This is a genomic window from Lacrimispora sinapis (assembly GCF_043633585.1).
GTDB classification, from domain to species: domain Bacteria; phylum Bacillota; class Clostridia; order Lachnospirales; family Lachnospiraceae; genus Lacrimispora; species Lacrimispora sinapis.
Map to the genome: position 1 here is coordinate 633,721 of NZ_CP141832.1, position 115,343 is coordinate 749,063.

Here is a 115,343-nt window from a genome sequence, read left to right on the forward strand (position 1 = left end):
GAAATGCTGGATGAATATTTAAACTGTCAGAAGGTGATCTGGATCAAAGACGGGATCGATCCCAATGAGACCAACGGTCATATCGACGACGTGGTTCAGTACGTCCGGCCCGGAGAGGCAGCCTGTATCTGGACCGAGGATGAGAAAAATCCCTTTTACAAACAAGCACAGGCAGCCTATAAGACACTTTCACAGGCCACGGATGCAAAAGGCCGTAAGCTGAAGGTACATAAGCTTTGTCTTACCAGAAATCCAGTCCTTTTGCAGGGAGCGGAAGCCATTGATCTGGTGGAAGGAACCATCCCCAGAGAAAACAATGAAATTTCCATTGCTTCCTATATGAATTTCCTTGTGGTAAATGGAGGCGTGATCGTTCCCCAATATGGAGATGAAAATGACTCTCTGGCTCTGAAACAAATCCAGGAGATGTATCCCGGCCGCAAGGTTGTGGGTGTGCGTACCGAAGAGATTGCCTTTGGGGGCGGTAATATCCACTGCATCACCCAGCAGCAGCCAAAAGTGAAATAACCATTATCGCTTCCGTCCTTCTGTTATAGCGGCTTCCGTTTCCTCCGGTACAGGTTTGGGCGGAACAAAGTTCTCCGGGATACCGAAATCTCTCATATCATAAATCCGGTCGTATTCTTTTGTTTCCTGGTTTTTCAGCGTTTCCGAACGGTTCATGGAAAGGAATTTTGTCAGCTCATAGCAGCTGATCCAGATTTCATTGTTTCCTTCTTTCTGAGACTCGTCAAAAATAAGCTGAAGTCCAAAATGGAGGTGAGACTGGTTTCGGATTCCCAGCCGCCAGCCGCCGTACTGGTTCCAGTAACTAATATAAAATTTTAATAGTTACTTATGGGCAAGGCCATTTTTCTATGGTTCTTGCCCATGCTTGTATTATAAATCCGTTTTTGAGGTTGTCAAGTAAAACTCCCTTTCGGCAGTCTTAATATCTTGATTTTTTACTTTTTATCATAACCGTTCTTCAAAGAATATCTCTAACTGGGAGTGTATCTGACTCCAGTCATGACGGTGCCCTGTCCATTTTTCGTGATGTCCATCGTCGTTAAGTACAGCATTTTTAGGAGGCTGTCGTCTGTGGGAAATACAGTCTTGCTTTTGGGAACCTTCCGCAGCTGTCGGTTAAATCCTTCTATGGCATTTGTGGTGTAGATTCGCCCAGTTATTCCCAGGACTTTGCACTTTCATTTTCTCCAACATACATTCCCAGTACATCCTTATGTCCGTTCATATCAATGCCAATGGCGACATAGACTGCCTTTATTATAATCCGGCCTTCACTTCTGACATGGAAATGTATCGCCTCCATAAATACTATGGCATAGATCTCCTCCAGGGGCCGTTCCTGCCACTCTTTTACAACAGGAAGTATTTTGTCCGTAATCCTGCTGACCGTACTGTCTGAAATATCCACTCCATAAAACTCCTGCAGATGACTTTCAATATCACAAGTGCTCATGCCTTTGAATACATGGAAAGGATCTTTTCCACCATGTCTCCATAGCTGGTATGCATGGTCTTAGTGTTATAGCCATTTCACGCAGAGCCTGTCTTTCGGGAGACTCGCCCCTTCTTCTCTTTGCCATATAATAAAACTTCCAAACTGAATGATTTTATTTTACATCAGTTTGAAGGGTTACACAAACTTTAGGATAGTCCCAAACCGATTGCTATATTTTCGTTGGTTTGCATGAAATACTTATATATTTTCTCCGTATAGTTTCTTCTTAAATTGGCATTGGCGGCATTCCTGACATCTTGTATAATCTTATAAACCAGTATTTGTGCTCGAAAATTTTGATACACATACACTGTCGCTTTTCCTGTTACACTCTCAAATTTCATTTTATTTTTTTAGGTATGATATTTTTTCTCTATTTCCCACTTTTCATAGTACAAATCCTGCAGTTGCTTATCTTTGTAATGTTTTGAAAGATTCATCATTAGTGTCAATTCATTGCATATAGGAAAAAAGCTCTTTGATATCCGGGTGTTTGTGTTAGCATTTTCTTTTATATACTGATATCTCTCTGGGTGTTTTTGGCGGATTTTTGCAAGGCGTTGTGATGTATGGAGTAATGTTATTGCCTCGTCAGACGATTTCATATCATTACGTTCTTTTTTATAATCATCTGATGAAAGTCGGAATAAATAATGGATTACCGCCTCTTCTATTCAATCAATGAATTCCATAGCTGGATACCCTCTATCGAAGATTACTAAAATCGGGCATCTTATCCCTAGCATTTTCAAATGCTTTAGATTCATTTTTGACATTTCGGTTTTACTCGTGGAAATATGTGCAATCCCAGTGTCCAAATAGAAACCGTTTAAAATATCATACATACCACTTACTAATGCACGTATTCGCCTCTGTTCAGAATGCTGTTTATTACTCTTGCTGAAACCCCATGGAGACTACTACTGCCTGCTACAGCTCTTGTTTGTTTTTGATTTTACGGAACGCTTTGTTCTGCAAGGCGCAATTATTGAGTCGATGCTTTTCCTTGTTTTACTTTGTTGGTCTTGTTGCTGATGTGGTATATAAAGTACTTCATCGTTATTGGGTCTCTTTCCAGAACCATGCTCAATTTCAGATCTCTCTAAAATCCAGCAAGGCTCTGGAATTTATTTACGGTCTGTTTAATTGCTTCCTTTGTGTTTTTTCCTAAACCCATTATACATTAGAAAGCCCTGTACGATATATTTTCATTAAAAGTTGTAAGGTGGTCAAAAGATTATAATGTTACACGATAGACTTCAAATTTTGGCACTTAAAGCGTATAAATTTAGCTTTTCGGTTGAAGAATCTAATAATTAGGTTATACTTAGGATATCTAAAAAGATTGAATAAAATATGCTGTAATCTGAATTATTAAATAGCATTATTTATTCAAACTTCTGACATGTTCTTGTTAAAGACATGTGGGATTTTGGCCCAAAATATATTTTGCAAGTATAAATTTATGCTGTAAAGCCTTATTACATAAAGATTTAAAAGGCTTTTTTATATGCGAAGCTTGAGTATTAACACTTTATACTGATTTCGATATTTCGTCGGAAGGAATGTCAATAACGGAACGTACTCTATAAAATCGTTTTTATTTTGTTTCAATAAAGATTTTTTTAGAAGGATGTTGATTTAGAGTTCCACTGGAAGGCGACTGATGTAAATGATAAAATTGAACGGATTTCAGGACATTTAGATAATGCTTTAGGGAACCTCAATGATTGATTGAAATCTACATATGAAGAGCTGGAGTGTAGAGCTAAGAATAATAGTTATGAAATTTATCATGTACAAAAAGAAGGGTATGGAGTCACGATATCAAATACGCTGGAAATTTATAATGCTGTGTCTTTTATGAAGTCCTTGTTGGAAAAGGATAAAAAAACTTGATGTCGATAATGAAAACAGGAGGTAACACAATATGATGATTGGAAAAATGAATTCACAAAATAAAGGTATTTCCATCGCTGCAATAAATCAAAGTATTGCACACAAAAACGAGGCGATAACAGGAAAAAAGCAGGAGGTAAAGATATCAGCGGTTATTTCTCCGGTTGGGAAGAAACAAAGTATGTTGCAGCAGCTAATGAAGCAAAAGCAGGACTTAACTGACAGAATGAATTCACTGTCTGCTTCTGCTCTTGAAAAGGGTACTGATGTTAAGAGTACTATGGAGGAATACCGTAAGCAATTAGAAGCACTTAATGAGCAGATTTTAAAGATGCAGATGGAACAGGAAGATAAGGAAGACGATGAAAAAACCGGAGTTTATAAAAAGCCAAAGACTAAAGCAGAAGTTGAAGCACAAAAAATGAAGGATATCATGAGTTTGTCTTCCAGCAATAAACAAGTTGAAATAGTATCTTCTGCTAAGGAACAAATGGATGGGAAAGCTAATGTCCTAAAAGCAGAAATTAAAACCGGAAATGGAAATATTAAGTCAAAGATGGAAAAGGTGGCGGAACTGGAGAGCAAATCGGCCAATTTGTCTTCTGATATAGGAAAAAGATTAGTGGATGTAAATGATGGAATTGCAGATATACAGGATAGAACCGTAGAGGATGAGAATGTTGCGGAGCCATCTGATACCTCCCAACATACAGAGGCTATAAAAGAATTAAGAAATGAAAGTGATTCAACAGCAACAGATAAAAGGGGATTGCTCAACAGCGATAAACAGGTTGAAGGTAAGTAAACCTCTGAGAGCGTAAAATTTCTTGTATCCCGAGAGTAAACAACTATCTGGAATTATCAGGAAAAAATCGGGTATACTATGAGTACCGACGGAATAAGGAAATCATTAAGATGGTCAGACAATTGTTGTGAACTGTCTGACCGTTTTTCTTTATAGATATTCATTTAAGCGTTCCCGATACAAAAGCATTAACTGGCTGAGTACCACTTCCCGGTTCTGTTATCAGATGGCTGTTGCATAAGGGTAGTTCTTTCCCAGTCTCCAGTTCGGATAGGGCCAGTTTTTTTGTAGGAGCCTTATAAACTGCCTTGAAATTCGCTGCAAATTTTTCTAATATCTTTATAGGATACATATCTAAAAAAATTACGCAGCATATGAATAATATACCGTTGTACTTCTGCCTGGGATTAAACGGCATAAATTGTTTCTTTAAAACCGGCAAGCCGAGTCGATACTTAAATTTTCATAATCTTCCTCTGAGTTGAGATGCTGGAAAATGGTTAATAGAACACCGTTATCGCGCCGCTAAAAAAACGACTGTATACAGTTTTCCATGAACCAAATCGTTTTGTTACGTCTTGCCATGTAGTTCCGTTTCTGGCAATCCACAAAATTGCATTGAACATAAGACGGCGATCAATAGGGGGGCTTCCGGTCTTATCAATTGGAAATAAATCCTTTATTCGATTCCACTGTTCATCTGATACTTCATATCGTTTTTGCGCCATAATAATTAACTTCAAGTTATTTTTTTATATTTTAGCTAAAACTTGGTTTTATGGAACTTTTAGTTTTCAGACACACCCTAATAAATAGGATTTTAACAGTCTAATATTCATTTGAACCATAAATGGTCTGATAAAACTAATTTTTAATGATTAAATTTATAATGTTGGCCTAAGCCGGTGGTATTGACTATAGCGGCTTCCGTTTCCTCCGGTACAGGTTTGGGCGGAACAAAGTTCTCCGGGATACCGAAATCTCTCATATCATAGATCCGGTCGTATTCTTTTGTTTCCTGGTTTTTCAGCGTTTCCGAACGGTTCATGGAAAGGAATTTTGTCAGCTCATAGCAGCTGATCCAGATTTCATTGTTTCCTTCTTTCTGAGACTCGTCAAAAATAAGCTGAAGTCCAAAATGGAGGTGAGACTGGTTGATGTTATTGGTATTTTCCGTCCGGCTGTAACCGGTCCGGCCCAGATAACCGATGACATCTCCGGCGGTGACGATGCTGCCCTGTTTTAAAGATTTATGATAAGGGTAATTTTTCCTCAAATGTGCGTAATAATAATACCGTTTTCCATCAAAGCTCCGGATTCCCAGCCGCCAGCCGCCGTACTGGTTCCAGCCAATGGCCTCCACGTATCCGCTTTCCACTGCGATGATTGGAGTTCCCACCTGCCCCATCATATCATGCCCAAGATGCTGCCGTTTGTAGCCGTAGGACCGGGCAACGCCGAAATCATCAAAATCATTGTAGGGAAATCCCTTTGCAATCGGGGAATAGCCCTTTAACCCGTATTTCTTGACCCAAACCTTATCCGGGTCCACGGAGCCGTCCGGCAGAAGGGCAGGGGTGGCGTAAAGAGGAGCATTTTCCGAGGGGATCTGAATCTCATAGCTTCCGACCAGGCCGTCCAGAACCGCACCGTAGGCTTCTCTATAATAAGGATAATACTTCATTTTTTCCGTCAGTTCTGCCATCGTCTTTCCGGATAAAAGCTGTTCTGCCAATGCGTCCAGATCCTTTGTGGAATAACGGGAAAACTCTCCGCCGTATTTGGCACCCAAATAGGCCAGTAAGTCCACCCAGTTTAAATGAGGCTCCGACTGACAGGTATTTACATCATAACGGAACGCTTCCTGCATCGCCTTGGCGGTTACTTTAAAATCCACCCATTTAATATATTTTTTTGCTTCTGAGGAGCTGGCTTTTCCGTCCTGATTGACCACCGGAAATGAGAATCCTCCGCCTGGAGATATAAAGAAGAGAGAAACCAGCAGAAAGGTCAGAATGATGACTTCTATGTAAATGATCATGCGATGTCTGGATAGTTCAGAATGGTTCAAACTAATATTAAATGGGTTCATAGAGATTCTCCTTGTCATTCCTTTAGACATACAAGTGAAAAGGGAAAGCAGCTCTTTAAGGCTTTCCCATATAAGATATGCAGAAAGTGTGAAGAATATGACGAAAACTGGAGTCTGCCTTCATATTGGAATTTCAGGAGGTTCATGCTATACTTGAAGTATGGAATTGGTACGGAAGAAGGGAACCGATCCCGTACCGGAAAGTGAGGGGTTATCATGAATGATTTTGAGTATTGTGTACCTACCAGGGTGTTATTCGGACGCGGCACTCACAGAGAGGTTGGAGCAGTAGTAAAAGAATACGGGTTTAAAAAGATACTGGTCCATTTTGGCGGGGGCAGTGTGAAAAAGAGCGGTCTGCTGGACCAAGTCACCGCTTCTTTAAAGGAACATGGAATTGAGTATGTGCTGCTTGGAGGAGTAAAACCCAATCCGACCCTATCCTTAGCAAAGGAAGGTATGGAGCTTTGCAGGAAAGAAAAGATTGAATTTATTCTTGCTGTGGGAGGAGGAAGCGTTCTGGATTCCGCCAAATGCATCGCAGACGGAGCCCTAAATCCGGACATAGATCCGTGGAAATTTTTCTTAAAGGAAGCAGTTCCGAAAAAAGCACTTCCTCACGGCAACATTTTAACCTTGTCCGCATCAGGAAGTGAAACAAGCTTATCCTGTGTCATTACCAATGAAGACGGAGGATACAAACGAGGGTTTAACAGCCCGACCCACCGGCCTTTGTTTGCGATCCTGAATCCGGAACTGACGTTTTCCGTAAGCAAATTTCAGACAGGCTGCGGGACCGTAGATATTATGATGCATACGCTGGAGCGGTATTTAGGTGGTTCTACAAAGAATACACCTCTGACAGACCGCATTGCAGAAGGGCTTTTGGTCTCTGTCATGGAAGCTGGAGCTGTGGCGGATAAAGATCCAGAGAATTATGAAGCAAGGGCTACGCTTATGTGGGCCGGAAGCCTGTCCCATAATGGTCTGACCGGCCTTGGCAGAGATTACATGATGCAGGTCCACCAGATGGAACATGAGCTTTCCGGTCTATATCCCGCCATAGCACATGGAGCCGGACTTTCCGCTCTCTTTTGTTCCTGGGCCAGATACGTGTGCGGGGAAGACCCCATGCGGTTTGCCCAGCTTGCCGTTCGTGTGATGAAGGTGGAGATGGATTTTGAAGATCCCATGAAAACTGCATGGAACGGAATCAAACGTTTGGAGGAATTCTTCCAGAGTCTTTCCATGCCGGTCAGCTTAAGAGAGCTTCATGCCTCCATTAAAGAGGAGGACTTTGAAACGATGGCAGAGAAATGTTCCTCCCACGGAACCAGGACCTTACCTGGAATCAAGGCCCTGGGGAAACCAGAGATGATGGACATTTATCGACTGGCTTTTTAGGAATGGATCAGACAGAGGGGGCTTTTGCCCCCCCTTTTTTTATCTGTAACAGCCCATTTTGCAGATATTTGTCACGAACGCTTTGGCTTTGCTCTTTTCTTTATCCCTGCAAAAGGGCATGTGAATGGATACCATGGTGATCGCATTCTGGGGGGGACGGGTCATATAGGTGGAATTGCAGATAAAACGGAAATTAATCCCCCTGGTTTCCTGAGTGGCTACCAGATAGGGTTTAAAGGTTGTGCCCCTCAAGTCTCTGGTCGCTTCATGAAAAATCGCTAAGTCTCTGCAATCCACATCCCGGTAAGGGGTAAAGTTGCCTGAGCAGCTCATATAAGAAACTCCTTTGCCTGTTCTATTGTTATATCATATGCACGATCAGGGACGAGGGGCACACCAGGAGCGTTCTTATAGGGCAAGAGAAATGATTTCTCCGTCATCCGGAACAAAAAGGTTTCCGTGATAGAAAGTAGTTCCCTCTTTCCGGTAGCGTTCTTTCCGGTGGGAAAGGTCGGAATCCTCCGTATGCCAGAGAACCAGGTTTTCTACCTTTATCTCCTCTGCAAGCAGGCAGGCATCCTTAACGGTGCTGTGATGCTTTTCGTAAGGCTTGAACAGCTCCCTGTCCTCATATAAGCAGAAGGCTTCATGGAGGAGCCAGCTGCAGTTTTCCACATACATAGAGCAGGCTTTGTTATAAGGCTCGTCCCCGCAGAAGGTAAGACGTTTTCCGTTTTCCAGCGTTAGGGCAAAACCGTATTGTTCTGCCTTGGTGGAATGGATATCAAAAAAGGTAACATCAGTTCCAAGGATGTTCCTGGTCTCTCCGTCGGAGACGGAGTTTAATAGAATGCGTTTGCCGATCAGTTCATAAAATTTGCCCTGCAGCGTCAGACGGCAAAGGGTATCAATGACAGGAACCAGCCGCTCATGGCAGTAGATCTGGAACGCCCCTTCGTATTTACCGGCTTTCATTCCGGCTCCGATCATACGGACCATCCAGATCACACCCAGAATGTGATCCGTATGCTCGTGGCTGACAAACAAGTGGTGGATACGGGATAAATCCACGTTCATCTCATTTAATATGTGCAGGATTCCATTGCCGCCTCCGGCATCAGTCATAAAATATTCATCGCCCTTTTTCAAAGCAAAACAGGTGTTATAACAATTGGTCACGGCTGCATTTCCCGTTCCGAAAATATATAATTGTTCCATCATGTACTCCTTTTTTGTGCGGGGGTTTTCTGTTTTCCTAAAATATGGTACTATAAGAAGCGTACAAAAGCAACAGTACATCAGGAGAGGAAGAACGTACGATGAGAGATTTAGCATATCTGAAACTGATGGCAAGGGAGTATCCAACCATTAAAGCCGCATCCAGCGAGATCATCAACTTGACGGCGATTCAGGGTCTGCCAAAAGGAACCGAGTATTTTTTCAGCGATTTACATGGAGAACATGAAGCCTTTATTCATTTATTAAAGAGTGCCTCCGGTGTCATCCGGGAAAAAATCACAGAAACCTTCAGTCACATTATGCCTGAAAAAGAGGAAGTGGAGCTGGCGAATTTGATCTATTATCCGGAGAAGGTGTTAAATCAGCTGCAGTGTACCAATGCCGCAGACGATGAGTGGCAGAGAGTAACCATTTACCGCCTGGTGCAGATCTGCAAGGTGGTATCTTCCAAATACACCAGATCCAAGGTCAGAAAAAAGATGCCGGCAGAATTTGCCTATGTCATAGATGAACTTCTCCATGTGGATTATAATGATGATAATAAGCGTGTATACTATAGTGAAATCATACGATCTATCATAGATATTGAGGTGGGAGATAAATTTATTGTGGCGCTGTGCGAGCTGATCCAGAATCTGACCATTGACTGTCTGCACATCATCGGGGATATTTTTGACCGGGGTCCAAGGGCGGATATGATCATGAACGAACTGCTTCAGTTCCATGATGTGGATATCCAGTGGGGAAACCATGACATCTCCTGGATGGGAGCGGCCACCGGGAATCTGGCATGCATCTGCAATGTGCTGCGGATCGCCATCAGCTATAACAGCTTTGATGTGCTGGAGGACGGCTACGGCATTAATTTAAGGCCATTATCCATGTTTGCCGCCAGAGTTTACCGGAAGGATTCCTGTAAACGGTTTATTCCCCAGATTCTTGACGAAAATATTTATGACTCGGTGGACCCGGGGCTTGCAGCCAAGATGCATAAGGCCATTGCCGTCATTCAGTTCAAGGTAGAAGGCCAGATCATCAAACGCCATCCCGAATACGAAATGAATGACCGCATCCTGTTAGAGTCCATTGATTATAAACGGGGTGTGGTAACGGTAGAAGGAAAAGAATATCCTCTGGCTGATAGCTTCCTGCCTACGGTCGACCCCAAAGATCCTTTAAAGCTTACGAAGGAAGAGGAAGAACTGCTTCGTGCCCTGCAGCTTTCCTTCCTTCACAATCAGCTTCTCCATAAGCATGTCCGTTTCCTGTATTCCCACGGAAGCATGTATAAATGCTATAATTCCAATCTTCTTTATCACGGCTGCATTCCCATGAGGGAAGACGGCAGTTTTGAAGAACTTCAGATAGACAACCAGTCTTACTGCGGAAAAGCGCTTATGGATCATCTGGACAAGAAGGTCCAAAACGCTTATTTTATGCCGGAGGATTCCCCGGAGTGCGCAGACGCCAGAGACTTTATGTGGTATTTGTGGTGCGGCGCCAAATCTCCGGTTTATGGGAAAGGGAAGATGACCACCTTTGAGCATTATTTCATTGATGATCCGGAGACTTATACGGAACCTATGAATCCTTATTACCGTCTCAGCGTGAAAGAAGAATACTGCGATAAGATCCTGGAAGAGTTCGGTCTCCCAAAGGAGGGCTCCCATATCATCAACGGTCATGTGCCGGTGAAAATCAAGGAAGGAGAATCCCCGGTAAAGGCTGGCGGGAAACTGTTCCTCATTGACGGAGGTCTGTCAAAGGCCTACCAGCCAAAGACAGGGATCGCCGGCTATACCCTTATTTATAATTCCAATCATCTGGCTCTGGCCGAGCATAAGCCCTTTCACCCGGAGGAGGAAAGCACGCCAAGGGTATCCGTAGTGGAAAATGTAAAGCACCGGGTCATGGTAGCGGATACGGACAAAGGGGCGGAGCTGGCAGAACGGATTGCGGATTTGAAAGAACTGGTAGCCGCATACCGGGAAGGAATCCTGAAGGAGAACGTAGAATAGTCCGGCATCCGCTGAAATTTAATAATTTTTTCAGAGATGGTTTATTTACGAAGCCGTGCCCGGATGGTACAATAGTCGGAGTGATTTACTAAATTGAAGGAGGCTCAGATGAGCAAACAGGAATTTTTACAGCGTCTAAGGGAAACTTTAACCGGTGAAGTTCCCGGAAACGTAATTGAGGAAAATATAAGGTTCTATGAAGAATATATCAGTACGGAGGCGAGGAAGGGCTCTGAAGAAGAGGTCATTGCTTCCATCGGTGATCCGAGACTGATTGCCAAGACCATCATTGAGGCCAGCGAGAATGCTTCTGATTCCGGGAATGCTTATTATGAGTCTTACTCAGGCCCCAGACAGAATGGGTATGAGGACCCGGAAGATTTTGGGCGTCATATGCATTACATCGACTTTAACAAGTGGTACTGGAAGGTTTTGGGAATTGGCGTGCTTATCTTTGTATTCTTTCTGTCCGCCACGATTCTTACCGGGATTTTCAGCCTTTTGATGCCTCTTGTTGGACCTCTGCTTTTGGTACTTCTGATCGTCTGGTTTGTAAGGGGAATGAAATAATTTTGTCAAATATTATTCATAATACCATTTAAATATTACAGAAATGTAACGGCAGTTGCGGCGGTGATTCGTCATAACTGCCGTTTTTACTTGACAATGTTAAGAAATGATTATATAATCAAAAAGTAACAATTATGTAACATTTGATTAATTCTTTTCTGTATGGACACAAATCAAGTAAAACAGGAGAATCAATATGAGGAATAAAAAGTGGAAGGTGTTTGGGCTTTTGGGGCTATTGGCAGGACTTGGCTTTGTATCACCGGAAAAGACATATGCGGCGGAAATCCCAGTAGAAACCAGCACGGCACTTTATGCAAAGCTGGATGCACCTGTTTCTGTCTTTCACGCAGCAGAGCCAGACGGCACCATTCTTTTAAAAACCGAAGAAGGAAAGACTTATGAAGTGGAGGAACCGCCGAAGGATGGCTGGGTGAAGATTCGCATTCCGGATGGACAAGGCTACATAAAAAGCAGTTCTGCAACCTTAATTGAAAAGTCTGTGGAAAAGGTGGACAAGGCCGCATTGAAGCGGCAGGAAGTGCTGGATTATGCCCTGCAGTTTGTGGGCGGCCGTTATGTCTATGGCGGTGTGAACCCGAATACCGGAGTCGACTGTTCAGGATTTACCAGATACGTGCTTGGGAAAGCGGCAGGAGTGAACATCAGCCACAGCTCCAGAACCCAGTCTGCACAGGGACAGCCTGTAAGCTATGAGAATGCCCGCCCCGGGGACCTGGTATTTTATGGAAAAAATGGTTCAATTAACCATGTGGCCCTTTATATGGGAGACGGAAAAGTTGTTCACGCTTCTACAGAAAAGACAGGTATTATCGTAACAAACGTCATGTACCGCAAGCCTGTAAAATTTGTCAGCGTTTTAAATTGAAAAACAACGAATTTGGTGCAGTTTTAAATAATACTTGACGAAAAGATAAAATAAATGTATAATTACCGTAATGAATTTAATAATTATGTAACATTTGAAAACCAAAAAGTAAAAAGAGGAGCAGATTTCCCGATGATGAAAAAAACATGGAAAACGTTAGGCCTTATGGCTTTTTGCAGCGCAATCGTACTTGCAGGACCTTCAGATGTAAAAGCAGATGAGATTTCAGGACCAGGACTCAGTTATGGCAGCTATTTAGTCACAGTTCATTCAGATAAAGTAACAATCAGTAAAGATGAAGATGGAAACGAAGCTTTGATGACCGCATCCAAGGGGTCTTCCTTTGAAGTTCTGGAAGACATGGGCGACGGATTCGTTAAAGTGAAGGTAAATGATACATACGGCTATTTGCCGGTCAAAGGCAATGCGACCGTGACTGAGACCGATGAAGAGACATTAGCGGCTCTGAAAGATCAGAAGAAGGTGGAAGAAACCGTTGATTTCAGACAGAGTATTGCAAATTTTGGATTGCAGTTTGTAGGCGGACGTTATGCATATGGCGGAACTGATCCTCACACCGGAGTGGATTGCTCCGGATTTACAAGATATATTATGAAGCACGCGGCAGGGATTACCATCAGCCGTTCCTCTGGCGGACAAGCTGCCCAGGGCAGAGCCATCAGTGCAGATCAGATGCGCCCCGGCGATTTGATTTTCTATGGCAATGGCAGGTCCATCAACCACGTTGCCATGTACATCGGCAACGGCCAGGTGGTTCATTCTTCTACATACAGAACAGGTATCAAGACTTCCCCATGGAATTATCGGACACCTGTGAAAATCGTCAATATTTTAGGCGACTAATGATAAAGCGGATAACAGGATTTTGAATAGGGTAAGGACCTTCGGCAGGGATTGCTGAAGGTCCTTTGTAATTTCGGAAAAGGCAGGATTGATTTATCTAAACCTGGGATACTTCTGACTTACAGCGTCTGTTTGCAGGAGTCAACGGTCACTTCCAATACTCTGGTCAAAAACGGACGTTTTTTCTTCATCATCTCATAATGTTCCCCTTCTTTTAAAAACTCTGCAGTTCCTTCCAATAAAAATCCGGTTCCCATGCTTCTATATCCCATAACTTCTTTGCTTCCCAGAGTCAGCTTTACCTTTGGATTTGATTTTACATTTTTTTCGGTTTTTATCATGGAAGCCGAAGGGATTAAGATTTTATTGTCCTCTGTTATTTCTAAATAATGGTTCCATGTATTGACTACATGTGCTTCATTATCCGCACAGCTTACAATGGATACCACACCTTCATACTTTAATACCTCTAAAAATTTTTCTGGAAACATCAGTTACCTCCTATTTGGCGACTTGATATATCGTCGATTAATATTGTCTTTAATTATAATACTCTCATTTGAATTCCATGTCAATGCTTTTTTCCATAATTGCAGATAATTTTTGTCTTGTATTCAGCCCTGCCATCCATTATGATAGAGACATATCTGGGTGAAAGGAGAAGGAATCAATGAAATTTTCAATTGGAGTCGAATATGCATTGCACTGTCTGCTCTATATGATAAACATAGAAAAAGGAAAATCTGTTGGCATCAGAGACCTGGCGGCGTTTCAGGGCATTTCGGAAAGCTATTTATCAAAGGTCTATGCAAAGCTTGGGAAATCCGGGCTTATTAAGTCTGTGCCGGGAGTCAAGGGCGGATATGCTTTGGCCCGTGAGCCTGAAGACATTACGTTTTGGGACGTTGTGGAAGCGGTAGAAGGAAAGGAAGCATTTTTTCAGTGTGCAGAGATCCGGCAGAATACGATGTTACACGAGAAAGACAGGTTATCCGATTCTCCCCCCAAATGTCCTTGTCTTATAAAGGTAGTAATGGACCAGGCGGAAAATGAAATGAAGAAATATCTGGAGCAGAAAACATTGGCCTGGCTGCATCATCAGGTATATACGAATATTTTATCGAAGGAAGCGACAGAAGCCATTGATCTGTGGTTTAGAAAAGAATGAGGAACCAAGAAGAAATGACGGTAAAAGCAGAAGAATAATCAGGGTCGAGCAAGAAGGGAAAAAGCCGGATAGGGGAGCTATCCGGCTTTTTCCGAGGGGAGTATAAATAATTAATAAGGCTGAGGAAAGTGAACTCCTCACATTAATTATAATATAGCCTTGAAAAAAAGCAAAGTTATTTTTTATTAAGGATTTGTTATGATTCAAGATTATTATTATTTTTAATCCATAAGGGGCTTTCCCTATCAAAATAAGTATGGAGCTGTGAATGAGGACATAACCTGTTGATAAAGGAAAAATAAATGGTAGATCTGGTTTTTTTCCAAATTTTTAAATTAAAATATTCGTATAATCTATTCGGATTTTGCCATACTAGTCCATGTAACAAAAAACATCAACAGGAGGTATTAATTATGTCCAGAAACAGCTACAACGATAACTACAATGATATGGATAACTCTTCCAGAAATTTCCGTGACATGAACCAGAACAACAACCAGAACAACAACCAGAACAACAACCAGAACAACAGCCAGAACAACAGCCAGAATTACAGCCAGAACAACAACCAGAACAACAGCCAGAATTACAGCCAGAACAAGAGCCAGGATAACAGCCGTAATTCAAGCCGTGACTCCAGCCGCGATTCAAGCCGTGACTCCAGCCGCAACAAAACAAACTAAATTTTATAAAAGAACAGAAGTAAAAAAGCGTGGGAAAGAGACTGCCGGTCCTTTCCCGCGTTTTTTGTATCCAACCACCGCGTCCATGTGAAGTTTCGCAATCTGGAAAAAATGGAATATATTATTACTAGAAAGGACAGGTGAAAATATGTTCCAGACGATCCCGATTTGGGAAATTGATAATTATATTGATTATAATGATAATATCATGATCATAGATCTCCGAAATAGACAGTCCTACCGGAAATCCCATATTAAAGGAGCTGTAAATCTTCCGTATGAAGAGATGGACAGCTGGATCAACTCCCTTCAAAAGGATAAACTTCTCATTTTTTACTGTGCAAGGGGCGGACAAAGCATGATGGTCTGCAGGAAATTAGAGCCTTATGGATACCAGGTGTTGAATATTGCCAATGGAATCGCATATTACAGGGGAAAATATATGGTTTGGGGATAGGTAAATTCATTGACAGAAACACCTCCCTGGCTTTAAAATATATCTATTATATACAGAAGGAGAAATAGCTTATGAAATATATGATTGCTTCTGACATCCATGGCTCTGCTTTTTATTGCAGGCTTCTGTTAGATGAATATAAAAAATCTGGCGCAGACAGGCTGCTTTTATTGGGAGATATTCTTTATCATGGTCCGAGAAATGATCTTCCCAAAGAATATGACCCCAAAGCAGTTATTTCCATGTTAAATGGATATAAGGACCAGATTTATTGTGTTCGTGGAAACTGTGATACAGAAGTGGACCAGATGGTGCTGGAATTTCCGGTACTTGCAGATTATGCCCTGTTTGTGATCAATGGTCTTACGGTCTATGCGACTCACGGCCATATTTTTAATAAGGATCATCTGCCGCCGGTAAAAAAAGGAGATATACTGCTTCATGGCCATACTCATATCCTGACTGCGGACAGTGAGGGAGATATCACCATTTTAAATCCCGGTTCTGTTTCCATTCCAAAGGGCGGTAATCCGCCTACCTATGCCACATTGGAGAATCAGACCTTCCGCATTCTGGATTTTGAGGGAAATGTGCAAAAAGAAATGAACTTAGGAGAATAAGGTGAAAAAAACATTTGAACTGATCGCCCCCTGCCATTTTGGTATGGAAGCGGTATTAAAAAGAGAGATAACGGATTTAGGATATGATATTACTGCGGTAGAGGATGGAAGAGTGACCTTTCTTGGAGATGATGAAGCGATTTGCCGTGCCAATGTATTTCTTCGCACAGCTGAACGTGTTCTTTTAAAGGTAGGAAGCTTTCAGGCAGAGTCTTTTGAAGAACTTTTTCAGAAAACCAAGGCCATTGCATGGGAGGATTATATTCCCCAGGACGGAAAGTTCTGGGTTGCCAAGGCTTCTTCCATAAAAAGCAAGCTCTTCAGCCCTTCGGATATCCAGTCCATTATGAAAAAAGCTATGGTGGAACGGATGAAGAAAGCCTATGGCGTGGAATGGTTTGAGGAAAAGGGGAGCAGTTATCCGCTTCGTGTATTCCTTTATAAAGATCAGGTGACGGTTGGAATTGATACATCCGGGGATTCTCTGCACAAAAGGGGGTACCGTACCTTGACCAGCAAAGCTCCCATTACGGAAACCCTGGCAGCGGCCCTTATTATGCTGACTCCATGGAATAAGGACCGTATTTTAGTGGATCCGTTCTGCGGAAGCGGTACTTTTGTCATTGAGGCAGCCATGATGGCGGCCAATATGGCACCGGGTATGAACCGTTCCTTTCTGTCCGAAGACTGGAAGAATTTAATTCCCAGGAAATGCTGGTACGATGCCATGGATGAGGCCAACGATCTTGTGGACCAAGAGGGGAAAGTGGATATCCAGGGATATGACATAGACCCGGAGATTATAAAAGCAGCCAAGTCCAATGCGGAAGCGGCTGGAGTGGACCATATGATCCATTTTCAGCAAAGACCGGTCAGTGCATTGAGCCATCCGAAAAAATACGGCTTTCTCATAACCAATCCTCCTTATGGAGAGCGTTTGGAGGAAAAGAAAGACTTACCGGAGCTGTACCGCCAGATCGGAGAACGCTATAAAGCGCTGGATGCATGGTCCTTGTATATGATAACGGCTTATGAGGATGCAGAAAAATACATCGGCAGAAAAGCGGATAAAAACCGGAAGATCTATAACGGTATGATGAAAACTTATTTTTATCAGTTTATGGGGCCAAAGCCACCAAAAAGAAAACCAGGAGATTCATTTGAAAAATAAAAAATGGATTGCCTTTTTGTTTTTTACGGTCTTTCTTTTAACGGGCTGCCGGTCTGCACAGCCAATCCCTGATTCTTCCGGCAAAGAAGTGAAGCCTTCCCAGGAGACCGGTGTTCTTCCGGTATTCTACGATGGAAGAAAAGAGGGAAGAGTTCCGCCGGTGAAAAATCAGGGGACCCTTGGTACCTGTTGGGCATTTGCCTCTCTTCAGGCCCTGGAAGCCAGTCTCTTACCAGAAGAATCCTATGATTTTTCTGAGGATCATATGTCACTTGGCAATGGTTTCAGTATTCCCCAGGAAGAAGGGGGAGAATTTACCATGTCACTGGCTTACCTCCTTTCCTGGAAAGGGCCTGTGCTGGAATCGGATGATCCCTACGGAGACGGAATATCCCCGGTGGGATTAAAAGCCGTAAAGCACGTCCAGGAGGTCCAGTTGATTCCCGGAAAAGACTATGAAAAAATCAAGCGGGCTGTCCTTCAGTATGGCGGGGTTCAAAGCTCTCTCTATACCTCGATGACCGACGAAAACAGCCGGTCTTCCTCTTATAATGAGGAGGCTTATGCTTATTGCTATATCGGTTCTCAGCCTCCCAACCACGATTCTGTGATCATTGGCTGGGATGATGCCTACCCAAAGGAAAATTTTCATGAAGATGTGAACGGAGACGGAGCATTTATCTGTTTAAACAGCTGGGGAAAGGGCTTTGGGGATCAGGGATATTATTATGTATCTTACTATGATTCCAATATCGGAATGAATAATCTGGTTTATGCTGCGGCGGAGGAGCCGAATAATTACGATCACATTTATCAGTCCGACCTAAGAGGCTGGGTGGGCCAGCTTGGATACGGGGAGGATACGGTGTGGATGTCCAATGTTTATGAGGCAGAGAACAATGAAACGTTATCGGCAGTGGGCTTTTATGCTACGGCTTCCCGGACAACCTATGAGATTTATGCGGTGCCTGCTGCAAAAGACCGGGAGGCAATCATTAATGGCGGGGATTTTGACCGGAGAATACGTTTGGCAGAGGGCAGCTTTCAAAATGCCGGATTTTATACGGTGGCCCTGCCCGAAGGAGCCGGGAAAGCGGTGGAACTGAAAAAAGGGGAGCGTTTTGCAGTTGTTGTAAAGATCACCACCCCGGATACGGTCCACCCGGCAGCAATTGAATACGATGCGGGAGATGGACGTACCTTTGCAGACCTTTCCGATGGGGAAGGGTATATCAGTGCAGACGGGGGAAACTGGGAGAGCGTGGAGGAGAAACAAAACTGCAATCTATGCCTGAAAGCGTATACGAAAGACCGATAGAATTGGGAATAAAGGAGAGAACAAATGAACGAGGGGATAATTGTTTTTGCAACCGGCAACGAGGGGAAAATGCGGGAAGTCCGGGAAATTTTAAAGGATCTGGGAAGGAAGGTCCTGTCCATGAAAGAGGCAGGAGCCAACCCCCATATTGTGGAAGATGGATCTACCTTTGGGGAAAACGCAGAGATAAAGGCCAAAGCCGTGTGGAAGGAAACCGGGGGAATCGTACTTGCAGATGATTCCGGTCTGGTGGTGGACTGCTTAAACGGGGAACCGGGGATATACTCCGCCAGATACATGGGGGAGGATACCTCTTACGAAATTAAAAACCAGAATATTTTAAACCGTGCAGCCAGGGCAGCCGGAGCAGAACGCAGCGCCCGGTTTGTCTGTAATATAGCGGCAGTTCTTCCGGATGGAACCGTTCTTCATACGGAGGAGACCATGGAAGGATTTTTGGCAGACAGTCCGGCTGGGGGAGATGGATTTGGCTATGATCCTATTTTTTATGTTCCGGAATTTTCTATGACTGCTGCAGAGCTTACCATGGAACAGAAAAATAAAATCAGCCACCGTGGAAAGGCATTGGAAGCCATGAAATGGAAGCTTATGGATTTTTACGGGAGGAAATAGGATGAGAGTACTGATTGTCAGTGATACCCATCGCAAGGACGAGAATCTTTATAAAATCATGAAAGAGGAAGGGCCCTTTGATATGCTGATCCATCTGGGAGATGTGGAGGGCAGTGAAGATAAGATCGCCGGCTGGGCCGGGGAGGACTGTCAGGTTCATATGGTGCTTGGAAATAATGATTTTTTCTCGGACCTGGACCGGGAGAAGGAAATAAACATCGGAAAATACCGGGTATTGCTTACGCATGGACATTATTATAATGTTTCTCTTGGTGTGGAACGGCTGGAACTGGAGGCAAGGGAACGGAATCTGGATATCGTTATGTACGGTCATACCCACAGGCCCTTTTATGAGGTACATAATGGGGTCATTATCTTGAATCCGGGGAGTTTGTCTTATCCGCGGCAGGAGGGGAGAAAGCCTTCCTATATGATTATGGAGATTGATGATGAGGGGGAAGGGAGGTTTATGCTTAATTTTTGCGGGGGATGAGAGGGAAAAGAGCCAACAGGGGGACCTGCCTTCGCCGGGGTTTCGGCAGGAGGGTTTCTAAGGCCGGAAGGGTGCAAAAAATGCGGGATCGGAAACACTTCGTCCGAATTTCTGAAGGAAATTCGCACTCAGGGTTTCCTTTGGGAATTGGCTTTGAAGCCAATCCCAACCCGCATTTTTTGTACCCTTCCAACCTAAGAAACTCTAACCTGCCTGCAAACCGGCGCCGGCATGTCCCCCTGTTGGCTCTTTTCCCGGCGGGCGTGTTGGCGGAGGACAAAAGAGCGGCGGGTAATTTTGATGAGTTTGATTTAGGGGGTATAGGTAAATGTTTGAATGAATTTTATTATTTCCAGCCTTTGGGGAGGTAGTTGAGGGTGTTTGTGATCATGTCGTCGGCGAGGGATTTGATCTCGGCTTTGGTGGCGCGGCCTTTTATGAGAGGGTCGGCGGCAAATGCCTCGTAGACCAAGGAGCGGTCGCAGGTGAGGGCGGCTGTTAGGATTCGCTGGTGGTTGGCTACGTGGGGGCTTATTAATTCCAGGAGGTTTTCCGGGAGGGAACCGGCTTGGATTGGTTTGATGCTGTCACGGGCGAATACAGCGTTGGTTTCTACAATGGCGTCTTTGGGCAGATTTGGGATCTGCAGACTGGTGTTTGGGATGTTGACGTTGCTGATGGTGCGCGCAAGGCCGCAGAGGGACTTGATTAATAGGATTCCTTCTTCGCCGGAGGGGGTGATCTGCATCTCTTCTTCTCCGTTTACCAGGCGTTGGCTTTTTGCAAGGCGGGTTTTTAAGTCCTCTTTTCTCCAGGCTACGGTGGTTAGGCCAAACTTCCAGCTTTTGACTGTTTCCGGGTCTTTTAGGTATTCTGCTCCGGGCATGAATTCGGCAAGGTGGCGGTCTCCGGCGGCGGCTATGAATCCGTAGCGGCAAAATAGGTCAAATTTTACACGGTGCGCACATTCAAATGTACTGTTTGCCCAGTTTTTGTCTGGTTCGTTGTAGCCTTCTTCGTAGTGGGTTTTAATGTAATCCTGGTATACGGGGAATAAATCAATTCCTTTATAGGAAGCCTGGTCAAACCAGGTAAAGTGGTTGATTCCAAGGACGTTTACGTGAATGTCATGGCGGTCGATGTTTTTTAGACCCAGTTCTTCTTCACAGATCCCTTTTAGGACTTTTTGGGTGCCGAATACTTCGTGGCAGCATCCGAAGGCTTTGATCTGGGGAAATACGTGGTAGAGGGTTTTTACACATAAGGACATGGGGTTGGTGTAGTTAATGACCCAGGCCTCTGGTGCGTACTCTTTGATGGCTTCTGCAATGGTCACGAACATGGGGATGGTGCGCAGGGCACGGATCATTCCGCCTGGGCCTGCGGTATCGCCTACGGACTGGTAGATGCCAAGTCTTTCGGGAAGGTGGACATCGGATTCCATTTCGTCAAAGGTTCCCGGAAGAATAGAAATAACTGCAAAGTCACATCCGGTCAGTGCTTCTTCTAAGGTAGCGGAAGTTTCGTAGTTCCATTTTCCGATGGTGTATTCTCTGCTAGTCAGCTTATTTCCAATGATTTCATTGCTCTTTGCGGCGGACTCGTCAATGTCGTATAAACGAATGGTTCCGCTCAATGAGTCGTCCAGGGATAAATCGGTCATAAAGGTCCAGGCCCAGCCTCTGGAGCCGCCGCCGATGTAGGCGATTGTTAAATCTGTAACTTTGTTGTCAGCGTATTTCATGTGGGTTCCTCCTGTAATATGCAGCTGTTTTTCGGTGCTTCCTTGTGTTCTATATTGCATATTATAAAGTATTATAGTATTATAATTCTTATATAATTGGTGCTTTTTTTGATGTAATCGTACTTTTGGCTACTAACATGGAGGGCGGAATGGAAAAAACAGTTTTTTCAGAAAGCGGGGAGGGAATCGCCATTGATGAAGTGGTAAGGGATCAGGAATATTCCATGACTATGAAGCATTTTCATGACACGTATGAGCTGTATTTTCTTTTGGAAGGAGAGCGGTATTATTTTATTGAAAAGGAAACGTATTATGTGAAGGCGGGAGATATGGTTCTTGTGAACCGGGAACAGGTCCACAAGACAAGCCAGGCGGGGAGTGGAAAACATGACCGGATACTGCTTCAGTTAAATGGAAGGGTTTTGGAACCGTGGCTGAAAGGTGCAGGGGTATATTCTCTGGAAAAGATATTTGGGGATTATTACGGTGTAATAAAGCTTTCGGAAATGGAATGGGGGGAGATGAAAAAACTTCTGCTGGGGGTCCGAAAGGAGCTTAAACAGAGGGGAGAACGGTATGAGATCATGATTCGGTTGATGCTGTCTCAGATCCTTTTGATGATCTATCGAAACCGGAAAAGGAATGTGCTCAAGGAGATAACCCCTACGGTGCAGACCGCCAAACACGGGAAGGTTCATGAGGTGGCCGAATACTTAACGGTCCACTGTGAAACAGGGGAAAGCTTAGAGGAGCTTGCGGAGCGGTTTTTTATCAGCAAATCCTATTTAAGCAGAATTTTCCGGGAAGTAACAAGTTTTTCTGTCAATGAATACCGGAATCTGGCGAGAGTCAGAAAGGCCAAGGAGCTGCTTGCAAACAGCGCTTATTCCATTACGGAGATTTCCGATATACTTGGGTTTGAAAGCGTTACTTATTTTGAACGGGTTTTCAAAAAACATGCAGATACGAACCCGTCCAGATATCGAAAAATGGGGGAAGAGCAGAATAACAGCTCTTCCGGTGTTTTTTAGGCGAAGCTTGCAGAGTTTTTTCGGGCCAATTCGTGAAAATATCTGCTGATACGAAGGACCGCATCATGATCCTTTTCCTTATCCAGGAATCTGCAGGGCTTTTTGTCAACCGTTCCGCTGTAAGTCAGGACTGCTTCAATATTCCCCAATTGTTCATAAAGCCTGCGAAGTTTTAGACTTTCTTTGTCATTTGGATCTATTAAAGAAATTCCATAATAGAATCCGAGAGCGGTACCAAATTCAAGAAGCGGAGATGATTGTTTCAAAGAGTGTACCAGGGACATGGTTCCCAGTACCCGTTCATTGTGCTGGAGTTTCCGGATGGGGTCCCGTCCGACCCGCTCGACAGGGTCTTTAAAGGAAAATCGGCAGCGCTTAATAAAGTTTTTTGTAAATCCGTTCATATAATCCTCATAATCAGGATTTTTTTCCAGGAGAGCTGGTTTGATTTCCTTTTCCATAAGACTGTTTACGAAATCAAGGATTCTTTCATCTCCCATTCCCTGTCCGATGGTCTTATAGCCCAGAATTGCAGAATACCAGGCGATCATGGCATGAGTACCGTTGGAAAGCCGGTTTTTAATTACCTGCATCTGGCTGATATCTTCCATGACTTTTACCTGACGGAGATGGGGAAGAAGCGGACTGTTCCCGCCGGCATAAAGGGGCATATCCGGTTCACTGTTAAACAATACCAGACTTACTTTGGAAAGTTCTGTTTGAATTGCAGATATGTCTTTTAACATTCGTGTGACTCCTTTTAGGCTGATCACCGGTTTGTTTATATTTTCCGTATCCGGGACAGATTCTCTTAGAGAATTAAGCTTTCGCTGTATCTGTTTTAACAGTTCCTCTTTCGGGCAGGCAGAAACCATCCGGTTTACAACGGTTTCACAAAAATAAGTCTCATCAAGGACTTCATTGGCAGTTTCTTCTGAAACAATCTCCAGAAGCGCTTTTTTGATCTGCTTTTTTACAAAGGCAGCAGCATGAACTTTATTTAATATGATTAAAATGGTCAGCGGCTCCAGATTGGCCTTTTTTCGTGCAAGCAGTCCCTGGGCTGTCATTGCCGCCTGTTGTTTTATGGCACTTTCAGGAAGGCATAAGGCCATAATATCTGCTTCCAGATACATGGAAACCATCTGGTCTTCCTGGTCGATATCAATCAGGGAGACATTCCGGATGGTCTGCTCATAGGCGAGACTTTCATAGTTGACCTGGTAGGAATGGAATGCATTTACCATGTTCCTTAGTTCCGCATTTCTGGTGGCTCCGATGATCTTGCCGGGTCTCGTATATCCATCCCAATGGGAAAAAACCTGGGCAATGTATCCGCCGCCGATGGCACCAAAGCCGTGGATACCGGCAGTAAGAGGGTTGTTGTTTTGAGGGAAATGTTCATTGAGAGTTGGAAGGGAATATTTCTTTGTATAAGGACGCAGATCCTGCAGAAATTGGTTCATATCTTCATAGCAAAGCCATGCTTTTTTCTTAATCTCCGGCCGGGCTTCTTTAATATCTTTTATATAGACCGGAAGGCCGTTTGCTGAAGCTGCGGCTAAAAGGCCGTTTTCAGAATCTTCAAAGATCAGGCAGGTTTCCGGCTGGCAGTTGATGCCGTCGGCCGCCTTTAAAAATATCTGGGGATTCGGTTTTCCTTTGTCTACTTCATCTCCGCAGATTACCACATCAAAGTATTTAAAAACATCTGCATCTCTTAAGTATTCCTCTGCGATGGCTCTTTTACTGGAGGTGGCAACTGCCAGCAGAACTTCATTGCGTTTCAAACGTTCTAAAACTTCAATCAGTCCGTTTTTTACAGGAACGCCATGCTCTTTTACATAAGATAATTCCAGTTCATCAGCTCTTTTTCGGATTTCCTCATAAGGGTAATCCGGACCGAATTCTTCTTTCGCCAACTTCTGGGCAGAAACAGAACTGAGTCCCAGAGAGTCTAACAGCAGCTGCGTTGGCATGGCTTTTCCGTATTGTTCCAGTGAGGCTTCGTTTAAAACCTTCATTCTGAGCCGCTCTGTATCAAACATGGTGCCATCCATGTCAAAAATCGCAGCAGTGATATCTTTATCTATTAATTTCATCATGTGCTCCTCCTTTTTCAGACTACATATAAAATGTTTATCTTATGTTACAAGATGGAAAAGTGATTGTCAAATCCGGATCGTCGTATCTCCGGTTGAAAAAAGTCATATGTACCAAAAATATGTTTGCTTTATTTCGGGGATAAGACGGATATGGATTTGGATTTTTTGATTTGCCGGGTGATTTTTTGTGCAATCTGCTGTTTTTTATTTTTCTCATTTTTTAATGGATTCCGGGACTGAATATGTGGTTTTCTCCCCAAAAAGGCAATAAAAAGGGAACCTGTTTCTGCGAAAAGCAGGTTCCCTTCTGTGATAAAAAAATCCGCTTTTTTGGTTATTTTTCCAGTGCCTCGCACAATGCGGTCAGTGCGAGAGCCTGTCCGTAAGCCATGGGCATGATCAAAATATTTTTATAGTGTTCGGCTGTCATACCGATGCCGGTTCCGGCGGATACATTTAATACCGTTCCGTCATCGGATATATTATCGCAGATCCCGTCGATGGCCCGGTCGGCGGCTTTTTTATAGGACTCGTCGAGAATTCCGGCTTTTACCCCTCGTAAAAGACCGGCTGCGATGGCGGCGGAACCGGAAACCTCTTCGTAGCTGGTGCTGTCATTGAGAACGGTATGCCAAAGGCCGGAGGGTGCCTGGAGTTTTAAGAGAGCCTCAGCCTGAGCTTTAAAGGTATCAATGAAATAGGTCCGTACGCCTTCGTTCAGTTCTTCGCTGCAGTTGTCAATGAATTCCATGATGCCGTAGGTGAACCAGGAGTTTCCTCTGCACCAGAAGATACCTCCGAAATTATCTCTTCGGTCAAAACGGAAGCCATGGTGGAATAGTCCGGTCTCTTTGTCAAACAGATATTTGATGTGGACCAGAAACTGATGAATGGCTTCGTTCTTCCAGTCCGGGCGGTCCAGTTGATTGGCTATGTTGTTTAAGAAAAGAACGGACATAAACAGTGTGTCCACCCAGAGCTGGCCTTCATTTAATGCCACTCCGTTCCGGTCGCCGATGGCGCTGGTCACATGCTGGAAGCCGTTGTCCGGAGTTTTAGGAAGTTCCTGGATCAGCCAGTCGGCCCGTTTCTCACAAAGCCCTTTGTAATCCTCGGATTGTTCCAGTTTTTCATAGAGATAGGACAAGGGGAGAAAGGGAGCCGTGGTGTTGATGTTTTTGGAGGGAAGTCCTTTTTCCATATGTCCGCGGTACCATTTTTCAAAAAATGGCAGATAGCGGCCGTCCCCATAAAAGTCCTGAAGCTTATAAAGCCCGTATAATCCCACTCCCTGGGGCCAGTCCCATTCTTCGATACCGAAATCTCTCTGGATAATGCCTTTTTTTGTATCGTTCTGGCTGACGGTACGGTCCTTGTCGTAATCGCTGCCGCCTAAGTTCATGAGTTTTTCTACCACTAAGTGGATTTTTTCAAGTAACTGTTCGTTTGATTTCATGGTTTCTCTCCTTTGGCACGTGTTTCCTGTTTTATTTTGTGCGTTTCAATATATTCGGTCGGCGTAAGGCCGGTAAACCGCTTGAATACCTGGCTGAAGTACTGGGGATTGCTGCCAAAACCCACTTGTCGGGCAATTTGTTTTACATTGTCATTTTGATAAAACCTCATCAGACGAATGGCTTCTTCCATCCGTTCTTTGTTTAAGTAGTCGGAAAAGCGCATTCCCTCCTCTTTTATGAACTGCTTGCTTAAATATCCCACACTGACGAACAGATAATTCTCTGCCAGCCATTTTAACGACAGATTCTCAGAGTCTAAGTGATCTCTGATATAGGATTTTAAAAGCGCAATGTTGGAGCCGTTTTTGTGGGAATTGGTGCCGTCTGTTTTTTGGACCATGACCACCAGCAAAAGTGTTTTGATGTCCTTTACCGTAGTACAGGAATAAAGGCGCCTGAAAAAATCACAGGCAGCGTCCGACGGCAGCTTTTCCTGTTCCCTGCTGCTTTGCAGAAACAGACCGAGAGCCAGATTTCTGGCGCTGGATACGGGCATGGAATCCATAAAAACCGAGTCCAGTAGTTTTGCAGCCTGTACGGTGTTTTCTGCGGAAGTGATGGAATCCTCCAATTGGCTGATCCTCCACGGGGAGGCAATGTGGTTCTTGATCTCATGGGAGATGCCCCGGTCCCCAAGAAGAAGGATTTTCTCAAACCGGGAAATTTTTGATATTATAGTTTGAAACAATTTTTCCGTGGATTCTTTATGGATAAACTCGGTTTCAAAGGTGACGGACTGGCCCGGATATTTCAGTTCCAGAATCTGCCGGCTCAATTCTTCCTGCAGGGCCAGGGTGGAGGCAGGGAAAACCAGCACCGCCGTGTTTTTTACATACAAAATGGAAAATTGCAGAGGAATCCGGGCACAGTCCAGGATTCTTCTTACATCGGCGGCAAAGTTTTTTAAGTAGTTTTCTTCCACAAAGGAGCAGATACAGGCATAAAGGCAGTCCTTTGGAAAGCATAAAAATCCCTGATATTTGCGGAACACCGGAGAAAAGGAGTCCTGATGTTCCAGTGCTTCCATAATAAAGCTTTGTTCCAGGGGAACGTGCAGGGTATTAAGGAAATGTTTCTGCTGGAGTCTCCGGTTTTCTTCCTCCTTCAGCCGTTCTTTTTGGATGGATACCAGAGAATCAATCAGCTCATTTTTGTCGGTGGGCTTTAAGAGATAGTAGCGGACTCCGTACTTCATTGCCTGCTTGGCATATTCAAAGTCATTGTATCCCGAAAGCAGGACAAAGGTGATTCTGGAATCGGATTTTATGGAACGGCTGATTAAATCCAGACCGTTTAGGATGGGCATCCGGATGTCTGTGATCACCACATCCGGGTAATCGTCACAAATAATATCATAAGCCTCCATACCGTTTTTGGCCGCAGCGATCAGCTCATAGCCAATGGATTCAAAATCAATCATCTGGGAGAGGGCTTCTCTTATAATCTGTTCGTCATCTACGATCATCAGTCTCAGCATATCATTCCTCCTGTTCCTTGGGAATGGACAGCATGACCACTGCCTTTCCGCCTTCGTTGTAAAAGTTCAATCCGTATTGGTCTCCGTAAAGCAGTTTTAGCCGGGAGTTGATGTTTAAAAGGCCTACTCCGGAGCCTTGGGGCGTGATTTCCCTGTTCTTTATTTTCTGAAGCAGATCCTCTTCAAACCGGGAACCGGTATTGGTGACCGAGATCCGGTAATTCATCTCCATTTCCTTAATGATGACCCGTATCCGGCACAGCTCGTCCGTGTCCTCCATAGCGTGCTTGAGTGCGTTTTCCACCAGAGGCTGGATGCAAAGCTTTGGTACGCAAATCCGGGAAATATTCTCGGGAGTTTCCAGTTCAAAATGAAGCCTGTCTTTGAAGCGGATCTGCTGGATGCGGATATAGTTATCCAGTACCTTTAATTCTTCAGACAGGGGAATCCTGTCCTTTTGGTCTGCAATGGAAGCACGGAACAAATTCCCCAGAGAGCGGACCATTACAGAAATGTCCTCCGCTCCGTATTTCTGGGCCATCCAGTTGATGGTATCCAGCGTATTGTATAAAAAGTGCGGATTGATCTGCTGCTGGAGCATCTTGATGGTGGAATCCCTGACGAGAAGCTGCTTGTCATAATTCTCATCCCGCAGGACCTTTACGCTGTGGGTCATCTCATCAAAGCTGCGGTGAAGCTGACCGATTTCATCCTGACGGTTCTGATAATCGTAGCATTTTACATCACAGGCAGGAAGTTCCCCGCTTCCAAAACACTGTATCTTTTCAATCAGATAGTCCAGATGTCGGAATATATGGCGGAAAATCAGGTTCACGCAGACCGCAGTGGCCAGAATGATGCAGAGGGTAAATAGAAAAATTTGCATGGTGACCAGACGGATTCGGTAAAATAACGGATCATAATCCCTGAAATAGAGGTAATCCCAGCCCACATATGGCACATGGCCGTTGATGATAAATTCTTTGTTGCCGCTTAAAGTGGCAATGGAATAGGAATTTCCCTGCTTTCTATTAGTTGCAATCAGCTGGTTGCAGTATTTATCGTGAAAGGGGGCGGCAGGATAAATCCGCTTGTCTCCGGATATCAGGATGAACTTGGAATTTTCTGCAAGGCTGCCGGAATTATTTAAGCCGTCTTCAATCATTTTATCCATATCCACGGTGATATAGAGTTCTGCCAGCTTCTTTAAGCTTAAATACTTCAGTTTCAGAATCTGCCTGGCACATACCGTATTGGGACCTGGGGCGATTCCGGACGCCCAGATGGATCTCCCTTTTAAAGATTCCAGACTTTGATCCAGTTCTTTGATGTTGAATTTCAAGATTTCATCAGAGCTTCCCATACAGATGTTTGAACCGTCGGACAGTACGATGTTGATGGATTTGATGTAGCTGCTTCGGTACATATAGGGGTAAAGCTGTTCATATATATCTCTGCGGGCGGCGGAACGGCGGTTGCTGTAAGGATTTTCCGAAAGGAACGCCAGGTTATTTTGGATGACCTTGTCCCCGATCAAGTTGTCTGATATGGTTTCCACCATCTTCATTTCCGATTCCAGATAAGTGGTCACATGGTTTAAGGAATTTGCATTGGTACGGTAAAGTTCCTCATGATACCGGGAGGTAAGTATCTTGAGGCTGAGAGCAAAGGTGATACAAAGTGCCAGCACCTCCAGCAGAAATACCGTGAGGACCTTCTTATATAAAGACAGGTTGTTGAACCAGATGGTACACCGACTCATAGACATACGTCCTTTCTTCCTGGGGCGTGTCTGGACACCCATAGGTTTTGCTGGGGTGTGACACACATATAAAACATACAGTGTTCAGACCTTATACATTTATATTATATAGTAAAAATGTAAAAAAATAAATTGAAAAAAGTCAAAAAGTAACAATAAGATGTTTTTTTAACCATAAAAAGCTATATTTTAACTTTACTGTTGTGCATATTTGACATATCATGAGATTATCATAAATCAATTAAGAGGGAGGTTTTATTATGAGAAAAAGATTTTTACCGGCAGTACTTGCAGCACTTTTGGCAGCAGTTTCTTTAGCTGGCTGCGGTTCTAAACCAGAGAACACAGACACCCAGACCACCGGTGCGGCCAGTGCGGCTGAGACGACCAAGGCGGCCCCGGATACCCAGGCAGCATCCGGGGACAAGATTACTTTAAATCTCACCTGGTGGGGGAACCAGACGAGAAATGATGTAACAAAAAAAGCGGCAGATTTGTATATGAGCCAGAATCCCAATGTGGAGATCAAGGTGGAATTTACCGACTGGTCCGGTTACTGGGATAAGCTTTCCGCAATGGCTGCAGGCGGCAATATGCCGGATATCGTACAGATGGACTATTCCTATTTGACCCAGTACCAAAAGAGCGGACAGCTTGCCGATTTGTCGGAATACATCACAAGCGGTCTCATTGATACCTCCAAAATTCCGGAGAGCATTATTGAAAGCGGTTCCATTGACGGCAAATGCTATGCCATCAGCTTAGGAAGCAACGCTCCGATGATGGTATATGACAAGGCAATTGTAGAAAAAGCAGGAGTTACCATTCCGGAACAGCCGACCATCGAGGAATTATATGACATATCCAAGACAATATACGAAAAGACAGGAACAAAAACCTATTTCGACGGCGGGATCAACATGATGCAGATCATTGCCAGAACCAATGGGTCTCAACTGTTTGATGAGCTGAAGGAGGGCAAAGAGGATTCCATGAAACTTCATTTTGCCAATGTTGAGAAGTTTGCAAAAGCTGAATTCAGCATTTCCGCAGACCTTCTTGCAGAGAAAAACCCTGATGTTGTGGAGACGAAGCCGATTATTGATTCCACCACCTGGAATGACTTTTTATTCTCCAACCAGTACATCAGCGTTTCCAGCACGGCAGGCAGGGAACTGGGAATCACCATGTATCCCACCACAACGGATGCAAAAACGCAGCCAATGTATTTGAAACCAAGCCAGTTCTTCTCCATCTCAGAATCTTCCAAGAACAAAGAAGAAGCAGCAAAGTTTATTGACTGGTTTGTAAACAGCACAGAGGCCAATGATATTCTTCTTGCTGAAAGAGGAATTCCCATCAATTCAACCGTAGCAGATGACATCAAACCTAAGGCAGATGCAGTTTCCCAGCACGTGTTTGACTTCATTGCAAAGGTTTCTGAAATCGCAACACCAATTGATGCACCAGATCCGGCAGGCAAAGGAGAAGTGGAAGCATTAGCAAAGACCGTTGTGGAAGCAATCCGTTACGGCGATGCAACGACGGATGAGGCGACGGCTCAGTTTGTACCGGAAGCCAAGCGCATCCTGGAAGAAGCGGCAAAATAGCAGTTAGACATTCTGGAGGGGATAAGATGAAGAACAATCAAATGACCCCGAAAAGAAAAGAATCATTGGTTCGGGCATTGAATCGACCGAAGGTTGCAGGATATATCTTTATCCTGCCCTTCATGATAGGATTTTTAGCTTTCCTGGCCATTCCGATGATTTTATCTTTAGGGTTTTCATTCACCAGATACAACATTTTGGAGTCACCGGTTTTTATAGGTCTGGAAAATTACAAAACCATGTTTACAGCGGACCCTAAATTTTGGAAGGTTTTTGGCGTAACCATGTACTATGTTCTGTTTTCGGTTCCTCTCCGGCTGCTCATGGCTCTTGCGGTAGCCATGCTGCTGGTAAAAAGTACAAAGCTATCCGGTTTTTACAGGGCCGTTTATTATTTGCCCTCCATCATTGGTTCCAGTGTTGCGGTGGCGATTCTATGGAAGCGTATGTTTGCCAGTGACGGTGTGATCAATGCACTTTTAAAAATCGTGGGTCTTCCTTCTGACATTGCCTGGCTTGGAAGGATGGATACCGCCATCTGGACTCTGATCATACTGGCAGTTTGGCAGTTTGGTTCCTCCATGCTGATATTTTTGTCCGGTTTAAAGCAGATTCCGGTCAGCCTTTATGAAGCAGCCACCGTAGACGGAGCCAATGGAATCCAGCGGTTCTTTAAGATTACGCTTCCCATGCTGACACCCAGCATCTTCTTTAATCTGATCAACCAGCTGATCAACGGATTTATGGCATTCACCCAAAGCTACATCATCACTCAGGGAAAACCCAGGGACACGACTTTGTTCTATACCGTATACATGTACCAGAATTCTTTTACGTACAACAAACTGGGGTACGGCTGTGCGATGGCCTGGTTTATGGTACTGGTAGTGGGTCTGTTGACTCTGGTACTGTTCAAGACCCAGAAAAAGTGGGTATATTACGAGGCAGAAGGGTGATGAATCATGAAGACAGGATATAAAGAAAAAAGAAATGCCATCACAGTGATATATCATGTATTTACGTTTTTCTTCGCTTGTGTTATGATATATCCGCTTGTATGGATGGTAATGAGTTCCTTTAAAAATACCAATGAGATATTCCGTACTGCAGCCAGCCTTATTCCGGAAGCCTTTTCCCTTGACAATTACAAGGTGGGCTGGAAAGGCTTTGCAGGCTACGGGTTTGCAACCTTTTTCAAGAATTCCTTTATCATTGCCGGTCTTTCCACCGTCGGTGCCGTTGTATCCTCTGCCATCGTCAGCTATGGATTTGCCCGCATTGATTTTAAATGGAAAGGCTTTTGGTTCGCATGTATGCTGCTTTCCATGATGCTTCCGTTCCAGGTCATCATGATTCCCCAGTACATCATCTTTAACAAGCTGGGCTGGGTAGGCAGCTATCTTCCGATCATCGTACCGCAGTTTTTCGGTCAGGGCTTTTTTATTTTCTTAAATGTACAGTTTATCAAGGGAATTCCCATTGACTTAGATGAAGCGGCCAGAATGGACGGCTGTTCCATATATTCCATCTTTATCCGTATCATATTGCCGCTTATAAAACCATCACTGGTCACAAGCGCAATTTTCTCCTTCATGTGGAGATGGGATGATTTCCTTGCGGCCTTGCTCTACCTGAGTGATCCGTTAAAATATCCGGTCAGCTATGCGCTAAAGATGTTCTCTGATCCGACCGCAGGTTCTGACTGGGGAGCCATGTTTGCAATGGCGACCTTATCCCTGATTCCCATATTTGTGATTTTCTTAACAATGCAGAAGTATCTGGTAGAAGGAATCGCCTCCACAGGAATTAAGGGCTAATTACGGCTTTTTAGGCGGGAGACCAGCTTTATGCGGTTTCCCGCCTTTTTAAAATATACAAAGAAGGCGGAATGATATATGAATCCTATTAGAAACCGATTAAAGGCAGCAGCAGATTCCCTGAAAGAGCTGTGCTATTGCGGCTTGACCCGTGTGGAACCGGTGATGGTAAATCAGGGGAATTATGAATTCGGGGAACAGTTTGACAGCAGTACTCTCGAATGGTCAGCCTATGGAACGGATGAGACCTGGGGCGGAACCGACCGCCATTTCTGGTTTATGGCACGTGTTACCATTCCTGATGATTTTAAAGGTACCCAGGTAAGGGCCATATTAAATACGGGAGCTACGGATATCTGGAATACCGACAATCCCCAGGTCATGGTTTATCTGGACGGCAGGCTTTCCGGCACCATGGATATGAATCATCAGGATTTTATCCTGACGGAAGAAGCAAAAGGAGGAGAGCATTTTGAACTGGCATTCTACGCATATTCAAACAGTTCCGGGCTTACCAATTTCTTTCATCTGGAGATGGGAGCCTATCGGAAGGACGTTGCGGAATTTTATTACGATTTCGTGGTTCCCTTTGAGGCAGCCGATCTTTTGGAAGAGGACGATCTGGAACGGATCGACACCTTTCAGACATTGAATGAGGCGCTTGAGCTGGTGGATTTTAGACGCCCCGGTTCCGAAGCATTCCGTTTATCCGTCAGGGAGGCGGATGACTGGCTTTTGGAGCACTACTATAAGAACCGGCCGGAACATCCGGTGACCGTCCACAGCATTGGCCATACCCACATTGATGTGGCTTGGAAGTGGCCGTTAAAGCAGACCAGACAGAAGGCCGTCAGAAGTTTTCGCACCGTCTTGAATTTGATGAAACGTTATCCGGAATATAAATTCATGTCCAGTCAGCCTCAGCTTTACGAGTTTGTGAAAGAGGAAGCTCCGGAGCTGCTTGAAGAGATCAGGGAAAAAATCCGAGAAGGCCGCTGGGAGACAGAAGGAGCCATGTGGCTGGAACCGGACTGTAACCTGGCCTCCGGGGAATCCCTGGTCCGCCATATCCTCTATGGAAGAAGATTCTTTGAAAAAGAGCTGGGAGGACAGGCCAACGAAGTACTGTGGCTGCCCGACGTCTTTGGTTACAGCGCCGCCATTCCGCAGATCATGAAGCAGTCCGGACTGCCGTATTTCATGACCACCAAGCTTGGCTGGAACGAATTCAACCAGTTTCCAAATGATGTGTTCCGCTGGAGAGGGATCGACGGGAGTGAAGTGCTCACTTACTTAATCAGCACCAGGGATTACTTAAAAAAGAATGAGCCGGAAAAGAATTTCAGCACCACGTACAATGGAAGACAGGACGCCAAACAGATCATGGGAACCTGGCAGAGATTCTTAAACAAGGATGTGAGCAAAGAAGTGCTGACCTGTTACGGTTATGGAGACGGCGGCGGCGGCCCGACCGAAGAAATGCTGGAGCAGAGCCGCCGTCTGGAACGGAGTGTAGCCCGCGCCCCCAAGACCAAACAGACCTTTGTAAAAGAGTTTTTCCACATTCTGGAGGAAAATTTGGATCAGAAGCGGCTTCCCGTCTGGGATGGAGAATTATATTTAGAAACCCATCGGGGCACTTATACCTCCATGGCAAAGAATAAAAAATACAACCGCACCTGCGAATTCTTAAACGGGGACGCTGAATTTTACTCCGTTCTGGATCTGCTCCTTACAGACGGCTCAGAGTATCCGTCGGAAGCATTGGAGAAGAACTGGAAACTTCTGCTTTTAAACCAGTTCCACGATATACTTCCCGGCTCCGCTATCAAAGAAGTGTATGAGGATTCGGAAATCCAATACCAGCAAATCATACGGTCAGACCGTGAGATCATCGACTGCCGTATGGACCGCCTGCTTTTGGCTGCCGGCTGTAAACGGACGGAAGAAGGAGGGAATGGGCTTGCCGTGTGGAATACCGTAAGTTTTCCAAGAACCGGGATTGTAGAACTTGACCATCCGGTGAAAAATCCTGGTCTTTTGTCTCAGGAGACGGCAGAAGGCAGAGTCCTTTATCTGGCAGAACAGGTGCCTTCTAAGGGATATCAGGTGTTTCAAGAGGGCAATGCTGTCTTCAGTGGTGATCCGTCAGCGGTATTTTTAGAATATGAAGCGGATGGTGACCAAAGACCGGTCCGGCTGATGACTCCCTATTATGAAGTGGAATTTGGCCCGGATGGAACACTGACCAGACTTTATGACCGGATGGAAGAACGAAATCTGTTAAAGGCTGGCACAAAAGGCAACGAACTTCTGGTATACGAGGACCGGCCTTTGGAGTATAATGCCTGGAACATTGACGCGTCCTACCGGGAAAAGGGATGGCAGATCGACCAGGTGACAGAAGCACGTCTTTTGGAGAATGGACCGGTGAGAGGCTCTATCCTCATAAAAAAGCGGTTTATGGATTCCGAAGTGGAGCAAAAGCTCTGTTTTTATAAGCACACAGCAAGAATTGATTTTAAGACTAAAATCAACTGGAACGAGCATCAGATGCTGTTAAAGGCAGCATTTCCCCTGGATATTCATTGCAAGGAGGCCAATTACGACATCCAGTTCGGCAATGTAAGCCGTCCCACCCATGAGAATACCACCTGGGATCAGGCCAGATTTGAAGTATGTGCTCACAAATGGGCGGACATCTCCGAACCGGGATACGGAGCCGCACTTTTAAATGACTGCAAGTACGGCTATGACATCCATGATTCCGTAATCCGTCTGACCCTGTTAAAATCAGGAATTTTCCCCAATCCGGATGCAGATCAGGGAGAGCATACCTTTACCTATTCCCTGTATCCTCACAAAGGAGATTTCCGTTCGGGTGGTGTTGTGCGGGAAGCCTATGATTTAAACTGCCCGCTGCAGGCAGCCGCTGTCACAGGAAATAAGCCGGTTTCCTATTCCTTCCTCTCCATTGAAGAGGAAAATGTACTGGCAGACACGGTAAAATATGCGGAAGACGGAGACGGGATCATTGTCCGCATGTATGAAACCTATGGGAAACGGACGAAAACTCATGTGACATTTGCAGAAACCGGAGCAGCCGCATATGTGGAATGTAACTGTCTGGAGGAAGAAAAAGAACCCCTTTCGCACAAAAATGGAACGCTTGTAATTACACTGAAACCTTATGAAATAAAAACCATAAAATTAAAAAGACAGGGACGAAGATAATTGGAAGATTAAAAGTAAACCACCTGACAACGCCAATGGGGGACTGGAGGGAGACGCCTGTGTGTTCCTGGACGGTCCATGAATCCACGGGGAAACACCTAAAAAGCCGAACAATCTGCAAGAAATGAAAAATCTTGTCCTGGATTTTGCAACGATTGCATAGTCACCTCTCTCCATATGGAATATAATGGTCTTGTCTGAGGAACGGAAAAAACAAATCTGCATATAGCTGGAGAAATTGAAACATCACATGTTTGAAACGCTTTGTGATCTCTCTTTCTCCAGCTTTTTTCAATGGAAGTGGTTCTTCATTGCATATTTTCACGATAATACAAATTACACATTCAAGAAAATCTGCATAAAATATTATAATATCCTTAAAAGTTTTAAGGAATAACTCATAAAAATTCATATGGAGCCGGCAGAATGAAAAAAAGATTAATTATTTTTACGGACAGCGGTGACACAATTATCGACGAAAGTACTGAAATTCGCAATGAAAAAGGAATTGTAATCCATGCAAAACTGATTCCAGGTGCCGGAGAGACTTTAAAGGCCCTTTATGATGCCGGATATACCATAGCAATGGTGGCAGATGGGAAGGAACAGTCCTTTGAAAACGTTTATAAGGAGAATGGACTTGGGTATTGCTTTCATACCAGGACCATTTCTGAAACCGTTGGGGTCCAGAAGCCTTCCGGGCGGATGTTTCAGGATGCCATGGATCAGAACCATCTCACAGAAAAGGATAAGAAGCGGGTGGTGATGATTGGCAATAATATAAGAAAGGATGTTGCAGGAGCCAACCGTTTCGGGATCACCTCCATACTTTTAGACTGGTCGCCCCGTTATGATATGACACCGTCTGATGACTCACAAAAGGCGGACTATATCATTCACGAGCCAAGAGAGCTTCTGGCTCTGGCCAACCGTCTGGAGGAACAACTGAACAAGCACTGGATTGAATAAATAAGAGGGGGTGCACGATTATGAAACGTAGAAAGAGTAAGACAAAGGTACAAAGGATGCCGTTTAAGATGTACATACGCAATTCCTGGCAGCTGTATTTGATGCTGCTGATTCCCATAGTCTATATGCTTTTGTTTCGTTATAAGCCAATGATCGGAGGCATCATAGCCTTTAAAAAATTCAACGTGTTTGCGGGGATCTGGAACAGTCCCTGGGTGGGACTGGCAAATTTTAAAGAAGCATTTGGTTCCAAAGATTTTTGGAGTGCTTTGGGAAATACCCTGATTTTAAATGCCGGTGATTTGATTCTGGGATTTCCGGTACCGGTACTGATTGCCGTATTTCTCTTTGAAATCCGCAACAAGTGCATAAGAAAGGCCACGCAGACCATTCTGTATCTGCCCAACTTTCTATCCTGGGTCATCATTGCAGGAATCATTACCCAGTTGTTTTCCACCAGCGGCCTTGTCAACGATTTGATCCGTAAGACAGGGCTTTCCGAAGTGAATTTTCTCAGCGATCCATTGATCTGGAGATTTGTCTACTGGATCTCTGGAATCTGGCAGTCTGCCGGTTATTCCCTGATTATTTATCTGGCCGCACTGACCGCTGCAGACCCGTCTCTTGGCGAAGCTGCTTACATTGACGGTGCCACCAGATTGCAGAGGATTGCCCACGTAACCCTTCCTCAAATCCGGCCCACCATTTCCATTATGCTGATCATGCAGCTTGGCAAGATCGTTTCCATTGATTTTGACCGCCCTTACATGATGGGCAATACCCTTGTAAAAAGTGTTTCCGATGTTATCAGTACTTATGTGTATCATGTGGGGCTTCAGGCCGGCCGGTTTGACTTTGCTACTGCAGTTGGCTTATTCCAGTCCATAGTCGGAATCATCCTGATCTTGTCTGTGAATCAGATTTCCAAAAAGATGGGAGAGGAGGGAATCATGTAATGAATGGATTAAAGAGCAAAGCAGACCGAAGATTTCAGCTATTCTGGAACACATTTTTTATCGTAATCAGTATTGCAGCGTTGGTTCCCATTATCCGGGTGGTGTCCATGTCCTTCAGCTCCAAGGATGCAATTCTGGCGGGAAAGGTATTCCTTTCTCCGGTTCAGTTTACGACAGAAGCGTATGAAAGGGCATTTCTAAGCGGAAGCTTTCTCTTCGCATTCATTTATTCCATATTTTTAATGCTTGGCTCCACGGTGGTCAGTATCATTATGACCGTTCTTGCGGCCTATCCCCTTTCCAAACGGAATTTAAAGGGCGGTGTATTTCTCATGACACTTTTTGTACTGACCATGTATCTGGACCCTGGGATCATTCCCAAGTATTTGAATGTAAAGGATTTTAAGATGATTGATACATTCTGGGCCCTGATCATACCGGAGGCATTGAGTGCCTATAACATGATTATCCTGTGCACTGCTTTCAAAGGAATTGATTCCTCTCTTTATGAGGCGGCCAAAATTGATGGCTGCAATGAGTTCCAGACCTTATTTAAAGTGGCGCTGCCTCTGGTTTATCCTACCCTGGCCACCCTTGCCCTGTTCTATGCGGTAGGCAGGTGGAACCGGTTAAGTGATGTTCTCTATTATGTGAATTCTTCCAGTCTTTACACGGTACAGATGGTTTTAAAACAGCTCATTGAATCGGTAAAGATATCCCAGGAAGAAGGAATCACATCTCAGCTTGTGGCGGATAATATCAAGTCTGCAAGCATTGTTATCTCTATGACACCAATGGTTATTACCTATCCGTTTATTCAGAAATATTTTACAAAAGGGATTATGCTTGGTGCAGTAAAAGGCTGATTATTTTAGTTGGATAAGAAGGAAATAGTAAAGGAGAAGATTGCATGAAAAAAGTGAAATTTTTGAAATGCGGGATGGCGGTCCTTACCGCAGCAGCGTTAATAACCGGCTGCAGTTTGGGCAAAGAAACGGCTGGTGCCACCGCGGCAGACGGTGAGGGAACCATTAAAGTTATGGTCTGGGACAGAGGTGATGCGGCTCCTGGTACAACGGTTGAGAAAAACACCCAGACAGAGTGGATAAGGAAACAGATGAAGGAAAAGTATAACATCAATGTGGAATATATATCTGTTCCAAGGGCTTCGTCGGATGATAAACTGAATATTATGATGTCCGGCGGAAGTGCACCGGATATTGTATTTACCTACAATCAGAGTATTTTTTATAACTTTGCCAAAAATGGGGGTCTGGCAGATTTAACACAGGCATATGAAGCCTATGGACCAGACATAAAAAAATACGTGTCAGATGTACAGAAGATGGGGCAGATTGAAGGGAAGCAGTTTGGAATTGTAAAGCAAAGAGGGGTGGAAGCGCCCAAACATACTGCTTATATCCGCAAGGATTGGCTGGAAAAGCTGGGAATGCAGATGCCAAAGACCAAGAAAGAATTAGAAACTTATCTGCAGGCGGTAAAGGATAAAAATCCAGGCGGCGTAAGCGAGGTGATTCCCTGGGCAATGAGCGGCCGCAATGATACTGAAAAAGGCTATTTAAACTTTGTTGGCTCCTATGTTGATCTGAAAGAGGATCGGGAGGCTTACGTTTACAGCGATGCCTATATGGCTGTTGCCCCGGGAGCAGTCGAGGGCATTAAAAAATTAAATGAGTTTTATTACAAAGGTCTTATTACAAAGGATTTTGCTACGGATACCAATGAGGATATCTACAAAGCAAAGATATCAGCAGGCGATGTGGGATTTTTCCTAGATGATTCGGAGCGTCCATGGGATTATATCACCATTATGAATCAGACACTAGGCGCAAAAAACACCTTTGTCCCGGTCCAGTGTTTTGAACTGTCCGATGGCTCTTACCGCACTCCTTTTGAGCAAAGATACGGTATGTTTCTTATGGTTCCCAAGACAAGCGAAAAGAAAGTGGAAGCCTGTATGAAATATTTAAACTGGCAGGCGGACCCCCAGGTGGCAGAGAATATTGTATACACTGCCGAACACAAGCGGGATGAAAATGGGGTTCCCATCAAATTGTCCAGTGAAGAACTTGCTTCCAGGGGTTATCCCGGAACCTGTGATGACTTGAACCTTGTAAATCTGTCTATGGACTGGACCAGGAGCAAAGATGCCATTGTATCCAAGTGGTATAAAGATCAGTCGGTGGACTGGGCAGACCCGGAGTGGTTCTCCAACTTCTACGATATACGTGCAGAAGGAAAGTTCCGTTACCCGGTAGATTCCTATATTTCACAGGCAGAGGCCGATTACGGACTGAATGTTGAGAAAATGATGATTGAATATGTCTATCAATTAATCAGCTGTTCTCCCGATGAGTTTGACCGTTTCCAGGAGGCAGAGTATAACAACCTTGTAAATGCAGGGCTGCAGAAGATTCTTGACGCGAGAGCAGAACATTATGACAGTATGAAAAAGTGAGGTTTTAAATATTTTATTATAGCAGAGGAATGGGGAAATTTGCAATTCATGAAATGGAGGAAGTGAAATGGAGGAAGCCGGCAGGAGTATGCCTGCCGGCTGAGTATGAAAAAAAGTCTATATAAAAGGTCTTTCCGGCCTGTTTACAGATTTCAATATAAAGGACAATTGTGTTTTTATTTTGATGAAAATGTGAAGAGTTTGTGAAGGCTTAGTTTTTAAAACAAACAGAAATGTTTTAAAAAGACAGAATTATGCGGTAGAAATACCCGTTGATTTTTGGGAAAACCATCTGAGAATGACGTAAAATGGATTATATTGAAAAAATATAAAAAATGGAGTACCGTAGGATTGGGGAAATACGGCACTCCTAAGAAGAGTTATATAAATTATAACGCAAGAAAATGTTTAAGTAAAGTAAAATAAGTGAATTTTTGTTGTTTTGTCAAAAGTTTTTGTTAATAAAGCTTATTTAAGAGTATAAAACATGAATATGCATGTTTGCTTTATATTGCCATTATATTATATTAATTTCTTTAAATCTTCTGCTCATAACAGAAATACAGGTGCATAAACTATACCATATGCTCCATTTGAAACCGGCAGGAGGCAGTTACATGGAAAAGATACTGGACGATGGATATTATGACCTGATCATCAGCAATGCGGTTGTACCAACTTATAATACGGGGGATAACATTACACCGCTGAACGAAATAAATTCTTTGCTGCATTTACGGAAGGATTCCATGGAACCTTGCGATCTGGGAGAATATCCTTATCATATGTTTCCGGCCTTATATACTTTGGAATCGACGATCTGCGGGAATATCCCCCATATGAAAGCAGCTCAGGAAGTGCCGGAGATGGGATTGGGTGGAAGAGGAGTGATTATCGGCATCGTGGATACTGGTATCGACTATCAGCATCCTGCCTTTATGTATAATGACAGCACCACCAGGATCATTTCTATTTGGGATCAGACGAAGTTTGGCGGTACGCCTCCCAGAGGCTTCACCTTTGGCGCAGAATATACCAGGGAGCTTCTTAATTTTGCCCTGATATCCGATGATCCTCTCGCCATGGTTCCTACGGTGGATGAGGTAGGCCATGGAACGGCCATTGCCAGCATCATCGCAGGGCGTCCAAACGAAGAGATCGGCTTTGCTGGTGTGACTCCGGAAGCAGATATGGTAGTAGTAAAGTTAAAAGAAGCAAAACGGAATCTGAAAACATTGTTTTCAGTTCCGGAAGATGCCTTATGTTTTCAGGAATCTGATATCATACTGGGCATACGCTATGTGGTTGGTGTGGCTCAAAGGCTGAACCGTCCGCTGGTCATTTGCCTGGCAGTCGGAAGCAGTCAGGGAGGTCATGATGGAAAGGGACCTTCCAGTATGTATCTGGACTATCTGGTGGAATTACCAAAGACCAGTGTGGTGGTATCTGCGGGAAATGAGGCCAACAGTCGGCGGCATTATTACAACAACACCGAGACAGGACCGTTTTACAACAGCTTCCAGCTCACGGTAGGGACCAATGACCGAAAGTTCTTTATGGAAATCTGGCCATACATACCTTCCAGACTTTTTATTGAGATCACAGCTCCCACGTTTGAATCCTCTCAGGTAATGGACCCCTCCATAAATGGAAGCTGCCAAAAGCTCACCTTTCAAACCGTAAGGACGGAAGTCTGGATCAATAATATATTTTTTGAAGAAGAAACCGGAGAACAGCTGATTTTGCTGCGGTTTCAGAATGCAGCCCCTGGAACCTGGTATTTTCGGATCGGAAGTGTCAGCGATGAACCGTTTTCCTTCCATTGCTGGCTTCCATCCGGCAATTTGATTTCAAACGAAACATTTTTTCCTGACTCCGATCCGAATACGACCATTACCGCCCAGGGCGATGCCACAAACCCTTTGACTGTTGCTGCGTATAATCAGCAAAACGGAGAGATTCTCCCCGAATCAGGCAGGGGCTATACCAGACTGGGGCAGGTAAAACCGGATATCAGCGCACCTGGCTACCGGATTCCCTGTGCCATTCCAGAGAACCGTTACGGGACTATCACCGGAACAGGGGCCGCCGCCGCTCATACTGCGGGAGTTGCTGCCATGGTCATGGAATGGGCTTACAGCAAGGGAAATTATACTGCTGTTACAGGAAACCAGGTCAACCGTCTGCTCGTCAGAGAAGCAAAGCGGACACAGGATGAAACGTTCCCCAATCAAATATGGGGGTATGGAATACTCGATGACGATGAGGTATTCCGGCGGCTGCTGGACCTGTGACGCCAGAGCGGTCTGAGACTTGCGGCAGGCACTTACTTGCTGTGCTTCAGCTCTTTCCGGATTCGTGGTTTGATTCCCCGCCGCTTCATCTCAGCCAGGATGCTGTCGAATTCTCCGGGGGGAGCAGGCGGGGGCTGAATTTCCCTGCTGGCAGATTCCAACTGGTCAAATTCATCAGCCCAATGTTTTTCACATTTTTTTTCTCGATGCTTCAAATTATCACCTCCCAGAAAATTATATAACGATTGTAAAGCCGTACTGTATCAAAAAATACATGAAAATATTTCCATTTTCTATGAAGTACTGCTATTGAGTGTTTGCCCTCCGAACATGCACTGACAGCGAAAGAAATAAGAAAGACCGGCTGGAATCGTTATGAATTTCTTCCTATTTAAATGGAGTGAGGGAGGAAGCTGGTTTTTTAAAAGTAAAAAACACCGGCAATTCTTGTATCTACAAGAAATCCCGGTGTTCTTACCAATTATTGATTATGCGGGTAACAGGACTTGAACCTGCACGGTCTCCCACCAGAACCTAAATCTGGCGCGTCTGCCAATTCCGCCATACCCGCTGACAACAATATAGATAATACCATCGGAAGAAGAAATTGTCAACAATTATGAGGGGAAATCTGATCCGGACAAGATGGGAGAGAAGGCAGGGAATAAAAAAGCGGATTCTATGGTCAGAATCCGCTCCTTCTACAACAAACATGAGACACCGGGGATTCGAACCCCGGACAACTTGATTAAAAGTCAAGTGCTCTACCACCTGAGCTAGTATCCCATACTGGGCTAGTTGGATTTGAACCAACGAATGCAGGAGTCAAAGTCCTGTGCCTTACCGCTTGGCGATAGCCCATGAAAACGTCTTGATAAAAAAAAATTCCCTAAAAGGGAAAGGTGAGTACAGGGATTCGAACCCTGGGCCTCCAGAGCCACAATCTGGCGCGATAACCAACTTCGCCATACCCACCATAATTCCACATCTTTGGTTAATGATGTGAAACGAGCCTGAAGGGATTCGAACCCCCGACCCACGGCTTAGAAGGCCGTTGCTCTATCCAACTGAGCTACAGACTCAAAAGCGGGTGATGGGAATCGAACCCACGTATCTAGCTTGGAAGGCTAGTGTTCTACCATTGAACTACACCCGCAAAGGCAATCGAGAAAAACTTGTCTATCTCAGTTTTATCTCAGTCGGGGTGACAGGATTCGAACCTGCGACCTCCTGGTCCCAAACCAGGCGCTCTAGCCAAGCTGAGCCACACCCCGAAGGTATTTCGCGTCTTTTGTTTCTTTGCTTTTTCGCAACGCAAGAGTTATTATATATGATGGCTATGGTTTTGTCAACAATATTTTAGAAAAAATTTCAAATTCATTTTTTGTCTTGTATTTACGGGATTTTTTTGGATTTTGCCCCTGAAATGGGAGGAGCCGGCAGAAACAAATTCGATGTTCCTGCCGGCTGAGTATGAAAAATAAAAAGTCAATATTAAAAGGGTGGGGTTCCTTTACATTTATTAGTATATCTGGAAAATGTGTCGGAAGTTTGACCAGGCCATAAACATTTCATAAAGATTCGAAAGGAATTATAAGAAATAATTAAAATAATAGGAAGATTTGCTTTTTGTGACCAAAAACCCTGTTTTTTCGTCTTTTTTTCTAAAATGTACAAGCAGAGCCTGGTAAATTTATTAAGAATTCTTTGGGTTTCTTTCAGTTCCTTTAATCCGCTATACATTTGTAGTCCCGCATGGTATAATTCACCTCGTCACCAGAAATGAAATTGTATAAAAGGAGTGATTATTATGAGAAGAAAAAATTTGTTGGCAGTAATTGCTGCAGCTATGACCGTTATGATCGCAGCTACCGCCTGTGGAGCAAAAGATAATACAAAGCAGCAGGAATCATCCAAAGAAGCAGCGGCTACTGCAGCAACAACAGAATCAAAGGCAGAGGCTGAAAAAACGTCTGAAGCAGCATCTGAAAGCGGAGAGACCGAGGAGGCAGAAAGCGAAGAGACAACCGCTTATGTGCAGAAAACAGCCGGTGATGCCGGAAGCATTACCTCTGGTGTATTTACCTCCAAATCCGGTAAATACCAGATTACCCCTCCGTCTGGCTGGAGTGTGGATGAAGACGGAGATGAGAGCAACGCAGCATTTACCTCTCCAAACGGCAAAGACATTTTGGAGGTTACCTATGTGGAAGGGGAAGATGCGGACGGAGCACGTGAGGTTTATCCTGAAAGCATGGAGGAGTACAAAAATCTGGTGAGCCGGGGAGATGATATGGAATTTGTCCGTTACGAGGTAAAGAACGGGGCAAATGGAAGCCAGACATTCCGTTATGCAATCCGTTATACAAATCCAAAGGATGGCATCCGGTATTATACCATTTCCGGTTCTTATGACGCGGCGGCTAAGAAATACATCAGCGCTGCAGGTTCCATTGAATCGGAAGACAATGCAGTGGTCGACCAGGTCGAAGCTGCCCTTGATACATTAAAACTGAAATAACTGGGTTTATGTAAAGAACAGCCGCTGCAAAGTTGCAGCGGCTGTTTTTTACAGTTTTATAAGGATTCCGTTCAGGAGTCCGGCATCCTCTTCCTGATGCGTGCTTATGATGACCAGCTTATCCTTGGTGCATTCCAGGATGCGGCGGATCACCATCCGTTTGGTATCTTCGTCAAGTCCGGTAAATGGTTCATCCATGATGATCATCTCCGATGGGACCCATAAGGCTCTTGCGATGGCCACCCGGCGCTTCATGCCTCCGCTTAACGTGGATACGGGCCGGGATAAGGATTCCTCCGGCAGGAACTTTAAAAGGGCTTGCTTTGCCAGCTTTCGGGTCTCTTTGGAAGCCCCGGCAGTTACCATAGTAAGGTTGTCGATAGGAGTAAACGCTTCACAAAGGCAGTTTTCCTGAAAGACAGCGGCAGTTTTTATGCCGGTTATCCCCTCCGTATGGCCGGAATCTGCGTTTTCCAGTCCCAGAAGGATTCGGAAAAATGTGGTTTTCCCCGATCCCGATGGTCCCATCAGGCAGTAGATGTTTCCCGATCGAAGGGTGAGATTTACACCGGTGAGGACCTTCAGATTCCCGAAAGCTTTGGATAAATTTCTGATATTGACCTCCATGTATCAGTCCTCCTGTCTTCTTTGGAGAAAACAGCCCGGAGCAGCCATGGCCAGCAGCCTCAGAAACAGAGCTTCAAACACAGCACTGATGCCAATGATGACCAGCGTCCAGGCAAATAAATCCGCTGTGCCCAAGTAAATCTTTGCCATATACAGCTTTTCTCCGATGGAATGGCTGGGAACTCCGATGACTTCCGCAGCGATGCCGGATTTAAAGCTCATGCCCAGAGCCACCCGGCAGCCGCTGATGAGATAAGGAAGCAGGGCAGGGCGGTAGATGAAAAGAAGCTTTTTCTCTGGCGTCATGCAAAAAACCTTTGCCATCTCAAGCAGGTTTTGGTCGGCACTTTTTATTCCAGCCATGGTATTGATATATATAATAGGAAATACCACCAGAAATGCGATGAAGACAGAAAGGTTCTCAGACCCAATCCAGATCAGTGCCAGTATAATGAAAGAAGCAACGGGAACGGATTTTAAAATGGTGATTACCGGCTCCAAAAAGTCTTCCAACAGAGGGAAACGGCAGGCAGCCCCTCCGGTCAGGATTCCGGCGGCAAAAGCAAGAAGAAATCCCAGACTGATTTTTCCAAAGGAAAAGGCGATGGTTTTCCAAAAGTCTGCCATGAGAGCCTGGGCAAACAAAGCACGGACCACTTTAAAAGGACCTGCCAGGAGGATGCCGTTGGATAAGACCATGCTTACCGCCTGCCACAGCAGGAGCCAGAAGAGGATCATACCGGTCCTTTTCAACCGGAGAAGGGCTGCTTTCATAGGTGTCTCCTTCCTGTTAGAAACGAACTAGGGCATGTAATAGAAGCTGTCCTCCGGAAGGGTGCCGCCGATGGAGGACGGTTCCATGTCGAAAAGGACGTTTAAGTATCCGCTTAAAAGAGATTTCATTTTCTCTCCATCCACATAGGTAATGCTGCAGTAGGGAATGGCCTTTTCTGCAATGGGAGCTTTTTCAATAATTCCGGCAGATACCACCAGAGCTGCTGCTTCTTTTTCATTGGCATTGACATAGTCCACAGACTTTTTATGCTCTGCCATAAAAGTATCAACGGCTTCTTTATGGTCCTTTAACACTTCGTTCCGGCAGATGGTAACGCCTGTGACAAGACTTCCGCCGTCGTCTCCTGCCTTAGCATCCCATTCCTTTGTTAAATCAAGAACGATTTTAAGGCTGTCATTCTGTGCCAGGGCAGCTGTTACAAAAGGCTGGGGCAAAAGACCTACAGCTTCCGGTTTTTCTTTCAGGACAGAAGCCACTTCGGCTGCCTCGGATTTATATTCCAGAGTCACATCATCGGTTGTCAGGCCGTTTGCCTTCAATACATGCTGCAGAGCATAATCAGGAGTGGTTCCCTTTCCGGTTAAGTAAACAGTCTTTCCTTTTAAATCCGCCGTGGATTTGATGGAGCCGTCTCCGGAGATTCCGTAGAGGACCCCAAGGGTGTTGATGTCAAGGACGGTTATGTTCCGGTTGGTTTTTGTATAGAGAATAGAAGCCATATTGGCAGGCACCAGGGCCACATCCAGATCGCCGCTCACGATTTTTCCAAGAAGTTCGTCTGCTGCTGTCACCATGGTAAATTCATAACTGCCTTCGGCGTTTCCCTTTTGAGACTTGTCCATCAATTCTACCAGTCCCATGGAGGTGGGACCTTTTAAGGAACCGACCTTTAAGGAATAGGTGTCATCTGCCTTCGCAGAGGATGAATCCGTTTTTGCTGTGGGTTTGGTATCCGGGGCGGTTTTTGCACTGTTTGCGTTACAGCCGGTCAGGACTGCAGCAGCCATTGTAAATGCCATTAGTATGGATATTGCTTTTTTCATAAGTTTCCTCCCTTTTTTGTATCTGTTTATAAGAATAAAATCCTCCGGAAAGGAGGTTTCAACAGGATCAGTATATCACCGTAAAGTCTCATTTGTCAAAATGTTGATGCAGATTTGGCGGGATTTGTGTTATACTGATTATAACCTGTATCATGCTTACTTGGCAGGAATGTGAAGGGAGAAAAACCATATGAATCAAGTATATGAAAAATTACAGAATTGTTTCAAGAGTGTCAGGGAAAAAACTGATTTTATTCCGGAAGTAGCTCTAATTCTTGGCTCCGGTCTTGGGGAATACGCAGAGGAGATCGAAGTGGCTGCGACCATTGATTATAAAGATATTGAAGGCTTTCCCGTATCGACCGTAGCCGGTCATAAAGGCAGATTTATCTTCGGTTATGTAAATAAAGTCCCGGTTGTCATCATGCAGGGACGGGTCCATTATTATGAAGGTTATCCCATGACCGATGTTGTGCTGCCCACCAGACTTATGGGGCTGTTAGGTGCCAAAACACTGTTACTGACCAATGCCTCCGGCGGAGTGAACAAAGAATATAAGCCGGGAGATTTCATGCTGATAAAGGATCATATCGCAAGTTTTGTCCCCTCCCCGCTGATTGGAGAGAATATCGAAGAACTGGGTGCCAGATTCCCGGATATGAGTGATATTTACCGAAAGGAGCTTCGGGCAATTATTAAGGAAGCGGCAAAGGAAGAAGGCGTGGACTTGAGGGAGGGTGTTTATATGCAGCTTTCCGGTCCGGCTTACGAGTCTCCGGCTGAAGTACAGATGTGCCGGATCCTGGGAGCGGATGCAGTGGGCATGAGCACTGCCTGCGAGGCTCTTGCAGCCAATCATATGGGAATGAAGGTATGCGGTATTTCCTGCATTACCAATATGGCCTGCGGGATTACGGACCAGCCCCTCAGCCACGCAGAGGTACAGGAAACGGCAGACCGGGTGGCATCGCTGTTTAAAAAGCTGATAACAGCTTCCGTCACAAAACTAGGTGAGAGATAAGAGGAGGACCGGCCAATGTGCCGGTTCTTTTTATGCCCTGCACAAAGTCCTTTGAGGAACCGGGAAGGAAAAAACATGGCAAATGAAAGCGTGGCAGTCCCGGGAAGAAAACAGGCATTGCAGGGAAAAGGTGTATCCCAAAAAATACACCTAATCGGTAAAAATTTATTGATAACATAACTGCAATATGCGATAATGATTCGATGGGGGGAAGTGAAAACCAGGGGATAAAATGGGAGAAAAGGTAACAATTACATATTACTAAATTTATAGAATATTTACACGGCCACATTGGTGGAAGTAACAGGAGGAAAATTATGGCATCAAATGACGCAACATTGCATCGGATTACGCATCAGGTATTGCTTGAAGTGGCAAAGCTTGTCTGGGAGGACAAAATCGAGGATGGAAAAAATGAAATCCCTTATCATATCATTCCGGGACCCAAAGCCCAGTTCAGGTGCTGCATCTACAGAGAGAGAGAGATTATCAGGGAGAGAGTCCGCCTTGCAGAAGGCTTATGCCCCAGCGGGAAAGATACGAAGAATATCGTTCAGGTCATCAGTTCTGCCTGCGAAGGCTGTCCCATCGCCCGTTATGTGGTAACGGATAACTGTCAGCTCTGTATGGGAAAGGCCTGCCAGAATTCCTGTAATTTTGGTGCGATTACCATGGGGCATGACCGTGCCCACATTGACCCGGATAAATGCAAGGAATGTGGAAAATGTTCCCAGGCCTGCCCTTACAATGCGATTGCGGATTTGACCCGTCCTTGTAAGAAGAGCTGTCCGGTCAATGCAATTACGATGGATGAAAACGGCATTGTTGTTATAGATGAGAAGAAATGCATCCAGTGCGGAGCCTGTGTGACTGGCTGTCCGTTCGGAGCGATTGGAACCAAGACCTTCCTTACAGATGTGATCCGTTCGATCAAGGAAGGGAAAAAGGTGGTTGCTATGGTGGCACCGGCAATTGAAGGCCAGTACGGCCCGGATATTACCATGGCAAGCTGGAAGACAGCGTTAAAGAAAATCGGCTTTGCAGACATGGTGGAGGTCGCTTTAGGCGGTGATTTAACTGCCGCAGCCGAAGCCGCAGAATGGGCGGAGGCTTATAAAGAAGGAAAGAAGATGACCACTTCCTGCTGCCCGGCATTTGTAAACATGATCAAGCAGCATTATCCGACGCTTCTTGATCATATGTCCACTACGGTTTCCCCGATGTGTGCGGTTTCCAGAATGTTAAAGGAACAGGACCCGGAGACTGTTACCGTATTTATCGGACCTTGTATCGCAAAGAAGAGTGAAAACCTGGACCCGAATGTGAAGGGCAATGCGGATTTTGTTCTGACCGTTGGAGAGGCTTATGCCATGATGCAGGCAAAGGGTGTAGATTTAGAACCTGAAGAGAATACATATCAGCAGGCTTCTGTTTTTGGAAAACGGTTTGGAAACGGCGGAGGTGTAACTGCAGCCGTGTTGGAATGTTTAAAAGAGACCGAAGAGAATACGGATATCAAGGTCATGAAATGCAACGGTGCCTTGGAATGTAAGAAAGCATTGATGCTTTTAAAGGTAGGTAAGCTGCAGGAAGACTTTATTGAAGGTATGGTATGTGTGGGCGGCTGTGTCGGCGGCCCTGCCAGATATAAGAATGAAAACGAGGCAAAGAAGGCACGTGATTTACTGATCGGCCAGGCAGATGCCAGAGAAGTTCATGAGAATTTAAAGAACCAGGGTCTTGAGACGGTTCCTATGCACAGACATTAAGAGAAAAGCTATGGGCTGATCCCGTTTGGGAAAGCTCATAGCTTTTTTTCTTACATTCCGGAAAACTGATTTTTTACTTTGGTTATTTTCTGCTGCTCTGCCTGTTCCGTGGTATACCAACCCTTTGCGGACATTTTCTTGTAAATGTCCTCCTGCATACACAGACTGTCTTTTAAAGCGGTATCAAACGTCTGATGTACGTTCATGGTAGGGGATTCAATGGTACCGTGCATATACAGGTCACACACTCCCTTGGTGGTGTTAAGCAGGTTTTCCATTATACATTTGTCATCCATTTGCGGTTCCTCCTTACACTAAATTATAGAAGCTGTCAAAAAGCTGCTGGTGTTTTTGCGTTAATTCCTGTACGCATGCTTTTAATTCCGGGTCCTGCAGATTCTGTGCGGCATCCTGAAATTGTGTTTTTAAAAATTTCTCATGTCCGAGAGCGTCTTCGATATAGATTAATTCCTTTGGGCTCATTTTTATCACCTCCAACGTTAGTTAGTATGGAGAATTTTATCCAAACCATTCATTTTCTTATCAAATCTTTTATCATTTTGAATTTTATTCCTATTAAAAACTCCCTAAAGTGGGGGAAAATGATCTGTTTTGCTGAATGTTTCAAATGGTTGTATGCAATGTGCATAACATTACGGATATTTGTACAATTATTTTGTGTAAACTATTGCAATAGGTCGAATGTTGTAATATAATGTCATCAGAGAGAGCGAAAGCTTTTTATTTTTTCCTTCCAATTGTATACAGGTATCCAAGTATACGATTGGAATTTTGTTTTACGATGAATTTTTATTTACCAATGCAGTACAGTATTAGAAAATAACCGGTTTATTGTACCGCAAGAGTGCGAAAATCCAGGAAAGAAATAAGGAAACGATAGCTGTCTCTTATTTTTATTCGATGCATTGTTTGAATTATTAAACAACTGTGAAAATTTTTTAAATAAGGAGCGAGGAGAGTTGAAGGAATTAAAATGTAGTATTTATCGTGGTGGAACCAGCAAGGGTGTATTCCTTCTGGAGGAAGATTTAAAAAGTCTGTCAGATGACTTGGATCATGTGTTGCTTAAAGTGATGGGCAGCCCTGATCTCCATCAGATTGACGGATTGGGGGGAGCGGTATCTACAACCAGCAAAGTAGCCATTATCTCCAAAGAGACGGAAAACCCATGGGATGTAAACTATACATTTGCCCAGGTATCGGTGGATAAACCGGTTGTATCGTATGCGGGCAATTGCGGTAATATTTCTTCTGCGGTGGGGATTTTTGCGATTGAAAACAAACTGGTGGAGATCAAAGATCCGGTGACCGTTGTTAAAATTTACAATACAAATACAAAAAAGGTCATTGAAGAAAGAATTCCAACGCCCAATGGTGAGCTTGTGTACACCGAGGATTATAAAATTGCCGGTGTTCCTGGAAAAGGTTTAAAAATAGATTTAAAGTTTTTAAATCCTGCTGGTTCCTTGACCGGAAAGCTGCTTCCTACCGGTAATAAGACTGATCTTTTGCAGGTAGACGGAGTTGGCCAGGTGGAAGTGTCCATTGTTGACGCAAGTAATCCGTTGGTTTACGTGGATGCCAGAACGCTTGGACTGACCGGATACGAAAAAGTGAGCGACATCGACTCAAATAAGGAATTATTGGATCAGCTGGAACGCATAAGAGGAATGGCTGCCATGAAGATGGGATTGATCCGTGATTTGGAAAAAAGCTCCACAGAATCACCGGGAGTTCCCAAACTGACCTTGGTTGCTCCGCCAAAGGATTATTATACCGTTGAGGGAGAACTGGTCAAAGAATCTGATTATGACTTGTCTGTGAGAATGATGAGCATGCAGAAAGCCCATAAGAGTATTGCACTTACCGGCGCCCTGTGCACGTTTGCGGCATGTGCCATACCTGATACAATCCCCAACCGTCTTGTGAAAAAACAAGCGGGTGAAAGCCAGAAAAACACATTTGACTTAGGTCATAGCAGCGGGATTATTGGGGGCAGCATTGAGTATAAAGCGTTAGATGAAGAAAATATAGAGGTGCAATCAGTTACGTCGTTCCGTACTGCACGCAAAATTTTAACCGGTACCGTATATTTTGTTTAAAATACTAATTCGAGGAGTGTAAATTCTTATGTTGGCTTTATTAGGGTATTTAATGATCATCGTGTTTATGATCTTACTTTTGAGAAAAGTGATTTCTCCGTTTGCAGGCTTGATCCTGGTTCCATTGGCGTTTGGGTTTATCGTAGCTGCCTATCAGCATGTATCGTTTTTAGACGTTTTTGACTGGATTTATCAAGGTCTTTATTATCAGTTTGCCGGCGGAAAAGTGAAGTCCGGTGTTGCACCTACCATCACACTTTTACTGTTTGCCATTTTATATTTCTCAATTATGCTGGATGTTGGACTGTTTGATCCACTTAGCAAAATATTGATTAAATGGGCAAAGGGTGATCCGCTCAGACTTTGTTTTGCCACTGCTGCAATTTCCATGGTCGTGTCATTGGATGGCGACGGAACCACAACCGTTCTTATTGTAACTGCAGCGGTATTATCCCTGTTCAAAAAGATGAAGATGAAGCAGTTGTATCTGGCAGTTTTGATTGCGATTCCAAACTCTATTATGAATCTTGTTCCCTGGAGCGGGCCCATGGCAAGAGCCATGCCGGTTTTAAACATAGGTCCGAAGGAATTCTTTGTTCCGGTGATTCCCGGAATGATTGGAGCGATTTTTTTAACCATTTATATGGCATACTCTTATGGCAAGAAAGAGCGGGCACGTTTGGGATACATTTCCGGCTCCAGTATTGTGAATGACAAGGATCTGGAAAATATTATTGCTTCCATAAATGCAGATCCGGAAGGCTTAAAAGCACCCAAATTATTGCTGTTCAACTTTGCATTGACCGTATTAATTATGGTTTTATTGATTCTTGATGTTATCAATGGGGGAATCTTATTCCTGATTGGTACTGCAATTGCAGTCATCGTCAACTTTAAAGATCCAAATCTTCAGGCAAAGAGACTTACGGCCAATGGTGCGGAAGCATTAGGACCGGTCAGCCTGGTTTTTGGTGCCGGAGTCATCATGGGAATCTTAAATGGAAGCGGCATCAGTGCAGCCATGGCACAGCAGATCGTATCACTGCTGCCCCAAAGCATGGGTGGATATATTCCGTTATTGCTGGCACTGATCTCATTACCAGGTTTGTTTTTCCTTCCAAACGATGCCTTTTACTTCGGAATTCTGCCTGTTATTGCACCGATCGCATATAGCTTTGGCGCAACTCCGGTAGATATCGGTGTTGCATCTTTAATGGGACAGGCCGTTCGTTTTGCCAGCCCGCTGGTTGCGTTCCTGTATGTCCTGGTAGACCGTACGGAAGTAAGCTTCGTGGACTATCAAAAAGAATATTTAAAATGGGGAATTCCCAGTTACTTTATCCAATTATTTATTGCGGTCGCAATTGGAGTGATTCCGGTGCCATTTTTACGTTAATTCTTTGTTATCAATTTTAAATTATATCAACATGCGGGTTTTCTATTGAAAACACAAGGAGGACTAATATGATAAAATTATTCAATAAAGGCGTATATCTTGTGGGCGGTAAGGAACTTATCCCCGAAGAAACGATCGCAGAGACAGAAACCTACAGCAAGGAACCGATTGATAAGGAGCAGGCAAAAGAGGGGACCATCACCTACAGCATACTGAAAAAGCATAACAAATCAGACTCCATGAAGGAACTGCAAATAAAGTTTGATGCCATGACTTCACACGATCTGACTTACGTGGGCATTATTCAGACAGCAAAGGCCTCCGGTATGAAGGAGTTCCCGATCCCCTATGTTTTGACCAATTGCCACAATTCCCTGTGTGCAGTAGGGGGAACGATCAACGAAGATGATCACGTATTCGGATTATCCGCTGCAAAAAAATATGGCGGAATTTTTGTACCGCCTCATGTTGCTGTTATTCATCAGTTCATGCGGGAGGCAATCGCCGGCTGTGAAAAAATGATCATTGGTTCTGACAGCCATACCAGATATGGTGCATTAGGTACCATGGCCATCGGTGAAGGCGGCGGCGAGCTGGTTAAGCAGATTTTAGGTGACACGTATGATATCCAATACCCAAAGGTGGTAGCTGTTTATTTAGATGGAAAACCAAAGCCGGGAATCGGACCTCAGGATATTGCGCTGGCCATTATCGGACAGGTATTCAAAAACGGTTATGTGAAAAATAAAGTAATGGAATTCGTTGGCCCCGGTATCAAAAACCTTTCCACTGATTTCCGTAATGGAATTGACGTAATGACAACGGAAACCGCATGTTTGACCTCTATCTGGCAGACCGATGAGGATACAAAAGAGTTCCTGACCATTCATGGAAGAGGCGGAGATTACAAACAGCTTCAGCCAGACCAGGTGGCTTACTATGATGGCGCAGTCTATGTGGACTTGAGCAAGGTGGAATCCATGATCGCACTGCCGTTCCATCCAAGCAATGTTTACTCCATCAAAGCCTTAAATGAGAATCTGTTCGATATCCTTCACGAAGTGGAAGAGGATGCAAAAAGACTGATTAACAATCCGAATATTGATTTTAAGCTGACAGATAAAATCCAGAATAACCGCTTGAAGGTGCAGCAGGGAGTGATCGCCGGATGTGCCGGAGGAAATTATAATAATATTGTGGAGGCGGCTGACATACTGTCCGGTGGCAATGATATTGATATGGATTACAGCCTTTCGGTTTATCCCTCTTCGGTTCCGGTATATATGGAGCTGGCGAAGAAAGGCATCGTTTCTACCTTAATGGCAGCAGGCGTGGTTGTGAAAACTGCTTTCTGCGGTCCCTGCTTTGGCGCAGGAGACACTCCGGCAAACAATGGACTGAGCATCCGTCATACCACAAGAAACTTTATTAACCGGGATGGCTCAAAGCCGGGCAACGGACAGATGACTTCCGTAGCGCTGATGGATGCCCGTTCCATTGCAGCAACCACCGTAAACAACGGTTTTCTTACTCCCGCAACCGATGTTGTGGATGATTATCCGGTATACGATTACAATTATGATGATTCTGCTTATCAGAAACGAGTTTATCAGGGCTTTGCGCAACCTCAGAAAGAGGAGGAACTGGCATATGGACCTAATATCAAGGATTGGCCGGAGATGAGCGCATTGGGAGAACACGTATTGCTTCGTGTTTGTTCAAAAATTCTTGATGACGTTACCACTACGGACGAGTTGATTCCTTCCGGTGAAACCGCTTCTTACCGTTCCAACCCACTGGGATTAGCGGAGTTTACGTTATCAAGAAGAGATCCGGAATATGTTGGAAAAGCTAAAAATGTGGCTGTTTTAGAAAAGAACAGAAATGAAAAAGGGGAAGTGCCTTCTGAACTCGCTGATATTTATAAAAAGATTGAATCCATCTGTCCGGGCATTAATGAGCCTGCATCCATAGAAATCGGCAGTGTCATCTATTGTACAAAGCCAGGGGACGGTTCAGCCCGTGAACAGGCCGCCAGCTGCCAGAGAGTATTAGGAGGATTGGCAAATATCTGTAAGGAATATGCCACCAAGCGTTACCGTTCCAATGTGGTCAACTGGGGAATGCTGCCATTTCAGATGAAAGAAGAACCGAACTTTGAAGTAGATGATTTTATCTTTATACCTGGAATCAAGGAAGCAATTTGTGCAGGCAAACAGGAGATAACTGGATATGTTCTTGGAGACACCCCAAAAGAGATCCACTTGTATTGGGAAGGCTTGACCGATAATGAAATAGAAATCATACGTTCAGGATCTTTGATCAATTACAATCGGAATAAGGAATGAAAGACAACGAAATAGCTGAAGTGTTAAAGGAAAGACTGGAAACCCCATTGATTTGGGGTTTCCGGTCTTTTTCTTCCGTGAGGAAGAAGAAAACGCCGGATATGTCTGTCTGTGTCAATAGATGAGTATGGACATCGACTGCAGAAACGCTTATAATATTCTTTGGCGGGAATTATTCCGGTTCTGGGAAGGAGTGCCCTCCGTAAAATTGATTGTATCCTGACATCATAAAAAACGACAGAAATTTAAGGGAGCATGCTTATGAATGAAATATTTGAAAAGATAGAAACCACTGATTTGAGGCCGATTCGGCAAATTGTACTTGAAAGGCTGAGGAAAGCCATTATGAACGGTGGACTCAAACCAGGAGACCGATTGGTGGAAACGTTTATTGCCGATGGGATGGGCATAAGCAGAACTCCGGTAAGAGAGGCTTTCCGGCAATTGGAAATCGAGGGGCTGGCGGAGAACATTCCCAGAAAAGGGACGATTGTAAAAGGGATTTCCAAATCAGATATATTAGAAATCTATGAGATCAGGGAGGTTCTGGAAGGCTTGGCGTTCCGGCTGGCATGCTCTAAGATTTCGGAGGAGAAACTATCAGAATTAAAAAGCAAGTTATCGGAGATGCAGCAGTGCCTTGATGAAAACGATATTGAAAAGTACTGGATTTTGCATGGAGAATTTCATGACTGCATTGTACAGTTAAGCAATAACAAACGGCTGATTGACCAGATGAAGCAGATTTACGAATATTTATCGAAGCTGAGAAATTTCACTTTAGTGATGAATAAAAGAAGAGCCGTGGCGATGAAGGAGCATCGGGCATTGATTGAAGCTTTTGAGAAAAAGGATGAAGCGTTAGCGGAGCAGATTGGCAGAGAGCATACGTTAAATGCCAAGAAATTTCTCTCTAAAGAAATTCACTTATTTTAAAAAGTGTTGTTAAAATGGCGGTTCTCTTTCATTTTTGGGTTTCTGTGCAGCAGATAATGCAGGCAGGGAAAGGGGGAAATGAGAATGAAAAAACGATTGCAATGGTTCTTTATTTTAATGACAGCCGTGCTTGCGGCGGCTTTTGTACCGGCAGCTGCTTTTCCGTCCACGGCAGAGGAGACAGCCGCGGCTCTTGATGAGACCGATGTGCATAATGGCTGGATCAATGAAAAACTGGGACCCGGTGTTGCCAGATGGGTGGATGAAGATGGAACTGTTTCAAAGCAGCCTGGAAAAAAGGAGGAAACTTCTGAGGCCCAGGATCAGCAGGAAGACACAGAGCCTTTTGCAAAAGAAAGGCAGATTGATCCGGCGCAGCCTATGGTGGCACTGACGTTTGATGACGGACCTTATGCACCTGTGGGAAATGAGATCATGGACAGTCTGGCCAGGTATGGAGGAAAGGCTACATTTTTTGTGGTAGGAAGAAGGGCACCTGCCTATAAAACAGAGCTTCAGCGTATGGTGGCAGAGGGGCATGAGATCGGGAATCATACATTTGACCATAAATATTTAACAAAATTAAGCAAAGCTCAGATACAAAGCCAGATCGACCGCTGCAGCGATGCTGTTTTTGCCGCTGCCGGAGTCCGGCCTGCGCTGGTAAGACTTCCGGGAGGCCTAAAGAACCAAACGGTTTTGGAAAATGTTAAAGCTCCCATGATTATGTGGAGCATTGATACCCTGGACTGGAAGACACGGAACACCGAAAAGACGGTTCGTTCGGTGATGAGTCAGGTCCGGGATGGGGATATTGTGCTGATGCATGAACTTTACCCGGAAAGCGGGGCAGCAGCACTGGAGATCATTCCCCAATTGGCTGCTGCAGGCTATCAGATGGTTACGGTAAGTGAGATGGCCAAATACCGGGGCGGAGTGGTTCCGGGAGGAGTTTATTCCCGGTTTTCCCGGTAAGTGAAAAGGAAAAGGAGCAGTTTCCTACTTTTCATCGCAAACCTGAAAAATATAAAACTTTAAATAATAAGAAGTTTCTTCGCCGGACCATAAAATCGGGTGGTCGGCTGCCTGGGTCCGGTATTCCACCTGGCGGAGACGTTTGTGGACGTTTGCGGCTGCTTCCCGTATGGTTTTGGTGAAAAGCTCCGGAGTCATGAAGTGGGAGCAGGAACAGGTGGCTAAATACCCTCCGTCTTTGACCAGCTTCATGCCCCGGAGGTTGATTTCCCGATAGCCTTTGACCGCGTTTTTTACGGAGTTTCTGGACTTGGTGAAGGCAGGAGGGTCCAGGATCACCACGTCAAATTGTTCCCCCTTTTTTTCTAACTCAGGAAGAAGCTCGAATACGTCCGCGCACTGGAATTTCACGCGGTCGGATAAATGGTTTAACCGGGCATTCTCTGTGGCCTGAGCCACGCCAAGTTCAGAAGCATCGACTCCAAGAACTTCCGTTGCTCCGGCGATTCCTGCGTTTAGGGCAAAGGAACCGGTGTGGGTAAAGCAGTCTAAGACCCGTTTCCCTTTGCAGATTTTCTGCATGGCCAGACGGTTGTATTTCTGGTCCAGGAAAAATCCGGTTTTTTGTCCGTCCTTTACGTCTACCAGATATTTGACTCCGTTTTCTGTGATTTCCACCTTGGTATCAAAGGGTTCGCCGATGAAGCCTTTGACCCGTTCCATTCCCTCCTGGAGACGGACCTTGGCATCGCTTCGCTCATAAATGCCCCGAATCTCGATGCCATCTTCCTTTAGAACTTTTATGAGTTTTTCCAGAATGAGCGGTTTTAACCGGTCGATTCCAAGGGCAAGGGATTCCACGACTAAAACGTCGGAGAACTTGTCCACCACGATTCCGGGAAGAAAGTCTGCCTCTCCGAAAATCACGCGGCAGCTGTCGGTTTCAGAGGTGGTTTTTCGGTATTCCCATGCATTGCGGACACGCATCTCAAGAAATGCCTCGTCGATTTTTGTGTCTTTTTTCCGGGTCATCATGCGGATTGTGATTTTTGAATTTGTATTGATAAAACCTTGGCCTAAAATGTAGCCGTCAAAATCCTCCACGGTCACAATGTCTCCATTGGTGAATTCTCCGGTAATGGTGTCGATCTCATTGTCATAGATCCACATGCCTCCGGCTTTTAAAGCACGGGCTTCCCCTTTTTTGATTCTTACAATTGCTGATTCCATGAGTGATTTACTCCTTCTTATGATTAAATTCGTTTTAATCTGCAGAGCAGCCGGTATAACGGCTGAAACAGAATGAGGGCCAGGACGAAATTACCGATCCCGTGAACAAGGTCAAAGGGGATTCCGGCGGTCCACCAGATAAAGGCGGCTTCCGGTCCTGCGGTTATGAGGTAGGACAGGGAGCAGAAAAAGCCGAACAGCATTCCGAATATTCCGGAAAGAATGGCAATGCCAAAAGGCTTTGGGGTACGGGCTTTGAAAAAGAGAAAGACGAAGGCCGGGAGTATGGGCCATACATAGAAGTAGGAAAACCACCACAGCCCGAAGCCGTAAACCAATCCTTCCAAAGCAATAAACACGTACAGGATCAACCATACGTGTTTTTTAAATACCAGCGTATATAAAATTAGGAACAGGGATACCAGTTCTACATTGGTGACCGAGGCCAGGCTTATCTGGCTGATGAATAAAATGGCGCACAGCAATGCATCCCGGACCAGTTCCCCTGTGGTCAGCCGCGGGAAAAATTTCATGGCTTCTGTTCTCCGGTGCCTGCAGGGGTGTACTGGAACGTATAACGCTCTCCGTCTTTGATGGGCTGCTGGCTGACCCCATAGCTGCATGGTTCCCCGTTTAAGAGGAGAGACCAGTAGGCATGATCCTTTTGGTAATCTGCTTCTTTCCCGTTAATGGTGGTGACCATAAGGCCGAACTCTTCGCTCTGCGTTCCTTCAACTTTAAGGTCCGGAATGGTTTGAATGGCTTCCAGCAGATAATGAGCTTCCGTTGTGGCCTGGTAATGCTCTTTCATACCGTTAGGGTATATAACATCAATGGTAATGTTCTTGGTTCCAGCCATAGGAACCGGTCTTGTAAAATTATATATGACCAGCAGCAGTGCCAGGACTGCGATGGCAGCGCAGCCTCCCAGTAAGGGAGAAAGCTTTTTGCGTTCATTCATAATCTGCTTACTTCCTTTTACTTAAGTTCAATACTTGCATAAGTATAGCATAGATTCATGGCCTGCCGCAAGATTAGAATTTCCATCTTTTCTTAAAATGTCCACGGATGTATAATAGAAAAAGACTTTAGATAAAAGGTGGATAATTCATATGATAAACGAACAGATTGTGGAAGAAATAAAAGCTTGTGAAAAACTTTTGATCGGAATCGGAGAAGAGTGGACTGCCAAAGGAAACGAAGACATTCAGCAGCTCTATGAGAAACTTCAGGGACTGATTCAGGATAAGGATTATTTTATTGTAACAACAGTGACCGACGGAGAGATCAGAAAGTCCTCTCTGATCCAGAGCCGGATCGTGGCTCCCTGCGGCAATGTAACATGGAGGCAGTGTTCCAAGTCCTGCAAAAAGGACATATGGGAACCGGGTGAGATCCCGGATGACATCTGTCCCCACTGCGGACAGCCCCTGACAGGAAATACCATTGAAGCGGAAGATTATATTGAAGAGGGGTATTTGCCCCAATGGAACGCCTATACCACATGGCTTACCGGCACCTTAAACAAACGGCTGCTCCTTCTGGAGCTGGGAGTCGGCTTTAAGACTCCCACGGTCATCCGCTGGCCTTTTGAAAAGACGGCAGTGATGAATAAAAAAGCCCATTTGTACCGGATTCACGGCAATTTTGCCCAACTATCAGAGGCAGTAAAAGGGAAAGCGGACTCGATTTCAGAAAACTCTTTGGAATTCATCCGAAAATTGTAGGAATTTTTTGCGTTGTGCATTGGGGAGGACTGTGCTAAAATGTTGAAAAAAGGCGTAAAGAGGTGGCTGCCATGATTGCGATCATAGACTACGATGCTGGTAACTTAAAGAGTGTGGAAAAAGCCCTGGTATCTTTGGGAGAAAAACCGGTCATAAGCAGGGATAAGGATACCATTCTTTCTGCGGATCATGTGATTCTGCCTGGGGTAGGAGCTTTTGGAGATGCGATGGAAAAGCTCCGTCAATACGGACTGGTGGATGTGATCCGTCAGGTCGTTTCAAATGGGACTCCCTTTCTTGGGATTTGTCTTGGACTGCAGCTTTTTTTTGAGAGCAGTGAGGAATCCCTGGGGGGAAAGGGCCTTGGCCTGCTTCCCGGAAGGATTGTTAAATTTCCGGATACCCCTGGGTTAAAGGTTCCCCATATGGGCTGGAACTGTTTAACTATTAAGCCGGAAGCGAAACTTTTTAAAGGGATTGAATCCGGGTCATATGTTTATTTTGTCCACTCATATTATTTAGAAGCCGGACAGCAGTCTGACGTGGCGGCTTCCTCGGAATACGGGCTGACGTTTGGCGCCTCTGTGGAACGGGGGAATTTATTTGCCTGCCAGTTCCATCCGGAAAAGAGCGGAGATACCGGCCTGAAGATCCTTAAAAATTTCACCCAGCTGACCTAAGGAGGTGCCGGATGCTTACAAAAAGAATTATACCATGCCTGGATGTACATAACGGAAGGGTGGTAAAGGGTGTCAATTTTGTCAATTTAAGGGATGCAGGTGATCCTGTGGAGATCGCCGCCGCATACGATAAGGCCGGTGCCGATGAACTGGTATTTTTGGATATTACAGCTTCCTCTGATCATCGGAACACGGTGGTGGATATGGTACGCCGGGTGGCGGAAAAGGTATTCATTCCATTTACCGTAGGCGGAGGAATCCGTACGGTAGATGATTTTAAGCTGCTTTTAAGAGAAGGTGCCGATAAAATTTCCATTAATTCGTCTGCACTCAACACGCCCAGGCTCATTTCCGACGCTGCGGATAAGTTTGGCCGCCAGTGTGTGGTCGTTGCCATTGATGCCAGAAGGAGGGCCGACAAAAGCGGCTGGAACGTATTTAAAAACGGAGGCCGGATTGATACCGGGCTTGATGCGGTGGAATGGGCAAAAAAAGCGGATCAGCTTGGAGCAGGGGAAATTCTTCTCACCAGCATGGACTGCGACGGAACCAGGGAAGGCTATGATGATGAATTAAACCGTGTGATCGCAGATACGGTTTCTGTGCCGGTCATCGCTTCGGGAGGTGCAGGCACAATGGAGCATTTTCGCCATGCCCTTGTGGAAGGAAAGGCAGATGCGGCGTTGGCGGCCTCTCTGTTCCACTACAAAGAATTGGAAATCATGGAATTAAAACGGTATTTAAAGGAAAAAGGAATACCGGTAAGGATTTAAATGCAAAGGAGAAAAAATGGGAGCAATTGAGAACGATTGGCTGGCCCCGTTGAGCGGGGAGTTTAAAAAGCCGTATTACAGGGAACTTTATCAGAAAGTGAAGAAAGAATATGAAACGGGCAGGGTTTTTCCGGAACCCGATGATATTTTCAATGCCTTTCAGTTTACACCTCTTTCCAAGGTAAAGGCAGTGATCTTAGGTCAGGACCCTTATCACAATTTTGGTCAGGCCCACGGGCTGTGTTTTTCCGTAAAGCCGGATGTGGATATTCCTCCGTCTCTTGTGAATATCTATCAGGAATTGCGGGATGATTTAGGATGTGAGATCCCCAACCACGGTTATTTAAAAAAGTGGTCGGATCAGGGCGTCATGCTTTTGAACACGGTGCTGACCGTTCGTGCCCATGCGGCCAATTCCCATCAGGGAATCGGCTGGGAGAAATTTACGGATGCGGCCATCCGGATTCTCAATGAACAGGACCGTCCCATGGTATTTCTCTTATGGGGGCGTCCGGCTCAGAACAAGAAGTCAATGCTTACCAATCCCAGGCATTTGATACTGGAAGCACCCCATCCAAGTCCGCTTTCCGCTTACCGGGGATTTTTTGGCTGTAAGCATTTCAGCAAAACAAATGCCTTTCTGGAGGCCAATGGAGTGACACCGATTGACTGGCAGATTGAAAATATTGAATAAAATGGGGGAAAGGTAATGAATATTTTGGAAATTTTGAAAGTGCTTGTACTTGGTATTGTGGAGGGTTTTACCGAATGGCTTCCCATCAGCAGTACGGGCCACATGATTCTGGTTGATGAGATCATCCATTTAAACCAGCCGTCTGCCTTTATGAATATGTTTCTGGTTGTGATCCAGCTGGGAGCCATCTTAGCGGTGGTTGTCCTATACTTTGATAAGCTCAATCCATTTACACCCAGCAAGAAACCGGCACAGAGACAGGATACACTGGTATTATGGAGCAAGATCATTTTGGCCTGTATTCCTGCAGCGGTCATCGGCTTTCTGGTGGATGATATTTTAGATGCCTATCTGATGAACGGCTACGTGGTCGCAGCAACCTTAATCATCTACGGCGTATTGTTTCTTGTCATTGAAAACAGGAACCAGTACCGGAGCTTTGATGTTCAGAAGGTGAATGACATTTCCTATCAGACAGCTCTCTACATCGGGCTGTTCCAGCTGCTTTCCTTGATTCCGGGCACATCCCGTTCCGGTGCCACCATTCTCGGCGCCATGATCCTTGGATGTTCCAGAGCAGCTTCTGCGGAATTTTCCTTTTTCCTTGGAATTCCGGTCATGTTCGGTGCCAGTCTGTTAAAGGTCGTGAAATACGGAACAAACTTCAGCGGGAGCCAGATTTTCTATCTGATCCTGGGAATGATTGTTGCGTTTGTTGTTTCCGTATATGCCATTAAGTTTTTAATGGGATACATCAGACAGCATGACTTTAAATTCTTTGGCTACTACCGGATCGTTCTCGGAGCGGTAGTGCTGCTGTATTTTGGTGTGACGGCTGTTCTTGGTCTGTAAAAAAAAGAGCAGAGGAAAACGGCTGGTTCCGCTTTCCTCTGCTTTTTTCTTTATACCAACTCAGCGATCTCGTAAAGGAGACGTTCGGAATCCTCCCATCCAAGACACGGGTCTGTAATGGATTTTCCGTAACAGCCTTCTCCTACCTTCTGAGCGCCGGGTTCGATGTAGCTTTCGATCATCAGACCCTTTACCAGAGCTTGGATTTCCGCGGAGTGTCTGCGGCTGTGAAGGACTTCCTTGGAAATCCGGATCTGCTCCATATACTTTTTATTGGAATTGGAATGGTTTGCGTCCACGATGCAGGCCGGGTTTTCTAAATTTCTTCGGCTGTACATCTCATGAAGCAGGAACAAGTCTTCAAAGTGATAGTTAGGAATGCACTGGCCGTGCTTGTTGACCGCACCTCTTAAAATGGTATGGGCAAGGGGGTTGCCGTCGCTTTTCACTTCAAAGCCCCGGTAGGTAAAATCATGGGCCTGCTGGGCAGCCACCACCGAGTTCAGCATGACGGATAAATCTCCGCTGGTGGGATTCTTCATCCCCACGGCAACGTCACATGCGCTGGAGGTCAGGCGGTGCTGCTGGTTTTCCACAGAGCGGGCGCCGATGGCAATGTAGGACATAATATCATCAAGGTATCCCAAGTTTTCCGGATAGAGCATCTCATCAGCGGTGGACAGTCCGGTATCTGTAAACACCTTCATATGCATCTTCCGAATGGCCATAAGGCCTTCGTGCATGTCCGGTTTTTTCTCCGGATCGGGCTGGTGCAGCATGCCCTTGTAGCCTTCGCCGGTGGTTCTTGGCTTATTGGTATAGATTCTGGGAATCAGAATAAGACGGTCTTTTGTCTTTTCCTGTACTTTCACAAGCCGGTTTACATAATCACATACAGACTCCTCATTGTCGGCGGAACAGGGTCCAATAATAACAAGGAATTTGTCGCTTGTCCCGGTGAGTACGTCGCTGATGGCTTGATCCCGCTGCTGTTTTAGGGTTTTAAATTCGGTCGAAAGCGGAAATTGTTCTTTGATTTCTTCCGGACTTGGCAGATTGCTTACATATTGAAATCCCATAGTATCCTCCTGTGCATGTGGCTATTCTGTATTTTTGCAGTTGATTATATAACAGATTCGTATAAAAATCCAGTGCAGGTTTGAATTTTGTCAATGTGTTGCAGATCAGTGTTTATTTTTAGGATAGAATGGTGTATGATGATTAATAATGATAACAGGAAAGGTGTTGAAACAATGGTAAAATACTGGAGCTGGGGAGGACGCTATATCGGGGTAAGGCAGAAAGATTACCTGGTGGCCTGCGATGGAACCGTTCTCGGAAAATTTTACGGAACTGAACTTTACAACCAGAATGGAGATTACATAGGAGAGCTGGGAAGAAATAACAGGCTCATTAAGAACTTAACCAAAGACAACAACCGCCGTCCGTCTTTTAGCGGTTATGTAAAAGGTACGGTGACAGCCCCTTTGAAGGACTGTGCCCCTTATTCAATGATTCCGGGATTTATGGATTTTTCCTGACCATATTGTCCTGGTTTTTTACTGGAAATACAAAAGGAGAAATGCATGATGAAAGAACTTGTCACTTTGGAAGAAATGCTTCGCTTCCGTGAAGAAAAAGTGCGGTTACAGGATGAACTTCACAACAGACACAAAGGCTCTGTGATCGTGGCCCTGGGAATGAACATACCCGGTCCCATAAAGTATTCTCCGGAGATCCTTAAAGCCTTTGCGGCAGGAACAAAAGCAGTGGCCGGATCATTAAATAACCATGGAATCGAAGTGGCAGATGAGATGGAAGTCACCCAAAAAGAAGGCTGTCTAAAGATCCTTGCGGTACAGCATGAAGATCCTCTCTTTATAAAAAAAATCATGGTCAACATAGAAGAAAGCCATCCATTAGGAAGGCTTTATGATATTGATGTCTATGATAAGGAAGGAAAAGGAATCAGCAGAGAAGCATTTGGCGCACCGGTACGCATTTGTCTTCTCTGCGGACAGGATGCTAAGGTGTGCGGCCGCAACCGAAGCCACACCGTGGAAGAATTATATAAACGTGTTGAGGATATAATAAGGGCGTGGATGAAGGAAACACACGAAACCTTATAATATTGAAAATCAAGATTTCATGGCGGTAAAACCAATGCTTTCGGTAAAAAAATACCGGGTTACCCGCAAGTCCTGTCTTAACAAATTTTAAGGTTCCTTTTTCCCCTGATTAAGATTCCAGATTTAAAATAAAATCATACGAAAAAAAGGGAGGCTTTAAGCAAAATGGAGATTAAAAGACCAGCTGTAGCCGGCACGTTAGAGTCCAGCGATTGTCAGGTGACCGTAGAGCCGGGAGATGGTAAGATCGAATTTGCGTTGGAAAGCGCAGTAATAAACCAGTACGGGAACCAGATCCGTAAGGTAGTTATGGAGACTCTTAACAATTTAGGCATCAATAACATCAAGATTGCAATTGTTGACAAAGGAGCCCTGGATTGCACCATTAAGGCGCGTGTGGAAGGTGCAATAAGCCGTTCCACAGACCATTTTGAAAATAATCTTTGGGGAGGCGCAGGAAAGTAATGAATCCAAATAAGAAACGGCTTAGAAGAACCATGATGTTTTTGAATGCCCAGAAACCAAGCCTGATAAAAGATCCTTATATTTATAATCCGGATTCTATCATGCTGGATTTAGAGGATGCAGTAGCAGAAAATCAGAAAGACGTAGCAAGATTTTCTCTTTACCATGCATTAAAGGAAATTGATTACAGAGGCTGCGAACGCGTGGTTCGTATCAATGGACTGGATACCGAGTACTGGAAAGAAGACATCCGCTGTGCAGTAGCAGGCGGCTGTGATGCCATCCGTATTCCAAAAACAGAAAGACCGGAAGAAGTTCTTGCAGTAGAGAAAGAGATTATCGCTGCAGAAAAGGAATTTGATATTCCGGAAGGCAGAACTCTGATTATGGCAGCGATTGAATCTGCAAGAGGAGTTATGAAGGCTCTTGACGTCTGTGAAGCCTCCGAACGACTTTTTGGTATTGCATTATCCGGCGGAGACTATACCAAAGACTTACAGACCCATATCACCGGAACCGGTGTGGAATTAATGGGAGCAAGACAGAACATGATCATTGCAGCAAGAGCGGCAAAGGTACAGTGTTTTGATACGGTATTTACCAATCTTGATGATATGGAAGGATTCCGTAAGGAAGTAGAAACCATTCATTTGATGGGCTTTGACGGTAAATCCATTATAAATCCACGTCAGATTCCGATTGTTCATGAGATATTTACACCAACGCAGAAAGATATTATCTTTGCTGAAAAAGTCGTTAAAGAAATCGACGACAAGAAGAAAAAAGGAATTGGTGTATTTACCGTAGACGGAAAGATGATCGACATTGCTTTCTATGACGGAGCGAAGAGAACCATAGAGCTGGCTAAGGCCTCCGGTGTGTATAAAGGAGATTTATAAGATGATTAATGCAGTAGGGAGAGAAATTCCGGAAGAAATCTTAAAACAGACAGGGAAACAACCATTTATGGGTGTCCATCACTTTGATGGATATGAATATAAAAAGGACGGCCCAGTGACGAAGTGTGTGATCAATTCCGAAGGCAGCAAGCTGGTGGAAAGCATTCACGATGTACTGGTAAAATGCGGAATTAAAGACGGTATGACCCTGGGATTCCATCATCACTTCAGAGAAGGTGATTACGTTGTAAACATGGTTATGGAAGAAATCCATAAGATGGGCATTAAGGATATCACCATCTGTGCAAGTTCCCTTGGAAAAGCGCATGACAAGCTTGTTGATATGATCGAAGATGGCACCATTGTAGGAATCCAGTCTTCCGGTGTAAGAGGTAAGATCGGACAGGCAATTTCCGAAGGAAAGTTAAAAGGACTTGCAATCATGCGTTCTCATGGCGGAAGAGTCCGTGCCATTGAATCAGGAGAAGTGAGAATTGATATTGCTTTCATCGGTGCTCCTACCTGTGATGATTATGGCAACTGCCGCGGAATCGGCGGAAAATCTGACTGTGGTGTGCTTTCTTACTCCATGGTCGATGCAGATTATGCAGATAAAGTTGTTGCAATTACCGATTGTCTGGTTCCATTTCCTAACTTCCCGGCTCATATTTCCATGACAAAAGTGGATTATGTGGTGGTTGTTGACGAAATTGGTAACCCGGATAAGATCGCAACCGGAGCTGCAAAGCCAACCAGCGATATGCGTAAGCTTATGATGGCGGATTATTGTACCCAGTTCGTAGTGAATACCCCTTATTTTAAAGATGGATTTTCCTACCAGACAGGAGTAGGCGGTGCTTCCATCGCATCTACCATTTCACTTGCAAAGATCATGAAGGAAAGAAATATCCGTATGCGTTTCGGCGTGGGCGGACTGACAAAGCCGATGTGTGATCTTCTGGAAAATGGACAGGTTGATGCCCTTCTGGATACACAGGACTTTGACTTAAATGCAGTAGAGTCTGTCATCAATCCAAGACATTTCCGTATCAGTGCGGGAGAATATGCAGATCCATTTAACAAAGGGGCTGTTGTAAATAAATTGGATTTCGTAATTCTGGCTGCACTGGAAGTCGATGTGAAATTCAACTGTAACGTAGTAGTAGGGTCTGATGGAGTGATCACCGGAGCACAGGGAGGACATCCTGATACAGCAGCAGGTGCAAAATGTACCATCGTTATTTCCCCGCTTCTTCAGGGAAGAATTCCTGCCATCTGTACTGACGTGACTACTGTTACCACTCCTGGTGAATCCGTTGACGTAGTAATTACAGATTACGGTATTGCCATCAATCCTTTGAGACAGGATCTGATTGAAGCTATGAAGGATGTAGACCTGCCCTTTAAGACGATTGAGGAGTTAAGAGATATTGCTTATTCCATCGTAGGAGAGCCGGAACGCGTACAGTTTGAGGATAAGATTGTTGGTATCATCGAAAGCCGTGACGGAACGGTTATGGACGTTGTACGCCAGATTAAGAAGTTTGAATTCTCAGGAGAATAAAATATGCAGTTCAGTTCTGGAATAGCTCAGGAAAGAGTGGATGAGAATGCTGCAAAGATAGGCGATCTGGCTTACTGGGCTATGTTGGAGGAGGTTTATACCTCCCCCAAGCCTGGACTGGTTGATTTATATTCCAATGGCGCTCATAAGGACATGGATGTATCCACATTTGAGCGGAGTGCGGCCGCTCTCAAACCGTATTTTACCTTGATGGCATTGGAGGGCATAAAGAATTCCAAAGAGCCTGAGACTGTTTTTGCCAATATCAGGAAGCTGGGACTTGATGCAGAAAAGGCCATGTATGGAGCCACTGCCGGTGTGAATACTCACAAGGGACTTATCTTTAATATGGGAATACTCAGTGCGGCTGTGGGGGCATGCATTGGAGAAGATAAGATGGTGACCATAGAATGTCTGATGGAAATGGAACAGGCTATGGTACGGAAGACCTTATTAAAAGAAGTCAGTGAGATGCGTGATTTCACCAGCAACGGCGAAAAAAATCTTCAGGAATACGGTACAATGGGTGCCAGAGGAGAAGCTATAAGCGGTTATCGTTCCGTATGCAGTATTTCCCTCCCGGTTATGTCAGAGGGGCTGAAAAATGGCAGGGAATGGAACCGGATTAAATTAGAAACCTTGTTTGCGCTTATGAGCCAGGTTGATGATTCCAATATTATAGCGAGACATGACCCCGGCATTTTAAAGGAAGTCCAGGTAACGGCCGAAGCATTTTTAAAAGCCGGTGGTGCGTACCGGGATGATGCCATTTCCATATTGGAACAGATGGACGGGGATTTTATAAATAAAAATATCAGTGCAGGAGGGTGTGCAGACCTTTTGGCTGTGACCATATTTCTGGCGGGGCTTGTGTGGAAGTCAAAGATTCCTGGGCTATCACAGAACAATCCATGAGAATGAGAAACGTTTTGCTTTAGAAACAATGCTGAGAAATTGAAAGAATAGAATAAAAGGACAGAGGTCTATGGGACAAACCGGTATCCTAGACCTCTGACTGTTACAATATGGACCGGCTTCTGCCGGTTTTTTTCGATTTTACTGCGCAGACGGTTGATATATACCATAATAGCGTTATCATCTATGGCGATGCTGTTACCCCATACATGTTCGTAAATCATATCTTTTGTAAAGACCTGATTGGGCCGTTTCATAAATAACAGCATCAGACTGCTTTCTTTGGAAGAAAAGATGATCTCTTCTCCGTTCTTATAAAAGCGCATGGTCGAGGTGTTATAAGTGAAGGGACCGCATTCTATCAGTTCGGAAGTGTCAAGTACCTGACTTTTATTCCGCCGGATCAGGGCTTTGACTTTAGCGCCAAGCACCAGAGGGCGGAACGGTTTTGTTACATAATCATCAGCTCCAAGAGACAGACCATATAGGGAATCGTAATCTTCATTTCTCCCGCTGACGATCATGACGGGAGTCTGGTCGCCCTGGCTTCGGATTCGCTTGATTACTTCAAAGCCCTCCATGTCCCCCAGCATAACATCCATAAGGATGATGTCGAAGGAATGATTTTTCAGTAGATTTAGTGCTGCAAGGCCGCTGTCTGCGACAGTGGTTTCCAGATCATTGCTGTGCATGACTTTTTCTAACAACTTATAAACAGCCGGATCATCATCCACAATTAATACTTTATCAGACATAGCTTCTCCCAAAATTAAAATTTTTGTAGAAATTTATCGAATTTGCTCTTAAAATATTATAATATTAACCTGGAGACAAGTCAATGAGGAAAAGACAAACTAAGGGGATATTCATGAACATTTTAATGGAAATCAAGAAATACAAGGCTTTATTCATGTCATTAGTGATGGCAATCGTGTTAATTGTATTTTCCTGTCTTGTGTTCAGCATATGGAAAGAATACAAAGAAGCAATCATAAATAATCAAAAAAAACAGATGCTTTTAACTGCTCAGACCATGGGAGATAACTTAAAAGCGTTTATTGAGGGATATGAGGAAGATATTAATTCCCTGTGCGCTATGGAAGATGAGAATTATAAACAGACGGGAGAGAAGAATTGGAATGTACTGACGGAGTATGTCAATTATCACACCCGCTATGTTTACGACGCGATCTTAGAGGATAAAGACGGTAAGCTGTTAAAAAGCCTGCATGGATATGGAGTGAAAAAAGTCTATTCCATCACCGGTATCAATGATGAGATGAGTTTTCGCCAATGTAAATTAGAAAACGGAGAAATGTATTTGGTGGTGAAGAAAGATCTGCCGGATGGAAATTCGGTTTCTATTGTTATCAATACAAAAAGCTATTACGATTCTCTTGTTTCCAATATCCGGCTGGGGACCAACGGATATGTGATTATAAAGGATTCCAATGGTATTATTCTCGTGCACCCTCAAAAAAGCCAGTGGGGAATCAGCGTTATTTCCGGAAGGGAAGTCATGTTTCCGGATGCTGATCTGACCAGCCTTGAACAGATGATTGCAAGGCAGAAGAGGGGCGAAACAGGTGTTGCGGAATATTATTCCTACTGGTGGGCAGACCCGGGCGTACCGGAAGTGAAAAAAATAAGCGCATATTCTCCGGCGTATATCGGCCGCGGTTTTTTGATCGTAAGCGCAATGATCGATTACAATGATATTTATATTCCGGTGGCTGCAGGTTTTTTTAAAATAGGTCTGGTTTCTTTGGGAATCATAGCGGTGGTGCTTGGAATGCATATTTATATAGGAACTTTATGGCTCCAGAAAAGAAAAGACCGGGAAGAAATCGCCTACCTGCTGGAACTGAACAAGATTCTGGAAGAGATGCATCAGAGCGAAGAAACCATTGCACATCAGCAGAGGCTGCAGATCATGGGTACCATGACCGGAGGCATCGCCCATGAATTCAACAATCTGCTTACACCGATTATGGGATACTCGGAGCTTTTAATGTTAGAGCTGCCGCAGGAATCCGAAAGCTATGACAATGCCATGGAAATTTATGAGGCATCGGCCAAAGCAAAAGAGATCATTCAGCAGATTTCCTCTTTAAGCAGAAAGAATATGGAGACTGCTTATAAATCGGTCAATGCCGGCAAAGCACTTCGCCGGGCGGTGAAGATGGTCAGTTCCATCTGTCCGGCCAATGTCCGTGTGGAGGAAGAAATCTTTCTTGGAGAAGAGTGCTTTTTAGGGAATGAGACTCAGATGAATCAGGTCATATTAAATATCTGCGTCAATGCCATTCATGCCATTGGCCATACGGAAGGACGGATCAAGATAAAGGCAAATAAGGTAAAGCCTTATGAATTAGAAGGATTTAAACAATTCTCTGTGTCAGCGGAATGGAGTTCCTATATCCGTATAGATATTTCGGACAATGGAGAAGGTATGAGTGAAGAGGTATTAAAGCAGATATTTGATCCGTTTTTTACCACCAAGAAAAACGGGGAAGGAACTGGTCTTGGCCTGTCTTTGGTAGAACAGATCATCCATTCCCACAAAGGATATATCTTTGCGGAAAGCAGTGCGGGGGCCGGAAGTGTGTTCCATATCTTTTTGCCTGCCATTGAACTGAAAGAGCAGGAAGTCACTCAGAACATGGAATCAAAACATAACGGAGTGTTAAGACTCCTTATTATAGATGACAATCCAAAAGTACTGAAATTGCTGGAAAAAAATTTCAGCAAGCTTAAAGTAACCGTCTTTTCATGTATGAATTTTGAAGAAGCCAGGAAAACTTTAAAAGAGCAGGAGGTGGAGGCTCTTATCACCGAACAGTATGTGGCAGGAAAAAGCGGAACTGATTTCTGTATGTCTCTCCAGGGCTCTTACCCGGAGCTGATCCGCATCATCATGGCAGACCGGGTGACAAAAGAGATCGTGGAGGCAAAGCAGCGCAAGATTATTGATGATTATATTGATAAACCGGTATCTGATTCCGCTATTTTAAAGTCTGTGAAAATATGTATCGAGAGAATTTAGAAGAAATTTTTAAAATCTAAAGGGAAGCAAGATGCAATAATGCCAAAAATTTAACGGATCAGTTGGTATTTATTGACAAAAACCCCGTGTAGACGGTATATTATAAGAAGCATGTCATACCGGTATTCTTTTTTTGATCGTAAAAAGAATATGGAGATAAGCTGGATTGGCATTCAATCAAATAATTCCAATGGGAGAAAGAAATGCAAAAAGAATATTTAATGGAATCCGAAGATGTAATCAGTCAATTGAACACATCACACCATGGACTTTCCGACACAGAGGTCGAAGAAAGACGAACGAAATTTGGACTGAACAAGCTGACCGAAGGAAAAAAGGAAAGTCTCATTCATAAGTTCTTAAAAGAGCTTACAAATTTTATGACGATTATCCTGATTGCTGCGGCATTGATTTCCGGTGCAACATCCCTTTATTCAGGGGAAAGTATGATCGACACGTTCATTATTCTATTGGTAGTTATTATCAATGCTGTTCTTGGGGTATACCAGGAAGCCAAGGCAGAATCCGCCATTGAATCGTTACAGGAGATGGCAGCAGCCACTTCCAAGGTCATCCGCAACGACAAGCATATGGTAGTACGTTCGGAAGAACTGGTTCCGGGGGATATTATTTTGCTGGAAGCCGGTGATTCGGTTCCTGCTGATTCAAGAATTTTAGAATCCGCCAGTTTAAAGGTAGAGGAAGCGGCGCTGACCGGGGAATCTTTATCTGTATCAAAGATTGAATCAGTCGTTGGGAACGGCGCTGCAGAAGTGGCGTTGGGTGACCGTAAGAACATGGTATATACCGGTTCCACCGTAGTTTACGGAAGAGGAAAAGCCGTTGTCTGCCATACGGGAATGGAAACCGAGATCGGTCATATTGCAAATGCCCTGAATGCAGCCAAGGATGAAGAGACTCCTCTTCAGATCAAGCTGAACCAGTTATCTAAAATTCTTTCTGTTCTGGTACTGGTCATCTGCGGACTGATGTTTGCCATTGATTTGATCAGGGTCGGACTTTCCGGTAACGGAATCCATTTACAGGAACTGATTGATACCTTTATGATCGCTGTGTCACTGGCAGTAGCCGCGATCCCGGAAGGCTTGGCAGCTGTTGTAACCATTCTTTTGTCCATCGGTGTGACCAAGATGTCCAAAAAACGGGCCATCATCCGAAGACTGACTGCAGTGGAGACCCTTGGCTGTACCCAGATCATCTGCTCGGATAAGACAGGAACTCTTACCCAGAATAAGATGACCGTTGTAGAACACGCCACCGACCATGAAACCATGCTGATGACAGCCATGGCTCTCTGTTCTGATGCGGAGCTTGATACAGACAAGGGAGAAGCGGTGGGAGAACCGACGGAATGTGCACTGGTCAATGATGCATTTAAAAATGGACTTGCAAAGAACGAATTGAAAAAAAGCTATGCCCGTATTGGAGAAGCTCCTTTTGATTCCATGAGAAAGATGATGTCCACGGTTCATAAAAAAGAGGACAACACACTGATCCAGTTTACAAAAGGTGCACCGGATGAAGTATTGAAGCGTTGTACCAGGGCTTACATTGGCGGAAAAGAAGTGGAGATGACCGAGGAGATTCGGACCAGAATTCTTCATGCCAATAAATCCATGGCAGATAAGGCTCTCCGTGTGCTTTGCGGAGCCATGAGAAGCTGGGATCATGAACCGGAGTCTTATGAACCGGCAGTGCTGGAACAGGATCTTGTATACCTGGGGCTTTCCGGTATGATTGATCCTGTGCGCCCGGAAGTAAAGGCTGCAATCAAAGAGTGCCAGGAAGCCGGAATACGTCCGATTATGATCACGGGAGATCACAGGGATACCGCAGTTGCGATCGCAAAAGAGCTTGGAATCCTGGAAAATGAAAGCATGGCCATAACCGGTGCTGAACTTTCTAAGATCTCGGATGAGGATCTGTTAAAGACCATTCAGAATTATTCCGTATATGCAAGGGTGCAGCCGGAACACAAGGTGCGCATTGTAAAAACATGGAAAAGGCTGTCCAAGGTAACTGCAATGACCGGCGACGGTGTAAACGATGCTCCTTCTATTAAAGAAGCGGATATCGGTGTTGGTATGGGCATTACAGGAACCGATGTAACAAAAGATGTAGCTGATATGGTTCTGGCTGATGATAACTTTGCAACCATTGTATCTGCCGTTGCCGAAGGACGGCGCATCTATGACAACATCAGAAAAGCGATCCAGTTCCTTCTGTCTTCCAATCTGGCAGAGGTGATCTCCGTATTTATTGCCAGTATTTTAGGTTTTACGATCTTAAAGCCGGTTCATTTGTTATGGATCAACCTGATTACAGACTGTTTCCCTGCCATAGGACTTGGTATGGAAGCCGGGGAATCCGACATTATGAAGAGAGAACCGAGAAATCCCAAAGACGGCATTTTCTCTGATGGTGTTGGAGGCGAGACCGTTTTTCAGGGCTTTGTGATCGCCATTCTGACCTTGGCCGCTTACTTTGTCGGTCATTATATGGAAAGCGGAGTTTGGGAGGTAGCTGAAAGCGCAGATGGCATGACGATGGCATTCTTGGCCCTGTCCCTGCTTGAGATGTTCCATTCCTTTAATATGCGGTCCAGAACCGATTCTGTTTTTAAACTGAAAACAAAGAATGTATTTTTAAATGTTTCTCTGTGCATGTCATTTGTACTGACTACTGCCGTCATTTATGTACCATTTTTAAGAGAAGCATTTTCCTTTGAATTTATTTCTTTCAAGGAATATATCGTTGCTGTACTGATTGCTGTATCAATTATCCCGATTATGGAAATATTAAAATTAATTAAGCGGAGATAGAGAACAGCCTGCAAATTAAAAATATTATAAGAAATAGGCACGGTAAAATCTCTCTATGGGTTAGATTCATGGGAGATTTTATCGGTTGCCGGTTTATAAATATTATAAAAGTCTTAAAATAATATAAAATCTTACAATTTTTTAAGTATGTTTTCATTACTCTTTAAGAAACTCCGTTTAATATGGTTACATGGTACTTATGCATCTATATTAGAAGGGGGATCATTTATATGATTACTATCTTAGCATGGCTCATGATAATTGTTTTTCTTGGATTAGTCATGACCAAGAGATTACACCCGTTTACGGCACTGATCAGTGTCCCGCTGGTGTTTTCCATTATCGGTGTCTTCACCGGAGCAATGAAGGAACCAATTGCCAAATATCTGGAAAAAGATGCGGCGGGATCTTTATCTATTATGGATCAGATCGTTGCTCTTGGAAAGATGTCTCAGGACGGATTGGTAAAGAGTTCCAAGACCGCATTCATGCTTCTTTTTGCTATCTTATTCTTTTCCATCATGCTGAATGCAGGGCTTTTTGATCCGGTTGTAAACACAGTTATTCGTATTGCAGGCGGCGACCCTGTTAAAGTTTTAGTCGGAACTGCAATTGTAGCTGCTTCTGTTTCCTTAAACGGTGACGGAACGACTACCACATTGATTTGCTGTACAGCATTTATCCCGATTTACAAAAAGCTCAATATAAAATTACTTTATCTGGGCGTTTTGGTGATCCTGATGAACACAATCATGAATTTACTCCCATGGGGCGGCCCGACCGCTCGTGCCATGTCGGTCATGGAAGTAGAAGGTGGTCCTGTATTAGCAGCTCTTGCACCAGGAATGGTTGTTTCTATTATTTACATGCTGGGGGTTGCGGTATACCTTGGTATGAAGGAACGAAAAAGAGTCGGTATCCAGAAGCTTACAGCAGCTGAGTTGGCAAAGACCACACAGTCTGATCCGGAAGTGGAAGCTTTAAAGCGTCCAAAGCTCATCTGGTTCAACGCAATCTTAACGATTGGTACCGTGATTCTTTTAGTGATGGATAAACTTCCATCTTCTTTCCTGTTCTTAGTTGCGCTGGTGATTGGCCTTATGGTAAACTACAGACAGATCAAAGAACAGAAAGAGCGTATTCAGGATAATGCAGGTGATGCATTACAGGTAGTGATCCTGGTTATAGGTGCAGGTATGTTTTCCGGTTTATTCGGAAACACAGGTATGAGTGATGCGTTAGCACACAGTATGGTAAGTGCACTTCCTACTTCCCTTGGAAGATGGTGGGGTCTTGTTACTGCAGTTGTTTCCGCTCCTGGTACCTTCTTCTTATCAAACGATGCTTACTATTATGGTATTTTACCAGTGTTTGCAGAGGCAGGTGCAAAGTATGGCTATACTGCTCTGAACATGACGGTAGCATCACTTTTAGGTCAGGCATTCCATTTATTAAGCCCACTGGTTGCATTCATTTACCTGCTGTTAAATATGACAGGACTTGAAATGGGTGAGTGGCAGAAGGAATCCGCTAAATGGGCCATCGGTATTTTTATAATATTTATCGGTGTGGCCGCAATTACTGGAGCTTGTCCACTATATATTTAAAGTTATTACAGGCAGATTAAGATTGGAGACAAAAATGAGCATATTATTAGAAGGGCTACTCTCGTTTACTTGGCAGCAGGCAATGATGATGTTAATCGGCTGCGCCTTGATGTATCTGGGTATCAAAAAAGAGTATGAGCCGACACTTTTAGTCCCGATGGGACTTGGCACAATTTTGGTAAACTTCCCAATGTCCGGTATTATCACACAGCAAAGTACTGGAGTTGAAGGTGTACTGAACGTGTTATTTGATGCCGGAATTTCAACAGAATTATTCCCGCTTCTGATCTTTATCGGAATCGGTGCAATGATTGACTTTGGCCCGTTACTGCAAAACCCTTTTATGATGTTGTTTGGTGCTGCTGCACAGTTTGGTATTTTTGCGGTTATCGTTGTCATTGTATTAACTACAAATTTATCTCTTCCAGAAGCTGCTTCCATGGGTATTATCGCAGCAGCAGACGGACCAACCAGTATCTTTGTAGCTGGTAAACTGGCCGCTAATTTGTTAGGACCGATTACGGTGGCGGCGTATTCATACATGGCTCTTGTGCCGATCATTCAGCCGCCTGTTATCAGAGCACTGACAACAAAGAAGGAACGTCAGATTCATATGAAATATGAACCAAAGAACGTATCCAAAACAGCAAAGATTTTATTCCCGTTAGCAATTACATTTGTTGCAGGTTTTACGGCACCAATGTCCCTGCCGCTGATCGGATTCCTGATGTTTGGTAATCTGTTACGTGAGTGCGGCGTTCTGGATCGTTTAAGTGCTTCTGCTCAGAATGAATTAGTAAATATTATCAGTATTTTACTTGGTCTTACGATTTCATTAAAGATGACAGCCGATGAGTTCTTAAACTTTAAGACTCTGTTAATTATCGGCTTCGGTCTGTTAGGTTTCGTATTTGATACTGCAGGCGGTGTTATCTTCGCTAAGATCTTAAATATTTTCCGTAAGGAAAAAATCAATCCAATGGTCGGAGCGGCAGGTATTTCCGCTTTCCCAATGAGCAGCCGTGTAATTCAGAAGATGGCAACAAAGGAAGATCCATCAAACTTTATTCTGATGCATGCAGCCGGTGCTAACGTTTCCGGTCAGATCGCATCAGTAGTAGCAGGCGGACTTTTACTTTCCTTCTTCATGTAACTAATTGCAACTTTATAAATATTTAAATGCGCTGCCCCATAAGGGGGATTGGAGGTAACAATGACAGATATCGTAACTCAGGCACTGGAATTAATGGGTATCGGCATGGGTGGTATTTTTGTCGTAATGATTTTACTTTACGGTATATCGCAGCTGCTTTTAAAGCTGACTGCACCAAAGAATGAGAATTAATTGAATTAGCTGACTGTCTATTTATTAGAATCCTAAAAATAAAATGTTTAAAGAAAAAACGATGGAAGAAATTCCGTCGTTTTTTCTTTTTGTGTTACAGTAAAAATGAGGCTGTTAAGACTCTTGAGAGCCATGAGAAAATTAAAGTTTCTCCGTCCGTATTTTGCGGATTTTAAGTATCAGGTAACCTCCAAAGACTGCGGTGTAGAGCAGGATGGACAGGACATAATTAATTCTATAAAATAGATCCATCTCATAGGCTGGGTTTACTGCGTCTATCATGTTTGGAATCAGCAGAACCATTAAGTAAAGATAGAGCAAAGCAAACCAGGGATAGGCAAGTCTCTGGATTTTTTTCCATACCAGTGGCTTCATGCGGCGCCGTACTTTGGTAAATGACGTGACCATAAGAATGATCATGATGACGAACATGGGAACCGTAATGATCAGAGCGATGATGTCCCTGGTCCCAAGCTCTTGTGGAGTATGTAACACGGCAGGAACGTAATAGGTACCGTATACAAAGGAATGAGCCAGAGTCATCAGACAGGCGATAATGGAAAGATATCCTCTGATCGGCATCAAGGCTTTTACCACCTTACTTTTTTTATTCAAGGCTCCCAGATACATGACAATGACAAACAGGGCCGTCGGGAATGCCCCTCTCCAGAAGACAGAAACGATCCATATATAGGTCCATTCCGGCCAGGCAGAGTATAGATCGAAGGTTTGGTAACATACCATCAGAGCGATGATCCCCAAGGAAAGTACATAAAAAATTCCAGGTTGTTTTCTTATGGCGCCCCTGAAAAAATAGACAAATATCAAAGCCTCCACAAGTGCAATTAAAAAAATCATGTAATGTCTCCTTTTTAATTATGATGAATTACAAAAACAAGTCGCGGTTAGCTGCAACTAACACAAGGTATATCACAGGACCATTCCTGCGTCAAGTTATTATTTTGTATATTTTTTTAATAGGAATGAAACACTATGAATGAAAGTAAAGATATAAAGCAAACAAAGAATTAAGCAATCAAGAAAACAAGGAATCAAGAAAATTAGGAATAATAAAACAGGGAATAAGGCAGGAGGAAAAGACGATGCCAGATGAGAAGGTTCAATCCATTCCAAACAATCTGCCGATGATGGCATTGGAGGATATTCCGGTACCAAACGCCGACGCAAAGCAGATCGTTGCGTTAGTAAAGGAAAGCGGACGTGTTACCGGCTACCAGCTTTCCGATGGGAGAGTACTGGATAAAGAAGAAGGGGTCCGGCTTGCAAAGCAGGGCGGAATCAAAGGGGTGGGAGTCTCCTCCAGAAACGGCAAGGAGTATCTGAAGTCCTTGCCGGATGGCAGTGAAGGCAATAATTTGAGCAATCTGCCCTCGATTACCAGTTAAGTTGTGAGATATTCAAAAAGGTTCAATCCCCTTACACAGGGATTGGACCTTTTGGTGTTAAGAGACAGGGGTAAGTCTGCCGCAGGAGATATCCATGATAAACCCCTGGATCACCACGTTACTTGGGATTAGGGGATGGGTTTTTAGTAAAGTGACGGACTGCTTTACGGCAGTTTTAATGTTGTCCATACCCTGAAGCCAGGAGTCCAAATCAAATCCTTCCTCTTTCAGCTTTTGTATGGTATCCCGCTCGATTCCCCGCTGGACCAGATGGGTGATCAGGGTTTCGGAGGAGATGGTGGCGGATAAGCAGTCGGTATGGCCGATGACCATGACTTCTTCCACTCCAAATTCAAGGATGGCGATCAGGAGGCTTCGTATGGTACTGTCAAAAGGGTTTATGATCATGCTGCCTGCAGTTTTTATCAGTTTCACATCTCCGCTGTGAACGCCCAGTGCAGCAGGAAGAAGCTCCACCAGTCTGGTATCCATACAGGTGATGAGAGCCAGTCTTTTTTTGGGGTATTTGTTGGAAGCGAAGTGCTTATAAAAACCGCTGTTTACAAAAGTGTCATTATACTTTAAGATTTCCTCAATCATAGTCTACCTCCATTATAATCGAATTATCTCCATTGTAATAAATAATTCTTAACGGGGACCAAAACGCTGTCTTAAAGATTGTTTAGCTGAAAAATCATGAAAAGCCTGTTGCAGCAAATAATTTTATCTATAATTTTAAAATAAAAAAATTGTAAATTTCTGGATGAAATGCTAACATGGACGTAGGTTTTATAACATTCATTCAGGGGGATTGTATGTTTCTCTATGTACTTCAAACATATTATGTACCAATTATTACGCTTATCATTTTTACCGTTATGGTTATAACAGACAAACTTTTTTCAAGACGTATCAAGAAACTGTTCCTTTGGGAGATCGGTTTGATGTTTTTGATGATTATAATCAACGGGGCAGATTTTTGTTTCCGGGAAATGAGCTCTAATTCAAATGGCTGGATACTCAGAACCATGACGACATTATTGAATTTTGGATTGAGCCCCTGTCCGCCTATGGTCCTGGTGCTGATATACGAGACAAAGGAGTCCAAAAAGTTTTCCAGATGGTTTTATGCCCCCTTGCTGTTTAACATGGCTGTATCCCTGCTCAGCATCCGGTATGGATTGATTTTTCACGTAAGCAATGAAAATGTCTATACCAGAGGGCCTTTGTTTTTTGTTCCTTTTGCAGTGTGTGGCTTTTATTTCCTATCCCTTATTTTCTGTGCCGCGAAACAGAGGGACAAGCCCAATAGGAAAGCGGAGACCGCTTTTTTGACCGTGTTTTTGGGATTGATCGGACTTGCAATAGTGTTGGAAATCATTTTCCATATTCAATTACTGGTCTGGAGCTTATCGGAAGCATCTTTTATGCTTTATTTTCTTCTTCTCATGACTCAGAAGATCCTGTATGATCCCCTGACCGGAACGTATAACCGGATCGCTTATGAAAAGCAGCTGGAGAAGATAAACGGACGGTCGGTGTGTACCATAGCCATGATTGATTTAAATAATTTAAAAAATTTCAACGACCGGTTCGGCCATTCCAGCGGAGATGAGGCCATTTGCGGAGTTACCGCCTCCATTCTGAAGGCAAAAGGAAAGCATATGCATCTTTACCGGTACGGCGGAGATGAATTTGTGCTGTTGAGCTGCCGGTTATGCGGGAAGGAGATGGAGAGAGTACTGGAACTGGCCCAGGACCGGTGTGAGGCGGTTGAGGGCATCTGTCTTTCTTTTTCTTATGGAGTAGCAGAATACCGGCCGGGAGATGATTTAAACAGCATTATCCTGAATGCGGATGCGGATATGTACCGGAATAAGAGAAAATTCAGAGATATTTAAGTTGCCCTTGACAAACGGAGAAAAAGCCCATATACTAGTCAATAACTTCATATACCATAAAAAGCGTTGATAAGAACAAGTAGCAGTACGAGAGACCACACAGAAAGCAGCCGGCGGATGAGAGGCGCGTGGAACGCGGATTGCGAATACCTCTTTGAGCTTCACACCCAACGGCAGAGCGCCCAGTAGGCTGTGACGGATTCCTGCACCCGTTATTGTGCTAGAGTATCGATTTTGGTACTCAAAAAGGTAAGCAGTGTGAACTGTTTATGAACTAAAGGTGGTAACACGAGATTTTGACCTCGTCCTTTTGATAGGGCGGGGTTTATTTTATTTTCAAAAAGGAGAATTGTTATGACGATTTACGAAGAACTGAAAGCCAGGGGATTGATCGCCCAGGTGACGAATGAAGAGGAAATCAGCAAGATGATCAACGAAGGAAAAGCCGTTTTCTATATTGGCTTTGACCCTACGGCGGACAGCCTTCATGTTGGACATTTCATGACACTGTGCTTAATGAAGCGCCTTCAGGAGGCAGGAAACAAGCCGATCGCCCTGATTGGCGGAGGAACCGGAATGATTGGTGATCCATCGGGCAGAAGCGACATGCGTCAGATGATGACCGTGGAGATGATCCAGCATAACTGCGACTGCTTTAAAAAGCAGATGAGCCGCTTCATTGATTTCTCCGATGGCAAGGCACTTATGGTCAATAACGCAGACTGGCTGATGGAGTTGAATTATGTGGAACTGCTTCGGGAAGTGGGCCCCCACTTTTCCGTAAACCGGATGCTGGCAGCGGAATGTTATAAGCAGCGTATGGAAAAAGGACTCAGCTTCCTGGAGTTCAACTATATGATCATGCAGAGCTATGACTTCTATGAATTATTCAGACGCTACGGCTGTAACATGCAGTTCGGCGGAGATGACCAGTGGAGCAACATGCTGGGCGGTACGGAGCTGATCCGCCGCAAATTAGGTAAGGATGCCCACGCCATGACCATTACCCTTTTATTGAATTCCGAAGGCAAGAAGATGGGGAAGACCCAGTCCGGTGCCGTATGGCTTGATCCGGAAAAGACCTCTCCGTTTGATTTCTACCAGTATTGGAGAAATGTGGCGGATGCGGATGTGCTCAAGTGTCTCCGTATGCTGACCTTTTTGCCGCTGGAGCAGATCAATGAGATGGACCAGTGGGAAGGCAGCCAGTTAAACCAGGCCAAAGAGATTCTGGCATACGAGCTGACAAAGCTGGTACATGGAGAGGAAGAAGCCCAAAAGTCATTGAAGAGTGCCAAAGAGCTGTTTACCGGAGGAAATGCGGCTGATATGCCGGCCTGTGAACTGGAGGAGTCTGATTTTACCGACGGCAGCGTGGATATTCTGACCATCCTGCAAAAATCCGGACTGGCACCCACCCGTTCCGAGGCAAGACGTAATGTGGAGCAGGGCGGTGTTACGGTAGATGGCAAAGGGGTAACGGATGTGAAAGCCCTTTTTACCAAAGAGCAGCTATCCGGAGAAGGACTTGTAGTAAAGCGCGGCAAGAAGAAATTTGTGAAAGTTTTTGTAAAATGATTTAAAAATAAAATATGAAACAAACAGAAACGGTCCCGTATCAATGATGGTCTCACTCATTAATACCGGACCGTTTTTTATGGCCAGAGAGAAAGCGGATGAGGTGTTTTAATAGAAAGGGCGAAACAAATCTTTTCGCGGCTGGAGCGCAGGCTTAAAAAATGGTCGTAATCCTTCCAGAGCTTTTCATAGATGCTTAGGACAGGACGGCACCGTTCTGCGGTGGTATCAAGAATACTGTCCAGATTCCAGACTGCCATATCCACGATGTAGGAATCTAAAAATCCCTGTTTTTTCATATTCACGAGTATGGTGCGGATGCGGTCTTTGGGAAAGGATTCTTTATAGCTTCTGGTTCCCGTGAGTGCACTGATAATGTCTGCTATGGCAACCAGTCGTTCCTCCGTCGTTAAATCCTTTGCGGTCAGGCCCCTTGGATATCCGGTGCCGTTTAATTTTTCGTGATGGCGGAGGGCAATGCGTGCAATGGTCTCATCAATCATGCCTCCGAATATCTTTTCTGTTAAGTCCACGTGAGTCCGCATAATGGCCATATCCTCATCCCCTAATTTCCCGGGAGATTCTAAAATTTCCACTGGAATCGCGATCTTTCCCAGGTCATGGAGCAAAGCTCCGCACAGAATCAAATTCAACTGTTGGTCGTTTAAGGAGATAAGTTTTCCAAGCTCATAGCTGATACTGGCGGTGGTTATGGTATGGGTTACGGTGTAATGGCTTCGGAAATCAATGATAAAGACAAGCATTTTTAAATATCCGGTAATCTCTTCCCCGGAAAGGGGGATGCGGCTTAAAAAATTAGTATACTCTATATCTTGCTTCCAGGCTTCATGAATGGAGCCCTCAAACTTTAATTTGGAGGCCAGCTCTAAGATATGAGGAGCGAATGTAATGTCTATCCCCGTGTTAAGGACATGAAGGGTCTCCTGCCAGGTCCTGTTTTCCAGTGACATAGAAACATCGATCCGGTCAGCGATGTGGATGAGCTGGGCTAAATCTTTCAGTTCCCTGCTTAAGTTTTCCTGATTTTTTAAGAAATGCCAATCGGTATGATGGAGCAGGACTGCCGGTGCAAATTCTGTTAAAGGGGAAAAATATTGGATAAATAAATACCCGTAGAAGGAATGGTTCCAGACATCTTTTGTTTCAAAATGCAGCATACTTGAAACGTCTTCTGTCTTAAAGGCTCCGATATCATGAAGCTGGGCGGCAAAACAGATGTTTCGGAGTTCTTCATCGGTATACTGTCCGGTTTTTCCGATCATCCGGTAAATGATGTAGGCCACATGAGTTCCATGTTCGGTAAGTCTTGTATCAATATAGCTGCAAAAGCGGCGGATGATTCCCAGAATGCTTTCGTTATTTATAATATGGGTATATTGCATCTGCATGCACAATCCTCCTTGGTATCGTTACTCTAATGATAGTTTACCATAACATACCATTTATGAAAAGAAAAATAAGCCCTGCAAAGGTACTTGTTTGATGTGCTGCCGGGGGAAAACGGTTGAGAATCATGACAGTCAGAGGTATAATGATTTTGTTGCACAGGAATAAAATGATTGGAGGGATCATTACAATGAAGGAGAAGGCAGGAGATGTGATGCTGGTTGAGGAAACATGTTATCGTCAGATGGGGCAGCAGGGCAAAGGAATTGAAAACAAACGTAAAATATGAAAACCGCCTGTTTTTACAGTTTCTTTTCCTGGTAACAGTCCCTTTGATTATCATGGGGATTGTATCTTACTGTATTTATGTCAGGGGGGAGACTGCAAAGAGCAGGCTGGCTCTGGATTCTTACTGTAAAAGCGTAGCCAATGAGTATGAAAATGTGTTTTCCTCCATACGGGAATATTATTTGGACAGCACCAGCAATACTTCCGTAAAATGGCTGGTGAACCAGAAGGAGGTTCCTTATTCCAGATATAAGGAGCTGCGGCAGGCCCAAAATTTGCTTCAGGGAAACTATTTTTTATCAAAGTATATCAGTTTTTATAATTTCATCAATGTAAAGGAAGGCTGGGTCCTTAATAAATACGGGATGTATCCGGTTGAAGATTTAAAGAATAAGTCTGAGCTGGAGGGATTTCTGGCAGAGCAGAAGGAGGTTCCGGTGTCTTTGTACTGGCTCAACCGTACAGACGCAGTCGGCCCGTATCACGGGACCGTAAAGGAGTCCGGGTTTGTGGACATGAGCGGAGAACTCCTTGTGGTGAAAGAAGAATTCAGCAGCGTGGGGACCGTGTATTTACTGACAGTCCGGCTGGATACGGCCCGGCTGGCAGACCTTTCCGAGCCCTATCAGAAGATGGGGTATGATGTGACTGTGTTAAGCAATGGAAAGGTGCTGATGGAGACCAATCCGGGCCTTACCCGGACCTATTTTGCCGCAGCCGGGAAGGAATCCATTGAAAACGGTATTTATCCGTCTCCAAGCGGGAAAAAGTACCGGCTGAGTGTGATCGAGTCTGCTGGAAATGATTTAACCTACATAACTGGAATGGATTTGGCAAAGATGAACCGGGGAGGAATTCCCTTTGTTCTGGCCTCCATTGCCATCATTGCTGTGTTCGGGGTGATCCTTGTTTTATTAAAACTGGCTGCGGTTGCTTTTTCAAAGCCGGTGCAGATGCTCTTATCGTTTGTAGACGATCAGAACGCCCAGATCAAGGATCTGTTTTTAACAAATCTATTAAAAGGCGAACTGAATATGGAAAAGATACAGGATACCATGAAGAAATATGAAATGGAATCCTGGAGTGCTTACCGGTTGATCGCCATTTCCTGCAAGTTTGAGGAGAAGGAGGGGCCTGTGTCCCAGGAGGAGAGGGACCGGGTGAATAAGGAGATTTCGGGGAACTTACCGGACAGTGTAAGAGAGGCATTTTTCCTGTCGCCGGTTCTTTATGAGCATATGGCCCTGTTTCTCATTGGGGAGAATGACGATCTGGAATTGGATAATAAAACAGCACTCGTATACAAGCAGATCAAGGATCATGTGATGGAGCATTACGGGTATCCGGTTGCTTTTGGCATCAGCAGGACATTCCATAAGCTGACCCATGCGGGGAGGGCATACGAGGAATGTTCCGAAGCTCTTCACAGCAAAAACCACAACCGCAATGAACATGGCTCCTCTCTGGTTCTTTACGATGATTATTCCCTTATGGACCCGGCAGGGAATGTGTATGACAGGATCATGGAGGATGAGCTGTCCCATGCGGTGGACAGCTGCAACGAAGAGGAAGCAAGAAGGCTTTTGGAGCTGGTGGTGGGCAGAATGGAAATGAAGGGGGCTTCCGGTATGGAGCGGACCTATTATGTTACAAGGCTTCTGACGGCAATCCTTGATATTCCGGCCAGGGCTTCCATTTCTCTTTCCGATGTGTTTGGAAACGAACAGTATAATGTTCTGACAAAGGCGGCCAATGTTTACGGGCAGAAGGAACTGGTAACCTACATCGCAGATGAAATCTTTCAGCCTGTGATGACCGCTCTTACGGAGGCCCGCCAGGCCAGTGGGTCCCAGATCGTGAAGGAAGTCACCAGAATGATCAAGGACAACAATGGGAATTTAAGCTTGAATGAATGTGCAGATGTACTCAGTTATCATCCCAACTATATCAGCCGTGTGCTGAAACGGGAAAAGGGAGTTTCCTTTACGGACATGATCAATGAAGAAAAACTGAAAATAGCAAAATACTTGCTGCTTACCACCACAGACCCCATTTCTGAAATATCTGCCAAATTAAACTACAATAATGTTCAAAATTTTATTCGGTTTTTTAAGAATCAGGTAGGGATAACTCCTTCTGCTTATCGGAAACAGCATAAGGAGTCGGATGACTGCCTGGGAATATAATGATTATTCTAATGGATAAGCCTCGAAGAAACCTTGTGATTATCAGGGAATCGGGGCTTTTTCTATACAAAAAAACAGGTTTGATAATGATTATTTACAAAAGCCGGAACCATGATGTACGATAACCTCACCAAGGGGGAAGCAGTCAATGGCTTATCCCAATAACGATTGAGGAGGAGAAAGTATGAGTCAAAACCCATCGCCGTCTGGAACAAGGCCAAGGGCCGGAACGGTCAAGCACGCACTGCAGGCCCATAAGTGGCTGTACCTGATGATCATTCCAGGCGTCATTTATATGCTGGTTTTCAGCTATCTGCCTATGGGCGGATTGGTTATGGCATTTCAGGAATTCAGCCCTTATAACGGAGACACTATGCTGGGGGCATTTCTTCACAGTCCTTTTGCAGGATTGTCCGTATTTAAAAAGTTTTTCACCGGACCGGATTTTGTCCGGGTTTTAACCAATACATTGTCGATTTCCATTGCCAACCTGATTTTTTATTTTCCGGCACCGATCATACTGGCACTTTTTTTAAATGAAATCAAGAACTTGGCTTTCAAGAGGGTGACACAGACCATGGTGTACATCCCCCACTTCATTTCCATGGTTATCGTGGCTGCGTTGACCGCCCAGCTGTTCAGCACCACCGATGGTCTTGTCTATCACTGGCTGGTGGAGCTGTTTGGAAGAGACCATGCGCCGGACATCATGTCAAACCCCAAGCTTTTCGTTCCCATGATCGTAGGTCAGAGCATGTGGAAGGAAACGGGTTACGGAACCATAATTTTCCTTGCCGCGCTGTCGGGAGTGGATACCCAGCTTTATGAAGCGGCAGAAGTGGATGGCGCCAACCGCTGGCAGAAGATGTGGCACATCACCCTTCCGGCCATCCGTTCCACCATTGTCATTATGCTAATTTTAAGGGTGGGTACCATTTTAAATACCGGATATGAGCAGATTTTCCTGATGCAGAATTCCATGAACCGTGGAGTATCGGATGTTTTTGATACCTACATCTATATGAAAGGTGTTGTAAACGGCAACTATTCTCTGGCAACAGCGGCAGGTATGTTCAAGTCCGTGGTCAGCATGATTATGGTACTTGGTGCCAATAAGCTGGCAAAAATGTTCGGGGAATCAGGATTTTATTGATCGGGAGGGATGGAAAATGGCAAAAACAAAAACTTTAAAAATCAAAAGAAGTCCCGGGGATCAGTTCGTACAGGTACTAATCTATCTGTTTGTGGGCGGTTTTGCACTGATTACCCTGCTTCCATTCGTATATATTGTAGCAGGCTCTTTTGCAACAGAGCGTGAGTTGACGGAACGGGCGTTCTTTTTGTTTCCGCGTACTCTTTCCGTGAATGCGTACCAGTATATTTTTAAGACCGGGGATGCAATTAAGGGGCTTATCAATTCCGCCTTTGTTACCATTGTGGGGGTGATCATCAATATGACGCTTTCCGCTACGCTTGCCTATCCTCTTTCCAGGCCGTATTTCAAGGGAAGAAAATTCTTTACCAATATGGTGATCATCACCATGCTGTTTTCGGGAGGTATGGTCCCTTCCTATATGCTGGTGGCAAATGTCCTGCATTTAAAGAATACCTTCTGGGCCCTGTGGCTTCCGGGAGCAATCAACCCGTTTAATATGATCATCATAAAGAACTATTTCCAGGGACTTCCCATGGAGCTTGAGGAGGCCGCCAGGATGGATGGCTGCAATGACGGGCAGACCTTTGTTAAAATCATTCTGCCGCTTTCCAAGCCGGTGTTAGCAAGCGTTGCTTTGTTTTATGCGGTTACCCACTGGAATTCCTATTTCAATGCTATGATGTATATTTCCGACAGTTCCAAGGAAGTCATCCAGATCGTATTACGAAGGATCATTTTCCTCACCTCCAGTGTGGCAAATGACAGCGGTTTTGAGTGGGGGGCCTTTGGAATGCCGCCGCAGAAGGCAGTAAAGATGGCAACGACTGTGGTTGCCACAGTTCCGATTCTGCTTATTTACCCCTTTGTTCAGAAGTACTTTACGCAGGGCATTATGGTTGGCTCTGTAAAAGGATAAATCAAATTGTAAAAGGAGAGGTGTTATGATGAAAAAAGTATGGAAAAAAGCCATGGCAGTTACTCTTGCCGGCTCTCTGGTGGTTCTTGCGGGGTGTGGGAGCAAAACGACAGGACAGTCCGCAGGGACAGCTTCCGGACAGACGGGGGAAACGTCAGGGGCAGACAGCGGAAAACCAACGATTTCCGTTATGGTACCCCAGTTTTATGGGACGGAGTTAAAGAACGATAACTCGGATGAAGTCATCAGGAGATTTGAAGATTATACGGGTACCCATGTGGAGTGGAGATGGGAAGCCAATGATACGTATAAGGAAAAGTTTGGCCTTGTTTTAATGGATAAGGAAAATATGCCTATGATCGTTACCGGAAACGGGGAACTGACAGCCAATGTGGTGGATGCCGCAAAGAAGGGGGCCTTCTGGGATTTAACAGAGTATTTAAAGGATTCGGATAGCTATCCAAATCTTTCAAAGGCAGATCCCAATGTTTTAAAAGCTGTGACCGTAGACGGAAAAATAATTGCGCTTTACCGTGCCAGGGAGATCGGACGCTATGGGTTCTCTTACCGCACAGACTGGGCGGAAAAAGTAGGAATCACAGAAGAACCTAAGACGGTGGAAGACGTTTACAATATGCTTTATAAATTCACGTATGAAGATCCCGATGGAAATGGAAAGGATGATACCTACGGACTTGAAATGACCAAGTATGTAGGTCCCATTGATATCATACAGACCTGGTTCGGAACCGGAAATAAATGGGTGGAGCAGGACGGAAAGCTGGTTCCGGTCCATCAGACCAAGGAATACCGAGAAGCGCTCAAATGGGTCAAAAAGCTCTATGACGACGGTCTGATCCGTAAGGACTGGGCAACTGTGGATTCCGGTACGTTTGGAGATGCCGTCAAAAAGGGAGAGGCGGGAGCCTTTATTGATGTTATGGACGGAGCCAAGAGAATCTGGAATTACTTTATCCAGAATGATGTAAAATCGGTCGTGGATCCAACAAAGACGGCGACGATGACGCTGGTGGGACCGGTCAATAACACGACTCTTGCAACCAGCGGGTTTAACGGATTCTATCTGATTACAAAGGCAGGTGCCAAAACGGAAGATGACGTAAAGAAGTGCCTTCATTTTTTAGATAAGATGTGTGACGATGAGATGTTAGTCCTTGCTGATTACGGTCTGGAGGGCATTACCTATGATAAGAATGATGCCGGTAAGATCGTTATGAGAAATAAGCTGGAAGTACAGCAGACTCCAAATGTAGGATTAAATTCCGTGGTCGCTTATATTCCCAATCTGACTGCTGGGAATCCGACTCTGGAAAAACTGGAAAGTACTATTGCCCAGGATGAAGCAATTGCGAGGAACAAAAAGGTGGCAGTTTTTAATCCGGCTTTAGGATATCTGGCCAACTCCTCTGTCAATGCAGAAGTCGGTACGGATATCGAGCAGATCATTGATGATGCAAGAACCCAGTACATCTGCGGTCAGATTGATGATGCAGGCTTTGATGCGGCAGCCAAACAGTGGTTAGACCGCGGCGGCGACAGACTGATAAAAGAAATCAATGAATTGTATCAGCAGGATACTGCGAAGTAGTTGATCCTAGGCGGTGCGGTCTCTTGGCAGGGGCTGTGCCGCCATTTTTATGACATAGAAAAAGGATGGAGGAAAACGTGAAACTGCATAATCTAGGGGACAGGCAGAAAACAGGATATACCACCTGGGGCTGCATGTGGCAGCAGGGAGCCTGTAAGAAAGAGACGGGATATGTTCTTAAAAATGATGACGGGAAGTCCGTGCCCATGCAGTCCAGAATTACCGCCTATTGGCCGGATGGAACGGTGAAATGGACCGCCCATACCGCATGTGCCGACGAACTGACAGAGGAAATAGAAGTAATTCCTTTCGAGGAAACGGCTGGGGAAAGAAACGGTGGCAGTAGGGGGCTTTATGTAAAACCGGAGGGAACGGGCTATGTTGTGGAGGCCGGTGGACTTCGGATTCACATTCCCGGACCTGGGGACTGCCTTTTTGATGAGGTATGGGCCGGAGGAATAAAAAGAATCTCCAAAGCCTGTCCGGTTCTGTTATTAGAGGAACCCATAACTTATGCCGGGGCAAAAGGAAGGCTTTTAAAGACTTATCGCGGCGTGGTGGAAGAAGTATCTCTGGATGAGGAAGGCCCTTTGCGGGCAGTCATCAAGTACCGGGGCATCCATGTTTCTTCCACCGGAGAAAGGAAGCTTCCTTTTCTTATCCGAATGTATGTAGGGCTTGACAAAAGGGAACTTTCCTTTACCCATACCTTTTTGTATGACGGAGAGGAAGAAAAAGACTTTTTAAAAGGAATCGGCCTGCAGTTTTTTGTGCCTTTGAAGGGGGCCATGTATCACCGGCATGTGATGTTTGAAGGGGATCATGGGGTATTTCATGAGACCATGGCAGAGCTTCTGACCTGGCGGCCCAGGGTCCCTTTGGAGATATACCATGCCCAGATGAACGGTGAGCGGCTGAACTTAAAAGGGAGCGATAGGGAAGTCGTTGAAACGGTACTGAATGATATGCCTTTTTGGGATGAATACGATCTTTGCCAGGACAGTCCAAGTCATTTCCGGATAAAAAAGAAGACCGCCCTGCCGGACTGCTGCTATTTAGAGTCCCTTCATGGCCGGAGGACTATGGGCGGCGCTGCCTTCGGCGGGGAGAACGGTAGTGTTATATGTTCCCTGCGGGACTTCTGGCAGACCTATCCATCGGGGTATACCTTTCGGGGGCTGACCGGAGAGGAAGCAGAAGCGGTCATCTGGCTGTACAGTCCAGGCGCAGAAGCCATGGATTTCAGACACTATACGGACCGGGGATATAATCAGGTGTACTATGAAGGTTATGATTATAAAGGTGCCACGCCTTACGGCATCGCTTCCACCAGTCAGTATGCCATTGCTTTTTGTGACAGTCTCATTCCGTCGGAGGAAGAACTGTGCAGCTTTTCAAAGGCAGTGTCAAACCCGGCCCAATATGTGGGAACCCCGGAATTTTACCATGAGCACCGGGCATTCGGCTACTGGTCCTTGCCGTCCAGGGAAACAGAAATGGAGTGCTGGCTGGAGGAGCAGCTTGACCGGGCCGTTGATTTTTACCGGGGGGAAGTGGAACAGAGGAATTGGTACGGGCTGTTTAACTACGGGGATTTCATGCATACCTATGACATGGAACGCCATCAATGGCGCTATGATATGGGCGGGTATGCCTGGGATAATACGGAACTGGTGCCGACTTTGTGGCTGTGGCTCGCATTCTTACGGTCGGGCCGGCCGGAGATCTTTGCTCTTGCCGAGAAGCTGACCCGTCATGCATCCGAAGTGGATGTGTATCATATGGGCAAGTACAAAGGCCTTGGTTCCCGCCACAATGTGCGCCACTGGGGCTGCCCCTGTAAGGAAGCCCGGATCGCCATGGCTGCCCATCACCGGTATTATTACTACATGACAGGGGATTACCGGCTGGAGGATATTTTTGATGAATTAAAGGATAATGAACAAACTTTTCTCTATAAAGATCCTTTGGCAGACTTTTATAAAAAGGAAGAGATGGTTTATCAAAGTCATGCCAGAAGCGGCCCTGACTGGTCCTCCCTCTGCGCCAACTGGATGACTCAGTGGGAGAGATTTTGGGATGACCGGTATTTAAAGAAAATCCAGGCCGGTATGGAGGATATTAAAAATGCCCCGTTAAAGCTCCTGTCAGGACCCGATTTTGAATTTGACCCTGAAACTGTCCATCTGCGTTATATCGGTGAGCGGGCAGCCGGAGGAACGCATTTGCAGATCTGTATGGGCGCTCCCCAGATCTTTATGGAAATGGCCGACTTGATCGGAGATGAAGAGTGGAAGCAGATGATGGCGGAATACGGCCGATTCTATTTCCTTTTGCGGGAGCAGCAGGTAAAAGAGTCCGGAGGGCTAATTGGAGACAGGGAGTTTTCCCTGCCTTTTATGGCGGCGGCTATGGGCGCTTACGGGGCGTGGTATTTAAAAAATGACGATCTGGCAAAGACGACCTGGTGCCATCTGCTCCATGCACTTCTTTGTGAAGAAAATCACAATGGTTTTCGCATCACCAAGCTTAGCAGCAAGGGAAACCAGGAGGAACTTTCAGAGATTCCGTGGATCAGCACCAATTTTACGGCCCAGTGGTGTTTGAATGTTATCTGCGTTTTGGATTTTATAAAAGAGCAGCTTCCCAAGGATTTAAAAGAAGCGGATGAGCTGGTGGCAGCCATGCCTTCAGACAGCTTTAGAAAGGCATAGAACCAGAAAGACGGAGGAAAAACATGATAAAAATAATATCTTTAACCAGGGAAGGGGTCACCATTGCCTGGGAAATCAAACAGGGTGCAAAAGCATCCAGGGTCTATTGGTCTGACCGGGAAACCGAGGGGGAAAATTACCGGCTGATGGCGGAAATTCCGGCCCATGAAACACAGCAGTTCCATTTAAATAAGGCTCCCTCCATTCCTCATTATTTCCGGGTTTGCCCGGTATTGGAAGACGGGAAATGTGAAGAAGCTGAGACGCTTGTGACTCCGGTCCGATTCTTTTTGGAGGAACAGTTAGAGACTCTTAACCGGGGGCTGGTGGCAGTAGAAACAAGAAACGGGATATTTTTAAGCTGGCGATTTTTTCTGACCGAAGTGACCGGATATGAGGAAACGGGAAAAAGACTGACCGGAGCAAACTTTATGGTGTACCGGGACGGAAAGCCGGTCGGCTATGTTACGGACAGCACCAACTACTTAGACCCGGATGGAAACCGGGAGTCAAGCTATCAGGTGGCAGCCGTATTAAACGGGGAGGAAGATAAAGCCTGTGAACCGGTGACCGTATGGGATGGGGGATATCTGGATCTTCCCCTTAAAAAACCGGACCCAGGTGTGACTCCGGCGGGAGAAGTCTACACCTATTCAGCCAACGACATGTCTGTGGGTGATGTGGATGGAGACGGAGATTATGAATTCCTTGTCAAATGGGACCCTTCCAATTCCCAGGACGTCTCCATCAAAGGATATACGGGCCAGTGCTATATCGACTGCTATAAGCTTGACGGAACCCTCTTGTGGCGGTTAAATCTGGGACCCAATATCCGGGCCGGTGCCCATTATACCCAATTTATGTGCTATGACTTTAACGGAGACGGGAAAGCGGAAATGGCGCTTAAAACTGCTCCGGGAACCCGTATGACCCGGTATGGAGCGGATGGAAAAGAACTGGAAACGTATTATATCACCATGCCGGAAGAAGATTTGGAAGCTGGATACAGCCATGAGGATTCCTATGTATGCAGCTCAGAAACCTACCGTCTCCATCTGGTGGAAACCTTCCGTACCTGGCAGGATCACCCGGAGGTCCGGGCGGGGCGCTGGCCAAAGACCTTGGAAGAATGTTTTCAGATACCGCCAATGGCAGCATATCCGTTGAATCAGGAGGATGCAGAGCGTCTGGTGGATTATTTTCTGGATGTTTATGCTCCTTCCAAAAATCCCAGAAACAGACTCCGGGAATTTGAAGGCTTTATTTATAAAGGACCGGAGTATTTGACCATGTTTTCGGGAGACGGAAGAGAACTGGAAACCATAAATTTTCCCTTTGACCGGGTGGATGACGGGCTTATGTGGGGAGATTATGCAGGAAAGCGGATAGAGCCCTGCAACCGGGTGGACCGGTTTTTATCTGGGGTCGCCTATCTGGACGGCAGACGGCCCTATCTCATTGTCTGCCGTGGATATTACACCCGGTCAGCCGTTGCTGCCTATCAATTCTTTGAAAACCGGTTGGAGCAGGTATGGTCCGTGGACAGCGGATTTGTGCCCATGAATAATCCCTTTCATGACACGTTGCAGGCAGAAAACGGAACAGATCCGGTCTACGGAGCGTTTGCAGGTCAGGGAAATCATTCCCTTTCCGTCTGTGACGTGGATGGGGACGGATTCATGGAAATCATCTACGGGGGGGCGTGCCTGGACCATGACGGAAGCCTGCTTTACAGCTCCAAAGATAAGCTGCCAAACGGTCAGGCGGCAAAGCTTGGCCATGGAGATGCCATGCACGTGGCAGACATTGACCCCGACCGTCCGGGGTATGAGATCTTCAATGTATTTGAAGGTGCGGAACATGCACCTTACGGCTATGCACTCAGGGATGCGGAAAGCGGACGGGTTTTATTCGGAGAATACGCCCAAAAGGATCTGGGCCGCTGTATGATCGGAGATGTGATTCCAAAAGCCAGAGGACTGCAATGCTGGGTCAACGGGGTGGGCACCTATGACTGCCATGGAACTCTTTTAAAAAAGGAGACACTGGGCACCAATATGTCCATCCGCTGGGCAGGCGATTTAACCACCCAGATCATTGATGGAGAAGATTATTTGAAACAGTCCCCCACCGGAGTGATCAATGATTTTACCCACGGCATCATGCTGGTCCCGGAAAATACAAATACCAATAACGGAACGAAGGGAAATCCCTGTCTGGTGGCTGATATTTTCGGGGATTTCAGGGAAGAGCTTCTGCTGCGTACAAAAGACAGCCGGGCCATCAGGATTTATACCAATCCCCAGGTTACAGACCATAAGCTGTTTACCCTGATGCATGACACCCAGTACCGGTGCGGGGTTGCCTGGCAGAACAACTGCTACAACCAGCCCTGCTATCCAAAGTTTTACTATGCTTCTGATATGGATTTTGGCCGTGTGCTTCCTTATATGAAGCGGAAACCGGTTCTGTTTCTGGCCGGGGATTCCATCAACCAGACCTATCAGGAAGAGGAACGTCCCAGCACCGGCATGGGTGAGAGACTTCTGGAGCATATGGACACCGGCAACCGGTATGAGATCAGCAGACGGGCCGGGTGCCGGTTTTCCAATGAAAGGCGTTATGAAAGCAGACATCTCATCGTGGATAATTGTGCCATGGCAGGCAGGTCCTCAAAAACCTTTTTAGAGGAAGGCCGTCTGGAAGATATAAAAAATCAGATAAGAGAAGGAGATTTTCTTCTCATCCAGTTCGGCCACAACGATGCAGCAGAGGGGAAACCGGAGCGGTATGTCCCAGTTTCAGATTTTCCAAAATATCTGGAAACGTATGCAAAGACCGCCAGGGAAAAGGGCGCGGTGCCGGTTCTCATATCCCCTGTCTGTTTATGTCCATGTGAGGAAAACCGGGAAGGGGAAAAAGGAGAGATCGCAGGAAAGCTGCCCGCATACCGGGAAGCGATGGAGCGGTATGCGAAAAAGGAGGGGATTCCTTTTGTGGATATGTACCGTCTCACGGAGGAATTCTGTGAAAAAGCCGGAGAAGCAGAGGCCAGAAAATTATACAGGAAAGACCTGGTCCATCTGTCGGAATTCGGCGCGGATCAGTATGCCGGCATATTGGCAGACCATTTAAAATCAATTATAATAGAGGAAAACGGGGAGGGATAGCAAATGGGAAAGCTGAACTTTGACAGGGCAGAAATAGAGGATGCCATGGACCGCATCGTGGAACGGACCAAACGAATGGATATGTCCTGGGACTGGCCCTGCGGCGTGGCCTATTACGGCATTGCACAAGCTTATGAGATCACCAAAAAAGAAAGCTACTTGGAGTTTTTAAAGGAACGTGTGGATGAACTGATCCGCCTGGGACTTCCGGCGTGGACGGTGAATACCTGTGCCATGGGCCACTGTCTCCTGACTCTTTATGAAGCCACCAAAGAGGAGTCCTATATGGATATTATACGTTCCAAGGTTGCGTATTTAAGAGAGGAGGCCCTGCGTTTCGGAGATAACGTGCTCCAGCATACGGTATCCGCAGACAATGATTTCCCGGAGCAGTGCTGGGCAGACACGTTATTTATGGCCGCCTTCTTTCTTCTGAGAGTGGGAGTGAAGACAAAAGAGGAAGAAGTGATCAAGGATGCCCTTAATCAGTACTACTGGCATATCCAGTATCTTCAGGATGAGAAAACCGGTTTATGGTATCACGGCTACAACAACATCACCAAAGATCATATGTCCGGCATTTACTGGGGCAGAGCCAACTGCTGGGCTGCCTATACCATGAGCATGGTAGGCCGTATCCTTCCAAAATGCTACTTATATCCCCAGTATTTGGAGATCGTAGGCAGCTTAAATGAGCAGCTTTCCGCCTTAAAGCTGTTACAGACGGAAAACGGCCTTTGGAGAACCATTGTTGATGATGAGGAATCCTATGAGGAACTGTCCGCCTCCGCCGGCATTGCCGCAGCCATGACAATCAAAGGAAATCCTCTCCATATAAAATACATCGAAAAGTCCATACAAGGCGTTTTGTCCCATGTGACAACGGACGGAAGACTGACGGATGTATCGGGAGGAACCGCCGTGATGAAGGACCGGGAGGGGTACCGGAATATTTCAAAAAAATGGATTCAGGGCTGGGGGCAGGGAATGGCTTTGGCATTCTTTGCCGCAGTATTCAATTATGATAACATAACAGGAGATGGGGCATTATGATGGAGCCATTAAAAAATATTTACACATGCTTTCCGGAGGGAAAGCACAAAGTTCTTACCATGAGTTACGATGACGGACGGACGGAAGACAAACGGCTGGTGGATATCTTTAACGCAAATGGCATCAAAGCCACATTCCATGTCAATTCAGGCCTTACAGACAATGAAAACCGTCTGAAGCCGGAGGAATGGAAGGATGTATACAAAGGTCATGAGATTGCCTGCCATACGGTGCTCCACCCGACCATAGCAAGATGTCCGCTCCCACAGGTGGCGTTACAGATATTAGAGGACCGGCGGGCTTTGGAACGTGTTGCCGGTTACCCGGTGAGAGGAATGTCCTATCCCAACGGCTCCTACACAAAGGAAATTGTGGATATGCTTCCGGGGCTTGGCATTGAATACTGCAGAGTCGTAGGGAGCACTGATGATTTTGCCATGCCGGAAAATTACCTGGTGTGGAAATCCACCTGTCATCATAACCATAATTTACTGGAAAATGGAAAACGTTTCGTAGAGCTTTTTAAAACCCAGTATCTCTATATGATGTATGTATGGGGCCACAGCTATGAATTCCCAAGAGATGATAACTGGGAGCTAATGGAAGAATTCTGCAGACTGGTGGGAGGAAGAGATGATATCTGGTATGCCACCAACATTGAGATCGTGGATTATATGAAAGCCGCTGCCAATTTGAAATTTACCATTGACGGGACCACGGTCTGCAATCCATCCGCCATCAGTGTATGGGTGAGCATTGATGGAAGGCAGGTGGAAATTCCAGGAGGTAAGCTGATTGTATTATAAGGCTTTTTCTCCTGAGATTGTCCCAAAAACCAATATCAATTAAAACAAATGAAACGGCTAAAATAGCAACCGGAGCTTGTTTAAGAGTCTTATAACAGGGACCTTAAAGAAGCTCTTTTTTGTGGTGTATGGGCATTACAAATAAATGGAATCTGGTGATATACAAAAACATGGCAGAAAGGACGAGCCAGCAATAGGATTAGGCACTTGATACAGTATGCCTGTAACAATTGAGAAAAATAACGTAGCAGGATTAGAAACAAAATATTTACATATAAGGGACAATATGTTATAAATATAACCATATTATGGAAAGGAAACGAAATTATTATGAACACATTATTGCAAATTCTTCTACTAATTGCAGTTATTGCAATTGTTATGTTTGTTTTTAATCTGTATACCAGCTTATTAGGAAAAATCAGTCAAAACAGCATTAAGAAAAGGATCGCAAAAGGGAAAATCAATGATAAGCAGTTGATGAATCTTTACAAAGCCTCCGAAAGAAGCCGCCGTGGGAAGCTAATGGCAATCTTTTTTTACGGAATCTTTTATAAGTCTTTTCTCAACATGCAGGAAGGCAATTATTTGGTCTACAAAGAAGAGATGGAACGCAGAGGCTTGCTTGAGAGAGCAAGTTAAATTACATAGGAGGGCACAAAAGCTGGTATGCTTTTTGTGCCCTCCTTTTTCTCTGGGGGAAATCATCAACCGCCAAGGGTCTGCTCCAAAAGAATTTTTGTTCCCATAAAAATCAGAATAAGACCTCCGAAGAATTCTGCCTTTGATTTAAACTGTGCTTCAAAGCGGTTTCCCAGTCTGGCACCCAGAGCGGAGAGTACAAAGGAGGTAATTCCAATAAGGATGATTGCCGGTAAGATCTGAACTTTAAGAAAAGAAAAAGTAACACCAACGGCCAAGGCATCTATACTGGTGGCCACGGCCAGCATCAACATCTGTTTTGGATGCAGGGAACTATCTCCGCAGTCATCAAGACCCGGAGAAAAGGCTTCCTTGATCATGTTTAATCCAATACTGCCCAGTAAAATGAAAGCGATCCAGTGGTCAAAGGCATTGATAGCGTCCATGAACTGTGATCCGAGAAGGTAGCCTAAAAAAGGCATACCTGACTGGAAACCGCCAAAATAAAGACCAATGATGAATGCGTTTTTCCAGCTCATTTCTTTCAGGCTTAATCCTTTGCAGACGGCAACGGCAAAGGCATCCATGGATACGCCTGCCGCGATCAGAAACAGTTCAATAAAGTTCATGGGGATTCTCCTTAATTCATAGATAAGTATATGCCTTGGGCAGGAGAGGCTAGAACCCTTTATCCAGATAGTTCTGCACCTGTGTCTTTATTTCTTTCCGTACGGTTTCCAGTCCCATCTCGCCGGACAGCCGGCAAAATTCTTCTATGTATTTGTCCGTATCATCTCCGTAAAGTCCCTCATAAAAGGGGGTAAAATAACGGGAATATAAATCAGTCAGCCGGGATACCTCAACAGCAATGTTTTTCGTATCCAGTGTCCAGCCTGCCAACGGTGAGACTCGATAGCTCCTAAGGTCCGCGGTGTACTCCAGCAGTTTCTTTTCTTTAGGACTAAAGGAGGCGGGGGTACGGCTGAAATTGGGATTCCAGGTCAGTTCATAGGAGGGAATGGAATATTTTAACTTGGGATTGCCCAAAGGAAGGTATTCCTTATCCGAGGTGGCAATCCAGTCATAACCCTCTCTGCCAAGCTCAAAGAGATCCACATTCTCCTGGCTGGAGAAGAGCCAGTCAAGAAAGGACATGGCCTCATCCGCATGTTTGGAATACCAGGGAATACATAAATAATTCCACGCATCCATATTGGAGGGAATGGCACCTGGTTTTAAGTCTGAGGAGTTAAATAGCTCATCTGCGGGAAAGAATCCGCATTCGGCATTCGGAATGAAAGCCTTTAACGTATCGTGAAGATCACTCTGGCTGCTTATGGTTGATTCAAAGGAAGCTGCCTGTCCGGAGAGGAACAGCTCCTTTGAATTGGTCAGAGCCATGCTGTCAGGATGAATGTATTGGTTCCATTGGGCCAGGGTACGGAATTCAGATTTCATAAAGTCATAATTGTATTTTGTATTTAAAGCCGAGAACCTTGCATCGTCATCTCCTAGAAATACCACATCTTCCACTTTCCGCTCATCGGGAGAGAGTACGATATATCCTGGAAACAGGGTATCGGTCCAGCCGTTAATGGGGTAAACATGGTTCTGCATAAGATCAATGGAATGACGGTGGGTGAGAAAAAATCCCCGTTTGCTGGAAGCGAAGGGGTAGATGTCCCTGCTGTCAGCTAACACGGCATCATAATACTTCTGAAGCTCCTCCTGGCTGGTGATTTCATTGAAACCAAGCTTATATTGCTCCAGCAAGTCTTTCCTGTAATAGATGCCTGAAACATCCAGATGTCTTTTGGTAAGGGGAATGCCGTATAATTTTCCGTTAAAGCGGTTGGCATCCAGGTATTCCGGGGGAAAAGCCCGCTTTAAATTGGGGTAAGCATCATTATTAAAGTACTTTTCCAGATCCATATACATTTTGTTTGAGATCTGGGTGCTCATTCCGTTCCATGGTGCGTCAAAGACCAGATCAGCATCTTCAGAAGCATTGAGTCTGGAGGCCAGCTCGTCAGAATAGGTGTAAGGAGGAATGGTCTCAATATTAAGACGCAGGCGGAGCTTATCATAGGAACGGCGGTAAAATTCTTCCAGCACCGGTTCAACATGAGAAACTTCCCCACGGAATAGGATTGTGACCACTTTTTCCTGATCATTTGGAGAGGCATCATTTTTATCATCGCAGCCTGTCAGAAGGCTGCATAAAAATATCAGAAAGAGCAGAAGTTTTGCGGTTCTTTTCATGTCATTTCCTCGTTTCCGGACATTTTCCTGTATTCCTTTACCGTCATTCCAATGCGGGACTTGAACACCGTATAGAAATAACGGTAATCATAGCCGATTAATGCGGCGATTTCTTTTCCGCTTTTATCAGTGGTCTCCAATAATTCCTTTGCCTTTTTCAGACGGATATTTGTGATGTACTCCCCGGGAGATATCTGGTTCATCTCCTTAAATAACGTGCTGGTATAACTGGGAGACAGTCCGATGGATTCTGCAATCATTTCAATGCTTAAATCAGGATTGGAAAAATTTTCATTCATATATTGGACAGCCTGTTTCATAAGGATCACATTTTTATTATGGAGTTCGGAGTTTTTTAACTGGATCAGCACCAGTGCGTAGCTGTATAGGATTTCTTTTACTTCTTCCAGATTGCTGCAGTTATTTACCTGCTGCAGGGTCTGCTGGTAAGTAACGGGGCTTAGATCATCCTGGTGTATGGTTTTTAAGATCTGATTCCAGGTAATCAATAGCTGGGAGACAGCCATATTAATATTATCAATGCTGGTTTCTGCAATCTTTTCCATGAACCGGTCAACCGCCCGTTTCATATTTTCCGTATTCCTTCCACGGATGGCAATCACAGAGGATTTTTCTTCTTCGGAAGGATAATCATAGACCATATGCTCTTTGGCTGCGATCTCTTCGTAAAAGATGATGGAGGAAGCGCCTTTTACCATACGGTAAGATAAAGCGGAAAAAGCCTTTATAAAACTCTTATTAATATCCATAAGGCTTTGGACATACGTTCCGATTCCAAAAGAAGCACTTCGTTTCACGTATTCCATCATGACATCATTGATCTTTTGCAGAGTCAGGCGAATCCATTGTTCTTGTGCCGGTTCCTGGCAGTTAAGAATCAGGAAGACGTAATTGAAGGGAGCTTCGCTGGTGATTACATCGTAACGTTCAGAGAGCAGTTCCTGTGCAATGTTTAATATGGAATAATGGTAGGTGGATATATCCTCTCTCAAGGTCTTTTTTACAATATCATTATAATCATCAAAGGAAATGATGAGGGCTACGAACAATGGTTTGTCAAAGACAATCCCGCAGCTGCTTAATTTATCCCGGCAGATATCCTCAGAGTCATAATCCCCGGAAACAAGATGAAATAAAATCTCACGGCTGTTGACGACAGACAGCTTTTTCACGTCATAATCAAGGCTTTTGATCTGCTGCTTTAAGTGGTTTAGAGTGCTGCCAAGATAATCTAAATCGCTTTGGGGTAGTTGGGATTTATGGGGGTCCGGGATATTGTCTTTTTGCAGTCCGCGGATCATTCCGGCGATGGGGGAGTAAATCTTTCTGGAAAATAATATGGAAAACAACAGTGTGACAATCAGTGTGGCTAAAATAAGTAAAAGTGCTGTATTCCTGATATAGGAAACCTGTGCGTGGATGCCTGATAAAGGGACCGCACTTACAAATATAAACCGCAGTGAAGGTGCCCTCCTGCTGTTTATGATACACTCCTGTCCCTGGAATATCCCCTTCATGGTAATGTCTTTATTCTCGGAAATAATGGCTTTGGATGCCTCACTTTCCTCAATGGATCTGCCGTTTGAGCCAATGTCTTTATTCCATACAATCGTACCGGACTGGGTGATAATATAGATGCCGTCTTTCAACTGTGGTTCCAGTGCGAGCTGGTCCAGGAGCTTTTCCTGGGAAATATTTACGATCAGTGCACCGTCATTCTCATTCTGATTGTTTTTCTGTGTATAAACAAGAGTAATATAATGATAGGTGTATACAGTCCCCAGCCTGGTATAATTTGTGGTTCTGGGGATAAATGCATCGGGAGACATCGGATTATACCGCTTCCAAAGGCTGATTGCATCCTTATCATAGAAAGAATCAATGTCAGAAATATATCCCTGACTGGTATATACCTTATTTGCGTTCCTGTTTATTATATAAGCAGAATCTACACATTTATTGGCATCTGTCATATTTTCCAGCAGCAAAGAGACTTGATATTCTTCAAGGCTTGAAAGGTGATCCGAAAAAAGGGCTTGATTGATGGCCAGTTCTCTTTTCAGGCCGGCAAAATTTTTATAACAGGTGCTTAACGTATTATTGATTGTGATATAGGCCTGATCAATGGAATACTGTGCCGATTTGTTCAAATCGTCAATGGTTTTCTGTGTGAGGAAGGAAGTCAGCAGCAGGGAAAAGGAAATCAGTAAAAATGCGCTGCCAAAGAGAAAAGTAAACATAATATTATAAAAAAAAGATTTGGATTGAATCCTTTTTGTGATTTTTCTGATATACGGTTTCATCTGCCGCCCCCATCTTGTAACTGCGTTTGATTCACTTTTTATCTATTATAGTGTATCTTCCTTTTTTTTCAATAGTATTAAATATCAGAGATTCTATTTTTGGACCAAAAAAAGGATTTTTGATAAACTTTTCTTTCTGTTTCCCAATATATAAAATAATATGATGGAAACAAGGTCATAATCTTAGACTTGTTTTGTGCATTTTGTTCATTGTAAACTATGGGAGTAATCAACAATGGAGAGGGAGGTTTTTCATGAAATTAACTTTTTTTCAGGAACTGCGTAAGAATAAGATGATGTATCTGATGACACTGCCAGGAATTATTTTCTTTATTATTTTCTGTTACATACCAATGGCGGGATTGATCATTGCATTCCAGGATTTCAACATGATAAAGGGGATTTTCGGAAGCAAGTTCAATGGAATCGAAAACTTTAAATTCCTGTTTCAGACAGGAGACATCTATAAGGTAACAGCCAATACCTTATACTTAAACATTTTATTTATACTGTTTTCAACTGTTTTTGCAATCGCACTGGCAATTATGTTCAATGAAACAAGGCAGCGCCATTACAAAAGGATTGCTCAGACCATTTCCCTGCTTCCCTATTTCATCTCCTGGGTAGTGATCTATCTGATTCTTTATTCCTTTGTAAACAGAGAAAATGGGATCATTACGATGATGCTTGCCAGATTCGGAATCGAACTGAAGGTGTTTTCTTCCCCTAAAGTCTGGCCTGCGCTCCTGGTATTCTTGAAAATATGGCAGGGGGCCGGTTACAGTGCAATTGTCTATATTGCCTCCATAACCAGCATTGACACAGGAATCTATGAAGCCGCCAGCATAGATGGTGCCTCCAGATGGAGCCAGATCACCAGGATCACGCTTCCTATCTTGCGGCCTACCATTATTCTCATGACACTGTTTAGTGTAGGGCGGATCTTTTATGGTGATTTTGGTATGATCTATGCTTTGGTGGGTGATAATTCCCTGCTGTTTCCTACAACCGATGTAATTGATACTTATGTTCTCCGTTCCATGAGGAATCTTCAGGACTATGGTATGGCCACAGCCACCGGGATGCTCCAGTCCGTACTGGGATTTGTTTTTGTCTATTGTGCGAACAAACTGGCGAGAAGCATCGAACCGGATTCTGCAATATTTTAAAAGGAGGGAAGGAAGATGTCAAATATTATACCAGGCAGGAAGCGGAAGATGAAAATGTCCGGGAAGGACAGGGCGCTTGTAATCTTTTGCTATTTATTTACCGCAGTGTTTGCTCTTTTATGTATACTGCCCTTTTTATACGTGCTCGTTGGGTCCTTTACCGATGAAATGATCCTGGCAAAAAACGGATTCTCATTGTTTCCTCAAAAATGGTCACTGGCAGCTTATAAAACGGTATTTAAAGGCGGTCAGGTCATCAGTTCTTATGGTGTTTCCATTTTTGTTACGGCAGCCGGGACCGCTTTAAGCCTGCTTTTTTCCACTATGCTGGCGTATCCCCTGGCAAGCGGCAAGCTGCGCCACGGCAGGATAATCAATTTTTTTGTATATTTCACCATGCTGTTCAGCGGAGGGCTTGTACCAACCTATATGCTGATTTCCCAGTATCTGCATCTGCGTAATTCCATATGGGTGATGATTCTGCCGGTGCTGATTGTTCCCTGGAATATGTTCCTGCTGCGGAATTTCTTCCAGTCAATTCCTGATTCTCTTATGGAATCGGCCCGGATCGACGGAGCCAGTGAAATCACCATCATGTTTAAAATCGTGGTGCCATGTGCGGTTCCGGCTCTTGTCACGGTAGGCCTGTTCTATGCACTGTCCTATTGGAACCAGTGGTTCCAGGCCATGCTATATATTGATACTCCGGAAAAATTCCCTCTTCAGTATCTGATCATGAGGATGATGCGGGATGCAGACTTCACCAGGCAGATGGCTGCCATGGGCGTTTCGGCCGGTACGGGAGAGACAGTCCCCAGTCTGACCATAAAACTTGCTACGGCAATGGTAACAATCGGACCCATTGTGCTGGCATATCCATTTGTCCAGAAATATTTCACCTCAGGAATTATGGTAGGTTCCGTAAAAGGGTAACCAGCCGGCAAATCGGCATTGAAATAAAAGGAGGATTAAAATGAAAAAAAATTTAAAAAGACTGGCTGCAATGACTCTTACAGCGGCTCTTGCAGTCTCAGTCACAGCATGCAGCAGTTCAAAAAACACGGGGGACGGAGCGAAGGACCCGGAAAGCGTCAGTAAAACAGCGGAAAGCAGCGGCCAGGTGCCGGAAACGACTCTTAAGATCTATATGTTCGGCGGCGCGGAGAATCAGGATAAGGTTCTAAATAAGTTTTATGAACAGACAAAGGACACCCTTAATACAAAGCTGGACTTTGTATGGTCGCCGGCATCTGATTATATCCAGAACATCCCGCTGCTGATTCAGAACAAGCAGGAGGCAGATCTTGTCTTTGATGCTTACTGGATGAATTTATCCAAAATGAAGAATGAAGGTGCTTATGCGGACATTTCCAAGTACTTTAATAATGATGAATATCCAGGCTTAAAGGCAGCGTTCCCGGAATCGGTGATTGGTCAGGTAAGAGAACCTGACGGGGCAATTTATACGGTGCCTCTCTATGAGGTGGCAGATGACCAGTCCTTTTGCTTCTTTATCAGAAAGGATTTAAGAGAAAAGTATCACCTGCCGGAGGTCAGGGATTTGGATACCTTCCGCCAGTATTGTGATGCAATGGAAAAACATAAGGCAGAGGAAGGCCTGGTGGCTCCCATCGGTCTGGCAGAACGTGGATTTTTCAAGTTCCAGGACAGAGAGCTGACAAGAAGGGCCAATCACATATTTGGCATTCCAAACACCGGCGCCAATGCGACCATGGAGATCCAGGCGCTGCTGAATGAAGAAGGAACGAAAGTGCTGGCGGTAGCAGGAATCGGTGATCCGGATGAGGCATTTGCAGAATTCCCGGAACCGTTTCATACCAATTATATGGATGCCCGCTATGTGGAACTGGCAGAAACGTGGAAGCCCTATGTGCAGAAGGACTCAAACGTAGAGCAGGATGCCAAAAAGAACTTATTCTATACCGGAAAGGTGGCAGCAGTGGAAGGCGCCCTGGACGGCTATGGGGAAGTAGCGAGAGAAATTGAAAATTTTACAGGAATAAAGGATAATGTAGAAGTATTCCTGTATGATGAGGTAGAGCAGAAGAGGGATAAGATCGTAAAAAACAACTTAACCACCAACAACTTTTTGTGTATTCCTTACTATTCCACCAAAATCGACCAGACCATGAAGTTCCTTGACTGGATCTATTCCAACAGAGCCAACCACGACCTGTTCCAGTATGGCATAGAAGGGGAGGACTGGACTGCGGTAGGAGACAGCCAGTATGAATCCTTAAATGCAGACAACAAATATGTATTCCCTGGCTATCAGCTGACATGGAACCCTAATTATGCCCGGATTGAGAAAAATCTTCCGGAGAAGATCAAGGATTATTATGAAAACTATGTCAATCTGCCTGATAACTATACAGAGTCCCCCATTGCCGGATTTGTATTCAATGCAGGCGAAAATTCGGAAGTAAAGAGAGCGTATGCGGCCTATACCAATGTACAGACCGAGTACTATTCCACACTGGCCAATGGCATTTACGGGGATCAGACCGAGAAGGTAATCGGTGAATACTATAAGAAGGCACAGGCGGCCGGAATGGAGACCGTCAAGGAAGCGGTGAAAAGACAGCTTCAGGAGTATCTGGATTCAAAAAACAAATAATATACACAGTTAAATGGAGAGGAATATGAGCAGGATCGTAAATTATCCGGCTCCGAAAGGAGCTTGTTTACAGCATGATTTTCAGATAAGGATCAGGGAACAGGAAGGGAAGGAGTGGAAGAACGTAGACTGTTATCAGGTCAAGGTGGATATGCATGAGGTACGGACGGCTTCCATGGCTTATTTTTACTTTACCGGAGAAGTGGAACTGGAAATTACCTGTCCCGAAATATTTTATATTTACCAGGTGAAGGTACGTCCTCTTAATGCCGGTGTTAAGGCGGACTATGATTCTAAAACAATACGGATCAAGCTGGACCGGCCCCAAAAGCTTTCCATAGAAGTAAATGAGGATCAGTTTCATAATCTTCATCTGTTTGCCGGAGAAATTGAGGAGCAGGAACCAGATCCGTTCAATGATAACACGTTATATTTGCCCGGAAGTCCGGACCGGGTATCCGTTCACAGAACGGAGGAGCTGATGGCTGAGGCAGAGAAAAAGCCGAAGGGGAGAACCATTTACTTTGGTCCTGGTGTCCATTATCTTGAGGAATGTACAATGAGAATTCCATCGGATACCAATGTGTTTCTGGCTGGCGGTTCAGTTCTTGTAGGTACCTTTATTGTAAGCAGATCAGAAAATGTGAGAATTTTCGGGAAGGGCTGTCAGTATCTGGCTGGTTTTGAACGGTTTTCCGGTCTGAATGCAGTGAGACTCAGCCATGCAAGGAATGTCACGGTAAAAGGGATTCATATGATTAATCCGCCTCACTACAGTGTCTATATAGGAGGATCTTCGGATATAAGCGTGGAGGATATCACTTCCTTTAGCTGTGAAGGCTGGTCCGATGGAATTGATATTATGAGCAGTCAGAATATCTCGGTCAGAGACTGTTTCCTGCGGACTTCCGATGACTGTATTGCCATATATGGGAGAAGATGGGCTTATAACGGCGACACCTCCCATATCACGGTCAAAAACTGTACTCTATGGGCTGATGTGGCCCATCCTACCATGATCGGCACCCATGGTGATTTTGAACAGGAAGGAAATTGTTTAGAAGATATACATTTTGAAGATCTGGACATACTGGAACATCATGAATACCAGGCGGAATATTTAGGCTGTCTTGCCATCAATGCAGGCGATAAGAACACAGTCAGGAATATTTTCTATGAAAAAATACGGATCGAGCAGATATCTCACGGTAAAATACTGGATTTTCAGGTAAAATGCAATCCGGATTATAATCCGGAACCCGGAAGAGAAATCAAGGGAGTGTCCTTAAAAGACATCTGGTATTGGGGCAGCGGGGAAGTTGAGTCCGCGATCTGCGGATACAGCCCCTTATCCCCTGTTACCGGTGTTACCATTAAAAATCTTTATATCCGGGGGAAAAAAGCAGAGGATTTTTCAGAGGCCGGAATCCGTGTTGGAGATTTTACAGAGGATATCGTCATTTCGTAAACATGTTCCTCTTTCCCATCAGATTTATGAAAAATAAATCTTGCAGAATAAAAAGGATTGTGATATTATAAGTAAAATTCATTGTGGTAAATTGCTGAACTGTTATAAATTTCAAAAAACAGGAAACCATATACTGCAGGAATGAAAGCTGATATCGAAAAAGGCAGAGAAGGAGACTCTGGCCTATGGACCTCGACAGGAAGAGGGCGTCACCGACTGAGAGCGCCGTCATGTGGGACTTGGCTATGGGAACACTCCGGAGCCGGTAAGCCGAAGCGGCCATGGATCGTAAAGATTTTTGGTGTCATGGGTAGGTTTATCCGTATACATGCGTTAAATGTTTGAGTGGAGACATTTGCTGGTCCGTTAGCTTATTTTACGGAAGCATTCATTGCAGATGTTTCAATGCGGGTGGTACCGCGGGAGATTATAGCCATATAAATCCCGTCCCGGAATATGTAACTGTATTCCGGGACGGGATATTTTATTGTCAAAAACCCTTCACCGGAATCAAAGCAATTACATTTAGGTAAGGAGAATAGAACTATGGAATTCATCAAAGGTGTGAAACAGAAAGAAACAATGGAACTCTCAGAAGTAAGTTCCAAAGATTACGCAGGAAAGACCATCCGCATGGAAGGCACGGTCCATACCATCCGGGATATGGGAGAGGTGGCATTTGTGATCCTCCGCAGGGCAGATGGACTGGTACAGTGTGTCTTTGAAGAAGGAAAAACGGATTTTGATTTAAGCCTTTTAAAAGAGGAATCCGCCATTCGGGTCACAGGAGTGGTATCTGCGGAAGAACGGGCACCTCATGGGTTTGAACTCCGTTTGACGGCAATTGAAGTGTTATCACAGCCGGCGGAGGTGCTGCCCATTGCCATCAGCAAGTGGAAATTAAAGACTTCCCTTGAGACAAAGCTGGCACTTCGACCCATTACGCTGCGCAATCCCATGGAGCGTGCCAAGTTCCGCATACAGGAAGGGATTGTAAGGGGATTCCGTGATTTCCTTCATCTTCAGAAGTTTACGGAGATTCGTACACCAAAGATCGTAGCCCGCGGTGCAGAAGGCGGTTCAAACGTATTTAAGCTGGATTATTTTAATAAAAAAGCAGAACTTGGCCAAAGCCCTCAGTTTTATAAACAGACCATGGTAGGTGTGTATGACCGGGTGTTTGAAGTGGCTCCGGTTTTCCGTGCGGAAAAACACAATACCACAAGACACATCAATGAATACACCAGTATGGATTTTGAAATGGGATATATCGACAGCTTTGTGGAGATTATGGAAATGGAGACCGGTATGCTTCAGTATACCTTTGACCTGCTTTTGAAGGAGTATGCACCGGAGCTTAAGATGCTAAAGGTCCAGCTTCCCGATGTGTCAAACATTCCCATGGTCCGCTTTGATCAAGCAAAGGAACTGGTTTCAGAAAAATATAACCGGAAAATCAGAAACCCTTATGATCTTGAGCCGGAGGAGGAAGTGTTGATCGGCCGTTATTTTAAGGAAGAATGCGGAAGTGATTTTGTATTCGTCACTCATTATCCATCGAAGAAACGTCCGTTTTATGCCATGGATGATCCTGCCGATGAACGGTTTACCCTGAGCTTTGACCTTTTGTTTAAGGGGCTTGAGATAACCACCGGAGGTCAGAGAATCCACGATTATGACACCATTGTAAAGAAGATGGAGTCCAGAGGAATGAATCCGGAAGATATTTCTACCTATTTAATGATATTCCGGTACGGTATGCCGCCTCACGGCGGCCTGGGAATCGGACTTGAGCGTCTGACCATGAGGCTTCTTGATGAGGCCAATATCAGAGAGACGACTCTTTTCCCAAGAGATGTTACAAGACTGGAACCATAGAAGGAGGCAGAAGATATGGCACACATCATTGACGATGAAACGATTGAGTATGTTGGGATTCTGGCAAAGCTGGAGCTCAGCCAGGAAGAAAAAGAATCAGCAAAAAAGGAAATGGGCCTTATGCTGGATTATATCGACAAATTAAATGAACTGGATACAGAGGGCATCCTACCCATGTCTCATGTGTTTCCGATTGACAACGTGTTCCGGGAAGACGTGGTGGAAAACGGTGATGACAGAGAAAACATCTTAAAGAATGCTCCCGAAAAGAAAGACGGAGCCTTTAAGGTGCCAAAGACAGTGGATTAGGGGGAGCGCAGATGACGGAGAAAGAAATATTGTCCCTTACGGCCGTGGGCCTTGGGAAAAAAATCAAGGAAAAAGAAGTAACCTCTGTGGAAGCCGTAAAGGCAGTTCTAAGCCAGATAAAAGCCATGGAGCCGGTGCTCAACAGTTATGTTACGGTAGAGGAGGAACGTGCCCTTCGCCAGGCAGAGGAAGTACAGAAACGGATTGATGGGGGAGAACTGACCGGACCGCTGGCCGGGGTTCCCGTAGCAATCAAAGATAATATCTGTATCAAAGATATAAAGACTACCTGCAGCTCCAAGATTCTATCGGATTTCGTTCCCACCTATACGGCTCAGGCGGTAGAAAACTTAATTAAGGCAGGGGCCGTGATCCTTGGAAAGACCAACATGGATGAATTTGCCATGGGAAGCACCACAGAGACCTCAGCCTTTGGAGTGACCAGAAATCCATGGAATCCGGACCATGTTCCAGGCGGATCTTCCGGCGGTTCCTGTGCGGCAGTCGCTGCGGCAGAATGCTTTTATGCGCTTGGCTCAGACACCGGCGGCTCCATCAGACAGCCCGCCTCCTACTGCGGAGTCACAGGCTTAAAGCCGACTTACGGGACCATTTCCAGATATGGCCTGATCGCTTACGGCTCTTCTCTGGACCAGATCGGACCGGTGGCAAAAGACGTAACGGACTGTGCCGCAATATTGGAAGTGCTGGCGTCTCATGATACCAAAGACAGTACCTCCGTGGAATGCAAGGATTACCGGTTTACAGAAGCACTGACCGGTGAGGTGAAGGGGCTTAAAATAGGGATTCCTGCCGATTATCTGACGGAAGGACTGGAAAAAGAGGTAAAGGAAGCAGTCTTAGATGCCGCAAAGGTTTTGGAGGAAAAAGGAGCAATCGTGGAGACCTTTGACCTTGGAATGGTGGAATATGCCATACCTGCCTATTACGTCATTGCTTCCGCAGAAGCCAGCTCCAACTTATCCCGCTTTGACGGCGTGAAATACGGCTATCGGGCAAAGGAATATGAAGGTCTTCACGGCATGTATAAAAAAAGCCGTTCCGAGGGCTTTGGAGCGGAAGTGAAACGCCGGATCATGCTGGGGTCCTTTGTACTCAGTTCCGGTTATTATGATGCTTATTATCTAAAGGCATTGAGAACCAAGGCATTAATCAAGAAGGCATTTGATGAAGCGTTTGCAAAGTATGATGTGATTCTTTCGCCGGCAGCACCTACCACAGCGCCCAGGCTCTCGGAAAGCCTCAGCGATCCGTTGAAGATGTATCTGGGAGATATTTACACCATTTCCGTAAACCTTGCCGGGCTTCCGGGCCTTACGGTTCCTTTTGGCACCGATAAGAAAGGTCTGCCCATTGGGGTTCAGTTTATCGGCGATTGTTTTAAAGAGAAGAACATTCTCCGGGCCGGCTATGCATTGGAACAGGATAAGACCTACGAAATGCCGGAGATGGCTTTGAAAGCCATGGCAGGAAGGGAGGAGAACTAAATGAGCAAACAGTATGAGACAGTCATCGGCTTAGAGGTCCATGTGGAGCTGGCGACCAAAACAAAAATCTTCTGCTCCTGTTCGACAGAATTCGGGGGAGCACCCAATACCCATACCTGTCCGGTCTGTACCGGTATGCCAGGTTCTCTTCCGGTGCTTAATAAACAGGTGGTGGAGTATGCCCTTGCTGTAGGTCTGGCTGCAAACTGTAAGATCAACCAGCGCTGCAAGTTTGACAGAAAAAATTATTTCTACCCGGATAATCCCCAGAATTATCAGATTTCCCAGCTTTATCTTCCCATCTGCCACGATGGCTATGTGGAGATTGATACGGCCGCAGGCAAGAAGAAAATCGGAATCCACGAGATTCATATGGAAGAGGATGCCGGAAAGCTGATTCATGATGAGTGGGAGGACTGCTCTTTAGTCGACTTTAACCGAAGCGGAGTGCCTTTGATCGAAATTGTTTCCGAACCGGATATGAGAAGTGCGGAAGAGGTCATCGCTTATTTGGAGAAGCTTAGGCTGATCATCCAGTATCTGGGCGCTTCGGACTGCAAGCTTCAGGAAGGCTCCATGAGAGCCGACGTCAACTTATCGGTGCGTGAAGCTGGTGCAGAAGAATTCGGTACCAGAACGGAAATGAAAAACTTAAACTCCTTTAAGGCCATCGCCCGTGCCATCGAAGGGGAGAGAAAGCGCCAGATCGAGCTGATCGAAGAAGGAAGGCTGGTTACACAGGAAACCAGAAGATGGGATGATAACAAAGAATCCTCTTATGCCATGCGTTCCAAGGAAGATGCCAAGGATTACCGCTATTTCCCGGACCCGGATTTACCTCCCATCATGATCAGTGATGAATGGATCGAAGCTATTAAATCCAGACAGCCGGAGCTTCGGACCGAGAAGATGGCAAGATATCAGACAGAATACAAGCTTTCGGAATACGATGCGGAAATTATCACCGGTTCCAAGCATATGGCGGATATCTTTGAGGCGGTGACTGCCATCTGCGGGAAGGCCAAAGAGGCCGCCAACTGGCTGATGGTGGAAGCCATGCGCCTGTTGAAAGAGCATGAGATGGAGCCGGAAAATATGTCTTTTTCCCCGGAAAACCTTGCAAAATTAATTCAGTTAGTGGATAATGGAACCATTAACCGAACCGTGGGCAAAGAGGTCTTTGAGAAAATATTTACAGAGAATGTGGAGCCGGAACAGTATGTAGAAGAACACGGACTCAAGGTTGTAAATGATGAAGGCGAACTGCGAACGGTCATACAGGGGATCGTTGCAGCAAATCCCCAGTCCGTTGAGGATTACCATAACGGAAAAGAGAAAGCCATGGGCTTTTTGGTAGGCCAGACCATGCGGTCTATGAAGGGGAAAGCGGACCCGGCGGCAGTCAACCGTATTTTAAAGGAGCTTCTGGGTTAATGGAGTCTATATGAGGAGGAGTAAGGAATCTATGAAACCGTATGTTGAGATGACAAAGGAAGAGTTACAGCAGCTGAAAAAAGAACTTTCCGTACAGTATAAGGAATTTCAGGGAAAGGATTTAAGACTTGATATGTCAAGGGGAAAGCCCAGTGCAGAGCAGCTTGACATATCCATGGGAATGATGGATGTGTTGAGCAGCAGTGATGATTTGACTTGTGATGACGGAACCGACTGCCGCAATTATGGGGTTCTTGACGGCATCAGGGAGGCAAAGGAGCTGCTTGCGGATATGATGGAGGTGGCACCGGATTATATCCTGATTTACGGCAATTCCAGTTTAAATGTCATGTA

97 protein-coding genes, 7 tRNA genes, 3 pseudogenes and 1 other annotated feature (2 of these 108 only partly in view) are annotated in these 115,343 nt (G+C 44.8%); of the genes and pseudogenes, 70 read left to right on the top strand and 37 right to left on the bottom strand.

What is annotated here, in order from left to right; translation table 11 throughout:
* Positions 1–528: the 3' end of an agmatine deiminase gene (gene aguA / locus VIG27_RS02890; RefSeq protein ID WP_394525061.1), read on the top strand. It extends 573 nt beyond the left edge of the window; only the last 528 of its 1,101 coding nucleotides appear in the window; its start codon lies beyond the left edge, outside the window; it ends in the stop codon at positions 526–528.
* 3 nt (positions 529–531) lie between these two features.
* Here the strand turns inward: aguA and VIG27_RS02895 are convergent.
* Positions 532–828: pseudogene (locus tag VIG27_RS02895) on the bottom strand (M23 family peptidase); the annotation flags it as partial.
* Between the two features lie 147 nt (positions 829–975).
* Positions 976–1,560 (bottom strand): annotated as a pseudogene (locus VIG27_RS17745) (transposase); the annotation flags it as partial.
* 1,895 nt (positions 1,561–3,455) lie between these two features.
* On the opposite strand from VIG27_RS17745, the gene VIG27_RS02910 reads away from it, so the two are divergent.
* Entirely contained in the window at positions 3,456–4,229 is a 774-nt protein-coding gene (locus VIG27_RS02910) for a hypothetical protein (RefSeq protein ID WP_394525065.1), read from the top strand.
* Between the two features lie 244 nt (positions 4,230–4,473).
* Here VIG27_RS02910 and VIG27_RS17750 read toward each other — a convergent pair.
* The 3 genes and pseudogenes from VIG27_RS17750 to VIG27_RS02920 form a co-directional block, all read right to left on the bottom strand.
* Positions 4,474–4,672 (bottom strand): annotated as a pseudogene (locus tag VIG27_RS17750) (transposase); the annotation flags it as partial.
* Positions 4,673–4,729: 57 nt separating this feature from the next.
* Positions 4,730–4,957, bottom strand: a complete 228-nt coding sequence (locus VIG27_RS02915) for a transposase (protein ID WP_394525067.1) — start codon at positions 4,955–4,957, stop codon at positions 4,730–4,732.
* A gap of 143 nt (positions 4,958–5,100) precedes the next feature.
* Positions 5,101–6,321, bottom strand: a complete 1,221-nt coding sequence (locus VIG27_RS02920; protein ID WP_394525068.1) for a M23 family metallopeptidase — start codon at positions 6,319–6,321, stop codon at positions 5,101–5,103.
* A gap of 216 nt (positions 6,322–6,537) precedes the next feature.
* Between VIG27_RS02920 and VIG27_RS02925 the strand changes: the two genes are divergently transcribed.
* On the top strand, positions 6,538–7,725 hold the full coding sequence (locus VIG27_RS02925) for an iron-containing alcohol dehydrogenase (protein WP_394525070.1): 1,188 nt from the start codon (positions 6,538–6,540) through the stop codon (positions 7,723–7,725).
* Between the two features lie 39 nt (positions 7,726–7,764).
* On the opposite strand, the gene VIG27_RS02930 is transcribed toward VIG27_RS02925, so the two are convergent.
* A complete protein-coding gene (locus VIG27_RS02930) occupies positions 7,765–8,058 on the bottom strand; it encodes a hypothetical protein (RefSeq protein WP_394525073.1) in 294 nt (97 codons plus the stop codon).
* 75 nt (positions 8,059–8,133) lie between these two features.
* On the bottom strand, positions 8,134–8,943 hold the full coding sequence (locus VIG27_RS02935) for an MBL fold metallo-hydrolase (protein WP_394527382.1): 810 nt from the start codon (positions 8,941–8,943) through the stop codon (positions 8,134–8,136).
* A gap of 101 nt (positions 8,944–9,044) precedes the next feature.
* Here VIG27_RS02935 and VIG27_RS02940 point away from each other — a divergent pair, with 101 nt between their 5' ends.
* The 4 genes from VIG27_RS02940 to VIG27_RS02955 all read left to right on the top strand — a co-directional run bounded on the left by VIG27_RS02940 (position 9,045) and on the right by VIG27_RS02955 (position 13,305).
* A complete protein-coding gene (locus tag VIG27_RS02940) occupies positions 9,045–10,982 on the top strand; it encodes a fructose-1,6-bisphosphatase (RefSeq protein ID WP_394525076.1) in 1,938 nt (645 codons plus the stop codon).
* Positions 10,983–11,090: 108 nt separating this feature from the next.
* A complete protein-coding gene (locus VIG27_RS02945; RefSeq protein ID WP_394525078.1) occupies positions 11,091–11,552 on the top strand; it encodes a DUF1700 domain-containing protein in 462 nt (153 codons plus the stop codon).
* A gap of 196 nt (positions 11,553–11,748) precedes the next feature.
* Positions 11,749–12,441: a C40 family peptidase gene (locus tag VIG27_RS02950; RefSeq protein ID WP_394525079.1), complete on the top strand. Its 693-nt coding sequence runs from the start codon at positions 11,749–11,751 to the stop codon at positions 12,439–12,441.
* Positions 12,442–12,573: 132 nt separating this feature from the next.
* Positions 12,574–13,305: a C40 family peptidase gene (locus tag VIG27_RS02955; protein ID WP_394525081.1), complete on the top strand. Its 732-nt coding sequence runs from the start codon at positions 12,574–12,576 to the stop codon at positions 13,303–13,305.
* 119 nt (positions 13,306–13,424) lie between these two features.
* Here the strand turns inward: VIG27_RS02955 and VIG27_RS02960 are convergent, their stop codons facing one another.
* Entirely contained in the window at positions 13,425–13,796 is a 372-nt protein-coding gene (locus tag VIG27_RS02960; RefSeq protein ID WP_394525084.1) for a pyridoxamine 5'-phosphate oxidase family protein, read from the bottom strand.
* A 179-nt stretch (positions 13,797–13,975) separates the two neighbouring features.
* On the opposite strand from VIG27_RS02960, the gene VIG27_RS02965 reads away from it, so the two are divergent.
* The 8 genes from VIG27_RS02965 to VIG27_RS03000 all read left to right on the top strand — a co-directional run bounded on the left by VIG27_RS02965 (position 13,976) and on the right by VIG27_RS03000 (position 19,848).
* A complete protein-coding gene (locus VIG27_RS02965; RefSeq protein WP_394525086.1) occupies positions 13,976–14,473 on the top strand; it encodes an Rrf2 family transcriptional regulator in 498 nt (165 codons plus the stop codon).
* Positions 14,474–14,886: 413 nt separating this feature from the next.
* Positions 14,887–15,156, top strand: coding sequence for a hypothetical protein (locus VIG27_RS02970; RefSeq protein ID WP_394525087.1), 270 nt, complete (start codon positions 14,887–14,889; stop codon positions 15,154–15,156).
* A gap of 148 nt (positions 15,157–15,304) precedes the next feature.
* Positions 15,305–15,613 (top strand): rhodanese-like domain-containing protein, encoded by a 309-nt coding sequence (locus VIG27_RS02975; protein ID WP_394525089.1) that lies wholly within the window; start codon positions 15,305–15,307, stop codon positions 15,611–15,613.
* A 71-nt stretch (positions 15,614–15,684) separates the two neighbouring features.
* Positions 15,685–16,233: a phosphodiesterase gene (gene yfcE / locus VIG27_RS02980; RefSeq protein ID WP_394525090.1), complete on the top strand. Its 549-nt coding sequence runs from the start codon at positions 15,685–15,687 to the stop codon at positions 16,231–16,233.
* Between the two features lies 1 nt (position 16,234).
* Positions 16,235–17,404, top strand: coding sequence for a class I SAM-dependent RNA methyltransferase (locus tag VIG27_RS02985; RefSeq protein WP_394525091.1), 1,170 nt, complete (start codon positions 16,235–16,237; stop codon positions 17,402–17,404).
* On the top strand, positions 17,394–18,722 hold the full coding sequence (locus VIG27_RS02990) for a lectin like domain-containing protein (RefSeq protein ID WP_394525092.1): 1,329 nt from the start codon (positions 17,394–17,396) through the stop codon (positions 18,720–18,722). The genes VIG27_RS02985 and VIG27_RS02990 overlap by 11 nt, the downstream gene beginning before the upstream one ends.
* A 24-nt stretch (positions 18,723–18,746) precedes the next feature.
* Positions 18,747–19,355 carry an RdgB/HAM1 family non-canonical purine NTP pyrophosphatase gene (rdgB, locus tag VIG27_RS02995; protein ID WP_394525097.1) on the top strand — a complete coding sequence of 203 codons (609 nt, stop codon included), beginning with the start codon at positions 18,747–18,749 and terminating at the stop codon, positions 19,353–19,355.
* A gap of 1 nt (position 19,356) precedes the next feature.
* Positions 19,357–19,848, top strand: coding sequence for a metallophosphoesterase (locus VIG27_RS03000; RefSeq protein WP_394525098.1), 492 nt, complete (start codon positions 19,357–19,359; stop codon positions 19,846–19,848).
* Between the two features lie 346 nt (positions 19,849–20,194).
* Here the strand turns inward: VIG27_RS03000 and VIG27_RS03005 are convergent, their stop codons facing one another.
* Positions 20,195–21,592, bottom strand: a complete 1,398-nt coding sequence (locus VIG27_RS03005; RefSeq protein WP_394525099.1) for an alpha-glucosidase/alpha-galactosidase — start codon at positions 21,590–21,592, stop codon at positions 20,195–20,197.
* A gap of 149 nt (positions 21,593–21,741) precedes the next feature.
* Here VIG27_RS03005 and VIG27_RS03010 point away from each other — a divergent pair, with 149 nt between their 5' ends.
* Entirely contained in the window at positions 21,742–22,623 is an 882-nt protein-coding gene (locus VIG27_RS03010; RefSeq protein WP_394525101.1) for an AraC family transcriptional regulator, read from the top strand.
* Here the strand turns inward: VIG27_RS03010 and mtlD are convergent.
* From mtlD to VIG27_RS03030, 4 genes are all read right to left on the bottom strand, one after another.
* Complete coding sequence (gene mtlD, locus VIG27_RS03015; RefSeq protein ID WP_394525102.1) at positions 22,620–24,728, bottom strand: bifunctional mannitol-1-phosphate dehydrogenase/phosphatase; 2,109 nt, start codon at positions 24,726–24,728, stop codon at positions 22,620–22,622. The two genes, VIG27_RS03010 and mtlD, sit on opposite strands and share 4 nt — an antisense overlap.
* A 334-nt stretch (positions 24,729–25,062) precedes the next feature.
* A complete protein-coding gene (locus VIG27_RS03020) occupies positions 25,063–26,184 on the bottom strand; it encodes a glycoside hydrolase family 88/105 protein (protein WP_394525103.1) in 1,122 nt (373 codons plus the stop codon).
* Positions 26,181–27,722 carry a response regulator transcription factor gene (locus tag VIG27_RS03025; protein ID WP_394525104.1) on the bottom strand — a complete coding sequence of 514 codons (1,542 nt, stop codon included), beginning with the start codon at positions 27,720–27,722 and terminating at the stop codon, positions 26,181–26,183. Before VIG27_RS03025 ends, VIG27_RS03020 begins: the two co-directional genes overlap by 4 nt.
* 1 nt (position 27,723) lies before the next feature.
* Positions 27,724–29,490 (bottom strand): sensor histidine kinase, encoded by a 1,767-nt coding sequence (locus tag VIG27_RS03030; protein ID WP_394525105.1) that lies wholly within the window; start codon positions 29,488–29,490, stop codon positions 27,724–27,726.
* 254 nt (positions 29,491–29,744) lie between these two features.
* On the opposite strand from VIG27_RS03030, the gene VIG27_RS03035 reads away from it, so the two are divergent.
* From VIG27_RS03035 to VIG27_RS03075, 9 genes are all read left to right on the top strand, one after another.
* Positions 29,745–31,094 (top strand): ABC transporter substrate-binding protein, encoded by a 1,350-nt coding sequence (locus VIG27_RS03035; RefSeq protein ID WP_394525107.1) that lies wholly within the window; start codon positions 29,745–29,747, stop codon positions 31,092–31,094.
* Positions 31,095–31,120: 26 nt separating this feature from the next.
* Positions 31,121–32,050 carry a carbohydrate ABC transporter permease gene (locus VIG27_RS03040; RefSeq protein ID WP_394525109.1) on the top strand — a complete coding sequence of 310 codons (930 nt, stop codon included), beginning with the start codon at positions 31,121–31,123 and terminating at the stop codon, positions 32,048–32,050.
* Between the two features lie 6 nt (positions 32,051–32,056).
* Complete coding sequence (locus VIG27_RS03045) at positions 32,057–32,911, top strand: carbohydrate ABC transporter permease (RefSeq protein ID WP_394525110.1); 855 nt, start codon at positions 32,057–32,059, stop codon at positions 32,909–32,911.
* Positions 32,912–32,989: 78 nt separating this feature from the next.
* Positions 32,990–36,145 carry an alpha-mannosidase gene (locus VIG27_RS03050; protein WP_394525112.1) on the top strand — a complete coding sequence of 1,052 codons (3,156 nt, stop codon included), beginning with the start codon at positions 32,990–32,992 and terminating at the stop codon, positions 36,143–36,145.
* A 426-nt stretch (positions 36,146–36,571) separates the two neighbouring features.
* Positions 36,572–37,114 (top strand): HAD family hydrolase, encoded by a 543-nt coding sequence (locus VIG27_RS03055; RefSeq protein ID WP_394525113.1) that lies wholly within the window; start codon positions 36,572–36,574, stop codon positions 37,112–37,114.
* A 20-nt stretch (positions 37,115–37,134) separates the two neighbouring features.
* Entirely contained in the window at positions 37,135–38,070 is a 936-nt protein-coding gene (locus tag VIG27_RS03060) for an ABC transporter permease (protein ID WP_394525116.1), read from the top strand.
* On the top strand, positions 38,070–38,936 hold the full coding sequence (locus VIG27_RS03065; RefSeq protein WP_394525119.1) for a carbohydrate ABC transporter permease: 867 nt from the start codon (positions 38,070–38,072) through the stop codon (positions 38,934–38,936). The genes VIG27_RS03060 and VIG27_RS03065 overlap by 1 nt, the downstream gene beginning before the upstream one ends.
* Before the next feature lie 44 nt (positions 38,937–38,980).
* Positions 38,981–40,549 (top strand): extracellular solute-binding protein, encoded by a 1,569-nt coding sequence (locus VIG27_RS03070; protein WP_394525122.1) that lies wholly within the window; start codon positions 38,981–38,983, stop codon positions 40,547–40,549.
* Positions 40,550–41,166: 617 nt separating this feature from the next.
* Complete coding sequence (locus tag VIG27_RS03075; RefSeq protein WP_394525124.1) at positions 41,167–42,843, top strand: S8 family peptidase; 1,677 nt, start codon at positions 41,167–41,169, stop codon at positions 42,841–42,843.
* 32 nt (positions 42,844–42,875) lie between these two features.
* Here the strand turns inward: VIG27_RS03075 and VIG27_RS03080 are convergent, their stop codons facing one another.
* From VIG27_RS03080 to VIG27_RS03115, 8 genes are all read right to left on the bottom strand, one after another.
* Positions 42,876–43,058: a hypothetical protein gene (locus VIG27_RS03080; RefSeq protein ID WP_394525125.1), complete on the bottom strand. Its 183-nt coding sequence runs from the start codon at positions 43,056–43,058 to the stop codon at positions 42,876–42,878.
* A 276-nt stretch (positions 43,059–43,334) separates the two neighbouring features.
* Positions 43,335–43,414 (bottom strand) — tRNA-Leu (locus VIG27_RS03085).
* Between the two features lie 142 nt (positions 43,415–43,556).
* A tRNA-Lys gene (locus VIG27_RS03090) sits at positions 43,557–43,629 on the bottom strand.
* Between the two features lie 3 nt (positions 43,630–43,632).
* A tRNA-Gln gene (locus tag VIG27_RS03095) sits at positions 43,633–43,704 on the bottom strand.
* 39 nt (positions 43,705–43,743) lie between these two features.
* Positions 43,744–43,819, bottom strand: a tRNA-His gene (locus tag VIG27_RS03100).
* A 32-nt stretch (positions 43,820–43,851) separates the two neighbouring features.
* Positions 43,852–43,925, bottom strand: a tRNA-Arg gene (locus VIG27_RS03105).
* 3 nt (positions 43,926–43,928) lie between these two features.
* Positions 43,929–43,999 (bottom strand) — tRNA-Gly (locus VIG27_RS03110).
* A gap of 43 nt (positions 44,000–44,042) precedes the next feature.
* Positions 44,043–44,117: transfer RNA gene (locus tag VIG27_RS03115), tRNA-Pro, on the bottom strand.
* A 536-nt stretch (positions 44,118–44,653) separates the two neighbouring features.
* Here VIG27_RS03115 and VIG27_RS03120 point away from each other — a divergent pair.
* On the top strand, positions 44,654–45,364 hold the full coding sequence (locus VIG27_RS03120; RefSeq protein WP_394525127.1) for a hypothetical protein: 711 nt from the start codon (positions 44,654–44,656) through the stop codon (positions 45,362–45,364).
* A 48-nt stretch (positions 45,365–45,412) separates the two neighbouring features.
* Here the strand turns inward: VIG27_RS03120 and VIG27_RS03125 are convergent, their stop codons facing one another.
* The 3 genes from VIG27_RS03125 to VIG27_RS03135 are packed head-to-tail and all read right to left on the bottom strand — an operon-like array spanning position 45,413 to position 47,830.
* Positions 45,413–45,991 (bottom strand): ATP-binding cassette domain-containing protein, encoded by a 579-nt coding sequence (locus VIG27_RS03125; protein ID WP_394525130.1) that lies wholly within the window; start codon positions 45,989–45,991, stop codon positions 45,413–45,415.
* Positions 45,992–45,994: 3 nt separating this feature from the next.
* Positions 45,995–46,765 (bottom strand): ABC transporter permease, encoded by a 771-nt coding sequence (locus tag VIG27_RS03130; RefSeq protein ID WP_394525132.1) that lies wholly within the window; start codon positions 46,763–46,765, stop codon positions 45,995–45,997.
* A 27-nt stretch (positions 46,766–46,792) separates the two neighbouring features.
* On the bottom strand, positions 46,793–47,830 hold the full coding sequence (locus tag VIG27_RS03135; protein ID WP_394525133.1) for an ABC transporter substrate-binding protein: 1,038 nt from the start codon (positions 47,828–47,830) through the stop codon (positions 46,793–46,795).
* 190 nt (positions 47,831–48,020) lie between these two features.
* Between VIG27_RS03135 and VIG27_RS03140 the strand changes: the two genes are divergently transcribed.
* Positions 48,021–48,851, top strand: a complete 831-nt coding sequence (locus VIG27_RS03140) for a purine-nucleoside phosphorylase (protein ID WP_394525134.1) — start codon at positions 48,021–48,023, stop codon at positions 48,849–48,851.
* Between the two features lie 317 nt (positions 48,852–49,168).
* Positions 49,169–50,620, top strand: coding sequence for a 4Fe-4S dicluster domain-containing protein (locus VIG27_RS03145; protein WP_394525135.1), 1,452 nt, complete (start codon positions 49,169–49,171; stop codon positions 50,618–50,620).
* Positions 50,621–50,670: 50 nt separating this feature from the next.
* On the opposite strand, the gene VIG27_RS03150 is transcribed toward VIG27_RS03145, so the two are convergent.
* Positions 50,671–50,916, bottom strand: a complete 246-nt coding sequence (locus VIG27_RS03150; RefSeq protein WP_394525136.1) for a spore coat protein — start codon at positions 50,914–50,916, stop codon at positions 50,671–50,673.
* Between the two features lie 13 nt (positions 50,917–50,929).
* Positions 50,930–51,103: a hypothetical protein gene (locus VIG27_RS03155; protein WP_394525137.1), complete on the bottom strand. Its 174-nt coding sequence runs from the start codon at positions 51,101–51,103 to the stop codon at positions 50,930–50,932.
* A gap of 497 nt (positions 51,104–51,600) precedes the next feature.
* Between VIG27_RS03155 and VIG27_RS03160 the strand changes: the two genes are divergently transcribed.
* The 5 genes from VIG27_RS03160 (at position 51,601) to VIG27_RS03180 (ending at position 58,398) form a co-directional block, all read left to right on the top strand.
* Positions 51,601–52,743 carry a 2-methylaconitate cis-trans isomerase PrpF family protein gene (locus VIG27_RS03160; protein ID WP_394525138.1) on the top strand — a complete coding sequence of 381 codons (1,143 nt, stop codon included), beginning with the start codon at positions 51,601–51,603 and terminating at the stop codon, positions 52,741–52,743.
* Between the two features lie 28 nt (positions 52,744–52,771).
* A complete protein-coding gene (locus tag VIG27_RS03165; protein ID WP_394525139.1) occupies positions 52,772–54,139 on the top strand; it encodes a CitMHS family transporter in 1,368 nt (455 codons plus the stop codon).
* 68 nt (positions 54,140–54,207) lie between these two features.
* Complete coding sequence (locus VIG27_RS03170; RefSeq protein WP_394525140.1) at positions 54,208–56,487, top strand: hydratase; 2,280 nt, start codon at positions 54,208–54,210, stop codon at positions 56,485–56,487.
* A gap of 261 nt (positions 56,488–56,748) precedes the next feature.
* A complete protein-coding gene (locus tag VIG27_RS03175; RefSeq protein WP_394525142.1) occupies positions 56,749–57,423 on the top strand; it encodes a GntR family transcriptional regulator in 675 nt (224 codons plus the stop codon).
* A gap of 84 nt (positions 57,424–57,507) precedes the next feature.
* Positions 57,508–58,398 carry a polysaccharide deacetylase family protein gene (locus VIG27_RS03180; protein WP_394525146.1) on the top strand — a complete coding sequence of 297 codons (891 nt, stop codon included), beginning with the start codon at positions 57,508–57,510 and terminating at the stop codon, positions 58,396–58,398.
* Between the two features lie 24 nt (positions 58,399–58,422).
* On the opposite strand, the gene VIG27_RS03185 is transcribed toward VIG27_RS03180, so the two are convergent.
* Genes VIG27_RS03185 through VIG27_RS03195 form a run of 3 tightly spaced genes read right to left on the bottom strand, consistent with a single transcriptional unit; the run spans position 58,423 to position 60,589 of the window.
* The gene (locus tag VIG27_RS03185) at positions 58,423–59,628 is read right to left on the bottom strand and encodes a class I SAM-dependent rRNA methyltransferase (RefSeq protein WP_394525149.1); all 1,206 of its coding nucleotides are present in this window, start codon (positions 59,626–59,628) and stop codon (positions 58,423–58,425) included.
* 23 nt (positions 59,629–59,651) lie between these two features.
* Positions 59,652–60,161, bottom strand: coding sequence for a hypothetical protein (locus tag VIG27_RS03190; RefSeq protein ID WP_394525150.1), 510 nt, complete (start codon positions 60,159–60,161; stop codon positions 59,652–59,654).
* Complete coding sequence (locus tag VIG27_RS03195) at positions 60,158–60,589, bottom strand: DUF4430 domain-containing protein (RefSeq protein ID WP_394525153.1); 432 nt, start codon at positions 60,587–60,589, stop codon at positions 60,158–60,160. Before VIG27_RS03195 ends, VIG27_RS03190 begins: the two co-directional genes overlap by 4 nt.
* Positions 60,590–60,734: 145 nt before the next feature.
* Between VIG27_RS03195 and VIG27_RS03200 the strand changes: the two genes are divergently transcribed.
* The 5 genes from VIG27_RS03200 to VIG27_RS03220 all read left to right on the top strand — a co-directional run bounded on the left by VIG27_RS03200 (position 60,735) and on the right by VIG27_RS03220 (position 64,354).
* Complete coding sequence (locus tag VIG27_RS03200; RefSeq protein WP_394527384.1) at positions 60,735–61,355, top strand: hypothetical protein; 621 nt, start codon at positions 60,735–60,737, stop codon at positions 61,353–61,355.
* Positions 61,356–61,426: 71 nt separating this feature from the next.
* Positions 61,427–62,035, top strand: coding sequence for an imidazole glycerol phosphate synthase subunit HisH (hisH, locus tag VIG27_RS03205; RefSeq protein WP_394525155.1), 609 nt, complete (start codon positions 61,427–61,429; stop codon positions 62,033–62,035).
* A gap of 11 nt (positions 62,036–62,046) precedes the next feature.
* The gene (hisF, locus tag VIG27_RS03210; RefSeq protein WP_394525156.1) at positions 62,047–62,808 is read left to right on the top strand and encodes an imidazole glycerol phosphate synthase subunit HisF; all 762 of its coding nucleotides are present in this window, start codon (positions 62,047–62,049) and stop codon (positions 62,806–62,808) included.
* Between the two features lie 16 nt (positions 62,809–62,824).
* Positions 62,825–63,502: a uracil-DNA glycosylase gene (gene ung, locus VIG27_RS03215; protein WP_394525158.1), complete on the top strand. Its 678-nt coding sequence runs from the start codon at positions 62,825–62,827 to the stop codon at positions 63,500–63,502.
* 15 nt (positions 63,503–63,517) lie between these two features.
* On the top strand, positions 63,518–64,354 hold the full coding sequence (locus tag VIG27_RS03220) for an undecaprenyl-diphosphate phosphatase (protein ID WP_394525159.1): 837 nt from the start codon (positions 63,518–63,520) through the stop codon (positions 64,352–64,354).
* 50 nt (positions 64,355–64,404) lie between these two features.
* Here the strand turns inward: VIG27_RS03220 and VIG27_RS03225 are convergent, their stop codons facing one another.
* Entirely contained in the window at positions 64,405–65,433 is a 1,029-nt protein-coding gene (locus VIG27_RS03225) for a 3-deoxy-7-phosphoheptulonate synthase (RefSeq protein ID WP_394525161.1), read from the bottom strand.
* 135 nt (positions 65,434–65,568) lie between these two features.
* Between VIG27_RS03225 and VIG27_RS03230 the strand changes: the two genes are divergently transcribed.
* From VIG27_RS03230 to citG, 6 genes are all read left to right on the top strand, one after another.
* Positions 65,569–65,895 carry a hypothetical protein gene (locus VIG27_RS03230; protein ID WP_394525162.1) on the top strand — a complete coding sequence of 109 codons (327 nt, stop codon included), beginning with the start codon at positions 65,569–65,571 and terminating at the stop codon, positions 65,893–65,895.
* A 45-nt stretch (positions 65,896–65,940) separates the two neighbouring features.
* Positions 65,941–66,483 (top strand): citrate lyase holo-[acyl-carrier protein] synthase, encoded by a 543-nt coding sequence (citX, locus tag VIG27_RS03235; RefSeq protein ID WP_394525163.1) that lies wholly within the window; start codon positions 65,941–65,943, stop codon positions 66,481–66,483.
* A 165-nt stretch (positions 66,484–66,648) separates the two neighbouring features.
* Positions 66,649–66,948: a citrate lyase acyl carrier protein gene (gene citD, locus VIG27_RS03240; RefSeq protein ID WP_394525165.1), complete on the top strand. Its 300-nt coding sequence runs from the start codon at positions 66,649–66,651 to the stop codon at positions 66,946–66,948.
* Positions 66,948–67,847, top strand: a complete 900-nt coding sequence (locus VIG27_RS03245) for an aldolase/citrate lyase family protein (RefSeq protein ID WP_394525168.1) — start codon at positions 66,948–66,950, stop codon at positions 67,845–67,847. The genes citD and VIG27_RS03245 overlap by 1 nt, the downstream gene beginning before the upstream one ends.
* A gap of 1 nt (position 67,848) precedes the next feature.
* Positions 67,849–69,411 (top strand): citrate lyase subunit alpha, encoded by a 1,563-nt coding sequence (gene citF, locus VIG27_RS03250; RefSeq protein ID WP_394525170.1) that lies wholly within the window; start codon positions 67,849–67,851, stop codon positions 69,409–69,411.
* 3 nt (positions 69,412–69,414) lie between these two features.
* Positions 69,415–70,326 carry a triphosphoribosyl-dephospho-CoA synthase CitG gene (citG, locus tag VIG27_RS03255; RefSeq protein ID WP_394525171.1) on the top strand — a complete coding sequence of 304 codons (912 nt, stop codon included), beginning with the start codon at positions 69,415–69,417 and terminating at the stop codon, positions 70,324–70,326.
* 68 nt (positions 70,327–70,394) lie between these two features.
* Here citG and VIG27_RS03260 read toward each other — a convergent pair whose 3' ends face one another.
* The gene (locus tag VIG27_RS03260) at positions 70,395–71,081 is read right to left on the bottom strand and encodes a response regulator transcription factor (protein WP_394525173.1); all 687 of its coding nucleotides are present in this window, start codon (positions 71,079–71,081) and stop codon (positions 70,395–70,397) included.
* Positions 71,082–71,194: 113 nt separating this feature from the next.
* Between VIG27_RS03260 and VIG27_RS03265 the strand changes: the two genes are divergently transcribed.
* The 5 genes from VIG27_RS03265 to VIG27_RS03285 all read left to right on the top strand — a co-directional run bounded on the left by VIG27_RS03265 (position 71,195) and on the right by VIG27_RS03285 (position 79,167).
* Positions 71,195–73,372, top strand: coding sequence for an ATP-binding protein (locus VIG27_RS03265; RefSeq protein ID WP_394525174.1), 2,178 nt, complete (start codon positions 71,195–71,197; stop codon positions 73,370–73,372).
* Between the two features lie 203 nt (positions 73,373–73,575).
* On the top strand, positions 73,576–76,215 hold the full coding sequence (locus tag VIG27_RS03270; protein ID WP_394525175.1) for a calcium-translocating P-type ATPase, PMCA-type: 2,640 nt from the start codon (positions 73,576–73,578) through the stop codon (positions 76,213–76,215).
* Between the two features lie 230 nt (positions 76,216–76,445).
* Positions 76,446–77,822, top strand: a complete 1,377-nt coding sequence (locus tag VIG27_RS03275) for a CitMHS family transporter (protein ID WP_394525176.1) — start codon at positions 76,446–76,448, stop codon at positions 77,820–77,822.
* A gap of 34 nt (positions 77,823–77,856) precedes the next feature.
* Complete coding sequence (locus tag VIG27_RS03280; protein WP_394525178.1) at positions 77,857–78,975, top strand: sodium ion-translocating decarboxylase subunit beta; 1,119 nt, start codon at positions 77,857–77,859, stop codon at positions 78,973–78,975.
* Positions 78,976–79,035: 60 nt separating this feature from the next.
* On the top strand, positions 79,036–79,167 hold the full coding sequence (locus VIG27_RS03285; protein ID WP_394525179.1) for an OadG-related small transporter subunit: 132 nt from the start codon (positions 79,036–79,038) through the stop codon (positions 79,165–79,167).
* Between the two features lie 141 nt (positions 79,168–79,308).
* Here the strand turns inward: VIG27_RS03285 and VIG27_RS03290 are convergent, their stop codons facing one another.
* A complete protein-coding gene (locus VIG27_RS03290) occupies positions 79,309–80,025 on the bottom strand; it encodes a ferric reductase-like transmembrane domain-containing protein (protein ID WP_394525180.1) in 717 nt (238 codons plus the stop codon).
* Between the two features lie 245 nt (positions 80,026–80,270).
* Between VIG27_RS03290 and VIG27_RS03295 the strand changes: the two genes are divergently transcribed.
* The gene (locus tag VIG27_RS03295; RefSeq protein ID WP_394525181.1) at positions 80,271–80,573 is read left to right on the top strand and encodes a DUF3892 domain-containing protein; all 303 of its coding nucleotides are present in this window, start codon (positions 80,271–80,273) and stop codon (positions 80,571–80,573) included.
* Between the two features lie 57 nt (positions 80,574–80,630).
* Here the strand turns inward: VIG27_RS03295 and VIG27_RS03300 are convergent, their stop codons facing one another.
* Positions 80,631–81,173 carry a beta-class carbonic anhydrase gene (locus tag VIG27_RS03300; RefSeq protein WP_394525182.1) on the bottom strand — a complete coding sequence of 181 codons (543 nt, stop codon included), beginning with the start codon at positions 81,171–81,173 and terminating at the stop codon, positions 80,631–80,633.
* A gap of 215 nt (positions 81,174–81,388) precedes the next feature.
* Here VIG27_RS03300 and VIG27_RS03305 point away from each other — a divergent pair, with 215 nt between their 5' ends.
* Positions 81,389–82,474 (top strand): GGDEF domain-containing protein, encoded by a 1,086-nt coding sequence (locus VIG27_RS03305; protein WP_394525183.1) that lies wholly within the window; start codon positions 81,389–81,391, stop codon positions 82,472–82,474.
* 57 nt (positions 82,475–82,531) lie between these two features.
* Positions 82,532–82,787, top strand: a binding site (T-box leader).
* A 41-nt stretch (positions 82,788–82,828) separates the two neighbouring features.
* Entirely contained in the window at positions 82,829–84,052 is a 1,224-nt protein-coding gene (tyrS, locus tag VIG27_RS03310; RefSeq protein ID WP_394525185.1) for a tyrosine--tRNA ligase, read from the top strand.
* Between the two features lie 77 nt (positions 84,053–84,129).
* On the opposite strand, the gene VIG27_RS03315 is transcribed toward tyrS, so the two are convergent.
* The gene (locus VIG27_RS03315) at positions 84,130–85,461 is read right to left on the bottom strand and encodes an HD-GYP domain-containing protein (protein ID WP_394525187.1); all 1,332 of its coding nucleotides are present in this window, start codon (positions 85,459–85,461) and stop codon (positions 84,130–84,132) included.
* Positions 85,462–85,725: 264 nt separating this feature from the next.
* On the opposite strand from VIG27_RS03315, the gene VIG27_RS03320 reads away from it, so the two are divergent.
* The 9 genes from VIG27_RS03320 to VIG27_RS03360 all read left to right on the top strand — a co-directional run bounded on the left by VIG27_RS03320 (position 85,726) and on the right by VIG27_RS03360 (position 99,999).
* The gene (locus tag VIG27_RS03320; RefSeq protein ID WP_394525188.1) at positions 85,726–87,933 is read left to right on the top strand and encodes a helix-turn-helix domain-containing protein; all 2,208 of its coding nucleotides are present in this window, start codon (positions 85,726–85,728) and stop codon (positions 87,931–87,933) included.
* Positions 87,934–88,117: 184 nt separating this feature from the next.
* Positions 88,118–89,086 (top strand): ABC transporter permease, encoded by a 969-nt coding sequence (locus tag VIG27_RS03325; RefSeq protein WP_394525189.1) that lies wholly within the window; start codon positions 88,118–88,120, stop codon positions 89,084–89,086.
* Between the two features lie 16 nt (positions 89,087–89,102).
* Positions 89,103–90,005, top strand: coding sequence for a carbohydrate ABC transporter permease (locus VIG27_RS03330; protein WP_394525190.1), 903 nt, complete (start codon positions 89,103–89,105; stop codon positions 90,003–90,005).
* 25 nt (positions 90,006–90,030) lie between these two features.
* Positions 90,031–91,614, top strand: coding sequence for an ABC transporter substrate-binding protein (locus tag VIG27_RS03335; RefSeq protein ID WP_394525191.1), 1,584 nt, complete (start codon positions 90,031–90,033; stop codon positions 91,612–91,614).
* Positions 91,615–91,691: 77 nt separating this feature from the next.
* Entirely contained in the window at positions 91,692–94,328 is a 2,637-nt protein-coding gene (locus VIG27_RS03340) for a hypothetical protein (RefSeq protein ID WP_394525192.1), read from the top strand.
* A 23-nt stretch (positions 94,329–94,351) separates the two neighbouring features.
* Positions 94,352–97,498 carry a GDSL-type esterase/lipase family protein gene (locus VIG27_RS03345; protein ID WP_394525193.1) on the top strand — a complete coding sequence of 1,049 codons (3,147 nt, stop codon included), beginning with the start codon at positions 94,352–94,354 and terminating at the stop codon, positions 97,496–97,498.
* 3 nt (positions 97,499–97,501) lie between these two features.
* Positions 97,502–98,551: a glycoside hydrolase family 88/105 protein gene (locus VIG27_RS03350; RefSeq protein WP_394525194.1), complete on the top strand. Its 1,050-nt coding sequence runs from the start codon at positions 97,502–97,504 to the stop codon at positions 98,549–98,551.
* Positions 98,548–99,357: a polysaccharide deacetylase family protein gene (locus tag VIG27_RS03355; protein ID WP_394525195.1), complete on the top strand. Its 810-nt coding sequence runs from the start codon at positions 98,548–98,550 to the stop codon at positions 99,355–99,357. The genes VIG27_RS03350 and VIG27_RS03355 overlap by 4 nt, the downstream gene beginning before the upstream one ends.
* Before the next feature lie 330 nt (positions 99,358–99,687).
* Complete coding sequence (locus VIG27_RS03360) at positions 99,688–99,999, top strand: hypothetical protein (protein ID WP_394525196.1); 312 nt, start codon at positions 99,688–99,690, stop codon at positions 99,997–99,999.
* Between the two features lie 65 nt (positions 100,000–100,064).
* Here VIG27_RS03360 and VIG27_RS03365 read toward each other — a convergent pair whose 3' ends face one another.
* The 3 genes from VIG27_RS03365 to VIG27_RS03375 are packed head-to-tail and all read right to left on the bottom strand — an operon-like array spanning position 100,065 to position 104,585.
* A complete protein-coding gene (locus VIG27_RS03365; RefSeq protein WP_394525197.1) occupies positions 100,065–100,628 on the bottom strand; it encodes a manganese efflux pump MntP family protein in 564 nt (187 codons plus the stop codon).
* Between the two features lie 49 nt (positions 100,629–100,677).
* The gene (locus VIG27_RS03370) at positions 100,678–102,261 is read right to left on the bottom strand and encodes an ABC transporter substrate-binding protein (protein WP_394525198.1); all 1,584 of its coding nucleotides are present in this window, start codon (positions 102,259–102,261) and stop codon (positions 100,678–100,680) included.
* The gene (locus VIG27_RS03375; RefSeq protein ID WP_394525200.1) at positions 102,258–104,585 is read right to left on the bottom strand and encodes an AraC family transcriptional regulator; all 2,328 of its coding nucleotides are present in this window, start codon (positions 104,583–104,585) and stop codon (positions 102,258–102,260) included. The genes VIG27_RS03370 and VIG27_RS03375 overlap by 4 nt, the downstream gene beginning before the upstream one ends.
* Positions 104,586–104,839: 254 nt before the next feature.
* Between VIG27_RS03375 and VIG27_RS03380 the strand changes: the two genes are divergently transcribed.
* The 9 genes from VIG27_RS03380 to VIG27_RS03420 form a co-directional block, all read left to right on the top strand.
* Positions 104,840–105,754: an ABC transporter permease gene (locus VIG27_RS03380; protein WP_394525201.1), complete on the top strand. Its 915-nt coding sequence runs from the start codon at positions 104,840–104,842 to the stop codon at positions 105,752–105,754.
* Positions 105,755–105,769: 15 nt separating this feature from the next.
* Positions 105,770–106,687 (top strand): carbohydrate ABC transporter permease, encoded by a 918-nt coding sequence (locus VIG27_RS03385; RefSeq protein WP_394525203.1) that lies wholly within the window; start codon positions 105,770–105,772, stop codon positions 106,685–106,687.
* 40 nt (positions 106,688–106,727) lie between these two features.
* Positions 106,728–108,392, top strand: coding sequence for an ABC transporter substrate-binding protein (locus VIG27_RS03390; RefSeq protein ID WP_394525205.1), 1,665 nt, complete (start codon positions 106,728–106,730; stop codon positions 108,390–108,392).
* 25 nt (positions 108,393–108,417) lie between these two features.
* Positions 108,418–109,860, top strand: coding sequence for a glycosyl hydrolase family 28 protein (locus VIG27_RS03395; protein WP_394525208.1), 1,443 nt, complete (start codon positions 108,418–108,420; stop codon positions 109,858–109,860).
* Positions 109,861–110,406: 546 nt separating this feature from the next.
* The gene (aspS, locus tag VIG27_RS03400) at positions 110,407–111,738 is read left to right on the top strand and encodes an aspartate--tRNA(Asn) ligase (protein ID WP_394525210.1); all 1,332 of its coding nucleotides are present in this window, start codon (positions 110,407–110,409) and stop codon (positions 111,736–111,738) included.
* 15 nt (positions 111,739–111,753) lie between these two features.
* On the top strand, positions 111,754–112,047 hold the full coding sequence (gene gatC, locus VIG27_RS03405; protein WP_394525211.1) for an Asp-tRNA(Asn)/Glu-tRNA(Gln) amidotransferase subunit GatC: 294 nt from the start codon (positions 111,754–111,756) through the stop codon (positions 112,045–112,047).
* 11 nt (positions 112,048–112,058) lie between these two features.
* Positions 112,059–113,555 carry an Asp-tRNA(Asn)/Glu-tRNA(Gln) amidotransferase subunit GatA gene (gatA, locus tag VIG27_RS03410; protein ID WP_394525213.1) on the top strand — a complete coding sequence of 499 codons (1,497 nt, stop codon included), beginning with the start codon at positions 112,059–112,061 and terminating at the stop codon, positions 113,553–113,555.
* Complete coding sequence (gatB, locus tag VIG27_RS03415; RefSeq protein WP_394525216.1) at positions 113,556–114,989, top strand: Asp-tRNA(Asn)/Glu-tRNA(Gln) amidotransferase subunit GatB; 1,434 nt, start codon at positions 113,556–113,558, stop codon at positions 114,987–114,989. It abuts the gene before it with no gap.
* Positions 114,990–115,020: 31 nt separating this feature from the next.
* A protein-coding gene (locus tag VIG27_RS03420; protein WP_394525218.1) for an aminotransferase class I/II-fold pyridoxal phosphate-dependent enzyme crosses the window boundary here: on the top strand, positions 115,021–115,343 show its start. It continues 964 nt past the right edge of the window; 323 of the gene's 1,287 nt are visible here — the first part of the coding sequence; its start codon is at positions 115,021–115,023; the stop codon falls past the right edge of the window.

Coding starts and splice junctions, on each gene's coding strand:
- VIG27_RS03290 (WP_394525180.1), bottom strand. CDS start 80,025: ATGATTTTTTTAATTGCACTTGTGGAGGCTTTGATATTTGTCTATTTT.
- VIG27_RS03185 (WP_394525149.1), bottom strand. CDS start 59,628: ATGGAATCAGCAATTGTAAGAATCAAAAAAGGGGAAGCCCGTGCTTTA.
- VIG27_RS03140 (WP_394525134.1), top strand. CDS start 48,021: ATGAATCAAGTATATGAAAAATTACAGAATTGTTTCAAGAGTGTCAGG.
- VIG27_RS03045 (WP_394525110.1), top strand. CDS start 32,057: ATGAAGACAGGATATAAAGAAAAAAGAAATGCCATCACAGTGATATAT.
- VIG27_RS03125 (WP_394525130.1), bottom strand. CDS start 45,991: ATGGAGGTCAATATCAGAAATTTATCCAAAGCTTTCGGGAATCTGAAG.
- citG (WP_394525171.1), top strand. CDS start 69,415: ATGCAGTTCAGTTCTGGAATAGCTCAGGAAAGAGTGGATGAGAATGCT.
- VIG27_RS03225 (WP_394525161.1), bottom strand. CDS start 65,433: ATGGGATTTCAATATGTAAGCAATCTGCCAAGTCCGGAAGAAATCAAA.
- aspS (WP_394525210.1), top strand. CDS start 110,407: ATGGAATTCATCAAAGGTGTGAAACAGAAAGAAACAATGGAACTCTCA.
- gatC (WP_394525211.1), top strand. CDS start 111,754: ATGGCACACATCATTGACGATGAAACGATTGAGTATGTTGGGATTCTG.
- VIG27_RS02935 (WP_394527382.1), bottom strand. CDS start 8,943: ATGGAACAATTATATATTTTCGGAACGGGAAATGCAGCCGTGACCAAT.
- VIG27_RS03055 (WP_394525113.1), top strand. CDS start 36,572: ATGAAAAAAAGATTAATTATTTTTACGGACAGCGGTGACACAATTATC.
- VIG27_RS03220 (WP_394525159.1), top strand. CDS start 63,518: ATGAATATTTTGGAAATTTTGAAAGTGCTTGTACTTGGTATTGTGGAG.
- VIG27_RS03020 (WP_394525103.1), bottom strand. CDS start 26,184: ATGAAATCAAACGAACAGTTACTTGAAAAAATCCACTTAGTGGTAGAA.
- VIG27_RS02915 (WP_394525067.1), bottom strand. CDS start 4,957: ATGGCGCAAAAACGATATGAAGTATCAGATGAACAGTGGAATCGAATA.
- VIG27_RS03025 (WP_394525104.1), bottom strand. CDS start 27,722: ATGCTGAGACTGATGATCGTAGATGACGAACAGATTATAAGAGAAGCC.
- VIG27_RS03135 (WP_394525133.1), bottom strand. CDS start 47,830: ATGAAAAAAGCAATATCCATACTAATGGCATTTACAATGGCTGCTGCA.
- VIG27_RS03165 (WP_394525139.1), top strand. CDS start 52,772: ATGTTGGCTTTATTAGGGTATTTAATGATCATCGTGTTTATGATCTTA.
- VIG27_RS03270 (WP_394525175.1), top strand. CDS start 73,576: ATGCAAAAAGAATATTTAATGGAATCCGAAGATGTAATCAGTCAATTG.
- VIG27_RS03280 (WP_394525178.1), top strand. CDS start 77,857: ATGAGCATATTATTAGAAGGGCTACTCTCGTTTACTTGGCAGCAGGCA.
- VIG27_RS03345 (WP_394525193.1), top strand. CDS start 94,352: ATGATAAAAATAATATCTTTAACCAGGGAAGGGGTCACCATTGCCTGG.
- VIG27_RS02930 (WP_394525073.1), bottom strand. CDS start 8,058: ATGAGCTGCTCAGGCAACTTTACCCCTTACCGGGATGTGGATTGCAGA.
- VIG27_RS02940 (WP_394525076.1), top strand. CDS start 9,045: ATGAGAGATTTAGCATATCTGAAACTGATGGCAAGGGAGTATCCAACC.
- VIG27_RS03260 (WP_394525173.1), bottom strand. CDS start 71,081: ATGTCTGATAAAGTATTAATTGTGGATGATGATCCGGCTGTTTATAAG.
- VIG27_RS03145 (WP_394525135.1), top strand. CDS start 49,169: ATGGCATCAAATGACGCAACATTGCATCGGATTACGCATCAGGTATTG.
- VIG27_RS03335 (WP_394525191.1), top strand. CDS start 90,031: ATGATGAAAAAAGTATGGAAAAAAGCCATGGCAGTTACTCTTGCCGGC.
- VIG27_RS03230 (WP_394525162.1), top strand. CDS start 65,569: ATGATGATTAATAATGATAACAGGAAAGGTGTTGAAACAATGGTAAAA.
- VIG27_RS03155 (WP_394525137.1), bottom strand. CDS start 51,103: ATGAGCCCAAAGGAATTAATCTATATCGAAGACGCTCTCGGACATGAG.
- VIG27_RS03350 (WP_394525194.1), top strand. CDS start 97,502: ATGGGAAAGCTGAACTTTGACAGGGCAGAAATAGAGGATGCCATGGAC.
- VIG27_RS03175 (WP_394525142.1), top strand. CDS start 56,749: ATGAATGAAATATTTGAAAAGATAGAAACCACTGATTTGAGGCCGATT.
- VIG27_RS03355 (WP_394525195.1), top strand. CDS start 98,548: ATGATGGAGCCATTAAAAAATATTTACACATGCTTTCCGGAGGGAAAG.
- VIG27_RS02910 (WP_394525065.1), top strand. CDS start 3,456: ATGATGATTGGAAAAATGAATTCACAAAATAAAGGTATTTCCATCGCT.
- ung (WP_394525158.1), top strand. CDS start 62,825: ATGGGAGCAATTGAGAACGATTGGCTGGCCCCGTTGAGCGGGGAGTTT.
- yfcE (WP_394525090.1), top strand. CDS start 15,685: ATGAAATATATGATTGCTTCTGACATCCATGGCTCTGCTTTTTATTGC.
- VIG27_RS03195 (WP_394525153.1), bottom strand. CDS start 60,589: ATGAATGAACGCAAAAAGCTTTCTCCCTTACTGGGAGGCTGCGCTGCC.
- VIG27_RS02945 (WP_394525078.1), top strand. CDS start 11,091: ATGAGCAAACAGGAATTTTTACAGCGTCTAAGGGAAACTTTAACCGGT.
- VIG27_RS03285 (WP_394525179.1), top strand. CDS start 79,036: ATGACAGATATCGTAACTCAGGCACTGGAATTAATGGGTATCGGCATG.
- gatA (WP_394525213.1), top strand. CDS start 112,059: ATGACGGAGAAAGAAATATTGTCCCTTACGGCCGTGGGCCTTGGGAAA.
- VIG27_RS03295 (WP_394525181.1), top strand. CDS start 80,271: ATGCCAGATGAGAAGGTTCAATCCATTCCAAACAATCTGCCGATGATG.
- VIG27_RS03005 (WP_394525099.1), bottom strand. CDS start 21,592: ATGAAATACGCTGACAACAAAGTTACAGATTTAACAATCGCCTACATC.
- VIG27_RS03075 (WP_394525124.1), top strand. CDS start 41,167: ATGGAAAAGATACTGGACGATGGATATTATGACCTGATCATCAGCAAT.
- VIG27_RS02965 (WP_394525086.1), top strand. CDS start 13,976: ATGAAATTTTCAATTGGAGTCGAATATGCATTGCACTGTCTGCTCTAT.
- VIG27_RS03315 (WP_394525187.1), bottom strand. CDS start 85,461: ATGCAGATGCAATATACCCATATTATAAATAACGAAAGCATTCTGGGA.
- VIG27_RS02920 (WP_394525068.1), bottom strand. CDS start 6,321: ATGAACCCATTTAATATTAGTTTGAACCATTCTGAACTATCCAGACAT.
- VIG27_RS03190 (WP_394525150.1), bottom strand. CDS start 60,161: ATGAAATTTTTCCCGCGGCTGACCACAGGGGAACTGGTCCGGGATGCA.
- VIG27_RS03000 (WP_394525098.1), top strand. CDS start 19,357: ATGAGAGTACTGATTGTCAGTGATACCCATCGCAAGGACGAGAATCTT.
- VIG27_RS03300 (WP_394525182.1), bottom strand. CDS start 81,173: ATGATTGAGGAAATCTTAAAGTATAATGACACTTTTGTAAACAGCGGT.
- rdgB (WP_394525097.1), top strand. CDS start 18,747: ATGAACGAGGGGATAATTGTTTTTGCAACCGGCAACGAGGGGAAAATG.
- citF (WP_394525170.1), top strand. CDS start 67,849: ATGATTAATGCAGTAGGGAGAGAAATTCCGGAAGAAATCTTAAAACAG.
- VIG27_RS03070 (WP_394525122.1), top strand. CDS start 38,981: ATGAAAAAAGTGAAATTTTTGAAATGCGGGATGGCGGTCCTTACCGCA.
- VIG27_RS03170 (WP_394525140.1), top strand. CDS start 54,208: ATGATAAAATTATTCAATAAAGGCGTATATCTTGTGGGCGGTAAGGAA.
- VIG27_RS03065 (WP_394525119.1), top strand. CDS start 38,070: ATGAATGGATTAAAGAGCAAAGCAGACCGAAGATTTCAGCTATTCTGG.
- tyrS (WP_394525185.1), top strand. CDS start 82,829: ATGACGATTTACGAAGAACTGAAAGCCAGGGGATTGATCGCCCAGGTG.
- hisF (WP_394525156.1), top strand. CDS start 62,047: ATGCTTACAAAAAGAATTATACCATGCCTGGATGTACATAACGGAAGG.
- VIG27_RS03010 (WP_394525101.1), top strand. CDS start 21,742: ATGGAAAAAACAGTTTTTTCAGAAAGCGGGGAGGGAATCGCCATTGAT.
- VIG27_RS03390 (WP_394525205.1), top strand. CDS start 106,728: ATGAAAAAAAATTTAAAAAGACTGGCTGCAATGACTCTTACAGCGGCT.
- mtlD (WP_394525102.1), bottom strand. CDS start 24,728: ATGATGAAATTAATAGATAAAGATATCACTGCTGCGATTTTTGACATG.
- VIG27_RS03380 (WP_394525201.1), top strand. CDS start 104,840: ATGAAATTAACTTTTTTTCAGGAACTGCGTAAGAATAAGATGATGTAT.
- VIG27_RS03030 (WP_394525105.1), bottom strand. CDS start 29,490: ATGTCTATGAGTCGGTGTACCATCTGGTTCAACAACCTGTCTTTATAT.
- VIG27_RS03305 (WP_394525183.1), top strand. CDS start 81,389: ATGTTTCTCTATGTACTTCAAACATATTATGTACCAATTATTACGCTT.
- VIG27_RS03275 (WP_394525176.1), top strand. CDS start 76,446: ATGATTACTATCTTAGCATGGCTCATGATAATTGTTTTTCTTGGATTA.
- VIG27_RS03040 (WP_394525109.1), top strand. CDS start 31,121: ATGAAGAACAATCAAATGACCCCGAAAAGAAAAGAATCATTGGTTCGG.
- VIG27_RS03265 (WP_394525174.1), top strand. CDS start 71,195: ATGAACATTTTAATGGAAATCAAGAAATACAAGGCTTTATTCATGTCA.
- VIG27_RS03370 (WP_394525198.1), bottom strand. CDS start 102,261: ATGAAAAGAACCGCAAAACTTCTGCTCTTTCTGATATTTTTATGCAGC.
- VIG27_RS03130 (WP_394525132.1), bottom strand. CDS start 46,765: ATGAAAGCAGCCCTTCTCCGGTTGAAAAGGACCGGTATGATCCTCTTC.
- VIG27_RS03330 (WP_394525190.1), top strand. CDS start 89,103: ATGGCAAAAACAAAAACTTTAAAAATCAAAAGAAGTCCCGGGGATCAG.
- VIG27_RS03385 (WP_394525203.1), top strand. CDS start 105,770: ATGTCAAATATTATACCAGGCAGGAAGCGGAAGATGAAAATGTCCGGG.
- hisH (WP_394525155.1), top strand. CDS start 61,427: ATGATTGCGATCATAGACTACGATGCTGGTAACTTAAAGAGTGTGGAA.
- VIG27_RS02970 (WP_394525087.1), top strand. CDS start 14,887: ATGTCCAGAAACAGCTACAACGATAACTACAATGATATGGATAACTCT.
- VIG27_RS03325 (WP_394525189.1), top strand. CDS start 88,118: ATGAGTCAAAACCCATCGCCGTCTGGAACAAGGCCAAGGGCCGGAACG.
- VIG27_RS03180 (WP_394525146.1), top strand. CDS start 57,508: ATGAAAAAACGATTGCAATGGTTCTTTATTTTAATGACAGCCGTGCTT.
- VIG27_RS03375 (WP_394525200.1), bottom strand. CDS start 104,585: ATGAAACCGTATATCAGAAAAATCACAAAAAGGATTCAATCCAAATCT.
- VIG27_RS03050 (WP_394525112.1), top strand. CDS start 32,990: ATGAATCCTATTAGAAACCGATTAAAGGCAGCAGCAGATTCCCTGAAA.
- VIG27_RS03150 (WP_394525136.1), bottom strand. CDS start 50,916: ATGGATGACAAATGTATAATGGAAAACCTGCTTAACACCACCAAGGGA.
- VIG27_RS03060 (WP_394525116.1), top strand. CDS start 37,135: ATGAAACGTAGAAAGAGTAAGACAAAGGTACAAAGGATGCCGTTTAAG.
- gatB (WP_394525216.1), top strand. CDS start 113,556: ATGAGCAAACAGTATGAGACAGTCATCGGCTTAGAGGTCCATGTGGAG.
- VIG27_RS02950 (WP_394525079.1), top strand. CDS start 11,749: ATGAGGAATAAAAAGTGGAAGGTGTTTGGGCTTTTGGGGCTATTGGCA.
- VIG27_RS03365 (WP_394525197.1), bottom strand. CDS start 100,628: ATGAACTTTATTGAACTGTTTCTGATCGCGGCAGGCGTATCCATGGAT.
- VIG27_RS02955 (WP_394525081.1), top strand. CDS start 12,574: ATGATGAAAAAAACATGGAAAACGTTAGGCCTTATGGCTTTTTGCAGC.
- VIG27_RS03245 (WP_394525168.1), top strand. CDS start 66,948: ATGAATCCAAATAAGAAACGGCTTAGAAGAACCATGATGTTTTTGAAT.
- VIG27_RS02925 (WP_394525070.1), top strand. CDS start 6,538: ATGAATGATTTTGAGTATTGTGTACCTACCAGGGTGTTATTCGGACGC.
- VIG27_RS03035 (WP_394525107.1), top strand. CDS start 29,745: ATGAGAAAAAGATTTTTACCGGCAGTACTTGCAGCACTTTTGGCAGCA.
- VIG27_RS02975 (WP_394525089.1), top strand. CDS start 15,305: ATGTTCCAGACGATCCCGATTTGGGAAATTGATAATTATATTGATTAT.
- VIG27_RS03120 (WP_394525127.1), top strand. CDS start 44,654: ATGAGAAGAAAAAATTTGTTGGCAGTAATTGCTGCAGCTATGACCGTT.
- VIG27_RS02960 (WP_394525084.1), bottom strand. CDS start 13,796: ATGTTTCCAGAAAAATTTTTAGAGGTATTAAAGTATGAAGGTGTGGTA.
- citD (WP_394525165.1), top strand. CDS start 66,649: ATGGAGATTAAAAGACCAGCTGTAGCCGGCACGTTAGAGTCCAGCGAT.
- VIG27_RS03360 (WP_394525196.1), top strand. CDS start 99,688: ATGAACACATTATTGCAAATTCTTCTACTAATTGCAGTTATTGCAATT.
- VIG27_RS03395 (WP_394525208.1), top strand. CDS start 108,418: ATGAGCAGGATCGTAAATTATCCGGCTCCGAAAGGAGCTTGTTTACAG.
- citX (WP_394525163.1), top strand. CDS start 65,941: ATGATGAAAGAACTTGTCACTTTGGAAGAAATGCTTCGCTTCCGTGAA.